Origin of the sequence: Blautia sp. LMAG:36 (assembly GCF_008680535.1) — a bacterium.
Lineage (GTDB): Bacteria > Bacillota > Clostridia > Lachnospirales > Lachnospiraceae > Blautia_A > Blautia_A fusiformis.
Genome location: NZ_NALB01000005.1, coordinates 193,015 through 294,652, shown reverse-complemented (window position 1 = coordinate 294,652; position 101,638 = coordinate 193,015). Strand labels below are relative to the sequence as shown.

The following is a 101,638-nucleotide window of genomic DNA, read 5'->3' as shown; positions in this document are numbered from 1 at the left end:
AGATCAGGCATTGATGCAGGAATTAGAAAAGGTAGATGGGATAGAAAAGATTACCATTTGACAGCGTTTATATGACAGCTACTTTTTCGGGCGAAAGTGGTTCTATCACGAGCATTTCAGACTTCTTTCCAACCTTAAATCGGGAACAGACAGAAGAAAAGCAGGCGGTGTTATCCTCTGGAACAGCAGATTACAACGATATGGTTGAGAAAAATGGAATATTGGTTGCAGAAGATATAGACAAGTTGGCGATACTTTGAAGATTGAGGGCAGAGCTTTTGATGGTAGAACCTTTGATGTGGAAGCCGTTGTTGTAGGCACATACAATAGGTCTGATTTAATGGAGGATAGCCCGGTTGTTCCCGGAAGCCCCTACTTCATTATGACTTATGACACAGCAAAGAAACTGACAGGGATAACGGAACAGACGGGGATTCTGGCGGTTAAAATTCAGAGGGACGTTTTGATGAAGTTTTGACCGCAGTTCAGAAGATTGCGGATAAAAAAGAAAAAATAGAAGTAAATACGATTGAACAAACGATTAAAAATATTCAGTATCGATACAGTGCATCTATAAATGCTCTATATATGACTTCTGCTATTCTGTTCGTCTTTGGAAGTATCAGCCTTATGAATATGCTTATGGTTGATTTTCAGAATAGAAAGCGTGAATTCGGTTTGCTTGAAGCTGTTGGAACAACACGGCAACAGTTGAAAGCAATGCTGGATAGGGAGATAGGAATTTACCTCGGAGGTTCATTGGCAATATCTCTTTATGCGGAAGTATTTTTAGCATAATTGTATGCAGACGGTTAGATGCCATCAATCATTGTATTACATTGAAATTACCATGGTTTTTCCTATTGGCGCTGACTGGTATATTATTTGTGATATATTTTGTTTTTTCGATGTATTCCAAATGGAATTGAAAAAAGCGAGCATTTTATCAGCAATAAAAAGCGAGTAGATTTATTAGATTTTGTTGTATCATAAACTTTATAAATATTTCTGCAAGAGAAGAAAATCTGCCGGACGACGGCAAAAGAAAAAAGCCGTCGTACAGCAGATACATTTTCACGCGCCTATGGAGCGGCGGCTTTGAGAAGATCAGAGCCGCCGTTTCTTTTTGCTTTTGGACCGATGCTCATGCAATCAGGAGGGCGGTATATGGGAGGATACCGCCATGTCAATTTTCGTCATTCATAGCACCATGAGCTGCACCAATTAAAAAAGCCTTGCCCCTCCTCCGGGGCGGTATGACTACCTATCGGCATTATCATTCCTACTAAAGCAGAAGAATCATAGTCATTTTTGTTGCGCCAGTTTCCCGTTGCGGGGAGCTGGCGCTTTTTATTGTCGATTTTTCGGGAAAGCTCCCGAAGTATGTCGATGCCGATCTCCGCCTCCTTTCGATTCACTCGTCAATCGCCCGTGAATCGAAATGGAGGTACATAATGAAGAAAGTCAATCTTAGGGACTTATATCCGATGTTATAAAAATGATTACTTTGTAGAAGTAACAGAAGATGTGCTGGAGACGATCCGAGCCGCTGAGCGTACGGAAGCTGCTTATGACCGGAGGATGTATCGCTATAAGGCGTACTACTCCCTGGACTGCGACAACGGCATTGAAAATGCGATTCTGATGAAGCCCCAGACACCCGGAGATGCTTCTGGAGGAAAAACAGTTTCAGGAGCAGGTCTATGCCGCTGTGATGAAGCTGCCGGAGAAACAGGCAAAGCGAATTTATGCCCGATACTATCTGGGAATGACGGTAAATGAAATTGCCGAAGTAGAAGGTGTAGATCCAAGCCGTGTCCGTGACAGCATCCGGCGTGGTCTGAAGCAGCTGGCAAAGTATTTCTAGGGTAGAATAACAGAGGGCGCAAGGTCTCAAAGTGCTTCTGCATGCGACATACGCCATCCTCAAGACGAAGACTAAAAGCTATCGGTCAGCGAGAAAACCGTTGGATGCAGGATATTAACCATCAGGTATCGAAGGCATCGCCACCGGTAATCCAAAGCATACTCTCTTTGTATTAGAAGATTTGACTGGTATTCGCAATGCTGCAGAGCGTGTCAAAACAAAAGACCGCTATGTTTCTGTATCATGGTCTTTTTATGACCTTGAGCAGAAGCTGATTTACAAAGCAAAGCAGAATCAATCTTCTGTATAAAGGTGGATCCTCGTTATACCAGTCAATGCTGTCCTGCTTGTGGACATACTGAAAGTCTAATGGTAATAAGAAAATACACTTGTTTACTTGCAAAAACTGCGGTTATACGTCTAATGATGACCGTATTGGAGCTATGAATCTGTATCGTATGGGAATAAACTATCTTGCTGATAGCCAAGTACCTAATACAGTTGTAACAGAGTAAACTCTGCTACAAAGGGTGCTGTCAACCATCCAATGATGTAACGCCACTTTAGGCAGCAATGCCTATTGGGGATAAAAGGTCGGAGGCGTAAGCCGTTACTACGACTGGGTAGTTGACAGTGCAGCTAACCTCATTGAATGAATTTATTGTTAAATATTCGTGCAAAGTATTGTTTTCTTCGTGCAAATGGCGTATACTATAATTGCCAGCAGAAAGGGGTTGATCGTATGGCTAGAAATACCACAAACATCAGTATCCGCATGGACGCAGATTTGAAAGCGCAGGCGGACGCACTGTTTACTGAACTTGGCATGAACCTGACTACGGCGTTTTTAACATCTTTGTGCGTCAGTCGCTTCGTGAAGGCGGCATTCCCTTTGAAGTAAGGCTGGAACAGCCGAACAAAGAAACGGTTGCTGCCATGCTGGAAGCGGAAAGGATTGCAAAAGACCCGTCTGTAAAGGGCTTCAATGACCTTGACGAGTTGTTTGCTGACCTGAAAAGATGAAAGAAACCAAATATACCGTCAAGTACACGACCAGTTTCAAAAAAGACTACAAACGAGCCATCAAGCGTGGCTTGAAGATCGAGCTGCTGGAGGAAGTCGTAGCAATGCTGGCAATGGGCGAACCACTGCCAGATAAGAACCGCGACCATGACCTGTCCGGCGATTGGGCAGGTCATCGGGGAATGTCATATTCTCCCGGACTGGCTACTTGTCTACCGCATAGAAGATGATGTTCTGGTGCTGACGCTGGCCCGCACCGGTACACACAGCGACTTGTTCGGCAAATAAACATTCTGCCGCCGTATGGGGAAACCTGTCCGGCGGTTTTTCTGTATGCAAAAGGGGTGTCGTGAAACGCGACGACCTTGATAGTGGTACGCCAAAACGCGGTAGCCCTTACCGCTTCGATATTTGAAAATGGATCGGGAATATCTGCAATGTTGAACTTTGCTTACTCATATATGATAGTTGCCGCTATTGTTGCAATAATAATTTTCGAAATTTCATAAAAGAAACCGATATGCGACGCTATTGCAATTAAGGTAATATTGACATAGAATTCCATGTATTATAGAATGGTATCTGTAAAAAGAAGGCATGAAGAAAGCAGCTTTAAACGGGCTGCTTTTTTTGTGTCTTCTTTTGTCTTTCCTGAGTACCGGAGGAACAGGAGTCTTCTGGATGGAGCAGAGAAGACAAAAATAAATAAGAACAGGAGGAAGTATATGGAGGATACCAAAAAAACAGTTTTGGCGGGAAATGGGGAAAAAGATGTTCCGCGTGCGGTCTACGATGGTGTTTTGACAATTGATGTAGACGCACAGGTTGAAAGCATGGAGGAACAGGAAGAAGCCAGATGGCATCAGCTTTTGAATGCACATCGTACCAGAAAGATCCTGACGGGCCAGCTCGGGGGCATTGAAAAACTGGAGAGCGGGTGGATGGTCGCTGTTACATACTTTAATGGTTTCCGGATCATTATCCCAATGAATGAAATGATGATCAACCTTCAGGGCGACGGGCGTGAAAATGCGGATACCTTAAACCGTCAGGTCCGTATCGCAAACAATATGCTCGGCTGTGACATTGATTTCATCATCAAAGATCTGGATAACAAGAGCCGGAGCGTTGTAGCATCCAGAAAAGATGCAATGCTTAAAAAGAGACAGACTTTTTATATCGGAGAAGATACAGAAAAACCAATGCTCTATGAAGGCAGAATCGTAGAAGCAAGGGTGATCGCAGTAGCTCCCAAAGCAGTCCGCCTGGAAGTCTTTGGTGTAGAAGTATCTGTCCGGGCCAGAGACATGGCCTGGGAGTGGATGGTAGATGCCGGAGAAAAATTCCAGGTAGGTGATCTGGTGCTGGTCATGGTCAATAAGGTGGAAGCAAGCTCTGTTGACCAGATCATTATAGAAGTGGATGCAAAGAGTCCGACAGCCAATATCAATAAAGATAACCTCCGGAAATGCCATAAACAGGGAAAATATACAGGGATTATTACGGAAGTCTATAAGGGAACCTATTTTATCCGCCTTGATATCGGAGTCAATGCCGTGGCACATTCCTGCAATATGTCCGCACTTCCGGGAAAGAAAGATAAGATCGGATTTGTGGTGACCCGCATCAACGACAACTATGAAGTGGCAGAAGGTATTATCACAAGGCTTATCAAAAGAGCTTCCTGAAAATGTTTTTATGATTTTCAAAGAATTCTGTTGACACAGAAAAAGGGAATTCTTTAACATCGGAGATAAAGATGGAAAGGAGTGACGTCAGATGGCAAAAAAGAAGAAAAAACAGATGCGGGAAACCTTGTACTGTCCATATTGCAAAAGACCCGGGGTACTTAGGCCGGCAGCCTATGTCTATGGGGATAACAACCTGGATCCGGAGAAATACCTGTATGTATGCAGCGGCTATCCTTCCTGTGATTCATACATTGGGGCACACAAAAAGAGTATGCGTCCCATGGGAACCATGGCTGACAGCAATCTGCGTAATAAGCGGATCGAAGCACACAGAGCTTTGGATGCAATCTGGAAAAATGGTTATATGACCAAACACAGCACATATATCTGGCTTCAGAACCGTTTGAATCTCCGGGAAAAGGACACACATATCGGGAAATTTTCTTATTACCTGTGTGAACAGACCATCCGGGAATGTACAGACTATATAAAAAGCCGAGAGGAAAAAAAGAAATCCCCGGATAAAATAAGCGTGGCATGACGGAAAGGATGGATGCCCTTGAGACTACAGGCGACAGAAGATGATGTATATCATCTGATGGACCTTAAAGAACAGTATTTTATTATGACAGCAATATGCAGTGTGGCAGAGGGAATCAGCGCATACTTTTTCATATACCAGAAAAGATGCTGGGATCTTGTATATTTGTGTACTGCACTGGCGCTTGCGATAATCCTGCTTCTTCGTCAGGCCATAAAAATCAGCCGGAGGATCATGGAGGCAGAAAACTGTTATATGGCACTTGAAGAGGACAGCCTGGCAGTCTGCCAGCCGGAAAAAAACGGAAAATATGAGTCCTGCAGGATCTTTTACGATGAGATGGATAAGATCGTAGAAGGAACCAGACGGGGAGTTCCGGAATTTTATATCGTGATCCGAAAAGAAGGGAAAGAACAGAAAAGCTTTTTCCTTTTGGATGAAGAAGAACAGGAACGGGATGTTTTCTGTGTACGATCCTTTGGCTTTGACAATCAGGGATTCATGGAGTTTTATCGGAAACTCAGGTGGATCGTACCGGGAAGAACAAGGATTATCGGGACCAAAACACAGGAAGTATGGAAACTGCGACGGCCGAATATCGGAATCTGTACGGCAGCAGGCATGCTTTTGGGGTATGTACTTCCAAAACTCCTGGAAATGATGTATGGGTAACAAGTTATATGAAAGAAAACAGATCAGAAGCAGAGATTAGAAAGAGTGAAAATGACAAGGAGGAAATGTCATGAGATGGTATACAGCAATCGGAATAAAAAAAGATGATGCAGATGGAAGGTTTTGTGTCTGGGTAGATGGGGAAGAAAAAGTACTTACAGAAATGGAAACTATTTTGTGGGCTGCGCTCACCTGGTCTTTCTGTGAAGAGGATAAGGTCCACTCCCAGATGCATCGTCTTCTTGTATTTAGCCTTGGAGAAAAACAGGCACAGGAATGGGCGGACAAAGAGGATTTTCAGTTTTGCCTGAACCGTCTGGTAAAGCGGGGCCTGGTTGTGCTGACAGAAGGATGTACCAGAGAGGAAGCTGTATACAGCATTATCAGCCGGTCAGTCATGGCTCCCATGGCCTTTTCACGGACAGAACGCATGAAGCATTTTATGGAAGCCCTTTCCATGGGAAAAGGACTGAAGTTTTCACTGAGAGCTTTTAAAAAGCCGCTGCTTACAGAAGAGGAATACCAGCTACTTTCCTATCTTCAAAGAGAAGGGGATGTTTCCTATCATCTGAAATGCTTAAAAGAAAAGGCAAAAAGCAGGGAGTCCCATTTGGAAGATTCCCTCCAGGAGCAGATACAGAGGGAATTTATAAGCCGCGTAGCGCAGCTTTACCATAAGAAACAGCTTGTGATCGACAACATAAGAAGGGAGGACTGCCTTGAAGCAAACGGAACATCCGTATTGGCACAGGCTGTATAGATGCTTGGAAGATTTTGGAACACGTTATCAGAATATACCGGGTTTTTTTAAGGACAGGATCCAGCGATATGGTATCCTGTCTCTTTTTATCCTGCTTTTCGGATCATTTATGGGAACATGGATGAAAGATAAAACTTTTATTTTCTGGTCTTTCCTGCTTGGGATTATCGGGTTTATAAGAACATATCTTATTTTCCGCACCGCAGATAAAAAGACCTATGAAATCGTGGAAGGGCTGGTAACCGGGATAGACGGGAAAAATCCCTTTGCAAGATTACGGAAGATCCGGGTAAGTGATCCGGCCGGACGGCAGAATGAACTTTTGCTGGATAAAAACGTAAAAGTTTTGGAGGGAAAACGTTACCGGTTTTATTTTGGCATAAATGAAAAGAAGCTGGTAGGAATCCGCCGGGTGGATGCAGCACTCAATAACGGGACTTTTTTGGGAAACGAAGAAATATAAGAGGAAGAGATTCCTTTTATAACAGGGAGGGGAGCACCAGGCATGGTTCGATTCCATGCTGCCCTGTTTCCGCAAAAGACTATTGCGGGAAATACAGCAAAGGAGAGAAGGATATGTCAGAAACACTACAGGGAACCGTGAAATGGTTCAGCGCACAGAAAGGATACGGTTTTATCACCGGTGAAGACGGGATTGATTATTTCGCCCACTTTTCGGAGATCCAGATGGATGGATACCGGAAATTAAGCGGTGGCCAGCCGGTCCTTTTTGAAGCAGGGACGGATGCCAACGGGCGAAGCCTTGCCAAAAATATTTCCCCGGCGGATCCAAACGCTGAGTAAGACGTTTTCATAGTGCATGTACAGATTACCTATTCCCCTCAGATACATGCATTTATGCAGACGGATGAAAAGACAGGTGGTATCATGCCGCCTGTCACAACATGTAGCAGAATAATAAAGATAACTCACACAATAACACAATATATAGTTAAAATTAATTGACAACCACAAAATGTTGTGGTAGTCTTTAAATGAAAAATAATTTAACAGTCTATAAAAGACTGTGGTTATTCTTTAGTTCCGGACATTCCGGAAGAAACACTTTGGGGCGGTTTTGCCCTTAATGAGAAAAAATGGATATGCAAAATATAAGGAAGATGCAAGAAGGAAAGAAGATTCTTTTTGTGTCTTTTTTTATTGCATAAAAAGCAGAAAGGAGGAGCACGAATGAAACTGTCAGTTAAGGAAACTGCAAAAAGAAATACCTTAAGAACATCAAAAAAAGAAAACACATTGTAAAATCAGGAGGGTCGATTATGGAGACAATTAAATGGGAAAACGCAAATGCACTGGAAATTGGAATGCTTATGGAGATGGCAGAAGACGGCTATGTATTCTGCATCGAAGATGGAAAGATACAGGCTGTTGAAGTCCGGATTTTCAGCTAGCGTGGAAAGGCGGACATTATGTATTATAAAGATGACTTTTATAAGGAGTTCCGGACAGAAAAGGAACTGTGCGAGTATCTGGAAGAGATAGACAGCCGGGCAGAATGGATCCGGGTCACCAGTAAGAAATTAAAGGTGGCAGCTGCAGGAGAGGAAACCTGTACAGAGGTTCCGGGCATTTCCCTGGAAGCACTGGAAAAAGATACCTTATCTCATTCCAGGCTGGTTCTTATCCTGCCCGAGAGGATCTGTTATATAGGAAATTCAGCAATCAAATCGTTGAAAGGACGGGCCAGGATTGATGGCAAAGCCCTGGCAGATGTCGATAAGAAAACACTGGCAGAGATCTTGAATAAATGCCTGAAGGTTGCAAGAGGAAGAGCACTGATCCGTTTCTGTGAAGGAAAAATAAGGGCAGTCCTGTCCGGTGATGAAAAAGATTATGCCATCATATCCATGCCGGATATGTACATGGTTACCTCGGCATATATCCATGGGGACTATGAGAAGGCAACGTTTTTAAACGGCTATGCAGACCATTATTCTGTTACGGCGTCCTGGCAGCTGGAAGATACGAAACTTACAGATGTTTATAAGGAACTGATGCAGAATTATGGAAGAAAGACCGATAAGGACATAAAAGCAGTTGTACGGATCACTACGTCAGACGTTGGTGTGTCCGGAGCGAATATTTTTTATTCCCTGCAGGAGCCGACAAGAAATGTGATCCTTGGCAATGCCCTGAAGGTTACGCACAAAAACTGTAAAGGAATGGAAGATTTCACGGAAAACATAGAGTCGATCTTCGATTACTACCGGGAAGTCTTAAAAGGGGTCATGCGGCTGTGTGATATCTGGATCGAGCATCCGGCAAATGCCATGGCAGGGATCATGAAGCAGGCGGGATTTGGAAAAAAACTGCTTGCAGAAACCGTGGAGCAGTTTAAGGCTACTACTGGGGATGAGCCATGCAGCGCATACGAGATCTACTGTGGGATCTGTGAATCCATTACCATTGCAAGGCAGGAAAAGACGAATGAGAGAGGACTTTTAGCTCTGGAAGAAAAAATTGCCGGCTGTGTGTCAAAACGCTGGCATGAATATGATATTCCTGGCACTGTAAAATACTAACAGGATTTAAAAGAATGGAGACAGCATGGACTGTCTTTTTTTGATGGGAGGAAAACATGAAGGTTACGAATGGAAAAGATGTGGCAAGGCTGCTGGTAGATGAATACTTGAACTGCCATCCCACCGGACACAAAAAATTTATGGAGTCCATGGCAAAAGAGCAGCAGGAAATAAAAGACAATTACACTTATCTTGGGTTTGCCTGGCTAAAAGGTCTTTCAGAGGTCAGATATTACGACCTTCGAAACGAAGCATCGAAACTGATGGCCGATGATCTGTGTCTGCATGTAAAGGAACAGCCAGAAAGGGTGCGCCTGGTGTATGAAGGTGCAGAGGAAATGGAGATCAATCCTTCAGATGAAGAGCAGATGGCAAAAATGTTTACCTGCTACCTGCTTGCAGGAAGTATGGACGGATATGGGGAATTTGTGGATTATGCCCTTGATACCCACCGGACACTGCAGCAGAACCTGACACGGTTTTTTGTGGAATGGTTTGCAAAAGCAGAAAAAGGCTCTGCATTTTTAAAACGGGCAAAGATGGTGTATTCCAGGTATTCCCTGCCATATATCTGAATTACGGAGGTATGTGATGGATAGAAAACTTCCGGACTGGTTAAAAGAGAGCAGGGAGGCAGAAAAACTGATCGCATGGCTGAAATCGCCGGATTGTGAAGTAAAAGAATTTTCCGGACAGCTGTTTATAAAGGCAAAATATGGAAACTGTTTCTTTTTCTTTGACTGTTTAAAGGAAAACAGAAAAACAGACCGGAACTGGTGTGCCGTGATCCACATGCCGGAGTATTCCCTTTATGAAGCAGAAGATCTTTTTCTGAAGCCGATCGGGATACCGGATGATTTTGGTTTTCCTGTGCGTGAGGATCTGATCCCGAAACTGGAAACACAGATAAGCCGCATTGGAAAGAAACTTATCCGGGAACAATGGGATGAACTTTTGTTAAAAGGCGGGTATGCAGCTGCACAGATGATCCCGGAGATCAGCAGGGTTTATATCCAGCTAAATGCAGACCGTTTTATTAAAAAAGGAAAGCGGCCGGAGGATCTGATCTATCAGCCGCAGTTTCATTTTGCGGATATGAAGTGGGAATTTTCTGATTGGATGTTTCTGGAATATTTAAGCAACCCACAGCGGGCAGCAGAGCTTTTCGCCCAGAAGTGGCTGCTTGAAAAACTTCCGGAGATCTCAAAAAAGAAGATCTGTATCGGATGTATCCGGGAGGAAATGGAAGAAATGTTAAAAAAGACTGGGACAGGGCCGGAGGTAAGCCTTCCGCGTTCTGCTTAGTATAAAAAATGAAAAAATCAGGAGGAAACGAATAATATGGGTAAATACAATTACATGAATCTGAACCAGAAGATGATCAGGATCCGGAAGAAAGTGCCGAAGCTGATCCGCAAACGGTACAGTGAGGATGTTACTTATGATTTTGTAAAACTGGATGATATTTATGAATGCCTGACACCGGCCCTTAATAAATACGGGGTCGATTTTGACATCTTAAGTGAAAGACCGACACAGATGGACGAACAGGGCAATTCCGTGTTTTTAAAGGAAATGGGAACACTCTGGAGATATGAGGCTGACCTGGAGCTGTGCTGGACCAATGCAGACCGTCCGGGAGACAAGGTAAGGAGCTTTTTGCATGTCATTGGAACCAATGAAGCACCGGATAAAGCAAAAGGTGCGGCATGGACGTATGGCCTGAAGTATTATTTCTTAAATAAATTCAACATCATGCAGGCATCTGGAATAGACGATCCGGACATGCGTGGGACGGAAAAAGAAGAAATGCCGAAGCAGGAAGCTTCCGTAAAACCGGAAAAACCGAAAAAGAAACAGGAAAAGGCAGAAAGAAAAGAAACCGCAGCAAAGCAGGAGCAAACGGAACCGGTCAGGGAAAAGAAAACGGATCGTAAAAAACTGCGTGATGGAAATGCCATATCAGAAGGTACTGTAAAAGTGGAATATGCAGTGACGGATACAGAAGAAAACCTTCCTGGACAGATGACTTTTGGAATGGAAGAAAGTGAAAGCGGACTGGAAGAATTTTCCGATGAAGAAACCAAAGCGGAAGATCCGGTTCAGACCGAGGAAATCTCCGTAGATGAGGAAATCACTGCCGCGACGGATGCAGACGGTTTCCGTGCAGTTGAAGAAACGGATGAAGTTCCATTTGATGAGGATGATGAGATTTCTTTTGATGCAGAAGAAGAGGAAGAAACACCAGAAGAGACGGCAGAGGAAACGGTAGAGGATATAGATAACGTAGAGGATGCAGAAGACGAAGTGAAATGGGCAGAAAAGGTTATCTGCAATTTTGGTGTCTATGCCGGAACCCCTCTTGGGAAAATGATGCAGGATGCCAGAGGTTACCAGACGATCAAATGGCTGGTACAGCGTTACAAAGGCCAGAATCAGGAAATACAGAAAGCTGCGAAGATTCTTTTGGATCATGAAAAGGAAATGCAAAAAGCAGCCTGAAAACAGAGAAATAGTTTGAGGTGGCTCCGGGAACGGGGCCATCTTTTATGAAAAGGAGGAAGGCATGTATGCCAGAGAATCGTTTACGATCGCAGAAGTAGCAGATCTTTTGTCAATCCGAAGCCTGAGTGATTCTTACCAGGACGAATTTCCGGTGGAATGTCCTTTTTGCGGGGATTTAAGAGGAAAATGCAGTTTTTGCATCCGCAAAAATGGAGAACTGAAAAATGTTTACCATTGCTACCATTGCGGGGCAGCCGGAAACATGCTGACACTGTATGCGGAACTATCCGGCATTTACGGGAGAAACCGGTATAAAGAAGCCTACCGGGAGATAAAGCAGGCACTTTCTTTTCCTGGAACGGATAAAAGACAGCAGTCCACGACACGAAATGGGTTCGTTTCTATCGTTTCTAAAAAGAAACGCATTTCCCTTACGGAAGAGGAATGGGATTACCGGGACCATGTATATAAGGAAATGCTCACTTTTCTTAAGCTTAAGGAAACACACCGGAGGAACCTTCTTCTGCGTGGGCTGACGTTAAATGAGGTCAGACAGATGGAAAAACGAGGTTTTTTAAGTACGGATGAGGAGAATTCCGTGGCCATTGCCAGAAAGCTCTTAAAAAAGGGATTTCGCCTGGATGGGATTCCTGGATTTTTCATCAACCGGGATGGTGACTGGGAAGCTGCTTTTTATAGGAAGAATAACGGGTATCTTTGCCCGGTCCGGGATGGGAAGAAACGGATCATAGGATTCCAGATCCGGCTGGATATTCCTTTAAAAGAACGGAAGTACCTCTGGTTTACCAGCAGCGGTTTAGAAAAAGGCACATCAAGCGGTAGCCCGGCAGGAATGTTTGGGAAAATAAAGGATGGCACGGTTTACGTAACGGAAGGGATCTTAAAGGCAGAGATTGCATGGATGTGTACAGGAAATCCTTATATCGGAGTCCCTGGAGTCTCCAATCATAAAGGACTGGAAACTGTCTTGCGAAAACTGAAAGAGCAGGGGTTAAAAAGAGTTTACGAATGTTACGACATGGATAAAATGATGGAATTGTCCTGTAAGCACGATGAAAAAAGTGCGTGCCGGCAATGTGAACATGGAATTTATCTGTATCATGGAGAATGCCCCAGAAAGCGCAGAAAGCGGGACATGATCCGAAAAGGCTGTATAAAACTATATGAGATCTGTGAGGAACTGAATGTATCCTGCAAAAGAGTCACCTGGGATACCGATGCATCCGGTACCTGGATGGAACAATACAAAGGCGTGGATGACTGGATCCTTCAAAAAGAGGAAAAAGGAAACAGGAAGACGGCATAAAATGGTTTGGTCAGATAAAAGGGAGTCGAGTAGACTAAGACCTCTCAATCTTAGCCCCTCACAGATCCGTACGTGCGGCTTTCCCGCATACGGCTCCTCATAGTAACATTTGCTTCAATATAAACAATAGTACGTTTTAGGTTTTGCTAACGGGTAGTACTTGAGCATTTCCACAAATCCATTCCATGTGTATGCCCGTCTACAACCTCTCCGATTCATGGCTTTGAATAGAAACTGTTGTACTCTATGCAGGAATGTTGTTATCTTCCGAAAATTCCATGTAACACCATAATACCGATAGTGTCCAATTAGTTTTACGTTCAACTCTTTAATTATTTCTCGCATTGGTCGATTTCGATTATCGTAAATCCAGTTCTTGTATGCTCTAACCTTTTGCTCAAACTTCTTTCTTGAAGTCTGTACCTTTGGCACGAAACCTCCCTTTCGAGTTTTGCTACAGTAGAAGGTAAACCCTAGAAAATCAAATGTTTCAGGCTTACATTCTCCTCTTGCTCTACGATTCTGCTCTGCAAATCTCCCAAATTCAATCAGTCTGCTTTTACTACTTTCCAGCTCCAGTCCAAACTTTTCCATTCGTTCCTTTAACTCTTTATAGTATCTTTCAGCTTCTGACTTATATTGAAATCCTGCAACAAAATCATCCGCAAAGTTGACGAGAAAACACTCTCCCTGCATTTCCCTTTGCACCACCAGCTTAAACCACAGCGTCAGCACATGATGCATGTATATATTTGCAAGCATCGGACTCATTACTGAGCCTTGTGCCGAACCTTCCTCTGTTGGCTCGAATTTTCCTTGCTCCATTATTCCTGCTTTAAGGTATTTACGTATTAGCCACAATAAGTTCTTATCCTGTATATTCCATTCAAGGAACTTCATCATCCAATCATGGTCGATATGGTCAAAGAAACCTTTGATATCGGCATCTACGATATAGCTGATTTTTCCATAGCTTATCCGTTGGTATACTTCTTTTATTGCTTCGTGACACCCCCTATTCGGTCTGAATCCATACATGCAGTTTAGGAATCTCGGTTCATAAATAGCTCCCAGTATTTTCTTCACTGCCATTTGTACAATCTTATCTTCATAGGAAGCAATCCCTAATGGTCGTTTCTTTCCATTTCCTTTAGGTATATATACCCTCAGTGACGGAAGTGGCTTAAAGGATTTGTTTTTCAACCTCTGTACCAGTTCCTTGATATTTCTATCAAGGTTCTTCCCATACTCATCCTTAGTTACCTTGTCAATTCCGACTGCTTTGTTCCCATCTAATTCCTTATGGCATTGCTTTAGCATATCTTCATTTATCAAGTGGTACACTGATGTAAATATAGGATGTTTTGATGTTGCCGATATCTCAGCTATTCTCACTAATTTCGTTTCCATTATTTCCTCCGTCCCTGAGTACGGATAATGTGTCCTCAGTAAGACCTTTACTATGCAATCCCCTTCCCTCCATCGGCATTGCCCGATTTCCACAGTACTATGGGATTGTCCGACCACCTACCATTCATTTGAAATCCTCCGTTTTCAGTTGCAACTTCATACTCTTCTTCGAGAAATGGCAGGTTCTCCCCAGTTGATGTGTATTCATAATGTAAAACATGATTGGTTCTCTGACTCCGCAGTGCCACATAACACTCGCCATATCGCATTATATGATATTGTCTTCCGCACCAGTTAAGACGTCGACCGACTGAAGTTAACGTTTCGAAGCTCAATCACTATTCAACCCTGCTTTCTTGCTGTCTACGCTTGTCAGATGCCGTTACCGGCATCGTCCCAAGACTCGCTATTATCTGGTTGGCTAAACCTTGGATAAACCGGAATCCCACCGGCTTGACTACACACCCTTAGCTGGGCGCACAACTGGAATTTTTTTCAGTTTCCTTTTTATCTGGCTGAAAAAGCCGGAAGAAAGGAGAAAGCGATGCAGATAAGAGACGGACCAAAAGAAAACTGCAGGGAAAAAAGCGATCATGAAAGGAGAACGTGCACTTGGAAAAAAACTGGAAGAAAAGATGGATGGCGGGTGCGATGGCTTTTGCTCTGTGCTGCACTACGCTCTTGCAGACGGGAGCTTCTGCAGTATCCGCCGCTGAGGTGGGAGGCGTTTCCGCACAGAGCGAGACGCAGATCGAGGTACAGACAGAAACACAGACAGAAATGCAGACGGAGAAAAGCGAGGAGGAACTGATCGAGGAAACCGTTGCTGATCCGGAACTTGCGCTTATGGTTACCGAAGGGGAAGCCTTTGATATCCAGAATGATTTTACAGGACTGAAACTCTCTGACGGAGACCATGTGGAACTGAAAAAAGCAGCAATGGAAGACGGGACTGTATTTGATTATAACCATGCGGGGACCTATAAATGCGTATATCTTGTTACGCCCGCATCCGGGGAAGCCTATCTGGTTGCCCGAAACATTACTGTGACACCAAGGGAAGCAGAAACAGACGGATCCAATGGCGGCCAGGAACAGGAAAGCGGCGATGACGAACCGGAGGCAGACCCCGTCCTCCCGACCATAAGCCCGGAAGATGCCCCGGAAACTCTGGAAGAGCCGGAAGAAACGGAGGAGCCAGAAGAAGAGGAAGCAGAAGGATTTTCCGATGAGGAAACAGAGGATGGAAGCCATCAGGTTGACATCGTACAGGGAAATGAATTCAATATTGAACTGGACCACGAGGACGGACGTTACCAGACGGGGGAGACGGTCAACTTTTCCGGTGATATCCCGCAGGGAAGCCTGATCGCAGTGGGAACAAGTCTTGTCGAAGCAAACCAGACAGAGAATACCGAAGATCTTCTGTATGCAGAAGTAAGCTACGATGAGGGAACAAATTCCTTCAGCTTTGAGATGCCGGAAGATGATGTTGCATTAAGTGTGCTATATGACCAGGCTGAGGGCGGTATTAGTACCGTGGCAGCTTCCGATGGAGACTTGTGGGATGATTCAACAGACATTGAAGCTAATACCTATTACTATTATTCAGATGGAAAACTGCATCCTTTTGATTCTGTTATGGGACAGGGCGGAAATGATTCCTATAAGTATATCCGTTACAAAGCAGGCGGAAAGACTTATACCGTCTATGCATACTGCATGCAGCACAGTAAACAGTCCCCGCCAAGTGGAACGACTTATAAAAATATGGTCGAACTGGATGAAGGCGGCGATGACCGTTATTTAAGGAAGGCCATGTTTTACGGATATGGCGGTCCCGGATGGGGCGGCACATTCAACGGCTATAATATCAAATCCATCATGGAAAAATACGGCTGTTCCTCCGAGACCCGTGCAATGCAGCATTATCTGGTCGATTATTTATATGACGGGGAATCCGGATTTGGCGGCTCCCTTTCGACAACTGCCAAAAACATGTTAAAAGAGATCAAGGCAGCCCTTTCAAAGATGCCGGATCCAACGACCATGGAACTGACACCAGGGCTCAGTGCTTCTGCAAATGGAAACCAGAGCCCGACATTTACATGGAAGGCAAATGCAGCTTTTGTGATCACGATCCATCTGGAAAACGGGGTCTCCCTTGTAAATGAGACGACAGGAAAAACCGGGACCGGAAATGTGAGCGTAAAGGGCGGTGAAAAATTCCATCTGGAAGCAACCACCCAGAATATTGGAAGCCTGAAAGGAAAATATGCGATCACATCCAACTATCCGCTTAATTTCCATGCCATGCTCTTAAAGCTGGCGAACAGCCAGGATATCGGATTTGGATATTATACCGATACACTGGAGCTGAACCTGGAGGTAGACTGGCCGGATGAAGCAACGGTCAAGATCATCAAAAAAGATAAGGGAAGCAACGCGCTCCTTGCAGGTGCCGTTTACGGCATCTATGCAGATGAAGCCTGCACGAAACTTATCAAAAAAATGCCGGCAACAAATGCAAAAGGGGAATCCGAAGTAAAGATCACCAAAACACAGGATACCGTTTACCTTCGTGAGATTTCAGGCCCGTCCGGATACGTGCTGGATACGAAAGCCTATGGGGTAAAGCTGGTCGTGGGGCAGACCGCTTCCAAGAACTTAACGGATAAAGAGCAAAAGGGTGCACTCACCATTTATAAAGAAGGAGAAGTGCTCACCGGAGCTGCCGTCACGGAAAATGGTGTGACATTTACCTACGAAAAACGGAAATTGAAAGGAGCCGTTTACAGTGTTTATGCAGGTGCAGATATCAAGGCGGCAGATGGCACCCTCATCTATAAAAAAGGTGCACTTGTCAAGGATAATCTGGTTACCGGAGATGACGGAAGCGTTACGTTAAAAGACCTCTATCTTGGCACCTACACAGTAACCGAGACGAAGGCTCCGGATAATTATGTATGTAAAGGAGAGTCCAAGACTATTGAGCTTGTGTATGCAGGCCAAACCGTAGAAGTGCAGACTGGCAGTGCAACATTTTTAAATGAACGCCAGAAGGCAGCAGTCCGTGTGGAAAAACAGGACGAAGAGACCAAAAATCCGCTTTCCGGAGGTATTTACGGGCTGTATGCAGCAGAAGATATCAAAGTTGATGGTAAGACCGTTGTTCCCAAAGGAACACTGATTGAAAAAGCAACGACCGGAGCCGATGGAAAAGCTTCTTATAAAGCGGAACTTCCGATCAATTACAGCTACAGCATCCGGGAGATCCAGGCACCGGAACTTTACCTTAGAAACAGTGAGGATACTTACACCTTCACTTTTAAGTTTACCAATGATAAGGAAGAAAAGGTAAACTTTAGCCATACCTTTACAAATAAGCGTGTAAATGCAACGATCGACCTGGTAAAAGAAGACAGCAAGACAGGAAACAGCGCACAGGGAGATGCCGTATTTGAAGGAGCCATTTACGGGCTCTATGCAAGGGAAGACATTAACCATCCGGATGGCAGGAGCGGAGTTCTTTATAAAAAGGACGAGCAGGTAGCTACCCTGACGACCGATAATGCGGGAAAAGCAAGTGTAAGCAACCTGTATCTTGGAAAGTATTATTTGAAGGAGATCACGCCTCCAGTAGGTTATCTTCTGGACGAAGAGGAGCATGATGTAAACTGTAACTACGAAGGAGACCAGGTAGAGACGGTAAAACGAAATACCGTTTCCAAAGAAGACGTGATCAAACAGCCGTTCCAGTTAATCAAAGCAGCGGATAATGATAAGACCGATGCGGATCTTTTAAAAGGTGCCGGATTCTCTGCTTATCTGATCAGCAGCCTGACTGTAAAGGACGATGGAAGCTATGACTTTACAAATGCGACCCCGACCGTTCTTACGGAAGACGGAAAAACAGAAATGTTTACCGATGAACGCGGCTATGCGTGCAGCATCCCGATCCCTTATGGACGATACATTGTCCGTGAGACCACAACACCGCATAATTTCATGCCGGTAGATGATTTTATCGTAACCGTAACCGAGAACAGCAGCACACCGCAGGTATGGAGAGTCCTTTTGGACGATGAGTTCAAAGCAAAGCTTAAGATCGTGAAACAGGATGATGAGACCAAACAGCCGGTCCTCCTTGCCAATACAGAATTCAAAGTGTACGACCTGGATGCGAAAAAGTATGTGGAACAGGTAACGACCTATCCAAATACGGTTGTCCATAAATCCTATTTTACGGACGAAAATGGTTACCTGATCCTTCCGGAATCCTTAAAATGCGGAAATTACAGGATAGAGGAAGTGAGCGCACCGGATGGCTACACTCAGAATACCCAGTATGTGGAGATCAAAGTTGACAAGAATACAGCTTATCAGATGGATTCTGTCAGCGGGGATGCCATCATTACCGTGACCTATGAAAACCATCCGGTCAAAGGTAAACTGGTGATCCATAAATCCGGTGAAACCTTAAAATCCTTTAAAAAGGATTTTGTATACGAAGAAACTTCCCTGGAAGGGGCAGAATTTGAAATCTACGCAGCAGAAGATATTTTCACACCGGATCATCAGGTGGATGAGCAGGGAAACCGTCACGTGATCTATGCAAAGGATACCCTGGTAAAAACAGTGACCACTAATAAAAATGGGGAAGCTGTTATCAAAGACCTTCCGCTTGGAAAATACCGTGTGAAAGAAACAAAAGCAACGTCCGGATTTGTCTTAAATCCAGACAGCCAGGAAGTATCCTTTATCTATAAGGATCAGAACACACCTGAGATCGAAGAAAAACTGGAATTTTCCAATGAACGCCAGAAAGTAGAGCTGAGCGTGGAAAAACAGGATGCCGAGACCGGAAAGGCTTTAAAAGGTGCAACCTTTGGATTATACAATAAAGAAGCGATTTCTTCCGGCGACAAGGTGATCGTAAAAGCAGATACACTGCTTCAGGAGATCACAAGCAACGAAAAAGGTAAGGCAGCGTTTACGCTGGATCTTCCGCTTGGCAGATACTATCTGAAAGAGCTGCAGGCGCCGGCGGGTTATGTATCTTCCGATGAGATCCTGGAATTTGATGCCACATACCAGGGCCAGGACGTAAAAACGATCAAATTAAAATCCGTGAAGAAAAACCAGCCGACAACGGTAGAAGTAACAAAAGCAGATATCACGACCGGAACAGAACTTGACGGGGCTTCCATGAGTGTACTGGATAAGGATGGCAACGTGATCGATTCCTGGACATCCGTAAAAGATTCCCCACATGTGATCAAGCGACTTCAGGTTGGAAAAACTTACATTCTGCGTGAAGAGCTTGCACCATATGGCTACTTACGTGCAACAGACGTAGAGTTTACGATCTCTGATACTGCAGAAGTACAGAAAGTCAAAATGGAAGATGAAGTCCCAGTAGCAAGACTTCTGGTAAACAAGAAAGGGGAATTCTTAGACAGCGTATCCCTTCTTGACAATGCAAAAGGCATGATCGAGCACCTGTTCAACTATGTGACTGGAAACCTGACTGATGTAACCTTCAATGTTTACGCGGCAGAAGCCATCCGTGCAGCAGACGGGGTAAGTGCAGATTATTATGCAGCAGATGAACTGGTCGGCTCCATTACAACAGATGGAAATGGCATCGCCCAGATGGATAACCTCCCGCTTGGACGCTATTACATCGTGGAAAAAGAGACCTCACATGGCTACGTTCTGGATAATGAACCAAGATATGTGGATCTTACATACCGTGACCAGGATACACCTCTGGTTACTTATAGTGCCGACTGGCAGAATGCGCGCCAGAGGGTACAGGTGGAAGTCCTGAAAAAAGAAAAGGACAGTGACAAAGTACTTTCCGGGGCAATCTTTGGCCTCTATGCAGCAGACGACATCGTATCTTCAAAAGGAAAAGTACTCCTTGCGAAAGACACCCTGATCGAACTGAAGACCACAGATGAGGATGGAAAGATCCGCTTTGTTGCAGATCTCCCGGTTGATAGCAGGTACTACATTAAGGAACTTGCCGCCCCGGATGGCTATGTGACAGACCAGGAACCGCAGGAATTCACTTTTGAGTACCAGGGCAGTGGAACCAGTGTTGCAGAGTATGCGTTCACCTTTGAAGATGAACAGACTACGGTAGAACTTTCCAAAGCAGACCTGACGGACAAAAAAGAACTTCCGGGAGCATCCTTAAAGGTAACAGATGAGGATGGAAATACGGTGGATGAATGGGTATCCAAAGAGGAAGCACATATCATCAAGGGCCTTATCGTAGGAAAGAAATACAAGATGACAGAAACAAAGCCGGCAGATGGTTATGTGACTGCGGAAAGTATTGAATTTACCGTCGAAAACACAAAAGAAGTACAGAAACACCAGATGCTTGATGATGTGACCAAAGTGGAAATCAGCAAGAAAGACATTACGGATTCCAGTGAGGTACCGGGAGCAAAACTGATCATCCTGGATAAAGATGGAAAGAAAGTTGAAAGCTGGACGTCCACGGATAAACCGCATATGGTCGAAAAACTTCCGGTAGGCGAATATACCCTTCGTGAAGAGCAGGCCCCGGATGGATACCTCATTGCGGAAGATGTGAAATTTACGGTAAAAGATACTGGAAAAGTCCAGAAAGTCAAAATGAAGGACGCACATCCGTATGGAAAACTGGTCATCAAAAAGACTGATTCCACCAGTAAGGCAGCCCTTTCAGGAGCAGAATTTGAACTGCGTGAAAAGGAAAGCGGAAAAGTCGTAGAAAAACTGGTAACGGATAAGACCGGAACAGCGACAAGCGGCAAGATTCCGATTGCTACTTATAAAAATGGAAAAGTAGAGAAAACCGTGGAATATATCCTGGTAGAGACCAAAGCACCAAATGGTTATGAATTAAGCAGCAAAAAAGAAGAGATCCGCTTTGAATACAAAGACGGAAAAACCAAGGTGATCGAGATCGTAAAAGAGATCAAAAACACCAAATCCCCTTCCGGCAGCACACCGACAGGAAACAGCCCGAAAACAGGGGACAGCACCAACATCTGGCTTCCGATCCTTCTGGCAGTCCTTTCTGCCTGTGGCATTGGCGGCGTGATCTGGTATAAGAAGAAAAAAGGAAATTAAGGAATACGGTTCAGGGCTGCTCGATTTACCGGCAGCCCTTTTTCCAGGAAGAATAATCGGAGGTTTGTATGAGACACATAAAAGAAATCATGATCGTGGCAGTCTGCCTGATGGTACTCAGCTTTTGCGTATGTACCGGTCTTGGCATTTACTTTATGTACCGGGAAGGTGTGCAGGAATATGAAGACCTGCGTACATACGTCAAGGAAACAGATGAGGATGACCACACAGAAGGAACAGACGGAAGCGATGGGAAACAGACCGTGGTTGATTTTAAGGCATTAAAAAAGATCAATCCGGATATCGTTGCATGGATCCGGATCCCGGATACCAGCATTGATTACCCGGTAGTCCAGGGAAACGATGACTCCTATTACCTGACACATACTTTTAAAAAGGCAGAACATGTGGCAGGGGCCATTTTCCTGGATTCCGATAACAATGCCGATTTTTCTGATGACAAGAACATCATTTATGGCCACAATATGAAAGATGGCAGCATGTTCCGCGGACTTCGAAATTTCCTTGACGATGAATTCTTAAAAGAACACCATATCCTCTATCTGTATCTTCCAGATGAAGGGGTATGGATCTTTGTGATCGTAAAATGCGAGTATACACCGGCAGATGGAGATGCTTTCTTACTTGGAACACAGGAGGAAGTTCCGACGCTTCTGCTTTCCACCTGTGGAACAGATACCTCTAAACGTCTGGTTGTATGGTGTGAAAGGCAGGAAGAGAATGGAGAACAGATAGAATATTCTGACGAGGAAACAGAAGTACAGGAAGCTACGGATGATCTTGCTTTCTTAGATGGGGAGTTTGTGGAAAACGAAACCCACGATTTTATTTAAATGCTTGCAGGAATTTAATAGACAATTTCTACAAAATATAACATATTAATTTTCAGGCCTTTCTGGATGGACAGGAACAATCATGGTCTATCCGGAAAGGCCTTTTTTTATTGCAGGAATGGCGTAAAATGGCACTTTGATGGAAATATGATTGCAGGAAAATGAAAAAAGAAATGTTAGTTCTGACTATCACGTCCAGTATGCCGCAAATCATTTGGAGAAGGCGAAGGACGTGTTTATGAAAGCGATGAAGATCCTCTGGATTTATATAGCCCAGTGGAAGGAAAAATAGAAATTAAACTGAGATGATAAAAAAATATAGAAAAAAGAATTGACAATTGTATTCTACAGTTGTAGAATACAATTAACTTCTACAGATGTAGAAAATAAAATTCTAGGAGAATCCACGATGAAGACAAAATTTATGACACTTATGACGGTAGCAACACTTGGGATTTTTTCAGCTGCAACGGTTATGGCAGCAGGAAATAACGATTTCTATACACAGCCGCCGGCTGGATCTGAATGGGAAAAAGCAGATACGGAAGGTACCTATGCAAGCTATACGAACGGAAATGATTATGTAAATATCTATAAATATTCACTGGAGGATGTCAAAACAGGGATTGCCAAATGCAATGACACATACGATGCCTGCTATCAGACAATTTATTCAGAGGGAAACAGCCTGTATATGGCAGTGGGATATGCAAAAGATGCAGATGACATCAGTGAAGTCAGAAAATTTGTAGAATATATTTCGTATCCTGGAAATCCTTCACTTACCAGACAGGAGAATGAAAACCAGACCGATGATTCTTCTGATGATTCTGATAAGGCAACTACAGATACTGCCAGTCAGAAGTCAGGAGGAGATTCAGATTCCTCCGATACAGAAGAAAATGCTTCTGCAAAATCCTCGGACAGCAATGATGATTCCGATATCCTTTCTACCTCACCAATGACATTAGTTGACAGTGATGGAAATACCATTGAGATTAATTACATTCTTCACAAAGATTATTCTTGTGAATATCGTGGAGATGATGGAATGAACTATACCGATAATGGGGATGAGACTTATACCGACGAAAATGGAAATACCTACTCAGCTCTGAATGATGATACTCATCATCTGGGACATACGTTGGAACAGCATGACCTTCAGGATGCAAACGGTAATACTGTGACGGTTACGGAAACTACAAATGGTGATTATTATTTCCAGGATGAAAATGGTACAGGATTTACGGACAACGGAGACGGGACATGGAGTGATGAAAATGGCAGCAGTTATACAGAAATAGACTGATAGTGGTCAGTAGCTGCAGGAATGGCAAGGGCATTTGCAAATTGTGCAAAAGCCCTTGCCATTTCCGTGAACTGTGGTAAAATAGAGTTATTCCTACATTTGTAGAAAATATGTAACAGGAGGTATGAAAAAGTGAAAAAAACTTACCAGAGACTTCCGGAATCAGAGCTGGATATTATGCTCGTTCTTTGGAATAATACTCCGCCGATGACCAGACCGGAGATTGAGAAAGTGATCAATATGAAGAAAAAACTTGCATCAACAACAATTTTGTCATTGCTGACCAGATTGGAGAACAAAAATTTCGTGGAAGTGACGAAACAGGGAAAAATGAATCTGTATACACCCCTGGTTTCGCAGTCAGATTATCAGGCACATGAAAGCCAGAGTGTTCTTGAGAAACTTTATGGGAATTCACTAAAAAAGTTTGTAACTTCACTTTATCATGGAAAGAAGATCAGCTCAGAAGAAGTCCAGGATCTCAGTGAATTTCTTAAGAACCTGGAGGACAGGGAGGAATAGCGAATTATGGAGGTTTTCATTCTGCACATTCTGAAACTGAACATTATTGCAGCAGTAGTAATTTTACTGGTAAAAGTGCTTGCGACTCTGTTTAAAGGACGTGTATCAGCGAGATGGAAGTACCTTATCTGGCTGTTGATTACGATAAGCCTTTGTGTTCCGGTGCGCCTTCCGGCGAATCTGGCACTGGTGGATTTCAAAGTACTTAGAAGCAGTCAACAGAATACGCAAAACCCGAAGATAACGGATTACGCAGTCAGACCAGAGGAAAGTCAGAAGATAACAGAAAACGTATCATCTGCGAGCAATGACATGAAAAATCTGACAGAAATCCCGGAACAAAAGAGAACTGTCAGGTACGAATCAGATAAATGGCTGGGAATTGTGGCTTTGATTTTTGCTGCTGTCTGGCTGAGCGTAGCGGTACTTAAACTGACAGGAGAATTGCTGGCATATTATTTTTCTATAAGGAATCTGGAACGGATGAGTCTACAGGTAAGTGATACGGTGAGTATTCAGATGTACCGTGCAGCGTGTCAAAAGAAGCACGTACGCAGAATACCGGAACTCAGGCAAAACGCAGGTCTTACCACACCGCTTCTTGCAGGACTTTTACATACAAAATTGTATCTACCAGCAACCGGGTATTCAGCAGAAGAAAGAAAACTTATCTTTTACCATGAACTTACACATTATTGCCATCGGGATCTCTGGTATAAGATGCTCCTTCGAATCTGTGCATCGATATACTGGTTCAATCCCTTTCTTCTTATCATGCTGAAAGAAGCGGATAAGGATATTGAAAATCTGTGTGATACAGCGGTTGTTCGCAGAGTTAATAAAAAGGAACATAAATTATATCGACAGCTGCTTCTCAGGACAGTGGCCATGGAAAATCAGATTCCATATGTGACAGCAAGTCTTAATGACAGCGAAATGGTGTTTAAAGATCGGATTCTGTATATGGTGAACATTCGGAAACTCCGCAAAGGAATTCTTCCGGGAATTCTTGTGACGCTGCTGCTTGCAGGCGGTAATCTGGTATTTAATGTCTCTGCCGGGACAGATACAGTTTCAGTAGAGACGGAGAAGTCTGGTATTGAAAAAAATGCAGATCCAGAGAAAAATAATGTACCGGATTATGCACCGTTTTCTGAAATGGTAACTATGCAGAAAGCTGCTGAAACACAGGACGAAGGAGGAGTGACAGAGAATACAGATACAGAGGATTCTGTAGATGAAGAGGAAAAAGCGGATGCGGAAACAAATGATGAACCTGCCATGGAAAACAGCGGACAGGTAAGTGAAACGACCGATGATGGAATTACCTCTGACAACAACGAGTCTGTTTCATCTTATGAAAATCTGCCAGCAGGCGTACCATATACCAGTGGATTCACTACTACTTTCGGTGTAGCATCAATTGTAGCACCGGGTGAAGGAGATGAAGAATCCAGAGTTCTTTACGATAACGGAGATGGGACCTATTCTGATGCTTATGGGAGCCGATACAGTTATCAGGGAGATGGAAACTGGGCAGATGCCAATGGAAATTCATATCGTACTTGGAATGACGAAGGTTATCATTTCGGAAACCAACTGGAACAGCATGAACTTCAGGGCAGTAACGGTACTGTTAATGTAATAGAAACAACAAACGGAGATTATTATTATTGTGACGCAGATGGGGTCGGATACACAGACAATGGTGACGGCACCTGGACGGATGAGAATGGGAACATCTATACAGAATAAAGGATTTGTCCGATCGATGCATATTCAAATGATATTATTTCAGAAGAGGTATTGTATATGACCTACAATTTAGTAGAAATTCAGAAAAGACAGGAATCTACTGACAAATTTGTTCAGAAAGTTGGTAAAACTTTATGGCATTACACTTCTTTTCCAGCCTTGGATGGAATTTTAAGGAAAAAAAAGATTTGGTTTGGCAGCGCAACGAATGTGAATGATGCAAAAGAAGTGATTGGGTTTATTGATAACCTGAAGCAGAACATTGAGAACGGTCTTACCCAAAACAATATAAAACCCAAATGTGATGTTGATAAAATATTTAAAGAAATATATGACAGAACATCGCAAAAACACCTTTTTATGTTCTGTTTGTCACAGGCATTAGACGATGCAGCTCAATGGGACCGCTATGCCGATCATGGACGTGGTGTTGCAATAGAATTCAATACCGAAGCATTGCACAACCTGTTATATTATCATGGGATGATCATTGGCGAACAGTATTATACTCAGGAGACCAGGGATCATGAATTATACAAATTATTGTCTTCATATATTTCCACTGGAATTCTGGAAGGATTTTCCAACTTAGATGGATTCATTGATAATTTAGCATTATGTGCCCTTATTCACAAACATCCTACATTTACTGCTGAAAAGGAAATCCGAATCGCACCATATTTTGTAACGGACAACGATCCTCATATCGAATACAAAACATTCAATATAATAAAAGAGTTCTACATTTTAGATTTACAAAAAGTCTTAGAAACAGAAAATATGCACAGGGAAGATATTATCAATTCAATTATTATCGGACCACGTTCATCCCAGAATCCAAAAGATTTGGAAAACTACTGCAGACATCTTGGGTTGCATAAATTGGCTCAAAATATAAAAGTATCTGATTGTCCATTGCGTTAATAGATAAGAGGTTCCACTTACAGTGTAGAATCTCTTTTTCTGTCAAAACTCATCTAACGATTTTTGTTGTTGTCGGTTGCTTCATATAGTACACTGTCGTTATAATTATTAACCGGCAATGGAAAGAATGAGGAAATCGTATTGGATACCACAGATTACACTTCATGTGCAGAGATCGAAGAAGCAAAGAAAGCGTTTTTCGAAACCAAAAGGAATCGAAAAACGCTTTTTCATATATGACATATAAAAAATGGGATCATAAACGATAGCATATATTATTTGCGAATATCTACTAGTCCCTTTTTCAGTATATATTCAGAGAACTCATATGAAGCTCCGTCTCCAGTCACATTCAGATACAGATTTTTGAGGTCGCTTTCATTTACGATCCAGGCCATGTTCAGCTGTACACTTTCGCCTGGTTTTATAGAGGAAATGTAGTTTCCACCGTTGCCATAATTTTCAGAGACACTATAATATACCATTTCTCCAGTCTTTGCCACGCCGGTCCAACTAATGTAGTCATAACATGGCAAGACAAAAGAAGCCTGTACATCGTAAACGGTGAAACGGTTACGTTTTTCCAGCTTTTCCAGGAGCAGGTGGAAGCATAAACGATGGAATATTGGATGCTGCACTCACACCGAAGCTAATACAGCCAACAACATTTGCAGAGATATCGGGAAATACATCTGAAAGAGCGAAAAAGTTTTCAAAGATATTAAAACATTCCCATATACCATATCAGCAAGGTAAAAGATATGCATATGTGGCAGCTTTGCCATCTGGCTATGGTAGTTCCGATTGCAGATGCATATTATGAAGCAGATTGTCCAGAAAAAGCAGGAAAAGAATGGAAGACCGAGAGAAAAACAGCAAAAAGACTGAAAAGAAATTTTTGCTTTTTAAAGAAAAAGTTTGGCAGACTGTCACCATGCAAAATGAATATTTCTCGTTTTTTGCCATTGCCAATTTTAACTATTGTGTTATCCATTACATTTGAAAGCCGATTTGGAAATAAGCTCATGTATCAACATGCGATGAAAGCGCCAGATGAAATGCGAGGACTACATAGACTGTTTTATTTATATACAAAAAATATTTCTTGCAGAAAAGGTAGGCGTTTTGTACAATAAATGTTGATCTGATGGCGCAGGAAAAAGAAGGAAGATAAGGAATCATAGATGCAGAGGAATGACAGAAGCTATAAAAACTTAAAACAAAAACAGAAAAGTGCAATAGCTGATAAAACATACAAAATGTATCTGAAGTTTTACCTTGAAAATCAGAGAATGCCGGATGCTGCTGAAATGAATGATATTTGCAAAAGTCTGTTTGCGACTGTTCAAACACTTGCTCCCCAAACTGAATATGAAGACTTCTATAAAATTGTCGAAAAGCGTGAGAGGGGATATGAAGAACGTATCCTGAGAGATATTGAGAGCGGAATTACATTGGAAATACTTACAGCAAAAAAGCATAAGAAGACGCCAGAAGAAAAAGCTGTTATTATAAAACAGAAGAAGCAACAGAGACAGGCAAAACGGAAGAAAGAAGCAAGAGAAAAGTCGACAGCAGATGAAATCTTGCAGGATGACAGATTTTTCTTTATTGCAGGTTATACCTCCGGAGGTGCACCATATGGTGTCACCTGGGAGGAAATGGAAATGGAACCATGGGAGGATTTGAAAGAAAAATGAGTGAGTTGTCAGTGCAACATCATTCATCTCTTGAAACAGAATCTGATTCCCGTTTTGGCTGAAACAAGTCAGAATAGATATCATAAATCTTTGAACGATCCAAATACAAAATATAGCAAAAGTGCGATTGACGCCAACAATATCTTGTGTTAATATGATTGTGAGATTTGTATTTGTATCTGTAGACACAGATAAGAAACGCTGGTTCCGGATCTGACCGGGAGTAAAACATTAAGGAGCCAAAAGCCTCCTGCCTTTGTAATGAATAAGGTCATTTAGAATGAAAATTTCTAAATGGCCTTTTTTTGTTGCAAAAATATGGCAGACAACAAGTACAGATCAGCAAATAAGGAAAGGAGGATCATAAAAAACACAAGGAAACTCAGAATGCAAGGAGGGCGTTATGAAACGAAAAAAGATGGAAAAGGAGGTCGTGCACCTTCTTGAATGGATTATCGAATATCCAGGAGTATGGCAGATCGTATGTAATCCAGATGGAAAGGAAACCTCGCCTGAATCTTTTAAGATGGCATATGATATGCTGGTCAAAAAATCTCTGTTTTATCTGATACCGGTATTGTTTGCAACACATCCGGGAGAAGAATCACTGGAGATGGCGAAAAATTTATGTACGGCTGACTCTGCTGCCCGCGAGATCCGAAAAAATGGTATGGGAGCATTAGTCAAATGTATGCGGGAACATCTGGAATGAAACTGGAAAACTTTATAAAGTTATGGGAGGACAATTATGAACAAATCAATCATGATGGGACGAGTAGTAAATGAGCCAGATTTACGCTACACACAGACAGAGAATGGAGAACTTGCCATCGCAAACTTTCGCTTGGCGGTAAACCGGAAATTTGTACGAAGAGGAGATCCGGAAGCAGATTTCTTCAGCTGTACGGCTTTTGGCAGAAAAGCAGAGTTCGCGGAAAAATATCTGTTTAAGGGTATCAAGATTCTGGTAGAAGGTCGTATGCAGAATGACAACTACAAGAATCGGGCTGGTGAAAATGTCTACGGCATGCGGCTTATGATTGAAGAGATTTCTTTTGCAGAAAGTAAGAAAGCTTTAGAATCTGGAAATGACGAGCGGGAAGAGCCGGAAAGAGAAACAAGGGCATCTTCTAATCGAAACCGTTCTGACCGTGCAGAAAACCAGCGTTCAGCTTCCAGAAGCACCAGAAGTGAAAGAGCAGCAGAAATGGATGACCGTGACTATGACAGGGAACGTGAAAGTGGAAGATACAGAAACAATACCAGGACAGATGCATCAGATGATAGACGGAGATCAAATTCTGGCGGGACAAGATCCAGAGGAACTTCGGCAAGAAGTCGGGAGCGTAGTCAGGATATTGATGACCGGTACATGGAAACAGATGATGAAAAACTGGATTTTGACTGAGCAAATCATAGGAGGAAATGCTTATGATGGAGAAAATGAACAAATGGTTGTCTGCACATAAACAGCTGTGCGTGATAACTGGAATTTTTGGTCTGTTAGTATCACCATTTTTATGGCCGGTATTTCTGGCAGTGATCATACAGTCCCTTTCACTGGTCATTCCGGTTGCAGCAGGACTGTTTTTCTATGAAAAATTTATTATGAAAAAGGACAAGGAGGAAACGAATGAGAATGATGATGACAACAAACAGCAAAAGAGTGCAGATGCCCGTAAAGTACATGCAGATGCTGAAAAGACCGAGGATTTACCGAAAAATCATGAGAAGGGATCGGAAACGGTAAATTTCGATAATCAGGAGAAGCAGGCAAGATGCAGGGCACAGGCTGCCATATGGTACGAAGATGAAGGCTTTGAGCGGATCCAGGCGATTCGGAAAACTCTGGAATCTGAAAATCGAAACCGTTTTTCAGTAAACAGGGAAGGAATCTGCAGTATTTCCATTGGAAAAAGGAAATATCGAAGGGTTGGAATTTTAAAAGGATATCCTTTTGGACAGACAGAGGTGATCCGGGAAAAACTAAAGAAGGATGGTTTCATCACCAGTATGGGATGCAATAATTATCTCTGGATCTCATGGTAGAGAGGAGCTGGAACATGAGCATTTGCTGTAAAGCCATCCGGCAGATCTATTATAATGCAGGAAGTGGATATACGGTAGCTTCCTACATGACCAATGAAGATTTACCGGAGGAAGTAAAAAAACAAAAGAATGGAAATTATGGAATATTTCAGGCATTTGGAACCGAACTTCCGACAAACGAAGGCCTGGATGTGGAACTGACGGGAGACTGGAAACCCACAAAATATGGAATGCAGTATAGTGTGAGCAATTTTTCAGTAACCATGCCAACCACAAAAGAAGGTATTCGGACTTATTTGTCGTCATCCCTGATCAAAGGGATCGGACCGGCAATGGCAGCTCGCATCGTAGAAACGTTTGGGGAAGATACACTGAATGTTTTTAATGACAGCCCGGAGAAACTTCTTCGGGTAAAAGGAATTACGCAGAAACGCTTAGATGATATTCTGGAAGGATATCAAAAAAGCAGTTCCATCCGGGAACTGATGATGTATTTGTCCCCTTTTGGGGTGACTCCTGCAAAAGTTTCAAAAATACAAGAGAAATTTGGCCCTGCTGCAGTTATGATCGTGAAGGAGGAGCCTTTCCGGCTCTGTGAGGTTCATGGATTTGGATTTCTGACTGTTGACCAGATTGCAGTAAAGGCAAAACATTTCCGTGCAGATGATCCCCTTCGCATTAAGGCTGCTATTTTGCATATTATGTCAGAAGCAGAAGGCGAAGGACATTTGTATTTAAAAAGAGAGGACATTATTGAACGTGTCGAAAAACTTTTAAATCACAATAAAGATGTTTCACCGGTCTCTGAACGGGCAATCCGGGATACAGGCAATGATATGATCCATACAGATGGAAGCCTGGTCTGCCACGATGGAGGGTTTTATACACGCAAAAGTTTCCAGGCCGAACTGGGAGCTGCTGCCGCATTAGTCAGACTCCATATGCAGACGGGAATGGCTGTAAATGTTGACCGTATTTTAAGAAAGATCCAGAAAGAACAGGATATTATTTTGAATGCGAAACAGCAGGTGGCAGTAAAAAATGTCTTTGAAAACCCGGTATCCATCATTACAGGAGGACCCGGCAGAGGAAAGACTACGGTGATCCGTTTCATCATTGCTGTACAGGAAGCATTGGATAAAAATGCGGTGATCCTTTTATGTGCACCTACAGGTATCGCCAGAAGGCGAATGCGGGAATGTACAGAGTATCCAGCACTGACGATCCATAAATCCATAGGGCTTACCGGAGAAGCTGGAGAGGAAGAATGGAAGAACGAGCAGCCAATTCCAGATGACCTGATCATAGCAGATGAGTTCAGCATGGTCGATATGTATCTGGCGGATAAACTGTTTTCCAGTATTAAATCCGGTGCCAGACTGGTTCTGGTGGGTGATAAAGATCAGATCGAATCCGTAGGGCCTGGAAAAGTATTTCAGGAGATCATTGATTCCGGCGTATTTCCGGTAACTGTCTTAGATGAATGTTTCCGACAGGAAGGGAATTCCACCATCAGCCAGAATGCCATTAAGATCAATAAGAATCAGCTGGATCTGGTGTTTGATGATACCTTTCAGTTTATTCCGGCTTCCACACCGGAGGAGGCTTCGCGAAAGATACAGAAGATCTATCGAAAAGAAGTACTGCAGAGAAACGGTTCTCTGGAAGAAGTGCAGGTGATGTCACCGCTTCGAAAAGATACGGAAGCAGGTACGGATGCATTGAATCTGGTATTGCGTGACATTGCGAATCCAAAGCGTTTCGGTTATCCGGAAATCACAAATGGCAGGAATACTTACCGGGAAGGTGACCGGGTCATGCAGACAAAAAACAACGATGAAGTAGCAAATGGCGATATTGGAGAAGTCATAGGGATTTTTCGGAAAGATCAAAAAATGGTCATGCGTGTAGATTTTGGGGATGGCCGGGTCATGGAATATCAGGAGGAAGACTATTGGCCGCTGACACTGGCATATGCGATTACGGTACATAAGGCTCAGGGCAGTGAATATCCGATGGCAATCCTTCCAATGCTTCCATGTTTCCGGTGGATGCTTCGCAGAAACATTTTCTATACGGCAGTAACAAGAGCCAGAGAAAGGTTTATAATTGTGGGAAGCAAACGTGCAATCGCACAGGCTATCCGGACGGATTACATCAGTCGGCGAAACACCATGTTTGGGTACCGTATCCGAAAAATATATGAAGCAATCCTGGAACAGGAAAAGAGCGCATAAAGAATGAATGACAGGCAGACGTTGGAAAAATCCAATGCTCTGCCTGTTTCTTTCCTTCGTATGCAGAAAATCACATAATGAAAGAGGAGGGAACAAAATGCCAGATCTTTGTTTTTATGCACCATGGATTATGAAAGAACCCATTCCGGACCCATTTCGGATGATGTTGGAAAAAGCAGGGAAAAAACGGATCAGCTATGATGAAGCGGATTGTTCCATGCGAAATATCAGGAAGCAGGGAAAAGTCTCCCGCCTTCATGGGCCTACGTTACATGCACTTCTGACACTGATTCAGATCCGGAAAGAAAAAGACTCTGGTGCTGCCGGTATACAAAGGGGCAGGGATACCATAAATTATTTCTGCATGGAATATCCTGGACATCAGGGAAAGTATGTAATGACTTATAATTCGAAAAACGGACGTTTCAGTGGGACTTTAAAGACAGAAGAAAGAAACGAGAAGCTTCCGGGAATCCGGGAGGGCAAAAACACAGGCGAACAGTACCTGGCCCTTTTGGCTTATGCCAATCTGGTCCCGGATAATCCTTTATTTAACGAAGAGTTCCAAAAAAATTTCTACATACTGGAAGAACAGGAAAAAAAGGAATGGGAAGACACGGAAGCTACACTGAGGGCGGCATTTATCTGTTGCGATGCCATGTACTGTGAAGTAATAGCAAATCCACAGCAGGCGGTCCCGCTGGAAAAGAGCCAGTTCCGTGCAGAGGAACTGGAGGATGTGCTTCCGGAATATAAAATTGCGGCCGGGGTATATGCACCAAACGATGAAATCTATGGAAAGTTTCATGTGCTTTTGCCTGTAAATGAGAAGACAAAAAGAACACTTTTTGAATTAAAACAGATCTACTCTGGCAGATGGGATGTAAATGAAAGGACAAAAGAAAGGATCCCTTCGCTTCCAGAAGACTATCTGGTAAGTAAGGAAGCTGAAGAAATCCTGCAGATGGTGGATAAGACACCGGCAAGGCTGTTTATGATGACAGGCGATGCCGGTACTGGAAAGACAACGGATGCCAGAATGATCGCCCAGATCTTAGGGCTTCCATATTATGTGTTCACCTGTGGACCTGGAACGGATGAACTGGAACTTTTAGCGACCACCGTGCCAAATATGGGCGGAACAGCACATCTGGAAATGGAATTGCCAAGTCTGGAAGACATTGAAATGGATCCGGCTTCAGCTCTTGCAACGGTAAATGGCATTTATGAGGAGGGGATCAGCCGGGAAAAAGCTTTTCGGGAGATCCTGAAAGCAGTTTATGAAAAAGGCTATGAAAAGTCGAAAAATGAAAAAGACTTTCTATTAAAAGAGTCAGAAATCGTAAAGGCATGCAGGGAACCATCTGTGCTTGAAATTCAGGAGCCGGCCATGATTGAAAAACCTGGGACACTTACGAGATTAAACTCCCTGTTTGACGATGGAGCTGTAACCGATCTGGTAAATGGAGAACAGATACGGAGAAATCCGGATACGATTGTGATCATGACCACCAATCTGGATTATGTTGGCTGTCAGAACTTCAACCAGTCAGTTCTTTCCCGAATGAATCTGATTCAGCCAAAGGAAGCCCTGACAGAAGAGGAAATGGTAAAAAGGGCAATGAAAAGAACAGGGTTTAAAAACAAAGAACTTCTGTCCTTTATGGCTGCCACGGTCTGCAAGATCCATGAATATTTGATCGAACAGGACATTACGGATGGCGTATGCGGATACCGGGAATTGGAAAACTGGGTGTTAAGTTACATGGTTTCCAATGATTTCAGGAGGTCAGCTTGGACAGCACTGCTCAGTAAAGCATCCATGGACAGGGAAGAACAGGGAACTATGGAACGCGTCTTTCTTCTTCCTCATTGTGATGTGGATTAAAAACGGATGGAGGAAACGAATGAAAAAGGCTTTATACCGGAAACAGATATGTGCAGAGAAAGAAAAACTGACACCGGAAAAAGTATTTCATACGCCGCAGTATCGTGATCTTTTGACCTCGATTGGGCATGAAATCACGGGTGGAAAGTTGACTACATTACGGTTATACGATGATAAAAATTCAGGGATTGCAGGATGGAATCAGGGAGAAACTGTTGCCGTAAATCTTGGAAACCAGATTACGTCAAGTTTTCTGACACTGGAATTAAAAAGTGACAGCCTGATCGGGATTCTGGGACATGAATGCGGACATTACCGGTATACGGATTCTACACTTAGAAAAAGGTATGCCGAGCATATGTTAAATGGCAGCTGGTATCCAAAGGAGCCAGTACCGGAAAATGCACAGGAAAAAGAGGCATTGGATGCGATGAATGTCTACTTTGAAAGAAAAGATAAAGCAATTCTTTCTATTTTTCTGCAGACAGCATCTTATCTCAGCAATCTTTTGAATGATATGTACATAGAAGAGAAGATGTGCGCCCTTTTTCCGGGAAGCATCCGCAGGGGAATCCTTATGAATCGTGACCGAAATGTGGAATGGCTTCCAACACTTAGGGAAATGCTGGAAACGGAGAAAGACAGGTTATCTATTCTTATGAACCTGTGTGCACAGTATGCCTTGTCTTCAAGGGTCAATGCCTGGGATGGTGCGGATTACGAGCTTATTGATACACTAAAACTGCTTATGCCGGTCATTGATGAAGCGGGAAAGGCAGCAGATGACATGGAGAGATATCTTGCCACCAACCATATTCTTCTGATGATCTGGAAATATTTTGCGAAAATCATAGATGAAATAGAGAAGAACAGTACAGAAAATGAAGAGCAAAAGCCAGAACAGGAAGAGCGTGAAGGGCAAAAGGAAAACCCGAATGAATCCGAAGAAGAACCGGAGGAAGAAAAGCAGGGTAACACAGGGGCACAGACTGAGCAAAATGAAGATAAGATCAGAAAAGAGGATACGGAACAGGAGTCGGAAACAGAAGACAAAACCGAAAGAAACGGAGAGGATCAGGAAACGGAAGGCCATGAAAACGGGCGCACGGCAGAGCTTCAGAAGTTTCTACAGCAACTGTGTGAAAATCTTCCGAAATGTGTCAGGGAGTCTGGTGGCTTCGAAGACAAACAGAATGAATGTGGCATCCCTGCCTCAGAAACGGAAGCATCCAGTGATAATGCCTTGCAAAAAATCCTTTATGAAATGGCGAAAGAGATGCTTGATGAGAAGATACAGAAAGAAATTTTCGAACATCTTCAAAAGGAATTGATGGAGATACCGTTTGAAGAAGGCCATGACCTGGTACAGAAAAAACTTTGCCGTAAGACCGAGATATCAGATTTTTTAAAATTACAGACAGAAAAGTATGAGGGGCAGCTTAAACAGGTAAAAAAGAGACTTCGCCTGAAACTGCTTCCTATATTGAAAAATCAGAAAGAACGCACGGAACATAAGCTTTTTCTTGGACGTCGGGTAGATCTTCGAAACATAGCTGCACCGTCTGGGGCAGTATTTAAGAAACAACAGCCAGGAAAAAATCTGGATATCTGTGTGGCGGTGCTGGTCGATAATTCTTTTTCCATGTGTGGGGAACGGATGGATCATGCCATTCTTGCAGCACTTTGCCTGTATGATTTTTGTATGGAATCAGAAATACCGGTTTTAGTGTGCGGACATCATACAGATGGATACCGGCATGAGAACCTGAAAGACGAAAAAGTGTATCTGCATTGCTGCGCAGATTTTGAAACGGATGAAAAGGATCGGTTCCGGATTGCTGGTATGCAGCCTTATGGAAGCAACCGGGATGGAACTGCATTGTGGTATGCTGGCAGCCGTCTTTTGGAACGACCGGAAAAGCAGAAACTGCTGTTTGTGATCAGTGATGGTGCACCTAATGCAAACCAGTATGGAGGCACAGGGGCAAAAAGGGACCTTCAGAAGATTCGGAAAAAACTGCTGCAGCAGGGAGTATTCTTTCAGGCTGCTGCGATCGGAAGCGACAAGGAAGCAATTCAGGAAATTTATGAAGAATCTTTTCTGGATATTACGGATCTTGAACAGCTTCCGGCTCTTCTGACAAAGAAACTGCTGCGTTTTATCAGGAGGTAAGGATGAACAGGAAAAACAGGAAAGAAAAAGAACAGAATATGGATGTATCAAAGCAGATCTGTGTTCATAAGACACAGAATACGTTACTGGAATTTAATAGCTTTTTGCGGATGGCAGAACCAAAGGAGTTCTGGCATCTTCACGAAGACTTTGCCAGCGATTATTCCAGGATCCGGGCGGTCATGGTTGACTACAGCAAAGAAGACAGCATCAGTGTTTATGCAAATCTGAGTCCGGAAATCATAAAATACGTGTATTCCCGTATATGGAATAATGTACAGGAATTTAAATTCTTCCAGCAAAAGATCTTTTGCGAGGATAAAAATTCCAACACGGGAAGAGTTACAGTATTTTCCATACAGAGGAAGGTTCGCAACAACAAAGGAGAAGTTTTAAATTATCCGTGGGTTGTCAGGATACAGAATGGCACTGGTATAGCGATGCATAATGCCAATGGCGGGCAGTATTGTAAAAAAGACAGCTACCGGAAAGAAAAAGAGGTTACCATACAGCTGAAAGATGAGGAAATCTTCACACTGTTTGCAAGAACTTCTGCTGTGATCAGGGCATTTGAACAGGACTGCATGACACGCCGCAGACAGGCTGGAAATTTCCGGAACTTGTACAGAATGGTAGAAAAACTCATTGTTGGAACTGAGGAGGAAAAAGATAATGCTGCGTAAAAGAATAAAGAAGAACACATTGAAATGGAAAAAAATCTATGCGGAACAGCTTCTTGATATGATGGACGAGGAAGAAAATGCTTTACAGAAGATTTATCTGACAGGGTATGTACTTGAACTGAAAAAGAACCGGTATTTTGCCGGATGGTACAAAGACCGGATCGTTTGCCGTTCCCTGGAGTATGCACGTTATTTTCCGAGTGCTGAGGCAGCGGAAGAGTATGTACATAAGTATCTGGGATTTGCAGGCATGACCTGTTATATCTGCCACGTAAACTGGACGCTGGCTTCCTGCGGGAGTGAAAATATGGAGGATAACGAAGAAAACTTGTTAGAGGAAAATGGTAAAATCCTTTCGTTTGCAAATTATGCAGATGTAAAGCAATATCAGAAACAGCGAGGCATGGAACATTCTACAATGGCGATCACTTATGCAAGCCGGAAAAAGAAGATTATCCTGGCAGCATAAGAACAATTTTGGGGGACTGGCGAACAGTCCCCTTTTTATATGGGAAAACAGGAGGAAATTGGATGGAATGGAAGATTTATGAAGAATGGCTTGATATTACCCTGTACCGGCAGATGACGAACCTGATCTATAAGCTGTCATCTAATGAGGAAAAATATAAAATTTATATGCAATTAAAAGAAAATGACATGTTTCTGGAAAAGCCGAAAGTAGACATGGAAACCGCTTATGGACTGCACTATCCGGGAGAAGTCCTGGAGCGCATTGGAGAACATCTGACCTTGACAAAGCAGACATACCGTGCCCTCGGACTTGCCCTGGCAAGGATGATGCCTTTACAGGAGACCTGTATGTTCAATGGGGCACAAAAGGATCTGTTCTGGAAAAAGATGAAACAGATTCTTGGAGAGAAAGACCTGTTTTTGATCAGTATCAATTATATCTGTGAGGAAAAGGAAAAGAATCGGTGGAAACAGGCCATGCATGCGTATCCATTTGAGCGAGCAGAAGAAATGCTGTTTGCCATGTCCATCCTTCCGGATGATGAAACACTGTGGGAAGGCATAAAACAGAAACTTGCTGACAGCTTTTCAAAGAACCGGAAGATATCCGTATTTACTGAATGGAATCTTTTCGTGTGGATGGTAGGCAAAGTAATGACCAAGCTTAAAGGGTATCGTAAAAAGGATCTGGATATCCTGAAATTGCTGGCAAAGTTAGCAGTCACAAATGCTAAAAATGCGGATGCCGTTTTGGAAAAACGTATGCGTATGTTTGGATATTCCGACAAAGAGACCGCTTTTTTAAATTTTGTACTGATGTATTTTGTAGAGAGACCCGATCGGATAAGCCTTTCCGGGTTGACAGCAGAAAAAATTGGGCTGAATGTATTAGAGGCATTTTTGCCCGGAAAAGAGACATATCCAGAAGAGGCTTATGTACTTTGTTCACGGATTTTAAGAACATATGGGAAACTTTCTGTCCGTATCGACGGTAAAGAACGGCTGGAAAAATGCATGAATGAAACGTTCAGGGTGGAAAATGTAAAAACGTTTCTTACGTTGTTTCCATTTAGAAGTAATGAACCGGAAGAGTGGCACTACATTGATCTGACAGAAGAAAAATGGGATCCTCTGGTAAAAGAACTCTCTTCGGAAGAATTTGAAGCGTGTGTTACAGATACTCTGAAAGGCAAAACATACAGTACGAAAAGTTTGCTGAAGTATCTGGAACGTTATGAAAACCTTACAGGAAAAAGATACCAGGATGTTTTCTGGAAAAAGAGTGAGCCGGAACTTTACGCGGTTTTCAACCGGCTGATCCTGCATGGGATTTTGGATGGAAAAAAGTATCTGGAAGAGTTTGTAAAGGATTATAAAAATGAAGATCCAGATTTGGAAAAGAAATGGGAATTTATGGCAGGATATTTAAAAAGTGAAATAAAGGGTCTTTGTAATGAGCATTCCTATCCTATGCTGAAATTTCTGATCAATGAGATTGGAATGGATGGATGCGAATTCTTAAGCCCCTGGAGGATTTTAAAGGAAACTTTCTCCTTGGGATACTATGCTATCCAACATAGAGAGTGCGAATTTTTTTCTCCAGTTCTGGGAAAAGAGGAACACCGGGAACTGTTTTCAATGGTAGAAAAAAAGTTCTTTTATGAATATCCGGATATTTATCCAGAATACCTGACGGCCTTACTTTTAAAGGAAAGTACAGCACTTTGGATGGAACAGTCAGAAGCATATGAGCTTTCCAAATTGCTTCTTCCATTTATAAGTGATTCTTATCGAAGAGAAACCCTGTATCAGAAATATATGACAGAAGAGGATCGGAAAAGATATCAGGAACGGAAAGAATGGCTGAAGGAACAGAAAAAACGGATGGAACGCTGGAAAACTGAAAAAAACATCAAACAGCAGTTTAACCAGATGTTACGGGAAAACAGGAAAACGGATAAGGAGCTTCAGTCTATTTATGAGTTTTACAAGAACGGGCGGTATTCATATGGCTATAAGAAACTCTACTGTAAGATCGTTTCCTCGTATTTAAAAGATGATTTCGCAGGAACAGCGAAAAAGCCTATGGCAAAAAAGGAAGCTCTGTATCTTCTTAAACTAGCAGAAAATATGTACCAGGACGAATGCATGGAGTTAACGGAGATTAACGGATTAATAGAAAGGGCAGAGGTAGCATGATGATTGAAAGAATATTAAAGCACATGAATATTTACAAGGAAATGAAAAATGCAGCAATTCCCTTGAAACTGATAGGAAAGAAAGGGGAAGATTTCTGTATGAATGCAGCCAGATTGGTAAATCAGCAAGAACTTTCCGGTCTGATGGAGGGGTTAAATGAGGAGACGATTTCTTCTCTGATGGACGATCCGGAAATGCTCACCTACTTGGGAAAAATGAACAAAAAGGATTTTTCTATTTTAGAACCAGACCGCATCAGAATGATAGTAGAATGTGCAGGAAATGAAAAGCTGTCCGAATTTCCCTATGAAAAAATTGAAAAAGTATTGGCAGATAAGGAAATCCCGGACCGGATTGTATATGTTTATCTGAAATATTATGCTTTTCTGGAACCGAAAGAAGAGTTAAAGAAACAGCTTGTAGCAAGTCTTGAGACCTGCATTGGTGAGTTTGATGTTGCCCGGGCGGGGATAAAGATACGCATGCTTTTGATAAATCCGGCTTTTTCAACGGAGCTTCTTTATGAGCTGCTCAAGGATGAGGAATCATTGGCGTTACTTTTGAAGCAGGATCTGATGGAACTTGTAAATTATTTATCCGAGTTTTGTAAAGAAACGGAAAGCTTAAATAAAAAACAGCTGGAAGAACTGAGCCGGCATCCAAAAGAAATTCGGAATGGACTGGAAGTGATTCTCACTCAGATTCCAAAAGAATGGCAGGCCTCTTTTCTTCACTTGTGGCTTTGGAACGAATCATTATATGCAGACATTCCAAAGCTGATAAGATTTTTGACAGGTCCGGATGCAGATTTTGAAAAGATTTCAAATGGAAAGGCAGCCTATGTGAACACTCTGTATGGAAATCCGCTTCCAGATATGGATCTTTATGAGCTGACTTTGGAAAAGACAGAGCTTATCCTGTATGCCATTACGAAACGGAAGAAACATTTCCTGGAACTTTTGCGAAAGAATGGAGACTGGCTTATAAACCTTGACAGGAATTCGTTGATTCTGGATGAAGAGGTTTATAAAAGATGCCTGAATCTAAATACTTTAAACGAGCAAAATTTAAGGGATTGTGAATATATGGTAGTTCCCTGGAGAAAGAGTGAAGAATCACTGTTTTCGAAGCCTCGTATATTTGAAGAATTGAAAATCCTGTACAATGTAAAAGCAGTCTATATAGACCTGTATGATCGTTTAGCATACTCCAAAAGTGATGATCGTCTTCGGGTGATCCGTGAGTTGATAAAAAGAGACTGCCTGACAGATGCATTAGAGGAAAATCAGATTGAGCGATTGGCAGAAGCTTTGTCAAAAAAGTCGCTTTCCAGATGGATGCAGGAGGATTTTAAAAACATTCTGGATCTTCGGCATGAAACAGCCATATGGATTCTGATATTTTTAATGGATTTTACTGAACTTTTAAAAGAGCTTACAAGGGATAATCAGGTTTACTTCCTTTTACATAATCAGAATCTTTTAAATGGCTGTTCCGGATTACCTGCATTGATGGACAAACTGCTGGCCCAGGATCCTTCCTGGAAGAATTTAAAGACAGAATTGAATATTTCGGATGCTTTTGTCGCGGAAAATAAATCCAATATCCAGAAGTTCATTTATGAAGGTGGCGCTGAGATCATGACTTCCTTTCTGAACAGGCAGCCGAAAAAGAAGGAAGAAATCCGAAGAATCGTAAATGCTGAGTTATTAGGCAAATTCATGGAGCTGAAATACCATGGAGGAGATCTGGGACGGGAAATTGCTTTTCCAATAAAAAGAGATACAGAAGAAATCTGGAAAGAAAAGCTGCTGCGCGTGGATTGTGGATGGGAAATCTGGGAAGAGGACAGCCTGCTTCCGGTCATGCAGATAGGAGAAGTACCGCTGCGCAGCTGCATTTCCTATCGGAATGGTCCAAATTGTGATTGTCTGTTATCCTGTTTTGATGCAAATAAAAAAATTATATTTATCAAACACAATGGTAAAATTGTATTTCGCGCAATCCTCCGTCTGACAAAAGGTTCTTTTGTAGCTGCGGATGAAAGGAAGACGATTGAGTTTGTTGATGTGACTGCCAAAAGCGAACCACATGAAAATAAAGCAGAAGAACTGGTTTTGTTTTTGGAACGTTATTATCAAAGCGGACTTAGCGAACAGGAAATACGAAAAGCAGTAAATTTAACTGCTATGCTGGTAAAAGAAAAAGCAGAAAAACTTGGAGCAAGGCTTGTACTTAGCAGCAGTTATAAGAATGTTCTGGAAAATAAAAACTATGTTTTGACAAACTTTTATATGTATATTTCCGCATCTAAAAATGGAAGCCAGTATCTGGACAGCCTTGGAGGGGCCGCTGGTGTCAGTGCTTCCGGAAGCTATACCTGCAATATATTTTTGCTGGAAGCAGAAGAGAGGAGAGAAGAGAGCTTATGAATATACGAAGAGCAGGAAGAAAAGTAGTAAAAAACCTACATAAAGGGTATGGCATATATCGGATCGGTTTTGTAAATATTTATGGTGAGGAAGATGAAACAGAATTGGATGCTATGAATATCAATGATCTGGAAAGATTATGGCTGTCTCTTTGTCCGGAATTTGAGTGCAAGGGAAACAGTGTATGCTATGTGGAACGGGTAGGTTAAAAAACACCCGATCCAACTCGGGGAAAAAGTGTCTTGTAAAGGTCATTCATTGATGCTAAGATAAAATAAACAAAAGCTTTTTCGAAAATTTCTTCATAACATAAAAAGAATAAAGAGGGAGGTGACAGCGAACGTGGCAGATGAAAAAATTGTGCCAGAGAACGGATTGGAAGTACGTTACGAAAGATATAAAGGTATTATTAAGAATTTTACACTCATGAGTGACATATTTATGAGAAATGTTTTCAAACAGAGAGAATGCCTGGAATATGTTCTGCAGGTCATTATGGAAAAACAGGATCTGAAAGTAATTGATCAGATCATCCAGAAGGATTATAAGAATCTGCAGGGACGATCCGCAATCATGGACTGTGTTGCCAGAGATTCCGAAGGCAAACAGTTTGACGTGGAGATCCAGCAGGATAATGAAGGTGCATCACCTAAGAGGGCACGTTACCATATTGGTTTGATGGACATGAACACTTTAAATCCGGGTCAGGATTTTGATGAATTACCGGAAAGCTATGTGATCTTTATTACCAGGGATGACATCCTTGGGTATGGCTTTCCTATTTACCATATTGACAGGCATATCAAAGAAGCCGATGATAGCTTTCAGGACGAAGCACATATTATATATGTGAATTCCAGAAAACAGGAAGACACAGAACTTGGGAGACTTATGCATGATCTGCATTGCAAGAATGCGGATGAAATGCACAGTCCAGTTCTTGCAAAGAGGGTACATGAATTAAAAGACACGCAGAAAGGGGTTGAGCTTATGTGCCATGAAATGGAGAAAATTTATAGCGAGGGAATGGAAAGCGGCGAAAAGCGCGGTGAATTAAAGGCTAAAAAGGAAACAGCCCTTTCACTTGCTGAAATGGGATTACCTGTTGAAAAAATCGCAAAAGCTGTAAACCATAATGTGAAAGACGTCCAGAAGTGGATTGACGAAACTTTGTGTGTAACAAAATAATTGAAAAATTATTATAAAAGGGCAGGTCTGATTAGACTTGCCTTTTTGCAATACAGTATATTTAGTTTTTTCAAAAAAGATGAAGGAGCAAATATGGGAAAAAGATCTGTTCGAATAAATACTTTCTTTGTCTATAATTTGTGATTTTTGTTGTTTTATTTCGTATTATTTTTTAAGAGTTAAAATTGTGTATTTAAAATTCAAGCTCTAATTGTAACAAAATAGTTCTAGCCCAAAATTAGAAGGAGAATATATGCATATGATCATCAAAAAAAGAAAAATGTCTATCTTTATTGCAAAGTCCTTACATTGCCCCATATTCAATCAAAAGTATAGATAATGAAGCGTTACATGAAGAAGAATTGGAAAAAAATAGTTGTTTCAGCCAATGAACTCACAGTCCATTCCGTTGAAAAAAATTGCAACAATATCGTATTCGTTGCCATAAGAATGGTAATATAGCTGCTTTTACAATAAAAAATTTTACAAAAGATCAATTATTTTTAACTGAATACCTGCAAAATAAACTGCATTCATTTAATGAATTGATATATTTCCCTAAAAATCAAGGTTTTTATAGGATTTTGAAACAAAAACAGGTAGTATTTGACACTACCTTTCAAAAATGGGAGGGGAACAATGAAAATAAACGGAGTTACCATACAGATGCTCCCTGCTGCTTCAGGAGACTGTATATATTTGGAATTTCCAGATTCCGATTTTAGAATGTTGATTGATGGAGGTTATGCCAAAACCTATCAAAAGTACTTGAAAAAATTTTTGCTCAAACTGGCTGCCGAAGGAAAACGATTAAATTTAATCGTAGTCACTCATATAGATGATGATCATATCAGTGGAATTAGGGCATTATTGAAAGAGAACGGGGATTCGAGAAACCCTAAAATCATAGAGATTGATGAAATCTGGTTTAACAGTTTGAATCAATGTATTACGTCTCGAAACGCAGAACAAGGGATGTCCTTTGCAGTCAAAATCATTTTAAAAAGTATGTGTTCAACAGACATTGATTTTGAATGTGAATATAAAAAGCAAAATATAAGTTATACCAACGGAAAAAATCTCGCAGAGCTCATTCAAGCCGGAGGATACCGTTGGAATGCATCAGTTGTAAATAATTTAGTGAGTAAGGGACAAATTGTCCAATTTGGAGATCTGAAAATTACAATATTAAATCCAGGTATCGAAACATTAACTAAGATGGGAAAAAAATGGCTTTATCATTTAAAACAAATAAGCTCAAATAATATAGAAATCACTAGAGACCCATTGTTTGATGCTGCCTTTGAGGGCTTTTTATTAAATAATGAAAAAAATATAGAGTTTAAACAGGAAAATATTTCGTATTCCAGCGAGGATTTGAATTGGTTGGATAAATATGCGGAGTATAAAGACATTGAAATGGATTCTAAAATAACAAACTGTTCCTCCATTGCACTTTTGATTGACTATAAAGATATAAAAATGCTTTTTCCGGGAGATAGTCCAATTCAGCTTTTTGAAAATGAATTGCCAGAGATACTTGATATCATAAAACTTCCCCATCATGGTTCAGCTAAGAACATTTCCCTGGAATTTATAAAAAACACAAAGGTAAAATATTATTTGCTGTCAACTGATGGAAAGCGATATATGAGTAATGTATATTCTGAAGATTATAATTGGAATATTAAATATACAAGGATAGAAGGGTTATTGGGAAATTCTAATAAACGTAGAAAAGAAAGAAAAGAGTTAACCAAGCAATGGGCCAAAGAATTTGAGCAGTATCCCGGATGGCTTATAGTTCCAGCAGATTTCAGGCAACAGGTAAAAAGTTATACCAATGGAAAAGAACTTTTACAATGTAGCGAAAAAGAATTAGAATCTAATTTTGACTACTGTAATGAATTACTGGATTTTGCTTATGAATATACAAGAAGATATAAAAAATCTTGTTTGCCTTTAGATAAAAATATTAAGAATAACTTATATAAAATATGGGATACTTTAAATTCTCACTCGGATTGGAAAGAGAAAAACAAGAATAAATGGTTTACAGTAGGGTTATATTTACTTGAAAACTATAGACAAAATATGGATGAAGAAAAGTGGAACAGCATTTGTGACCTGCTTAAACCTTGCACAAATTTTATAGTTGATGGCAAATATTATTTGAAACTTGAAGAAATTCTTATGAATTTATTCAAAATGGATCTGGAAAAAGTTCAGCTAGAACTGGTATCATGCTCTTTAGAAGAAATGCCTTATGAGGTACGCTTAAGATTCATTGGTGTAATGACTGAATGTGGTCTTAATGAGGAAGCACTGAAAGCAGTAGAAGAACTTACCAACGATATACAAAAGAATAATAATGAAATAGCAGAGAGCAGTCCCCAAAACGTATATTTGAAGTCTCTGCTGGTATGTGCATTGTATTTAAAAGAACATTTACTATTTTGTATGAATCCATATAAGGAAGAAACCAGAAAAAAATGCAATGAAATTAATAATGAGATTTCTAAATATAAAAAGTATTATAACTGGGATAAAGAAAAAATTCTGTTTACAGACGGTGCATTAACCTGGTTAAAAAAAGAATCTCCAGAACCGGAATTTGAATTAAATCGGGAATCCATTACTTTGGTTAGATCTGAGAACAATTGTTGGGAAGCATATTCTGTTTTTAAAAGCATTGAATATAGTGGATTTCCATTATATCTTCGAAGTAAAAGTTTACTGAATAATCAGCAGGATATTTTAGTAAAAAGCTTGCTATCTTACTATCCTCAATATACATGGCAACTTTTACTTCGTCTTGGAAAAGCAGATGTGGTAAAAAAATGTATTACAAGAGAATATTTGCAATCCAAGAACAGAAAAGAAATCGATGAACTTTTTGAATATGTATATAATGCGATAATGAATAATATAGGAAAATTTCAGAAATATGATCCATGGTATGACCAAAATATTTATACCTCTATTGTAGCATCCGGAATTCCGATATTAGAAAGAATGTGTGCCGTATTGGATTATGTGCAGCAGGGAAAAATGATAGACTTGATGATCCGATTGATCGAAGAAAATGCGGTGAAAGATCAAAGATTATTAAATCAATTCATTTCCTCTGTTATGAATCAAACCGCAGATTATATTAAAAGAACTAAAATAAATGCATTATTAACCTGCTCAATGAAAAAAAGAGAAAATATACTTGGAGTAGTACAGCTTGATCCTTTTGATGTGTTTACAGAGTATGAATTATCAAATCCATTATATAGAAAAGCTCATCTTGAACCCAAAATTATTAAAGCAATATTTAATATAGGAAAACAACAGAAAATAAATCGAACCTCCGTATTGGCCAGAATGGGGCAGTTATATACATGGGGAAAATTAACCAAAGAACAAGAAGTTGCTTTTGGAGAACTATTATGGAGTAAACTTAATGAAGATACGCAGTTGCCAGATCTAGAGCAATATTATTTTTTTGTATTTATGAAATGGCCACATCCAGAAGAAATAGATCCCTTAAAAAGAATAAAAAAGAGTTTTATCAGTGAAAAAGTATCTTCAAAATGGAAAGAGGATATAAGAGGCAGGAATTTTACTGAAATATCATATTGGGAACAACTGGCGGTTTGGAATAGGTACTATGTAGATGAATGGTCTGCGAAAGAAAAAAAATGGTTTTTGGAACTGTTCATCGGCTGTTGTTCAGATATGGTAAAATATTGGAAAGAAAGCAAATACGATTTTCAATTTACTTTTTCAAAATGGCATATGAAAATGATGATTCGTGCGATTGCATCTTTTGGCAGAAATGGATGGAAGGGAACTAATCCGGTTCAGTCAAAAAAACTATGTACTCTGCTAAAAGAATTCTATGACGAAGGAATTTATTCATGGGAAATGGAAGCAATGTTTCTTGCAGATGAAAAAGTTCCAGCCTTTATGAACGAAATGTTGGAACTAATGTATGAAACTGAATCAGATATGGTATTTTCAGCTACAATGGCAGTTGAAAAGTGTCTGGAAACAATTATGGATCAGCAATTAAAAGAAAATACCCTGCTGGAATTGTTTAATTTAATTAAAGCACGAAAAGAACCCGGATTGGAGTATTTCTTGATGATTATACATAATATTTTTTACCGAACAAATTCGCGTTTTCCATCCAAAATCATGAAAGGAGTTTCACAAGTACTTAGGTTAGTAGAAAAATATACGCGAATCAATTTTCAAACTTCGACGCAAGAAGAGTTTAAAGAAAATATTAAAGTTAGAAAGCAATGTGCTACTCTTGCATTCTTGATATATCGTTTTGAAAATACATTTTATGAAGGCCAACATTGCCCCGAAGTAGAAGAATGGAAAAATATATGCACTGGTGAGAAAGCAGAAAATGAATTTGCTGAAGTAAAAAATTGTTGGTTACTTCCTGAACTGTAAATATGTAAATGAATTGTCGGGAAAAGGGTACATGAATTGAAAGAGACACAGAAAGGGGCCACCGCTTATGTGCCATGAAATGGAACAAATTTACAGCGAGGGAATGGAAAGCGGCGAACTAAAAAAAGCAAAAGAGACAGCTCTTTCTATGGCAGAAGAGGGGATGGATGTTAAGAAAATTGCCCGCCTGGTTAAAGTAAGCGAAGACGACATCCAGAAATGGATTGATGAAAACATGTGTGTAGCGAAGTAAATAAAAATGATATTATAGTGGGTAAGTCGGTTTTCGACTTACCCATTTATAAAGTAAAAGTTAGAAATTTTTAGCACTATGTCCAATAATTCTAAATAGCAATATACAATAAAAGCAAATACATAAGCTGTTCTTTTAATGAAAAATGCAGCAATCCGGGCTGCTCCCATGCTTTTGCCGGATATGCTTTTTCAAAAAAGTCTCCATCTTTCCAATAGAGTCCATAAATCAGAAGACGTTTCCCTTCCCGGATAGCTTCCGGCTCCATAATCAATTCCCAACGAACCTGATCCATAAGGTGAAGATAAAGTGATACACATAGAACCAGGTTACTGGTACGATTGTGTGCGAGAAACTTCTGTTCTAATAATGAAGGCATTTCAAAAGAAATCTTAAAATCATTAAAAATTTCTCTGTATTCTATATAAAACTCCCATAAAGTAGCAGGTGTGATTTTATATCTTGCAGTACGTGCAGATAAAAGAAATTGCCTCGGGCCAGAGGCCGCTGTTTGCTTAAGAAGAGCTTGTTTTACGGCAGATTTCACGGATTTTCCAATCAGTTCACCAAGTTTGGAATGTCCAGAAGCATCCGTAAGAGTTCTGGTACCACAAAGATTAGAAGCGATTACAATTCCATCAGTCCCAGAACCTGTTGCGATTTCTTCGGAATAGCAGCTTCCCAGTAATAACTGAGAAACAGCAGCAGCTTTCGATTCTCCACAAAGCATCAGTGCTCTGGACATTGCTGTATCAGTCAAATTCTGATTAATGAACAGAAAAATATTGATCGTTCCAGGAAGAGGCATTTCATAATTTCCGTCCTCTTCGTAGTAAGAAGCAGGATCGCTGGGATGTATGCCATTGGAGTCAATTCCACCGGTCACAACAGCAGTTACCGTAAGATCCCGGAAGCATACTTCTTCTATAGCACGTAATTCAGTCCAGGCTGCGGTACTTAAGGCAGTAGTGCAGGAGGGTGAAAGACCAAGGGCGTGGACATGTGCAGCTAGATCTTTTTCATAAGTATCTCCAAGCATTTTACATTCATAAGAACCATTCATACAATTGATATTTACAGCATGAGAAAGGTGCCTTGTAAGGCCTCCGTTTAAAGGACTTGTGCTAAGAACTTTTGCTTTTTGTGAAAAAGTGAAGATGGTATTCCCCAATTTTTGCTCGCAGGTAAAAAATGTATTCATTACGTTTCCTTCTTGTGTATGTTTTTTTATTTATTTTATTAATATCTTTTGATTACGTCAATTAAAAGTGTTATCTTCTATATACTTTCGGGCATCAAAGGATATTGACTGGATGAAAAGGGAGGTTGATAGAATATTTAATGAAAATCAGATATAAAAAATGTATGTACAAAAGGTGAGAAATTGTCGCTATAAAACAATACTTTTATTTTCATAATCTAAAGATATCGAAACTGAACAGATTAATGTATATGAAAAAATATGAATTAATCTGTTTTTGTGTTATTATATAAAAATATGAATGCCCAATATCTACAAACAGTATAAGTTTTTAGGTCGTAAATCATTTTTAATTATAAAGGATTTTAATATGATAGATGAAATAACAATGAATGAATTAAGAAAATGAAAGATGAACTTCGTCGGCCAATGATGTTGCTTGTTAAAGCTCAAAAGAAATAAAAATATTATGAAGTAGGCAGTGCATAATTAAAAGAGAACTATAAATTATCGAGAGTTTTAGAAGCTTTTCTACAGGAAAATATAATTTTTACAAATTCTTAAAATTTATACCATAGTATCGTCATAAATATACTGTACATTAATAATTGCAGATGCTAATTAAGGTATCTCATTTTTAGATATTTTTCTTTTTCATATGCCGGTACGAAAGTATCGGTCTCCTTCCTTTTTAGGACGTATTATTATAATTTGCACAAATCTTAGCCCATAAGAGAGTGACGCTCTGCATATCCTCGGTAGAGCGTCCTTGTGCGTTTATGGATCTTATTTTTTATTGATTTGATAGACGCCAAACCTTTTATAAGTCCTCACAAATGTTTATAAACCAATGTGAAAATGGCTTAAAATCAAGGTTTTCCGCATATCTTCATTTTTCTTGTCATATCTCCGCATAAGGTGTTTTTGTAAGACCGGGCACCATTTTAGCACCACAGAATATAAGGAGGACGACATGAAAAACGAACTTTTGACTAAGGGTATTATACTTCCGTCCGGCGAAATCGGCAAGGATAAGATAAACCTTGTCGCCGGGGCAATCACGCAGCCGTTCGCGGAAATGGTATGGGTAACGACAGGCGGCGACATGGAAACAATCAACCGCCTTACCAACGTACTTGTAACCATGAACAACCTCACCGACCGGGGCAAGCTGTTCAAAATCATCAAACTGCTTTATGGGCTAATGGGCTTGCCTTTTTCAGAGGAAGCCGAGCCTATGGACGCAGACCCCGACGTTTTGGAATACTTCATCTTTTCTTTCATGGCAGACTTTGGAGAAGTCATGCAAGAACTGATAGCAGAAGAAATGAAATAGCGACCCGCACAGCGGCGTTTCTCACTCTCTCACTGGGAGAACAGGAACGCCGCTATTTTTATGCCCTCATGTTACGCAGTAGGGGCAAAAAAAGCCTTGATTTATCGGGCTTACAGAACGCAAAACAGAGGAAGCAAGGAAAAGATACCTTACCCCTCAAAATCCGCGTTCTACTGCGCAACAAATCTAAAGCAAAGGAGTGATGAAGCTATGGCAGTTTTCCGTGTGGAACGCAACACAGGCTACACCGTAATGAGCAACCACCACTTACGCAATAAGGAGCTTTCCTTAAAGGCAAAGGGGCTGTTATCTCAAATGCTGTCCCTGCCGGAGGATTGGGATTATACCCTTTCGGGGCTGTCCTACATCAACCGGGAAAGTATCGACGCTATCCGTACCGCCGTTTGGGAGCTTGAAAAAGCCGGATATATCACAAGGCGGCAGGGACGCGACGAGAAAGGCAAAATGACCGCTATCGAGTACACCATTTACGAACAGCCGCAGCCGCCGGAATTGGATTGCCCGGTATTGGAAAATCCAACAGCGGATAACCCGATATTGGAAAATCCGACAACGGATAATCCGACGTCGGAAAATCCAACGCAATTAAATAAAGATATACAAAGAACTAACTTACCAAAAAAAGAAAAATCAAATACGGATTTATCAAGTACCCATTCCATTCCTATCCATTCCCTAAATCCCTTGCCTTATGGCGAGGACGAAACGGCACAGCCGCCGGAACGGAAAAGAACGGAAAGGAACGACGCTTACAGAGTGTATGAGGAAATTATCAAAGACAATATCGCCTATGACATTCTCTTACAGGACAGAAGCCTTGACCGCGACCGTCTGAATGAAATTGTTGACCTCATGCTTGAAACCGTCTGTACGGCAAGAAAGAAAATCCGTATTGCCGGGGACGATTACCCCGCCGAGCTTGTGAAGTCAAAGTTTATGAAGCTGAACAGCGAACATATCCGCTTTGTGCTTGACTGTATGCAGGAGAACACCACGAAAATCCGCAACATCAAGCAGTACCTAAAGGCGGTGCTTTTCAATGCCCCGTCTACCATTGACAGCTACTATACTTCCCTTGTCGCTCACGATATGGCAAGCGGCGCGCTTGCACCGAGAAAGCCAAAGTACGGCGACCTGGACTATTACACCTACAACGAGGGCGAAAGCCTGTAAACGAAAAAAGGAGGATTTACCACATGGCACAGAAAACAGGAGCTTTGATTTTTGATGAAACCGCTGACCGCTACGACATTCGCTTTGACATTGCCGACTATTACGGCGGCTTGCATTGCGGCGAGTGCATGGACGTATTCACAGGCGGCAAATGGAAGCCGACCCGGATTGAGTACGGGGACAACTGGTATCTTGTAGGTATTCGCGCCGAGGACTTGAACGGGCTGCGGGTGCGGATTTAACGGGGCGGCGTGAACAACGGACGCCCTTTTTTCACGCCCAAAAGCGGCGTACCACCCTAACACTATCATTACTACCGGGAAAGGAGGACGGTAAACATTGCAGGACGAAATCAACGAAAAAGTGGTTGCGCTCTCGGTCAAGGGAGCAAAGCTGACCGCTGAAATGCTGCAAAAGGCAATCAAAGCCATGCTTGCACAGGCAAAAAAGCAGCAGGAAAAACAGCCCCACGGGAAGCAGACGCTAAAGCAGCTTGCGAAGCAGAACGCGGGGCTTTCCAACATTGAGATAACTGAGGGCAATATCAAAGCCTTTGAGCAGACGGCAAAAAAATACGGTATCGACTTTGCCCTAAAGAAAGACAGCACCGAAACGCCGCCCCGTTATCTTGTATTTTTCAAGGGGCGGGACGCGGACGCTCTGACCGCAGCCTTTAAGGAGTTTTCCGCAAAGAAGCTGACACAGGAGCAAAAGCCCTCTATCCGAAAGGCACTTGCCGCCTTTCTCCGGCACAAGGACGGACAAGCCGTTTTCCCGGCACAGCCTGTCGCTGATGTTGCGTATTCCGTAATAGGTGCGCTTGTTGGAAACATACTTGTGGTAGTCTACAAAGTTTACCGCACAAAAAATGATGTGGTTATGGATATGCCCTTTATCTATGTGAGTGGTAAGGACGTATTCATATTGCCCCTTTGTTACCGCGTCGGCAAGCTGTTTTCCGATTTCATGGGCTTTCTCATAATCGACTTCCCCCGGCTCAAAAGATTGTATCAAATGGTGTGCGAGGTTGTTTCCTCTGTCAAGAGCTTGCGACAATGTAAATCCGAACTCAATATCTGCCGTTTCATAGCTGCACCCGAACGAGGACACCAGCATTTTCCCGTCCGTCTTGTCCGGGTTTTGGATATAGTCAAGGGCTTTTTTTAACGTGCTTTTAATAGGCTTAATCTTTGTAACCGCCATATCTCCGCAAGCACCTCCTTGATTTCTTCTATATCCTCTTGGTAGACGCTGCCCGTCGCATTGACGCGCTTTGCAATCTGATTGACATTGACCCCGATTTTCTGTATCTCCGCTGTCATAGCTTTTATGTCGGCATGGTCTATCTGAATGATATACCCGTCGATTGCCATTTTCCGCAAGTAGGCTTCCATGTTCCGGGTAGGGACGAGCTGCATTTTCTGTTCAATGAACGCCCGTTCTTCCTCTGTTACTCTGAATTTAATTTGTACTGTCCGTTTCCTGCCGTTCATCGGCTCACACTCCTTTCCATTCCGAGGGTTTGGGACACTTCCCAACAAGCAATTTTCAACCGACGCGCCGCAGCGCAGGAGGGCGAAAATACGGAAAGGGTACCCCTTTCCTATGCTTGCTAAGAAACTTTCTCCCTTTATCCCTACTACATGGAAAATCTGATTTTGCCAAAGCAGGACAAAAGAAAAACGCCGCAAACTGCGACGTTTCAAACTGCTTTTTCTATGAAGAAACGAGGGAACTTTATTCCCCCGTTATTTCGTTGTTGGCTTCCTCAATCCCTTTTGCGGTAGCTGACAGGATTTTCAAATCCTTTTCGCTCATGCCGTTGAGCATGGTATCAAGCTGACGGCGGCGTGTGGACTTTTCCTGTTCCCGTTCCGGGAAAAAGAACTGGTCTACTGCTCTTTACAACCTTTTATATGCCCGCGTGGAATTTGGGCACCATTTGGGCACCATTTACGGAAAAAGCACCATGAAAACAGAGGGTAAAAGAAACGCCGACAACTCACAAAAACGTAGTGTTCATGCGGGTTTTCGGCGCTTTCCTATCCCTTAACGGGCTTCTATTCATCTTGTGCGAGAGAGAAAAATTCTACTATTTTTTATAGTATATTTCAATATATGACTCCTTGGAAATTTTCCTGATGAACGTAGAAATGACAGAGAAGTAAAAATGGTAAGCGTACTTGAAAAATGGCAGAATAACAAGATATAGCATTCTATGCGCTGTATTTTATTGACGAATTCAATATATTGTGTTACCATATAAATGGATTATTTTTTATGCATGGTTTGCCACGCAGTAAAGTTTTTTGTTCCGGATATGCTGTTCCGGGAGCAACATTTAGGCGAAGGCCTTTTATCAATAGGAAGACATCAAAAATCAAAAGAAGATTTTTGGTGTCTTTTTTTGTTGCCCAAAAACGAAATGTGGGGTGTACAAAAAACAGGAAGGGAGGAAATATAAAATAATCCATAAAAGATGAACAGGAAAATCAAAAAAGGAGGCAGAATATGGGACAGGATATATGCATTCGAAAAGATGAAAAACCATTGGGATATGACTGGGAATGTGGACATGAGGAATTATATGTCAGAGTGAATATGTACTACAACGGATCCCTGTATGTCGGATTATGGCAAAAGCAAAAGGAATGTGAGAAAAAGCTGGAATTATTCGGAGACCTTACAATTGGAGTTATGGGATTCCTAAGACCGGGGCAGGCAATAATCTCGGATTGCGGAGCAAAAGCAAAGGTTGCGTTTATTGAGAAGTATAAACTCGGAAAAGTTGTAGGTAAGAGGAAAATCAATTATGGCAGCTATTATGTTGCAGAGTTTAATCTTGCACGACTTGCACAGCTCGATCCAGAAGGTACGGAAAGATATCTGCTCGAAAATGGTCTTGATCAAAAAGAATTTAAAGCAGATTAGGGTAAAGAGGTACATTTGAAAACCAGGCAATAAAGGTGGTGCGGCATGAAAGACGACGAATATAAGGGATATTACTGTCTGCTGATTGCAATCCTGTGCAATTTGAATGCAGCGGAAGCCAGCACAATGTACGAATACGGACCAGATCATCCGCTTTGCCGGAAAATCCTGAAAAAGAAAGTTCGGAAACCGTCCATAAAAAAGCTCAAGGAATCAGAAATGGCAGCGGCTATGAAGGCTCTTCTTGATCAGGGATACAGCCAGGATGCAGTATCGGAAGCATTTCAGTGTTTTCCATCTACGGTCAGGCGCAGAGTAAGAAAATTAACAGAAAGGAAGGAAACGAATGACAGATCAGAAATTGATTGCAGGAATATTTAATGATTTTTTAGGACTTTATACGGGTAAAATTCAGACCGGTATCCGTCCTTTGATTGAAAAATATAAAAACCATCCCATGCTGATGGGACTCCTCTCCAATTTGGATGAAGCGGCAAAGATTCAGGCACCGAAAGCCATGAAAGAAATCTATTCTTTCTATAAGGAATATCGTGGCAGGGATCTGGAAGATGCTGACTGGAAGGAACTGACAGAAAAAGCCCGCCAGATCAGTGCAGGATGGGAGGAAAATGAATGGGTTCGCCGTATTGTACTGGAAATGATCAGCCTTTTGGATTCTGATGATGCAGAGAGACGCAGGATTGCATTGGAAGTAGAAAAAGAAATGGAAGCGGCTGAACAGAAGATGAATGCGGCATAAAAAGCAGGCAGAGGCAGGAGATTTTTTCTTCTGCCTCATGTTTTTATCAGGAAAGAAGGGACCGATTATGTTAAATGAGATCATAAAAACTGCAGAAGAATTAAATACAGCAGCATTGCATTACCGCCAGAGTGGGAATATGGATGGTGTGCGGGAACTTGCCAAAGCACATGCAGTTTCCAAAAAACAGACAGAGGAATTTATTCAAGGCAGCCGCTACCGGCTGGTTGATATACCGATTGAGGAAAGAAAGTTTGCGAATGCGTCTGAAAAACTGCGTGCAGAAATGTTTGCCTTAAAGGATGCAGGCTTTGCGGACATCATAGGACAGTATCTTGTAAATCTTGCCAAAACGGATTCTGCTTTAGATGCACAGGTGTTAAAAAAACATAAGATGCTTCAGAGATGTTTGGATTATGTGACGCAAAAAGCCTACAACATTGCACTGGAGGGAGCGAAAAAAAAGGGAGAGAACGGCATTCGGGCCAATACAGGCCTGGCACTCTCCGGCGACCAGGTTTTTCCCTGGGTACTTGAATATTATGCGAAAGATGATGAAAGAGAAATAGCAGAAAAAGAGCAGGAAGAAAAGAAAAAGATTCAAAAGGAATGGGATTCGGTAAATAAGAGAACGAAAACAATACCGAAAAACCAGGGGACAAAGAAAGATTCCGAGGTGCATCCCAAAGAAGCAGCGGAGCAGGAAGAAAAGCATATCAGCAAGAAAAAATCAAAAGATTCCGGGCAGATGTCCTTGTTTGACATGATGCAGCCGAAAGAGAGTTAAAGGAGAAGGATATGATCGCATATAAAGGATTTCAAAAGGATTTGAAATGTCGGGGCTTTCAGTTTCAGGAGTATGGCATAAATGAAACGGAAAAAGCAAACTGTAGACAAAATGGATTTCATTGTGCAGAAAACCCACTGGATTGTCTCTGCTATTATCCGAATTGGAAAAATTCCGTGTATTACATAGTAGATGCATCAGGGGATTTGGATGAAGATGGAGAAGATTCAAAAATCTCCTGCACAAAGATGCGCCTGTTAAAGAAAATTGAATTGAGAAGCCTGTTATTACACGGAGCTGCTTACATGTCGAAATATCCAAACCGGAAATGGAACTCCCATGTTGCAAAAGAAAGCGGGACCAGCTGCAACGGATTTTGCATTGTACGTGGAAAAGACCCCAAAGCCAAAGGACAAAAGGGCGATTTACTGTTACTTTTAAAGGAGCAGCCTGGCAACAGCCAGATCCTGGAAATTGGGGTCATCTGTATCGATGGTCAGAAATATCCGGAGGAAGCATGGATTGATGTGACTGGAAAGCTGGTGGAGTTATGAGAAAAAAGAGGTTGATGGAGTTAAAACCATTAAAAGTGATGAACAGACATATCGCCGATGCAAAGAAAACGGAAATATCTTTGAGTACACTGGAGAAACAAAGGGGTGAACCCGGAAAATATCGGATGTATTGTCGGGCAGCAGTAGAAAAAGGAATTTTAAAAGTGTATCTGTTTGCCGTAACGGATATTGAGGAGAATATAAACTTTCCAAGGTACCGTCTGTTTATCAGCAGAAAAGAGAGACGGTTTATAACCTATGATGAAAAATTAAAAAAATGGAGAAAGGCACTTCTTGAAAGTATCTTATGGGATGTAAGAACTAATTTGGGCAACATCTATGTAAATGGCTGTGATACAAAAATCATCCAAAAATATTTAAAGACAATGCAGCCTGCAATCCGGGCACTGGAAGAGTTTCAGGCGAATATCCGTAAAGAACAAAGGATACGTCATGATAAAAAACTTACAGATTCATGGGACCAGGTGATGAAAACTGTATCTGGACTGCCTAAAAACTGGATCGGATGGGTTTCAAAATATGGAATTACGGAACACTATATCTTCTACAAGTATCAGAAAAATGGTGCTACAGAAGGATATTGTACATATTGCAAAAAACATGTTCCAATCCGCTCACCCAAATATAACCAGAAAGGACAGTGCAATGTGTGTGGACAACCAATTACTTTTCGTTCTGTGGGAAAGTCTGGAAGATTTTGTACAAAGTGGTACAGAGTCTATCTTATCCAGAGGAGACGCAAGACTTCTGGTTTTGTGCTCCGGATCTTTTATGCCAGAACGTGGTATAAAAAGGGCGGCTATACAGATTGCGAAACTACCTGCCATGAAGAGCAAAGAAGAATCTTCTCTGCAAATGGAAAGGAAATTTCCAATTTCGTTTATGATCTGTTCAAACAACGGGAAATGCGTTGGATTTCGTGTAGAAGTTCTTGGTATTATACTTGCTGTGACAGTCAATATAAAGGAATGGTTTATCCATATACCCTGTCGGATCTGTCCAGGCATGAATTAAAAGAAACAGGTCTGCGTGAGTACGCCCTTGGTCAGAAAAAGATAGATCCTGGAAAATATCTTTACCTATGGAAGACGTATCCGGTACTGGAACAGATTGTAAAAGCGGGGCTTTTCCAGTTAGTTGATGATGTACTGGACCACAGGGCAGCAGATGCAATAAAAAGAAAAGGCAGAAAACCAACAGAATTCCTGTCCGTAGATAAGAAAGAGTTTCGAAGACTCCGAGATATGAATGGCGGGGTAAAAGAACTTAAATGGCTGCAACTTGAAAAGAGTACAGGAAAAACAATCGGGGATGAAGAAATATGCTGGATGGTAAAAGAAGGATTTGAACCAAACGACCTGAAGTTTGTTCTGGATCAGATGAGCATCTGCCAGATTCGACATTATCTTGTGAAACAATCAGAAAAATCCGGGGATGATATCAGCCATGTGCTGCAGGTGTGGAACGATTATCTTTCTATGGCAAAAAGACTGGGAATGGATATACATGATTCCATTATTTACCGTACCAGAGATCTTCAACTGCGCCATAAAGAGGCGGTTTTGAAGATAGAAGAAATGAAACGCGGAATCCGACGCAGGGAGCTGGAAGAAAAGTATGTCGGATTTCAGAAACATCTCATTGATTTGAAAGAAAAATATGAGTTCAGTGACGGTGAATATCAGGTTATTGCGCCAAAGAGTATCGATGACATCCTGTATGAAGGTGATACGCTTCATCACTGTGTAAATAAGACGGATACTTATTTTGACCGGATCGTTTCAAAAGAAAGCTATATCCTGTTTTTGCGGGAAAAAGAGAATCCGAAAGTACCGTTTTATACACTGGAAGTTGAACCAGATGGAACCATCCGGCAAAAACGTGCGGAATTCAACCGTCAAAATAAGGACATTGATAAGGTGACTTCTTTTTTAACATTGTGGCAGAAGGAAATTCAGAAACGATTAACCAAAAAAGATCGTAAGAGCACAGAAGAAAGCAGGAAGCTCAGGCAGCAGAACTATCAGGAGATACGTGATAAGCATGTAGTTGTCCATGGCGGAACATTTGCTGGGGAACTTCTGGCTGATCTTTTAGAGAAAGACTTAATGGACCTACCAGTGGAATCGGCAGAAAACGAAGAAAGCCCTACTGAAATAGCGGCGTAAATAAAATGGATGCGGCAGGGAGTTCCCCTGCTGCATTTGAGCAGAAAAGATAAAATGACATTATATGCAGCAGAAAATGAAGGAGAGGATGGAAATGAATAAAAAAGAATTGCGTAACATGAAATTGCTGGAAGCTACGGATGAACTGATAAAACTTGCAAAAGAAGATGTGCCAGTAAGAGATAAAGGATACTATACGGAGCAGCTGATTTATCAGAGGGGGCTATATTTACGTGCAGAAGTAGAAAACAATATTTTAAAAGTAGCATTTTATCTGGCAGAATATCTTTCCAGGGACTGTCGGAAACCTGTATATACATTATATATTGATAAAAAGAACGATGTTTTTAAAGGGTATGATTACCGGACAAAGAAATGGTCAGATAGTATGCTGGATAAGACCATTTTCTCAAAATGGTTATATCAGGAAAATTCTTATATGAAAGAGGCGGATACAGCGTTGATCCAAAAGTATCTTGAAAGTGAATATGACGATGCTTTTTATGCACTGTATGTATATCAACGTGAGCAGAGACACCGGAGGCTGGGAATGAAATATGAAAAAATTCTGACAAGCTGGGATCAGTGTATGGATAGACTTCCCAAAATTCCGAAAGACTGGCTGAGATGGCAGAAAAAAGTTGGAATTACCCAGAATTTTATTTTTTATCATTACAGCCGCAGGAAAGATCAGACAGGATATTGTAGTTGGTGTGAAAGCGAAGTTCCAATCAGCCATCCTCACCATAATACAGTGGGGAATTGCCCAAAATGCAGACATCAGATTCAATATAAAGCATTAGGCCGGGCCAAAAATATAGAAACCCAAAAAGAGACTGCATACCTGCTTCAGACCTGTGGAAATAATGTGTTTGTTTTGAGAGAATTCCAGCTTCAGATGCTCATAGTAAGCAGCTCATATAAAAAACCAGTATATTCTTTCTTTGAGCGCCGGAGAATCCTGTATGATGAAGAATTAAATACGAAAGAATATTATTTCGGCCGTCATCATTGGACAAAAGAAAGCCGATGGATCCAGGGTAAATTACAAGTTCCACTGTATCCAGGTTACGGTGGCTATATGACATATGAAAGATATAATATGGGAAATATTTATGGAAAATCACTGCATGGTATTAAGAACAGGACATTCCGTAGGACAGGATTCTACGAATATGCAAAAGCCAAAAAGTACTTAGATCCGGTAAACTTTTTTGAAATGGTTAGAGAAAGACCTTATCTGGAACGGCTCATTAAAGCAGGACTTTATCATCTCGCAGAAGACATTATGGATAATAAAGCACAGATTTATTGTAAAGATTCCGGAAACCTTGGAAAAGCACTGGGAATTGACGGGTTCCGCTTGAAAAGGCTGCGTACAAACAATGGGGGAGAGATTTTTCTTCAATGGCTGTTGCTTGAAAAAACTCAAAACAAACTGATCCATGACGATGTGATTTTGTGGATGTGCCGGGAAAAGCTTAAACCAGCGGATCTTATGTTCATTATGGATCGTATGGCCCCTTTACAGATCAAAAATTATCTGGAAAAGCAGGCAGCAGAAAGTGGGGAATCCGTGAAAGACCTGATCAAAACATGGAAGGATTATCTTAATATGGCAATTCGGGTCGGAGTGAATGTGCAGGATTCTGTTATCTACCGTGCACGAAAGCTCATGCAGAGACATAATGAAATGATAAAAGAGATAGAAGCAAAAGATTTGATTTTAAGAGCCGGAGAGCTGGAAAAGAAGTATCCGGGTCTGAATCGTATATGCAGGGATTTGAAAAAATATGAATATGCGGACAAAGAGTATCAGATCGTTGTGCCGGAAAAAGTGGATGACATTTTGTATGAAGCAAAACTGATGCATCACTGCGTAAATAATACAGAAACCTATTATGAACGAATGAGCCAGCAGGAATCCTATATCCTGTTTTTGAGAAAGGCAGAACAACCAACGGAGGCGTACTATACGCTTGAAGTGGAACCGGATGGGACCATAAGGCAGACACGTACTTTTTATAACCAGCAGAATGAAGATATTGAGCTTGCAAGGGATTTTCTTGTAAAATGGCAGAAACAATTAAAAAAGAAACTGGCAAAAGAAGATTATAAACTGGCTGTAAAAAGTCAGAGTCTCAGGAAAAAAGAGATTGACGAGCTCCGCATCAAAGGCGTTCGTGTAAACGGTGTTGGGTATTGCAACAAATTGCTTGCTGAAATTCTGGAGGAAGATTTAATGGAGGCTGGGAATCGAGAACTGGAAGAACAGGCCGCATAATAGCAGATTGATATATCACAAAAGTAACTTAACAGTAAAATGAAATTCCTGTGAAAATTTGGGGATATTTACAGAAACAGCTCTGAAATTCTCTTTTATTTAAGTATAAGGGATTTTATGGAATTCCTTAAATATACTCGAAACGGAGGATGAGATTTGGAGGAAAAATTAAAGTTGCTTTGGCTGATATTGATCTTTGTTGATTTTGGGCTTATGTTTGTTTCATTTCCAATCTTGATTTATGTGATTTTTTGTATGACATGAATACAAAAAGCCTTCTGTAAGTGCCCTTGTCCGGTGAAAAGACCGGAGGGGCATTTGCATGTATGCAACAGTTTATGCATGTATTCGCAGGAATACGAGTAAAATACTACCCAGCTGCTACTGTTTAAAGCCTGTAGTGAAATTGACATTAAGTATCTGGAATGATACGATAAAATTGAACATTTTGCAAGGCAGATCGCACAAATTTTATTCTGATACGAGGTCAGAATTTTATACTTTATACCGCGTCTGCGGATCAACCGATAAAGACACAAAAAGAGTAAAATGAACTCTTGGAGTGTCTTTTTTTGTTTGGCAAAATGTTTTGACATGTATCAGATCCAATCACGATAAAAGGAGGAAAGAAGTTTTTATGCCACGTAAAATCAGATCAAATTACATGGAGAAATTCAAATTTGTGTACAATGGCAGAACTTTTGAAAGTAAGCATAAATGCTGTAATTTTTATGGAATATGTTACCGTAGTGTAATGGCATATCAGAATCAATATAAATGTAGAACTGAAGAAGCGATTACACATTTTATTGAATTGAAAAAAAGTAAAGAGATCATATTCCGAAATCGAAAATGGGCCAGCATTAAGACCTGCTGCGAATTTTATGATTTAAACGAAGATTCTGTCAAGACCGATATGTGGAATCGAAAATGCACACCACAGGAAGCGATTGAACGGGCAATAGAATGGAAAAAGGCACATGAAATCACATATCATGGTGTGAAATACCCATCACTGCCTCAATGTTGTGAAGACCTGGAGATAAATCCTATATCAGTACGTTTGTATATGGAAAAAAATGGGGTTTCTTCTACACGTGCGATTACACATTATATCAAATCTAAAGAGAAAAGAGCCTTTGAATTCCGTGGAAAAGAATACAAAAATTTTACGGAATGTTGTCTTGCGTATGGATTAAAGCCAAAGTCAGTAAGTTCAGCAGTATTTAAAGCGAAACGTCCTCACGCGGATGTTATGGAAGAAATTATCTCTCATATGGAAGGTTGTATGCCAAAAGAAGTAACGAAAAAAGAAGAAATTCCTGAAAATCAGGTGATGTCTAAAGAAAGGCATCGTGCGAAAGAGGCTTTTTTTTATGAGGGAAATAAATATATCTCACTTGGACAATGTTGTGAATTCTATGGAATTAATGAATCTAGTGTACGCAGTAGAGCTTGGCGAAAAAAGTGTACATGGGAAGAAGCTGTGAAATATTATATTCAAAAAAAGGAAACAGAAACACCGAAAATGCAATTCTTTTATAAAGGGAAAAGGTATAAAAGTGTTTCAGCATGTTGTGCTGAATACGGCGTTAATGCTTCCAGTGTGCGTAACCGTGCCAAAACAACAGAATGCAGCATTGAAGAATCTTTGGATCATTTCATAAAGAAAGCCAGAATGGAAACACAGCCGTCGGTATTTATTTTTAGAGACAAAACCTATAGGTCTTTGGAAGAATGCTGTCTGGAATATGGAGTCAACGCTGACAGTGTATCTTCAAGAAAATATAGATTGAATTGTACTATGGAAGAATCATTGGAGCATTTTATTGAAAATAAAGATATGATTGCCGAAAGAATACAAAAATTTACATTTAAAGGAATAGAATATCGAAGTCTCCGGGCATGTTGTCAAAAATATGGTATTGATGATATATGTGTGAGACAAAGAGCACGAGATAAGAATTGTTCTCTTGAAGAATCGTTTACACATTTTATGACGAGAAAAAGGAAAAAAATGTTAAGTAACCCGGAATTTGAATATCATGGAACTGTTTATCCATCGCTTAAAGTATGCTGTGAGAAATTAGGAATAAATAAAAGCAGTGTAATAAGTCGAAGCCATAGGACCGGATGCAGTTTACAGGAAGCAGTGGAGTATTATGTCAGCCAACAGGAACGTAGAACATTGGATTAATCTATAAGGCCAGCAGGCAGCCTTTTTTAGAATTTATATAATAGAGAGGAGGAACGGTCAATATCATCTGCCTGCAGATATTGACCGGTTATATATGTTGCGAAAAAAAACACAGCCGGAAGCAAACAACGATAAAATTCTTATATCCGTTAAAGAAGCCTGTGAGCTTACAGGACTTTCTGAGAAAACAATGAGATCATTGATGAATGAAAACTGTTTCATGGTACGGATTGGGCGCAGAACACTGATTGATAAGAAAAAATTTCAAAAATGGATAGATCGGCAGTCTTGAAAGCTTTTTTTTGTTGTGCTAAAATATATATCCAGTGCCATGCATTATCATCAGAAAGGATGGTGGTGTTATGGGCAAAAACTTAAAGGGTAAAGAATTAGGAAAAGGATTATATCAAAGAAAAGATGGACGATATGAGGCCAGAATTTTCGTTCGCGGTACAGGAAAAACGTTTTCAATTTATGGTACAAATTTACAACATCTAAAAAAAGAAAGAAATGCCTACCTTGCTAATGTTTCCCCCGGAATTGCAGGATATGATCCTAGAATTTCTGTTTCAAAGTGGTATGAAAAATGGATGCTTATTTATGTGGTGCATTCTGTTAAAGCAACCACTTTAAGTAACTATGTAAATGGTTTTGAGCGAGTAAGAGAATATATTGGTTACATGAGGTTAATAGAGGTCCGTCCAACACATATTCTTGACATGATAAAGGGACTCGAAGAAGAAGGATATGCACGTACAACGGTAATACAATCATTAAGTGTAGTCCGTCAGCTTTTCAAAAAGGCATATGGTGGAAAAATGATACCCATAGATCCCGTAGCCGATATTAAACTGCCTAAAGAAGAACCGGGTGAAATACCTGATGAGAAGATAATGCAGGAACAAGAAGATGAAAAATGTCTTAGTGTATATGACACTCATCGTTTCCTTGAGAGCTGCAAGAATACCCGGTATTATGAACTCTTTTTTATTCTTCTTCATACAGGATTACGTATAGGGGAAGCACTTGCCCTAGAATGGTGTGATCTTGACTTTAAGCATGAAAAGCTTCGTGTATATAAAACCTTAAACAGAGTTACAAAATATTATGATTCGAAAGGAAATGAACTTCCTGAAAGGTATTCTACTATTCAGATTACAACACCAAAGAAAAGTGCCAGCAATAGAAAGGTTCCATTAACGGATGCAGTGATTGCTGCTTTTATGAGCTGGAAGGAAAAACAGGATCGTGATAAAGAAAAACTGGGGAAAAACTGGGGAAAAACAAATATACTTTTAAAAAAATATCCCGGTCTGATTTTTACAACATCTTCAGGAAGAAGTTATCTTCCATCATCAGCTCAAACAGAATGCAGGCGGATTGTTGGGATTGTTAATAAGCATGAAATTGCTCTGGCAGAAAAAGAGAACAGAGATCCGAATTTAATGGATGTTCATCCTCATATTTTCCGTCATACTTTTGTAACAAGATGCATTCAATCGGGAATGGATGCCGCTACAGTAAAGAAAATAGCTGGACACTCTGATGAAAAAATGACTAATTATTATACACACATTGAAGAAGAACATATAGATGACGAATACGAACTGTATATTCAAAAATACGGAACAGAAACCTGATTTTGCAAATGGAGATAAAATTTTAAAGAGAGGTTTAAATACTTGAGTATAGACAAAAACACTAACGAGGGAAAAAACTATCGTAATAATGTGGTCAAATCAACATCTGGAACTTCTAAAAGCCGCATAAACACTGGGTTTCCGGAGAATATTAGTGTATTATCACCGATGATGAAAGAATACGTAAAGACCAAAGAAGAGTACAGCGACTGTATCCTTTTTTACCGTCTGGGCGATTTTTATGAAATGTTCTTTGAGGATGCACTGACTGCATCCAGGGAACTGGAAATTACACTTACAGGAAAAGACTGCGGACTGGAAGAGAGAGCGCCCATGTGTGGCGTTCCTTTTCATGCTGCGGAAACTTATATCAACCGGCTGATCGAAAAGGGCTATAAGGTTGCCATCTGCGAACAGGTAGAAGATCCGAAAAAAGCCAAGGGTCTTGTTAAACGAGAGGTTGTCCGCATTGTCACACCGGGAACTACTCTGGATACCATGTCACTGGACGAGTCAAAAAACAATTATCTGATGTCCATTGTCTCCATTGGAGAGCATTTTGGCTGTGCAATTGCAGATATCACAACCGGTGACTGCTTTCTCACAGAGCTGGATAAACCACAGAAGCTTCTGGATGAGATCAATAAATTCACACCTGCCGAGATCATCTGCAACGACGCCTTTCTTTTAAGCGGTGTGGATGTAGCGGATCTGAAGGGGCGTCTTGGGATCTGTGTATTTGCTCTGGATCCCTGGTACTTTGACGACCAGCTGTGCCAGAAAACCCTGAAAGAGCATTTTCACGTCGGAAATCTGGAAGGTCTCGGGATCGGAGATTATGACAGCGGGATCATTGCTTCCGGTGCATTGTTCCTGTATCTGAAGGAAACACAAAAAACAGCACTTTCCCATATGGCAAGCATCCGCCCGTACTCTGCTGAAAAATATATGCTCATCGACAGCTCCAGCCGTCGTAACCTTGAGCTTGTGGAAACCATGCGCGAAAAGCAGAAAAGAGGTTCTCTTCTCTGGGTTCTGGATAAGACCAAAACCGCCATGGGTGCCAGAACCCTTCGTTCTTATGTGGAACAGCCTCTGATCGATGCAGAGGAAATTGAAAAGAGACTTGGTGCCTTGGAAGAACTGAACGCAAAACCTATGGAACGTGATGAGATCCGGGAATACTTAAATCCGATCTACGATCTGGAACGTCTGATAAGCCGTATCAGCTATAAATCTGCCAACCCAAGAGATCTGGTTTCCTTTGCCTCTTCCCTGGAAATGCTGCCGTATATAAAGCAGATCCTTGCAGAATTTAAATCTCCGCTGCTTATGCAGATCAACGAAGACATGGATCCACTGTCAGACATTACCGCTCTGATCCGTAATTCCATTGCTGATGATCCGCCCCTTGCCCAGAAGGACGGCGGTATCATTCGGGAAGGTTATAACGAAGATGTGGATAAATTCCGCCGTTCCCGGACAGATGGAAAGAAGTGGTTATCTGAATTGGAAGCAAGAGAGCGAGAACGCACCGGTATCAAGAGCCTGAAGATCAAATATAACCGTGTATTCGGCTATTCCCTGGAAGTTACCAACACCTTCAAGGATCTCGTGCCGGAGAACTATATCCGCAAACAGACTCTTACCAACGCAGAGCGTTACATCACCCAGGAGCTGAAGGATCTGGAGGATCTGATCCTTGGAGCGGAAGATAAACTTTATGCATTAGAATTTGAACTGTTTTCAGATATCCGTGATCAGGTTGGAGCTGAGGTTGTCCGTATCCAGCGTACTGCAAAGGCAGTAGCAGCTCTGGATGTTTTTGCTTCCCTTGCACTGGTTGCACAGAGGAATAACTTTGTCCGGCCCAAGATCAATGAAACCGGCCTCATTGATATCCGAAATGGCCGCCACCCGGTTGTGGAACAAATGATCGAAAACGATATGTTCATTCCAAATGATACATATCTTGACAATCACAAAAAACGTATCTCCATTATCACAGGACCGAACATGGCCGGAAAATCCACATACATGCGCCAGACAGCGCTGATCGTACTGATGGCGCAGATCGGAAGCTTTGTTCCTGCGGACAGTGCGAATATCGGTGTGGTTGACCGGATCTTCACCCGTGTGGGAGCATCCGATGACCTTGCAAGCGGACAGAGTACCTTTATGGTGGAGATGACAGAGGTTGCCAACATTCTTCGTAATGCCACTTCCCGAAGTCTTCTGATCCTGGATGAGATTGGACGTGGAACCAGTACCTTTGACGGTCTTTCCATTGCCTGGGCAGTGATCGAACACATCAGCAATACCAAACTCTGCGGCGCCAAGACCTTATTTGCGACCCATTATCATGAGCTTACCGAACTGGAAGGCAAGCTTTCCGGTGTCAACAACTACTGTATCGCTGTCAAGGAAAAAGGCGACGACATCGTATTCCTGCGTAAGATCGTAAAAGGCGGAGCAGATAAGAGCTATGGTATCCAGGTAGCCAAGCTTGCCGGAGTTCCGGATTCCGTGATCCAGCGTGCCAAGGAACTGGTAGAGGAGCTCAGTGATGCAGATATCACCGCAGCTGTAAAAGATCTGACCGCTCCAAAGAAAAAGCAGAAAATCACCTATGATCAGGTAGATATGGCACAGATGTCACTGTTTGACACGGTACAGGACAATGATATCATTGAAGAGATCAAAAACCTGGAGATTGGAAATCTGACACCAATGGAAGCTTTGAATATTCTCTATAACCTGCAGAACAAAATTAAGAACCGGTGGTGATACCCTTGAAAAAAATTGCAGTTTTAGACCAGAATACCATTGATAAGATTGCAGCAGGAGAGGTCGTAGAGCGCCCCTCCTCTGTTGTAAAAGAGCTTGTGGAAAATGCCATTGACGCAGGTGCTACCGCTATTACTGTGGAGATCACAGACGGTGGAAAAAAGCTGATCCGTATCACGGATAATGGCTCCGGAATGGATGCAGAGCAGGTTCCGCTTGCTTTTCTCCGCCATGCCACAAGTAAAATTGAAAAAGTAGAAGACCTGACCCACATTGCCTCTCTTGGCTTCCGTGGTGAAGCACTTTCTAGTATTGCCGCTGTCTCCCAGGTGGAGCTGATCACAAAGACGCCTTCCGGGATCAGTGGTACCCGTTATGTGATCGAAGGCGGAAAAGAACAGTCTCTGGAGGAAATGGGGGCACCCGAGGGAACAACCTTTCTGATCCGAAACCTCTTTTACAATACACCTGCAAGGAGCAAATTCCTGAAATCCGATATGACAGAAGCCGGTTACATCAATACTCTGATGGAGCAGCTGGCGCTTTCCCATCCGGAAATCTCCTTTAAATATATCCAGAACCGTCAGGTGAAGCTTTCCAGCTCCGGAAACTACAGTGTAAAAGATGTGATCTACAGTGTTTACGGACGTGAGATTGCCAAGGCGCTTCTGGATGTTTCCTATGAAAATGATTTCATGAAGATCGAGGGCTTTGTGGGGAAACCGGAGATTTCCAGAGGAAACCGTACTTTTGAGAATTATTATATCAATGGCAGGTATGTTAAAAACAAGATCATTACCAAGGCCATTGAGGACGGATATAAGGGACTTGTCATGCAGCATAAATTTCCGTTTGTCTCCCTTCGGATTGAAATGGACGGCAATGACCTGGATGTTAATGTGCATCCCGCAAAGAGAGAGGTGCGTTTTGCCAGAGAAACCGAAGTTTATACGGCCATTTATGAAACTGTCCGCAAGGTATTGACCCACAGAGAACTGATCCCGCAGGTATCTGTGGGAAAAGACGAACCGACATCCCGCACAGAACAGATAAAGCCAGGAAATATTCCGGAGCCTTTTGAAGTAAAACGGCGTCAGGAGATGTACGGTCACCCGAACCGGACGGCAAATATAGCTTCCCATACTGCACCGGCAGCTTCTGAAGTACGTACAACGCCGGTTCCATCGATACCTTATAATAAGTCGACAAATGGTACCGCCTCCTATAGCTCAGCTGAAACAGCTCACAGTTCTTCTGCTTCTTCTGCAGATAAATACAAACATATGGATTCTCTGCGGGAAAACCCCGTATATGGATCGCAGCCTTTTACAAAAGAAGAAGAGGAAATGTTTTCCGGAACATTAAAAGACGGAAGAAATGAAAATTCCGCTGCAGAAACAGCAGATTCTGAAGTGATTTCTGAAAAGCCTGCTGAATCGGCACCTCCTGAGGTAGACAACGAACCGATCAAATCTCAGGAACAGGAACCGCCAAAACAGCTGGAACTGTTTGAAGAACGGCTTCTTGCTCCTGAATCCAGAAGCCGCCACAGGCTGATCGGACAGCTGTTTGACACCTACTGGCTGGTACAGTTCGAGGATAATTTTTATATCATTGACCAGCATGCTGCTCATGAAAAAGTATATTATGAGCGATTCGTAAAGCTGTTTCAGTCCCAGAACATCCAGTCTCAGTATGTAAGTCCGCCACTGATCGTTTCACTCAGCCTTGAGGAGGAGAATCTGCTGAAGGCAAACGAAAAGTATTTCCGAGATTTCGGCTTTGAGATCGAACCCTTTGGCGGAAGGGAGTACAGTATCAGTGCGGTTCCCTCCAGCCTTCTGGGAATGACAGAAGAAGAGCTGTTTCTGGAAATGCTGGACCACCTCACTGCAGACGGTTCCAGGGATGCCTTTGAAATTTTTGCCTCAAGGCTTGCGACCATGGCCTGTAAAGCTGCTGTAAAAGGCAATCATTCCATGTCACCTCAGGAAGCTGACAAGCTGATCGATGAATTATTGACACTGAAAAATCCTTATAACTGTCCTCATGGAAGACCAACGATCATTGCCATGAGTAAGACAGAAATCGAAAAAAAATTCAAACGTATCGTGTAAGATACTTAACATAAACGGAGGAAATATATGAAAAAACCTCTTATCGTGCTTACCGGGCCTACTGCCGTGGGAAAAACAAAGCTTTCCATTGCCCTTGCAAAAGCAGTAAACGGAGAGATCATTTCTGCGGATTCCATGCAGGTTTACCGCCATATGGATATCGGTTCCGCCAAGATCACGCCGGAAGAAATGGATGGCGTCCCACATCATCTGGTGGATGTACTGGAGCCAACAGAAGATTTTAACATTGTCCTTTTTCAGCAGATGGCAAAAGATGCCATGGACAAAATTTATGACAAAGGCCGGATTCCGATCCTGGTAGGCGGCACAGGATTTTATATTCAGTCTGTGACCAGAGATATTGATTTTACCAGCTCCGACCAGGATGAACATTACCGCAGGGAGCTGGAAGAGCTGGCAGAGCAGAAGGGGCCTGCATTTCTCCATGACATGCTTGCCAAGGTCGATCCCAAGTCAGCCGAAGATATCCATGAGAACAATGTCAAGCGGGTGATACGTGCCCTGGAATTTTATAAACAGAACGGTACCAGGATCTCCGAACATAATGAAGAACAGAAGGAGCATACCAGTCCCTATGCACTGGCTTATTTCGTCCTGAACGCACCACGCACACTTCTCTATGAACGCATTGACACAAGAGTGGACGAAATGCTGAAAAGCGGTCTGACAGAAGAAGTTAAAAAGCTTCGGGAGATGGGCTGCCACAGGGGAATGGTTTCCATGCAGGGGCTTGGCTATAAGGAAATTCTGGACTGGATGGACGGAAACTATTCTTATGAGGAAGCCGTACGGGTCCTGAAACGTGACACCAGACACTTTGCCAAACGTCAGCTTACCTGGTTTCGAAGAGAAGGCGAGGTAACCTGGGTAGATAAAGATAACTTTGATTACGATGACAGCAGGATTCTTTCCTACATGCTTTCTGTATGCAGAGAAAAAGGGATCCTGCCTGCCAAATAAAATAAAAAAGGAAAAATGATCATGAAAGAATTATATGCACAGCTTGGAATCTCTTCCGCAGTTTACGATTTCGGTAAAACTGTAGAAGATTCCCTGAAAGAACGTTTTGAAAAATTTGATAAAACTGCAGAGTATAACCAGATGAAGGTTATCCATGCCATGCAGAAAAACCGTGTCAGTGAGGCATGTTTCGGAGCTTCCTCCGGTTATGGCTACAATGACCTTGGACGCGAGACCCTGGAGCAGGTCTATGCGGATACATTCCACACAGAAGCCTGCCTGGTCCGCCCGCAGATCACCTGCGGAACCCACGCACTTGCCATTGCACTGTTTGGAAACTTACGCCCGGGCGATGAGCTTCTTTCCCCTGTAGGCAAACCATATGATACTCTGGAAGAAGTCATCGGGATCCGTCCGTCCAACGGTTCTCTTACAGAATATGGTGTAAAATACCGTCAGGTAGACCTTCTTGAGGATGGTACCTTTGATTACGAAAATATCAAAAAGGCAGTCAATGAAAAAACAAAACTGGTAACCATTCAGCGTTCCAAAGGCTATCAGACTCGTCCTTCCTTCTCTGTAAAACAGATCGGTGAGCTGATCGCTTTTGTAAAGAAGATCAAACCGGATGTGATCTGCATGGTAGATAACTGCTACGGTGAGTTCGTAGATACCATAGAGCCAAGTGATGTAGGTGCAGATATCATGGTGGGTTCCCTGATCAAAAATCCAGGCGGCGGTCTTGCCCCTATCGGCGGATATATCGCCGGAAGAAAAGACTGTGTGGAAAACGCTTCCTACCGTATGACCTGCCCGGGACTGGGCATGGAAGTGGGGGCAACCCTTGGTGTAAACCGTTCTCTGTACCAGGGATTTTTCCTTGCACCGATGGTTACCAAAGGAGCTTTAAAAGGCGCCGTTTTTGCAGCAAACATTTACGAAAAACTTGGTTTCCCGGTGGTACCGAACAGCACAGAACCACGTCAGGATATCATCCAGGCAGTCACCCTTGGAACACCGGAAGGTCTTGTAGCATTCTGCCAGGGTATCCAAGCTGCAGCACCGGTAGACAGTTTTGTGACACCGGAACCGTGGGATATGCCAGGGTATGACAGTCAGGTCATCATGGCTGCAGGTGCTTTCATCCAGGGTTCTTCCATCGAGCTTTCTGCCGATGGTCCTATGAAACCACCTTATGCTGTTTATTTCCAGGGTGGTCTTACCTGGGAGCATGCTAAACTTGGAATCCTGAAATCTCTTCAGTATATGGTTGATAAGGAACTTGTGAAATTATGAAAAAATCCGAAGGACAGGACTTAAAAAAGCAGGTCTTTGTCGTAGGAGCAGGTGCTTCCGGCCTTATGGCGGCTATTCAGGCTGCCATAAACGGAGCAGCGGTTACGGTTCTGGAACAGAATGACCGTCCCGGAAGAAAAATCTGTGCTACAGGAAATGGACGCTGTAATATGACAAATCTGAACCAGGATGAAAACGCTTACCGGGGATCCCATCCGGAATTTGTCAAAGATGCCCTGGCACAGTTTCCTGTGGAAAAGACTCTGGAATTTTTTCAGGAACTGGGAATCTGTACCACAGACCGCGACGGATGGATCTATCCCCGGAGCAGCCAGGCGCAGAGTGTGGTAGATGTTCTTACCATGAAAGCACGCAGCCTGAAAGTAAAACTGAAAACCAATCAGACTGTTACCGGCGTGTCTTTCACAGACGGACAGTGGAAGATCCATACTGACGGATGGACCTACAATGGTGATGCCGTGATTCTTGCAAACGGTTCCCGCGCCTCTTCCGTTGCAGGTTCCAGTGAAAGTGGATACAAAATCGCAGAAAGTCTCGGACATCATCTGATCGAACCTCTTCCAGCTCTGACAGCTTTGAAATGTAAGGGAAATTCTTTTTCCGGCTGGAGTGGTGTGCGGACAGAAGGTAAGATAACCCTTTATATAGATGGCATTCCGGCAGCCTCTCAGCAGGGAGAACTGCAGCTTACCGATTACGGTGTATCCGGGATCCCGGTATTTCAGATTTCCCGCTACGCCATCCGAGCGGTTCACGAAAACAAAAACGCAGAGCTTTCCATAAATTTTTTTCCGGAACTGAACCAGAAAGAACTGGAAGAATACCTGGAACAGAGAAAAACAGCCTGCCCTTATAAAACAGAAAAAGAACTTCTCATCGGACTTTTTCCGGAAAAACTGATCCGTGTCTTATGTGCACAGAAGGATCTGATCCATGGGATCAATGATTTTCGCCTTCCGGTAAAAGACAGCCTTTCTTTTGAACAGGCACAGGTTTGTTCCGGCGGCGTGGATACTTCTGAAGTTCAAAGTAAAACCATGGAATCCAGACTTCATAAAGGCCTTTATTTTGCCGGAGAACTCCTTGATATTGACGGCACCTGCGGAGGCTATAACCTGCAGTGGGCATGGTCAAGCGGAGCTGCCGCCGGTATCTGGGCAGCAAAGGAGGAAGAAAAATGATCCGGATCACACAGCTGAAGCTTCCCATCACCCATACAGAAGAGCAGCTTCACCGAAAAATAGCAAAAATGCTTCGTCTTGGAAATCAGCCGTTCACCTATGAGATCCGAAAACAATCTCTGGATGCCCGGCACAAAGAGGACAAAAAATTTGTCTACACTGTAGATATTAAACTGGATAACGAATCCCGTGTTCTCAAAAAGGTTCACGATAAAAATATTATGTTAACCTCCGAGAAGAAATATCATTTTCCCTCATCTGGCTCTGAAACTCTTTCCCATCGTCCTATAGTGATCGGAAGCGGACCTGCAGGATTATTCTGTGCCTGGTACCTGGCCAAAGCCGGGTACTGTCCACTGGTACTGGAACGGGGAGAAGAAGCAGACAAACGCCAGGAAACCGTGGAAAATTTCTGGAAAAACGGCATCCTGGATCCGGATTCCAATGTACAGTTCGGAGAGGGCGGTGCAGGGACTTTTTCCGATGGAAAGCTGAATACTCTGGTAAAAGATACTTTTGGAAGAGGAAAGGAAGTTCTTTCCCGATTTGTGGAGGCAGGAGCTCCCTCTGAGATCCTTTACCAGCAAAAGCCTCATCTTGGCACAGATCAGCTTGTAGGTATCGTTCAGTTTATGCGTCATCAGATTGAAGAAATGGGCGGGGAATTCCGTTTTCGTTCCACAGTAACTGACCTGATAATCCGTGACCGGAAGCTTAATGCAGTCGTTGTCAATGAAAAAGAGGAAATACCGGCAGAAATCTGTATTCTTGCTCCTGGCCACAGCGCCAGAGATACATTTGCCATGCTGGATAAACACAATATAAATATGGAGCCGAAATCTTTTGCGGTGGGGGTACGCGTGGAGCATCCGCAGACCATGATCAACCAGGATCTTTACGGAGAACCGGAAAACGACCGTCTGGGTGCAGCCAGCTACAAGGTTACCCATACACTGGAAAACGGACGTGGCGTTTATTCTTTCTGTATGTGTCCCGGCGGATATGTTGTAAATGCATCTTCTGAAGAAGATATGCTTGCAGTGAATGGTATGAGCTATCAGGCACGCGACAGCCATAATGCCAACAGTGCTATCATCGTTACGGTAAACCCTTCTGATTTTCCTGAAGAGGGAGTTCTCGGCGGAATCGCTCTGCAGAGAAAACTGGAGCGCGCTGCTTGGGAAGCCGGAAACGGAAAAATTCCGGTACAGCTTTTCAAAGATTACTGTACACATCAGAAAAGTACCAGGCTTGGAGATGTGATTCCCTGTATCAAAGGAGCTTATACACTTACCGATGTCCGCAGTATTTTCCCGAAAGAGATCGGCGATTCCATTGAAGCAGGAATCCATGCTTTTGGAAAAAAGCTTTCCGGTTTTGACCGACCGGATGCATTGCTGGAAGGAGTAGAAAGCCGTACCTCTTCTCCTGTACGGATCGTTCGGGAACCGAAAAAGCTCACTTCCAATATAGAAGGGATCTACCCCTGCGGAGAGGGCGCCGGTTACGCCGGAGGCATTACATCCGCAGCGATGGACGGGATCAAGGTGGCAGAAGCAGTCGCTTCTGTTTATGCCCTGCCTGTAAACAAAATGTGAAAAAAGTGGAAATTTCCGGGATAGAGTGTACATCCCTGCTTTTTTATGCTAAAATAACTTCTGCAATTTTGCATCCCCTTCTTCGAGAGCGAAAAGGGAAATCATATGAAAGATACTATAATGGAAATGCCAGATTATCAGCGTCCGTATGAAAAATGTCTGCGGGAAGGAGAACAGTCCTTGAGCGATCGAGAGCTTCTTGCCGTGATCCTGCGCTGTGGCGTACAGGGATCCAGTTCCCTGACTCTGGCAGATAAAATCCTGAATTTATCGAAACAGACCGGATACAGTGGCCTGCTTGGACTGTTTCATATTTCCATGCAGGAACTGATGAAGATCCATGGGATCGGTAAGGTAAAAGCCATACAGCTGAAATGTATCGGGGAACTTTCCAAGCGTATGGCAACCGCAGCTGCAAAACCGGAATTGTCTTTTCACCATCCGGTAACCATTGCGAAATATTATATGGAGCGGCTCCGGCATGAAGAGCAGGAATTGCTTTACTGCATGATGCTGGACGGACATAACCATTTGTCGGGGGAACAGCTTTTAAGCCGCGGTACTGTCAATGCCACACTGATCACACCAAGAGAAGTCTTTGTAGAAGCTGTAAAGTATCGGGCGGTGAATCTGATCCTGGTCCACAATCATCCAGGAGGCGATCCCTCCCCCAGCCAGGCTGATCTGGATGTTACGGAACGGATCTATCATTGTGGTGAACTCCTCGGCATCCATCTTCTGGATCATATCATCATCGGTGATCACAGGTATGTCAGTTTCCGCGAAAAAGGGATTTTTGATGAATATACTTAAGTGAAGGGACAGATTTATGCTTTTTAGAAATAATTACGGAGTAGACCTTGGAAGCAGCTCTGTAAAAGTCTATTCATTTTTCAGAAACAAAAGTTACATAGAAAAGAACATGGTAGCCTACAGAGGACGCCGGATCCTTGCCATAGGGAACGAAGCTTATGAAATGTTTGAAAAATCACCTGCAGATATTTCCGTAAATTCTCCTATGGCTTTCGGTATGCTGGCAAATCTGGAATTGCAGGAGATCGTCCTTTACAGCATGATAAAAAAAATCGATCATACATCCGGTCTCGGAGCAGACATGTATTTCTCCGTACCACTTGATATGACTGCTATCGAAAAGAGGGCATACTATCATCTGGTCAATGGTCACTGGCTGCGGAAAAACCGTGTTTTTATGGTGGAGTCCCCTATTGCAGATGCCATTGCCATGGGAATCGACCCTGAAAAGAATCAGGGCAGCATGATCGTAAACATCGGTGCACAGAGTACAGAGTTTTCCATCATAACCGACGGCAAGATCATCATCAGCCGTAAGATCCCCATCGGAGGCAGACAGATGAACGAATCTATCTGCAGCGAGATCCGAAAACATTATAATCTTCAGATTGGAACACGAACTGCAAAACGTCTGAAAGTAGTTATGGGAAGACTGAATGATCAGAAAAAAGAAGCCCGAAAAGTAGTCGGGATCGACAGTATTTCCGGACTTCCACGAGAAGAAGTTATTTCTGCCTACGTTGTTAATGAAGGGATCGCCAACTGTGTGAACCAGATCGCAGCAGAGATGAAATCTTTTCTGGAACGTACCCCGCCACAGATCGCTTATCATATCGCAAAAGAGGGCATTTATCTGACCGGCGGCAGTACACGGCTTCCTTATATAGATAACTATCTGGCTAGCTATACAGGATTTGCCTTTAATCTTTCTGATCTGTATGAAACTTCTGCAGCATACGGCCTGGAAAAGATCATCCGCGACAGAAACCTGCGCAAATGGGCCCAGCCGGTAAAGCAGAAAAAACTGTAAAGGGGCATATATAATGAAAAACATCCGAAAAAAAGTGCGTTTTCATTTTAATTTAAAAAGTAAACATCTTCTGGTAATCATGACATTTTTCTGTGGAAGCTGCATCGTAGCTACAGCAGCCTCCGGAACCTCTTCCGCACCACTTCAGGAGGCAGCCGGTTTTCTTATCGTTCCCTTTGAAAAGGGGATCGCCGGTGTCAGCGATATATTTGGAAATGTAAAAAACAATCTTCGTGATAAACAGGACGTGCTTCAGGAAAACGAAGAGCTGAAAAGTCAGATCAACAGTCTTACGGAACAGAATAACATCCTGATCCAGGACCAGACAGAGCTCACACGCCTGAAGGAACTTTACGATCTTGATCAGGAATATACCGACTATCCCAAGGTTGCCGCAAGGATAATCTCCAAAGATCCCGGAAACTGGTATGATACCTTTATGATCAACAAAGGCAGTAATAACGGGATCCGGGTTGATAACAACGTGATCGCCGGAAAGGGTCTTGTGGGTATCGTTACAGAAGTGGGACCTTCCTGGGCTACTGTCCGTTCCATCATCGATGACAGCAGCAATGTCAGTGCCATGGCAGTCAGTACTTCCGACAACTGCGTTGTCACTGGAGATCTGAAACTGATCGATGAAGGCAAATTAAGCTTTGAGCAGCTTTACGATCAGGATAACAAGGTAACAGTCGGAGAACGTATTGTCACCTCGAACATCAGTGAAAAATATGTGGAAGGACTGTTTATTGGTTATGTCAGTGAGATCCAGCAGGATCCCAATAACCTGACAAAAACAGGTACGATCGTTACACCGGTTGATTTCGGTCATCTGAAAGATGTATTTGTGATCACCACCAATAAACAGGACGCGATAGACAAATCGGAGGATGCGTCCAATGAAAAATAGGATCATATTATTTATCACTATCATTGTCTGTTTTCTCCTTCAGTGCACAGTAATGGACCGTATTTCCATTGGATCCATCACTCCAAATCTGCTTTTGATCCTGTGTGTATCCATGGGACTTATGCGTGGAAGAAAAGTCGGTCTGTGGACTGGATTTTTTTCCGGGCTTTTTGTCGATCTCTTTTATGGGTCATTGTTTGGATTTTATGCACTGATCTATATGTATATAGGTTTTATCAGCGGCTATGCATTCCGCAGTTTTTATGATGATGATCTGAAAGTTCCGCTTTTTCTTGTAGCAGGAACAGATCTTCTTTATAATCTGGCTGTGTATGGCCTCCAGTTTCTGCTCAGAGGCCGTCTTGGATTCTGGACCTACATATACAGGATCATTATCCCCGAGATTGTATATACGGTTTTTCTCACCATCATCGTATACCGGGTATTTTACTGGATCAACTACCACTTAATGGATACTGTAAGGAAAGAAAGTGAGTCTATTTGGGAATTAAAATAAAAAAAATCATCAAAAAAATCCGTCTGAAACGTACTACAGTTCTTGTGATCGTATTTATTTTTCTGTCATCTGTCCTGGTCCGGCAGCTTTTCAGTCTGCAGATCATACAGGGAGAGGATTACATCAGTAAATTTCAGACACGTACCACCAAAACACGCGTGATCAAAAGCACCCGTGGTAATATTTATGACCGTAACGGCACAGTTGTCGCCTCCAATGTACTTGCATATTCTGTCACATTCGAAGATAGCGGTACATACAACAGCACCAGAGAAAAGAATCTGACTCTGAACGGTATCGCCTACCAGGTATTACAGATCCTTTCCAAAAACGGGGACAGCTTATCTGATAATTTTCATATTACCGTCAATGATCATGGCGACTATGCTTTTGATGTAGATGAAGGATTTACTCTTAACCGTTTCCGTGCGGATATTTACGGAGAAGCACAGATTGATGATCTCAGTGAGGAGCAGAAAAACGCAACCGCAGCCCAGATCATGGATCATCTTACCGGAAGCAGCGGATTTTCTATCGTTCTTTACGGAAAAGATGCCTACACCCCGGAAGAACTTGCCGCACATTCTCTTCCGGAAGAGCTTACCAAACAGGAAATCCTCGAAATTGCGATCATGCGCTATCAGCTGAACACCAACAGTTTCAAGAAATATATGCCGGTGACCATTGCAACAAATGTCAGTGAAAAATCTGTGGCAGCCATAAAAGAAAATCAGGCCGCTCTCCAGGGTATTGACATTGTAGAAGATTCCACCAGAAAATATGTGGACGATGAGAGCATGGCGCCGATCCTCGGTTACACAGGCCAGGCCTCTTCTGAAGAACTGGAAACCCTTCGTAAGGATAATCCTGATTATTCCAATGATGCGGTTGTTGGAAAAGCCGGGATCGAACAGTATATGGAGCTTGAACTTCAGGGAAAAGATGGAGAAGAAACGGTCACAGTTGATAATCTTGGTAAAGTCCTTGATATCGACAATTCCAAAACTGTTGATCCTGTGGCCGGAAACGATGTTTATCTGACTATTGATTCCGACTGGCAGAAGAGTATTTACCAGATCCTAGAACAGCGTGTTGCCGGTATTGTCCTCTCTAAACTGACACCAAATAAAAGCTTTGATTATGAAGCAGAGAAAGATGCAAGTAAGATCACCATCCCAATCTATGATGTATACAATGCACTGATCGCAAACAGCGTGATCGATATCAATAAATTCAGCGATGCAGATGCTTCCGATACAGAAAAAAATTTATACGCCAAATTTCAGCAAAAACAGCAACAGGTTTTTGATACAATAAGTAACAGGCTGACAGGTGACAATCCTCCAGCCTATAAGGATGAAGATACGCAGATGCAGGAATATCTTACCTATATCTGTGATGATCTTCTTACCAATACCCTGAAGGTACTGAAAAGTGATTCCATTGATACCTCAGATGAAACATACAAAGCCTGGAAAAATGACCAGAGTATCAGTCTGAAGGATTATCTGAACTATGCTGCCAGTCAGAACTGGATCGATATTTCCCAGATCTCAACCTCCGGAGAATATCTGGATTCTGAAGAGATCTATCAGGCTCTTACCGCCTATATCATTGATTACCTGAAGACAGATACAGGCTTTTCAAAGCTTCTGTATAAATATATGCTTCAGGAAGACACCATCAGTGGAGAAGATCTGTGTCTTGTTCTCTATGAACAGGGCGTTCTTTCAAAAGAAGACGAACTGTATCAGACAATGGCCTCCGGTGGTCTTGATGCCTACACCTTCATGTATCGCAAGATCGCAAATCTTGAAATCACACCGGCCCAGCTTGCGTTGGCTCCGTGCTCTGCATCTGCGGTGATCACAGATACTACAACCGGAAATGTTCTCGCATGTGTTTCCTATCCGGGATATGATAATAATCGTCTGACCAACAATATGGACACCGATTATTATGCAAAGCTTTCCACAGATCTTTCCAGCCCGTTCTTCAACAAGGCAACACAGCAGAAGACGGCTCCAGGATCTACCTTAAAGATCTTATCTACTGTTGCCGGCATGTCCGAGGGCGTAATAGATGATGGCACATATATTGAATGTACAGGAAGCTTTGACCTTGTAACACCTCCGATCAACTGCTGGAATAAACAGGGCCACGGTTCTCTTGATATCCGTGAGGCCATTGAGCAATCCTGTAACGTATTTTTCACTACGATCGGTTTCGAACTTGGTAAAGATTCCGAAGGTAATTTTTCTGAAGCCAGAAGTCTTGGAATGCTTCAGAAATATGCTTCCCTCATGGGATTGGATCAGAAAACCGGCATTGAAATTTCCGAGGCTTCTCCGCAGGTTTCTGACAAAAACGCGGTTCCTTCCTATATTGGACAGGGTACCAATACGTTTACGACCAGCCAGCTTGCACGCTATGCGTCAACGATCGCCACTTCCGGTACGATCTACAAGCTTTCCCTTCTGGACCGTGTGACGGATTCCAAAGGAAAACTTATAAAGGAATATCCTTCCAAAACAGCTGGACAGTTGGATCTTTCCAGCAATATCTGGGATGCCATCCATGACGGTATGTATCGTGTAGTGCAGACTCATGATCAGTTTAACGGACTTGGAGTTGAAGTAGCAGGAAAAACCGGTACTGCCGAGATTGACTATTATCATCCGAACAATGCACTTTTTATCGGATATGCGCCTGTTTCTGATCCCAAGTACGCAATATCTGTACGAATCGCAAACGGATATGCATCCGGTAATGCCTGCCTTGCAGCTAATGATATCTTTAAATACATTTTCGGACTTGCAGATGAAAGCACCATTCTCACTGGCTATGCAGCAAGCGATACCAGTAATGTATCGAATGACTAAACAAACTTTATGAGGATACCAGAAGTGTGGAACATTTTATAGGAGGAATCAGAAAACATGAGTGAAGTCATTGTCATTACATCTGGAAAAGGCGGTGTTGGAAAAACCACCACCGTGGCAAATATCGGGACCGGACTGGCTGCCATGGGAAAAAAGGTTGCAGTTGTAGATACCGATATCGGACTCCGAAATCTGGATGTTGTCATGGGACTGGAGAACCGTATTGTTTATAATCTGGTTGATGTGATCAATGGGAGCTGCCGCCTGAAACAGGCACTGATCCGGGATCGTCGGCATTCAGAACTGTATCTTCTTCCGTCTGCCCAGACCAAGGACAAAACTGCCGTATCTCCGGAACAGATGATCAAGCTTACCGATGATCTCCGGGAAGAATTCGATTATGTCCTTCTGGATTGTCCGGCAGGAATTGAACAGGGATTCAAAAATGCAGTAGCCGGAGCGGACCGTGCACTGGTCGTGACCACACCGGAAGTTTCCGCGATCCGGGATGCAGACCGTATCATCGGGTTGCTGGAGTCCGGAGGGCTCCGTGATATCCGGCTGATCATCAACCGGCTTCGACCGGAAATGATCGCCAGAGGTGATATGATGTCCGTAGAAGATGTGTTGGAAATCCTGGCTGTAGATCTGATCGGTGCGATCCTGGATGATGAACAGATCGTGATCTCCACAAATCAGGGAGAACCTTTATCCGGAAAAAATTCCCAGGCAGAAGAAGAGTATCGCAATATCTGCCGGAGGCTTATGGGCGAAGAGGTCCCTTATGTTACTGTGCGTCGAAAAAATGGTGTATTCCACCGTCTTGGCAGCATTTTTCGAAAATAACAGACGCTTTGCTGTCTGACATTTTTCATCACAGGAGGAATGATTATGGGATTTTTCTCCGGGAAAAACCACTCTGCAGGCTATGCACGCGACAGGATGAAGCTTCTTCTTGTATCGGAACGCATAGACTGTTCTCCACAGATGATGAAGCTTTTACGGAACGATCTGATACATGCCGTAAAAAAATACGTTGTAATTGATGAACCAGGGGTGACCATACAGATCACACAGGAACCACCTGTTCTGCATGCAGTCATACCCGTACTTAAGAAAAGAGATGCATAATTTATGATTAAACAGTATAAGCTGCGGTTTTACAATTTTCGACTGGTGATCTTTCTCCTGGCGATCAGCTTTATTGGAATTCAGCTTGTAGGAACAGCTGCCGACTACCTTCGCACACGTCAGCTTCTGGGGGTGATCATCGGTGTGGTCTTTATGCTGATCCTTTCACTGATGGATTATTCTTGGCTACTGAATTTTCAATGGATCATGTATGGATTTAATATCGTTATGCTTCTGGCTGTCCGGTTCTTCGGATCCAGCGCCAATGGTGCTGCCAGATGGGTGGATTTAGGTTTTATCCGTTTCCAGCCTACCGAGCTTTCAAAGATCATCATTATCCTGTTTTTTGCCAAATTTTTTATGGATCATGATGAAGATCTGAATACCTTAAAGACTCTGATACAATCAGCTGTCCTTCTGGTCATCCCACTGATGCTGATCTATGTACAGCCGGATATGAAAAACACCATCACCGTAACAGTCCTGTTCTGTATTCTGATCTACATCGCAGGACTTAGTTATAAGATCATCGGAGGTGTAGCCTTGATCGCGATTCCTCTGGCCATCATCTTTCTGTCCATTATCGTGCAGCCGGATCAGAAACTGATACAGGATTACCAGAGAAACCGTATCATGTCATTCCTGTATCCGGAGAACGAAGAATACGCAGATGATATTGAACAGCAGAACAACTCAAAAACAGCCATCGCCTCCGGAGAACTTGTGGGACGTGCTTTCAGTAATGACACCAGTGTTACATCCGTAAATGATGGAAACTTTGTTTCTGAGAATCAGACCGACTTTATTTTTGCGGTGGCTGGAGAGCAGTACGGATTTATCGGCTGTACTCTGATCGTACTGCTGCTGTTTCTGATCACCTTTGAATGTATCCGTATGAGCCTGCGGGCCAAGGATCTTGCCGGTAAGATCATATGCTGCGGTGTTGGAAGCATTGTTTCCATACAGAGCTTCATCAACATCTGTGTTGCTACCGGCCTTGCACCAAACACAGGTACTCCGCTTCCTTTTGTAAGCTATGGTCTTACTTCTCTGATCAGTCTGTTTATGGGTATGGGACTTGTTCTCAATGTAGGACTGCAGAGCAGTGCATATAATAAAGAATTACAGAAAAAAGGTCAGAAATCGGATACCTACTTTCGGAAAGAGGAATACTTATGACACGTAAAGAACCTGTAAAAAATCATGTACGTTCTGGCAATCCTTCCAGAGGTCAGGCTTCCCGGGCTGCACATACAGCTTCCAAGGGGACAAAAAGAACTTCCACGCCGTCTGACGGAACTGTTTCTGCCAGACGTAAAGCTCAAAATACCCGGATGAAACGGATGCGTCGCAAAAGGATCCGCAACACCATTTTTCTCCTTCTTCTGCTGATCGTACTATGCACAGCTGGCGGTTTGGGTGTTTACATGCTGAAGGGCGGAGATTTTTCCACTCCTGCAAATTCTTTCAATGCATTCTCCGAGTTTGATAATACTCTGACTTCCAAAGAAGAGCAGCGCGCGGCAGGTTTCGCCCATGATCTCTGTGTTGTTACAAAAGATGTTGCTCTGGATTCTGTCAGTCTGGATGACAGCCAGTCCGGTGTGCTTCTGAATCTCAGTGATAAAAAGGTACTCTATGCAAAAGGTGCCTACAACAAGGTTTATCCTGCCAGCATCACAAAGATCATGACAGCTATGCTTGCACTGAAATATGGAAACATGGACGATACAGTAACGATCTCACAGGAGAATGTTACCCTGGAATCCGGTTCTCAGGTAGCTGGTTTCCAGGCGGGAGATCAGGTTACCATGGATCAGCTTCTTCATTGTCTTCTTGTTTATTCTGCCAATGATGCAGCATCTGCCATTGCGGAACATATAGGTGGATCAACCGATAAATTTGTAGAGATGATGAACAGCTTTGCTGCAGAACTTGGCTGTACAGGAACTCACTTTACCAATCCCCATGGTCTTCAGGACGAAAATCATTATACAACGCCTTATGACATTTATCTGATGCTGAAAGAAGCCTTGAATTATCCGGAGTTTACAGACATCACACAAATGGCATCTTATACAGTTAGCTATAAGCATTCCGATGGCTCCGATGCAAGTGCTACCTTACCCGCTACAGATCATTATCTTACCGGAGAGGCAGCAACTCCTAAGGATGTCACTATCCTTGGAGGAAAAACAGGAACAACCGATAAAGCCGGTAACTGTCTGGCACTTTTAAGCCAGAATGCTTATGGGAAGCCATTTATTTCCATCGTCATGGGTGCGTCCTCAAAGGATGTTCTTTATCAGGAAATGACATCCTTGCTCCAGAACATCAACTGACAGGATTCCATACAAAAAACAAAAAAGCAGATCTGTTTGAAATTTTATTTCGCAGATCTGCTTTTTTATTCTTTTTTTTACATTCAGTTAATTTCTACTATATCATCGGTGCCATCACTGCCGGTATCTTCGGTCTCACTGCTATCAAGATCCGTATCCGAAGTACCACTGTAATCATTGTCATCGACCACTTCACCTGAGCCACTGTCCGGATCTTCATAATTGCCTGCGTCTTCACCGGTTCCATCTGAAGATGTATCTGAAGTATCCGAGGTATCTGCTCCATTGGCTTCACTATCCGTATTGCCGTCGTAAGAATTATCACCTGGATCATAAGTCGGCTCTTCCGTATAGGAATCTCCGTCCCCAGTATCGTCAGAACTCTCGGGCTCACTGCTGTAGCTGTCCTCTGTATAGATTGGAAAATCCGCATCAGCAGTTCCCTCTGATGTAGAATCTGTAACAGGCTCCGCCGCATTATTATCCGGAATAGCAGTAAGATGAGAAACCGTTCCATCCTTTGGGACGACGATATAGATTCCCAGCATCACGATACATAATGCCATGGCTAATCCGGCAATCTTCATTTCTTCCATATGTTTCATCGCTGATGATCTCCCTGTCGTTTTTTTGTATTATAGCACAGAATCACTCATATTTGTAAAACAGCCATGTATTTCTTTTGTTTTTCTGTAACAGTTCCCGAAATTTATTTCGCGATCATATAGACACACTTTCTCTGGGTGTTTATAATAAATAATCATATTTATTCATAAGCTTAAAGAAAGGCGTAACATTTTATGGGCGACTGCATTACCACATACACTGGAAAACATTTTGATCCGACACATCCGGACGAAGAGCTGATCTGCATTGAGGACATTGCACACGCACTTTCTCTTCTATGCCGCGGAAATGGTCATGTAAGGACTTTTTTCTCTGTAGGGCAGCACTGCATCCTCTGTGCCAAAGAAGCCGAAGCACGTGGCTATTCCGGCCGTCTTATACTGGCGTCCCTTCTTCACGATGCCAGCGAATGTTATATGTCCGATGTTCCAAGACCATTTAAGAAAAGTCTTCCTGAGTATCGGAAACAGGAGGAAGCTCTTTTAAACATTATCTATCAGAAATATCTGGGATCCGGACTTTCTGCCATAGAAGAGCAGAAGCTGAAGGAGATCGACAATGACCTGCTCTGGTATGACCTGAAATATCTTCTGAATGAAACACCGGACACTCCAAAACCGGTTGTCCATGTTCCGATCCAATACCGGCAATACCCTTTTTCACAGGTAGAAGAGGAATATCGAAACCTTTTTGATCAGCTGTCTGCAAAAATCTGTAAATAGATATAACAGACACACTTTATACAATTGAAAGAAGAACCCTATATGGAACGATTGATTTTTCATGTTGATGTAAACAGTGCTTTTCTTTCCTGGGAAGCAGCAAAAAGAGTAAAGATGGGACTTCCGGATCTGAGAGACATCCCTTCTTGTATTGGCGGAGACCCCAGTAAACGTACCGGCATCGTTGTCGCCAAGTCCATTCCTGCAAAAAAATACGGAATCCAGACAGGAGAACCTATGGCTATGGCTTTTCGCAAATGTCCGAATCTTGTGGCCGTTCCATCTGACTTTGAATTATACGATAAATGTTCCAGAGCCTTCAAAAAAATCTGTGGGTCCTATGCACCGGTAATGGAATCCTTTTCCATTGATGAGGTTTTTCTGGATATGACCGGAACCTCCTATATTTACCCGGATCCGGTGGCAACTGCCCATGAGCTGAAGGATAAGATCCGTACAGAACTCGGCTTTACCGTAAATATCGGCATCTCCACCAATAAACTTCTTGCAAAAATGGCCTCTGATTTCGAAAAGCCAGATAAGGTGCATACTTTATTTCCGGAAGAAATCCCTGTAAAAATGTGGCCTCTTCCAGTGAGAGAGCTTCTTTTTCTTGGCAGATCCTCTGAAAAAAAACTGCAGGATGCAGGGATCAGAACCATCGGAGATCTGGCTCATGAAAAAAAAGCAAAGATACAGGCACTTCTCGGTGAAAAAGCAGGACAGCAGTTATATCAGTATGCCCGTGGCCTTGATGACTCCCCTGTGAAAGCAAAACCTGATGAAGCAAAAGGATTCAGTCTGGAAACTACATTTAACGATGATCTGGTCTCACTGGAGCAGGCACTTCCGATCCTGCTGGAACAATGCGATATTCTGGCCGCCCGCATGCGCCGCAAAAAGAAAAAATGCACCTGCATTTCTGTAACCTTCCGTACCCTGGATTTTCGAAACAAATCTCATCAGACTAAACTGCCAAATGCCACCGATATCACAGAAGAGATTTACAGAAATGCCCAAAACCTCTTTCAGGAGTCCTGGATGAGACAGCCACTCCGGCTCCTGGGAGTATCACTGACCGGTCTTACGGATGATTCCTTTGAACAGCTGTCCTTTTTTGAGGATACTCACAAGAAGGAACGCCAGCAGAAACTGGATGCAGCACTGGATTCCATCCGTCTGAAGTACGGAAACGACAAGGTTACCCGGGCCAGTATCATGAACAGCACTGCCCGGATCGGAAGGAAAGCAAAAGCACAAATGGAAAATGAAAGAGATCAGTAAAGCTTGATTAAAATTACCAGTTTTTTTCAAAAAGCTCTTGCAATTTTATTCACAATGCACTATAATTTGAAGCATATCAATAGCAATTTTATTCAAAATTATTATATGTGTCTAAGGAGGAAAACAGGATGGTTGAACTGATCGTAGGAAAGAAAGGCAAAGGAAAAACAAAAGTACTGTTAGACAAAGTAAACGGAGCTGTTAAGGATGCCAACGGCAGTATTGTTTACTTAGACAAGAGCACCAAGCACATGTATGAGCTGAACAACAAGGTCCGCCTTATCGATGTTTCCGGATTTCCGGTTAAAAATGCGGACGAATTTGTAGGATTTATCTGTGGTATCCTCTCTCAGGATCATGATCTGGAACAGGTATATCTGGACAGCTTCCTTACAACAGCCAAGCTTGAAGGAAAGGATGCAACCGAAACACTGGATCAGTTAAGTGCCATCGGTGAAACCTTCAAAGTTTCCTTTATTATCAGTATGTCTCTGGATAAAGAAGAAGTTCCGGAAGCATATCAGGATAAAATTATCTGCGCATTATAATAAAATTGAATATGAACGTCCTATTTTGTACATAAAGCATAAAAGAACGTAAATTTTTAAAGGGATCTGTCTTCAGGACGGATTCCTTTTTAACTGTAGGAAACTTTGTTTATTCTTCATTTCTGTGGTATACTGAAGAGCAGAATAAACACACAGGAGCGTTTCATATGAATCATTTACTGGAAAAAATCAAACAAAAAAATGCATCCGCATTCACCCACAGCGGGAAATTTCACGCAGACGATGTTTTTTCTGCCGCTCTGCTTTTATATCTGAATCCCGAGATCACCATCACACGTGGAAACCAGGTTCCTGAAAACTATGAAGGTCTTGTTTTTGATATTGGCAGAGGACAGTATGATCATCATCAGAAAGACAGCCGTATCCGCGATAATGGCGTCCCATATGCGGCCTTCGGCCTTCTCTGGGAGAAGCTTGGACCGGAAATCCTAGGTGAGGAGCTGGCACTAAAATTCGATGAATCCTTTGTCCAGCCTCTGGATATCAATGATAATACCGGCGAAAAAAATGAACTTGCCACACTGATCGGCAATTTTAATCCGGGATGGGATTCCAAAAGCAGTAATGACGAAGCCTTTTTCCAGGCAGTCAGTGTAGCAGGCATGATCCTGGAAAATAAGTTCGAGCGTTACCTTGGAAATGAACGTGCAGACAGACGGGTGGAAGAAGTTCTTACAGAACATGCTGCTTCCCTCGCTTCGGGCGATACCCCGGCAGAAAATACCAATATCCTTATACTTCCGGAATTTATTCCCTGCCAAAAACGCCTTTCGGAAACCAACATTGCTTTTGTGATTTTTCCGTCCAACCGAGGCGGTTACTGTATCCAGCCACAGAAAAAAGAATATTCCATGAATTACAAATGCAGTTTTCCTTCTTCCTGGCTTGGCCTGGAAGGCGAGGAGTTATCTTTGGTAACCGGTCTTAAAAGTGCAGCCTTTTGTCATAAAGGAGGATTTCTCATGACCTGCGGAACCCTTGAGGATTCTGTTCTTGCCTGCAGGAGCAGTCTTGCCGCCTTCCATGAAGAAGCTGTGATCGTAAGCCTTGGCGGAAATAAAGAAACAGACATGCTGCTTCAAAAGCTTCCGGAGCTTTCTTCTGCCAGGATCGTACATCTGCCGGTTCCCCAATTACCGGAGCTGACTCTGAACGGAATCTACGGAGAACTCTCCATGGAAAAGACAGAATGGAAAAGCTTTATAAAAGACAGGATTAAAGAAATCCTCCGCTGCAAACCGGAAGCAGTTTTTGCAGATAATGCCATGTTTTCCCTGTATCCCATCGTTCATGCTCTGCGAAAAAAACATATTCCCGTTCTTACAGCAGTAGAAAAAGACGGACAGAAGCTTCTGGTACGGATCCCATCCGGTTCTTAAAGATCTTAAACATGTAATTAATTGTATTTATAGATATATTCACATTGCGTATTTATACAGAAAGAAGGCATGTTTATGCGAGAAGAAAAATTTAAAATGGAAAGACAGGGGCTGATACAGGTGGGAGATAAAGTAAAGATCTCCGAATTTCTCTCTGCCACGAACTACAGCTATATCATTGAGCCTGCAGTAGCCATGTCCGGCTGCTACAGAAACGCAGACCGCATCAGATCCAAAGAGGGGATCATCAAAAGCATTGAGCATACGCCACGCGGCTTTATAGTTACTGCAGAATTTGACGAATAAACATATGTCCATCAGGTAAGATCCGGCAATTAGCAATATACCGGATTTTTCGCTGAAAAACTGGCTGATTTATTCTGGATTATATTATAGGAATCTGGTATTATAGAGAAGGTATTTGTGTAATTTCTCTAATTATCAGGAAATTGCAAATTTTTAGAACAGAGGTGTAATATTATGAGCTGGTACAACGAAGCAATCTTCTACCATATTTATCCACTTGGACTTACAGGCGCTCCAAAAGAAAATGATTACGGAACTCCTGTACATCGACTGAACACACTGCTGCCGTGGATCGACCACATCAAAGAGATCGGATGTACTGCCTTATATATAGGGCCGCTTTTTGAAAGTGTCGGACATGGCTATGAGACAACCGATTACAAAAAACTGGATTCCCGTCTTGGAACCAATAAAGATCTCACCAATTTTATAAAAGCCTGCCATGAAAAAGGCATCCGCGTGATCTTTGATGGTGTATTCAACCATACAGGCCGTGATTTCTTCGCTTTTAAGGATATCCAGAAAAACCGTGAGCATTCCCCTTACGTTAACTGGTACTGTAATGTAAATTTCGGCGGAAATACCGAATATAATGACGGTTTTTCCTATGAAAACTGGGGTGGATACAATCTTCTTGTAAAGCTGAACCAGCGCAATCCGGAAGTACAGAACTATATCTGTGATGTGATCCGTTTCTGGGTTTCCGAATTTGATATTGATGGAATCCGCCTGGATGCCGCTGATGTTCTGGATTTTGATTTCATGCGTATTCTACGTCATACCGCAGATGAGGTTAAGAAAGACTTCTGGCTTATGGGAGAGGTCATTCACGGAGATTACAGCCGCTGGGTAAACGGACAGACTCTTCACAGTGTAACTAACTATGCCCTTCACAAGGCACTTTACAGCGGGCATAATGACCACAACTATTTTGAAATTGCTCATACAGTAAAATATCTTCAGAATATGGGAGATCTGGACCTCTACAATTTCGTGGACAACCATGACGTAGAGCGAATTCATACCAAATTGCAGAACAAAGCACATTTTGCTCCTGTACATGTACTTCTTTATACTTTACCTGGCGTTCCAAGCATTTATTACGGCTCAGAATTTGGTATTGACGGAAAAAAAGAAAAATTTTCCGATGCCAGCTTACGTCCGGCACTTGATCTTAACGATTATGCGGATGCTGCAACAAAGAACCCATGTACTGCACTGATCGCAGCCCTCGGAAAGGTCCGCCAGGGAACTCCTGCATTAAGCTACGGTTCCTACGCAGAACTGGCTCTTACAAATCGTCAGTTTGCCTTTGCAAGAGATCTGGAAGGCATACGAGTGATCGTTACTGTGAATAATGATGACAGTGATTCAGAGATGAACCTTCCAACAGGAAGTGCTCCGGAATATGTAGGTGCCCTCACAGGTCAGAAGGTTTCCGCACAGGGCGGACGGATCCGTGTCCGTGTTGCAGCAAACAGCGGTGAGATCTGGCTTCCTGCAGGAGATATGCCGGAATATAAGCCGGTTCAGACTAATGTTCCGGAAACTGCCGCAGCAAAAGAGAACGAAAACGCTGCATCTGAGGCAGAAGAGGAGCAGGCGGCTGAAAACAACACTGTAACAGAAGCTGCCCCGGAAAAAGAAGCTTCAAACGCTGAAAATACAGATAAAGCTTCTGACAATACAGCAAACGCAGCGGATGTTCCGTCAACTCCTGAAGCAGAATCCTCCAATCCACAGGAAACGGAAACGGTCACTGCGCCAAATCCGCACAAAACACCAGAAGAAATGACAGTAGGCGAACTTCAGGCTGCTATCCTTGCAAAAATGGCAGGAAACGGACCCGTAGATGACCAGATGAAAAAGACCGTATACGACAACATCTGGCATGATTCTCTTGTAAACTGGCTGAAGAGCTTCCGATAGGAAAAGAATAATAAAGTAAGATTCCATAAAAAACAAGGCAATCCGATCATATCTTATGCGGTGAGCCTTGTTTTTTTGTGAAAACAGATATTTATTTTACATAATATATATTATGTATAGTTATGATCCTGTTTTTCTGTAATTTAGGAGAACAAAAAAACAGCAGAGATTTCCAACTTAAATAGGTCAGAAATCCCCACTGCTTTTATCATTCTGTTTATTATCTCTCATCAAAAGGTACAAAATCTGCATGATGCCCCACATACTTATAAGCAGGACGGATGATCTTATTGGCACTGATCAGCTCTTCCAGACGATGTGCACTCCAGCCAGGCATACGTGCGATGGCAAAGATCGGAGTAAAAAGTTCTTCCGGAATACCAAGCATTGAGTAAACGAAGCCACTGTAGAAGTCAACATTTGCGCAAACATTTTTGAACAGCTTTCTGTGTTCCATGACCAGTTTTCCGGCAATACCCTCAACCTTATCATAGAGCTTAAATTCATCCATCATTCCTTTTTCCTCTGCAAGAGCCTGTGCAAAACGTTTCAGGATCACTTCTCGCGGATCGGAGAGTGTATAAACTGCATGTCCCATACCATAGATCAGACCTGCATGATCAAATGCTTCTTTATTCAGTATTTTCTGTAGATATGCTGTGATCTCCTCATCACTTTCCCAGTCCTTTACATTGGCCTTCAGATCTGTAAACATGTTCTGGACCTTCAGGTTGGCACCACCATGACGCGGTCCCTTCAGTGAACCGATGGATGCAGAGGTAGAAGAGTAGCTGTCTGTTCCGGAAGATGTTACTACATGTGTGGTAAAAGTAGAGTTATTACCACCGCCGTGCTCTGCATGAAGTACAAGTGCGATATCAAGGACCTTGGCCTCAAGCTCTGTATAATTGCCGTCCGGACGAAGCATCAGAAGGATATTCTCGGCAAGTGAAAGCCCCTTCTGCGGATTGCGGATAAAAAGTGTCTCGTCTTTACGGAAATGACGGTATGCGTGATAGGAGTAAACCGCGATTTCAGGAAGCTTAGCGATCAGTTCCAGAGACTGGCGGAGTACATTCTCCACAGAAATATCTTCCGGGTTATCATCATATGTATAGAGAGCAAGTACGCAACGCTCCATAGCATTCATAATATTGGCATTGGTTCCCTTCATGACAACGTCACGGACAAAACGTCCTCCCAGATCCTCCATGTCAGAAAGAAGCTCAAGAAATCTGGAAAGCTCTTCCTTGCTGGGAAGCTTACCGAAAATCAGAAGATAGATCGTCTCCTCAAAACCAAAACGTCTGTCCTTCAGTCCGTTTACGATATCCTGCACATCGATTCCCCGGTAATACAATGCACCGTCTGCAGGAATACGTCTGCCATTGACCAGCTTATAGCCGGTAACATCGGAAATCTCAGTAAGACCTGTGAGAACACCTTTACCTGCGGAATCACGAAGTCCTCTTTTTACATCGTATTCCACATAAAGGTTGGGATCGATGTGATGATTCTCTACCAGTTCCTTTTCAAAGAATTTCATTCTACCTTTCAGCTGTTCGGAGTCCTCCAGACTCATCATTTCATGCTTTTTTTCCATAATTTTTTCCTCGTTTCCCCATTGTATATTAAAAAACACTGATACAGTTAAGATTGGTTACATCTTTGTAATCAGTGTTCGGGTATGGCATACATTTGTGTTTACCTGTTTAATAATTCTACAGTAAAAGTTTCGAAAATGCAAGAGGGTATTTCTTTTTTTCGTGTATAAATATTCATAATATGACCTAATTCATCTATTATTACATTTATTCATCAAAATCCGTCTGGTTTCCACAACGAATCTATGTTATGATTATTCCGTAATTTTTCTTATAATAGTAGTTTGTTTCACATCGGACTGCTGCCGCCTATCTCTTTCACTTGCTGTCGGAATCGGATTCACCACAGCAAGTGAGAGCGGGATCTGGGATATTTTCCCGTCGATCATATAGTCCGTTTTTGCGCAAAATGTAGTTGCTGTTGTATTTATCATATCCATTGTTTTAAGCTGTATCCTGCCTGAAAACATGGACATTGAAAAGATCAAGGAATAGGGATGTAAAAATGTTTAAAATTCTCATTGCGGAAGATGACCTGGAACTCCGCCAGCTTTTCCGGCATGTCCTCTTAAAAAACGGTTATACAGTAAAAGGGGTCTCTGACGGGCAGGAAGCGCTGGATGCCCTGGAAAAAGATTATTACGATCTGATCATTTCGGACATAATGATGCCCAACATGGATGGCTATGAACTGGTCCGCTCACTCAGAGATGCCGGAGATTCCATTCCTGTACTTATGGTCACTGCCAAAGATGCTTTTGATGATATGCGTATGGGATTTCTGTCCGGTAGCGATGATTATATGGTGAAACCGGTCAATATCAATGAACTGGTTTTGCGGGTAGGTGCACTTCTCCGCAGAGCACAGATGATCAATGAGCGGAAACAGCGAATCGGAGATACCATTCTGGAATGCGATTCCCTGACAGTATCCACCTCCTCGGAAAGTATGGTACTTCCTCAGAAAGAATTCATGCTCTTATATAAGATGGTTTCCTTTCCGGGAAAAATCTTTACCCGGCAACAGCTTATGGATGATATCTGGGGATATGATTCCGCAAGCGATGCCCACACAGTAGATGTCCACATCGGAAGGCTTCGGGAACGCTTCCGCGATAATCCGGATTTTAAGATCGTGACGATCCGTGGAGTTGGATATAAGGTGGTAAAGACATGAAAAAGAAACTCTTCATAAATTTAAGCATTCGTTTACGTTTTATCTTTATGATCATGTTGGAGCTTGTCTGTGTATCTCTGATATCCTGGCTTGTTATGGATGTACTGCATATTTCAGCTGTTCCGAACATCGTATGGATCATCCTGGCCAGCGTGACCGCAGGGGGTGTCCTTAACAACTTCCTCAGTATCCGGTATTTCGGTCCTGTACTAAAGCTGAAAAAAGCCATGCAACAGGTTGCTGAAGGCGATTTTTCCGTCCGACTGGAAACGGAAAAGCAAATGAAGGAAATCCGGGATATTTATTCTAATTTCAACCTGATGGTCCAGGAACTGGAAGCAACGGAGATTCTACAGACAGACTTTGTTTCCAATGTTTCCCACGAATTCAAAACTCCCATCAGTGCTATTGAGGGTTATACAACTCTGCTGCAGGATGATGACATGCCTATATCAGAAGAGCAGGAGCAGTACATCAGCAAAATCCTTTTTAACACCAGAAGGCTTTCCCACCTGGCAGGAAATATCCTACTGCTGTCCAAAATCGAACACCAGTCGATCCAGACCCGTCAGAACTGGTACCGTCTGGATGAGCAGATCCGACAATCCATTGTTATGATGGAACCGAAATGGTCAGAAAAAGAAATTGAATTTGATGTGGACATGATGGATGTGGAGTATCTTGGAAACGAAAATCTCATCTGTCATGTATGGGACAATCTGCTTTCCAATGCTATCAAATTCAGTCCCTGTGGTGGTACGATCTATATCCGGATGATGCCGGAAGGAGAAAAGATCCGTTTTTCCATAGAAAACGAAGGCCCCCAGATCAGTGAATACTCCATGAAACATATCTTTGACAAATTTTACCAGGGCGACAGTTCCCATAAACAGGAGGGAAACGGTCTTGGACTTGCCCTTGTAAAACAGATCCTGAACCTGTGTAAGGGAACCGTTTCCGTAGAAAATATTCCCGGAAGTGGCTGTCGTTTTACTGTTATACTGTAAAACAAATATTTTACACATATCCATAAAACCCAAAAACAGCGGACACCTTATTTTTCATGAGGTTCTTCCGTTGTTTTTTTATTTTATATAAACTTTTTCATAAACTTCAACAATTGTTGAGAAACAGTTGATGTTAAGTTGCAGATCATCTTTTAAAGTATAGGATAGTTATTTATGAAAAAATACAGGAGATATGGACTATGTTATTAAAAAAAGCACCTGCCTACCGGAAAGCAGAAAAGGAAGATTTTTCAATGATCCGGGAATTTATCCGAAGAAATTATAAAGACCGCTGGGAGTTTGAGGAAACACATACCGAAAAACGTCTGACCAGACTTTTCTTTTACACCTATATGATATACAGAGATAGCGTTACCGTGGCAACCTACCGTGATCAGGTAGTTGGGGTGCTCATTACCGGTAAAGAATCTCATGGCCATTTTGCCCCGGTTTTCCGTTTGAAAAAAGGCTATCATTTCCTGCGCCTGAAGTTTACTAAGGAAGGCCGGAAGAATCTGGAGCATTTTAACAAACTTCAGGATATGAAAAAACAATTGACTGTTTCCCCGGAGAAACCGACTCCCGGAAATATCCTCTTTCTTTATGTAAGCAAAGATTACCGCAGAAACGGAATCGGTACCGGGCTTCTCAAACAGATTTCAACAGAGAAGGATACGGATTATTCCATATATATGGACCAGCTAGATCAAAGAACCTTTATGGAAAGTCATGGTTTCGTAAAGAAAAACGAGGTTTCCCAGATGCGGGAGCTGAACAAAAAACGCTTCCGGGAAAGTGTAGCTCTTTACAAAAAAGAACCGCGTTGCGAAACACATTCATAAATTACGCAGGAGATAAATGGAAAATGAAAAAAATTGGAATCATGGCTGACAGCCACAGTGGCATTTTAAAACAAGAAGCAGAGGAACTGGATATTCATGTCCTTCCCATGCCTTTTTATCTGAATGGAGAACTGTTTCATGAAGACCTGGATTTTTCCAGAACAGGATTTTATGAGAAGCTGCGTGAAGGAGCAGATGTTTCAACTTCACAGCCTTCCCCACAGGAAGTTATGGAAATGTGGGACGAAATGCTTTTATCTTATGATCAGATCCTCTACATTCCGTTGAGCAGTAGTTTAAGCGGTTCCTGCATGACTGCTGCCGCCTTGTCTCAGGAACCCAAATACGAAAACAAAGTGTTTGTGGTAGACAACGGGCGTGTTTCCACACCCCTTCACCGTTCCATTCTGGATGCGATAGACCTGGTGGAAGATGGATATACAGCACCGCAGATCAAGGATATTCTGGAAGCATCCCGTGAAAAAACCGTGATCTATGTCGGATTAAGCACACTGGAATATCTGAAAAAGGGAGGCCGTATCAATACCACCACAGCACTGGCCGCAAATCTTCTCAATATCAAACCGGTTATGAAATTTGGAACCGGTAAACTGGATGTTTTCCAGAAATGCAGAGGCATGAAAAAATCAAGAAAAGCCATGATCGATGCTATGCACAGAGAATTGGAAACAACTTTCAAAAAAGAATATGATGCCGGAAAAGTATATCTCATGGCTGCCTCCAGCAGCACTGCGGAAGTTACCGCAGACTGGATCTCACAGATCCGGGAAAGCTTTCCGGGAATGGATGTGATGTGTGATGATCTTTCCCTTGGACTTTCCTGCCATATTGGCCCGGACGGACTGGGAATCGGATGTTCCTGCATGCCTTTATAAAAAACGTCTCAATATTTTCTGCAAATAATCCAGGGTTGTGGTATGATATTGTTATCAATACATAACAGGCAGATTTTATCTGTTATTATAGCACTTCCAACCATTCATGTTCTGCACAGCTGAACTTGATGCAGTAATTTCTGGGAGTGCTGTGATCAGAAGGGAGAAATTATCATGGCAAAAACAATTAAAGAATTAACACAGGATCTTCTTCAGGCACCATCTGCATGCAAAGAAGTAAAAGAAGCGGCACAGAATTATCTGGATGCGGCAGGAACTGAGAAAGAAGCAGATGCGGCAACTGCTTACGTAAAAGAGCTGGAAGCAGATATCATGCCCATCGACGGACTGATCTCTTTTGCAGGTTCTGACATGGGCGCACAGGTATTTGGCGCAGATGACGCAAAAAAGATCCTGGCTCATGCTGAAGAGATCAAAGCTTCCGGTGCAAAATATTGTGACTGCCCAGCATGTGCAGCCTGCGAAGCACTTCTGAACAAAAAAGCAGAAATTCTGAAGTAATCACATGGCCCAGTTTGAAATTGAGATCAAGCTTCCATTAAAGAATCTTAAGGAAACCCTGAAATTTCTGACAGATCAGGGATTTCAGGAGACAGCACAGATTCAGGAAGAAGATACCTATTTTAACAGTGTCTATCACGATGTAAAAAAACGTGATGAAGCACTGCGTATCCGAACAAGCACAGACTGCAGATCCGGTATTTCTAAGACTCAGATTAATTTTAAGGGGCCCAAACTGGATAAAATCTCCATGTCCCGAATGGAACTGGAAACAGAAGTATCCGATGCAGAAGTGCTTAAAAATATTCTCATCCATCTGGATTTTTCTCCGGTAGCGTCTGTCATGAAAATGCGAAAGTATATGAAATGTGGCAGATTTACCGCCTGTCTGGATCAGGTAGAGGGACTTGGAGACTTTCTGGAGCTTGAGGTGATCGCAGAGCAGGAAAGTGAGCGGAAAGAAATTTTATCCAAAATGGAAGATCTGCTTGCCATATTGGGATATCACATGTCGGACACTGTACAGACTTCTTATCTCAGTATGCTTCCGAAAAAATTAAATAAAAATCTTTTTTAAACCAGCAGGAATATTTTCGTGTGAGTATCAAAGGTACAGAATACGGAAATGTTCCTGTTTTTTCTTTTCTTACAATTCTTCGGCGTTCCAAGTTTATCTACCATACTATAAATCCCACATCACAAAGCAACACCAAACCACATTCAATGTACATGTCATTACTATTGACCAATTGTGTTTTTTGTTGTTTTGTGTTTATTTTCATGTGGTTTATTGAATGTTTACAAGATTTTTCGCATTTTATATGTGGATTTATTGATATTTTTTCAAAAAAGCCCTTTACAAATCCACACAATCGGGCATATAATGAAGTCATAAACAACAAGAAAACATATTAAAGCAATCGCAAACACAACAACAAACCACATTTAAACACGGAGGGAATATATTATGAAAATTCTTGAATCTAAATTCGTACAGGGCTTTATCAAAATGGCAGACGATGGATATCAGCAGGGATGGCACGAGAGAAACGGTGGAAACTTAAGCTATCGTCTGAAAGCAGAAGAAGTAGAGATGATCCGTCCACGACTGAACGCACCTGGAGAATGGACCCCCATCGGTGTTGAGGTTCCGGGACTGGCAGGCGAATTTTTTCTGGTAACAGGAAGCGGTAAATATTTCCGTAATATCATCGTTGACCCGGAAGTATGTCTTGCGATCATCGAGCTTGACGAAACAGGAACCAACTACCGTGTCCGCTGGGGTCTTGTGGAAGGCGGTCGTCCCACCAGTGAGCTTCCAACTCATCTGATGAACCATGAAGTAAAGAAAAAACTTACCAACGGAAGACATCGTGTTATTTATCATGCACATACTACCAATACCATTGCACTTACCTTTGTTCTTCCCCTTGATGACAAAGTATTTACCCGTGAACTCTGGGAATCTGCAACAGAGTGTCCGGTAGTATTTCCGGATGGTGTGGGAGTTATCGGATGGATGGTTCCAGGCGGAAGAGATATTGCTGTCAAAACCGCTGAACTGATGAAAAAATATGATGTGGTTATCTGGGCGCATCATGGTATGTTCTGCTCAGGCGAGGATTTCGACCTGACCTTCGGACTTCTTCATACCGTTGAAAAATCCGCAGAGATCCTGGTTAAGATCTTATCCATGGCTCCACAGAAGCTGCAGACTATCACACCGAATAACTTCCGCGCCCTTGCAAAAGATTTCAAAGTAACTTTGCCGGAAGAATTCCTTTACGAGAAAAAATAAATTCTTCGGCTACACAGTTTTATATTATATAATTGTACTCCTATCTGAAACTTTAGCAGAAACAACCAAATATTTGCTGATTTTTGCCGATAAATCTGGTATGATAAAAACATATCTGGTTTATCAGCAAATTAATATCAGAAAGGATATGGATAAGGTATGGAAGAATTATATAAAGCGATCGAAGAGAAGATCAAGGCAAGCGGATACCCGCGAAAGATTTCCGGAGAGGAAGTTTACGACGACATCTGCGATCAGATCGATGGGAAAGAGAATGGAAGCTATGTGCTGCTTTCCAAATTTGATGATGATGTGATCTTTGAATATCATATCTCAATTATGGACAGTGAATTTAATCTGGGTGTTCTTACCATGCGTACTCCGGAAGGTGTATTCGAGACAGATTTTGATAAATAAGTTAAGTACGGATTTTGATTTTGGGTCATGGATATAATACAGATGTCCATAATCACTGCTTAAGGTTTTTTGAACCCTACAGGGAATTTGAGATTTTCTTGATCTGATTAAATATATAGAGACAGTTGATTTACATAATTTATATTATGTGAACTAACTGTCTCTATATTTATATGCAATGCATGTCAAACGAATCAGTTGCTCCGCAGTCCCATTATTCATCAGTCCTCGCGAAGACGTACCGCCTTGGCCGCCTGACGCCGTCTAGCATCATCCAGAGCCGCATAATGCTTCTTAGTAGTATTGACATCCTTATGACCCAAAACATCCGCTACAAGGTAAATATCACCGGTTTCCTGGTACAGGGCAGTACCATAGGTGCTGCGAAGCTTATGCGGGGTGATCTTTTTTGTAGTTGTGATCTCCCTGGCATATTTTTTAACCAGATTCTCGATAGCCTGAACACCGATCCGGCGGCGTTGGGTAGAATAGAAGAGAGCGTGCTCATGGCCTGCCAGAGGCGTAATATTCTCCCTGACTTCCAGATATTTCTTCAACGCTTTTTCTACTTCAGGACCAAAGTATACAACCATTTCATTTCCGCCTTTTCGGGTAACTTTGATTCCATTGTTTTTGAAGTCTACATCCTCAACATCCAGTCCGACACATTCCGATACTCGGATCCCGGTACCAAGAAGGAGAGTAACAATAGCAAGATCTCTGTCCTTCGTTTTTTCATGGTACATCCGTTTCTGCCCGGTCAGCGTATCTCCGCAATGCTCAATATAATCCAGTAGCATGGCAACCTCATCTGTATCCAGACGAATAATATTCTTATCATGGATCTTGGGCACATCGATCAGAACAGACGGGTTGGTGGTGATCATTTCATGTTTATAATAGTAAGCATAAAAACTTCTTAAAGCAGAAATTTTACGTTTGACGCCACGTTCACCATTTGTTTCCGTTTTGGAAGAGTCCGCGGATTTATAAACTTTGAGAAATTCTTCATATTCCTCAAGATCAACAGCCTTGACCTGATCCAGAACATCAACTGTGAAATCCGACATGGTTTTGTCTTTGAACATTGGATTTTGCTCCAGTAAAAACTGGAAAAATATACGAATGTCATATGCATAGGAAATTCTGGTCTTGGTTGTAGTCGTTGCATCAATAGCCCGGAAATAATCCCTGCAAAATGGCGGAAGCGTTTTTAAAACCTCACGGAGTTTTAAAGTATTGTCAATGTCATTTTGTTCGTGGTAAGTAATTTTGTTATCCATAAAAACTCCTTAATATATAAATTTGCAGGAAATAC

The 101,638-nt window shown here is 42.2% G+C and carries 86 protein-coding genes and 8 pseudogenes; 85 read left to right on the top strand and 9 right to left on the bottom strand.

Going from position 1 to position 101,638, the window contains the following annotated elements:
• Nucleotides 1–71: 71 nt before the first annotated feature.
• The 19 genes and pseudogenes from CCC17_RS07395 to CCC17_RS07300 all read left to right on the top strand — a co-directional run bounded on the left by CCC17_RS07395 (nucleotide 72) and on the right by CCC17_RS07300 (nucleotide 12,929).
• Entirely contained in the window at nucleotides 72–260 is a 189-nt protein-coding gene (locus tag CCC17_RS07395; RefSeq protein WP_287082824.1) for a hypothetical protein, read from the top strand.
• On the top strand, nucleotides 257–478 hold the full coding sequence (locus tag CCC17_RS07390; protein WP_287082823.1) for a hypothetical protein: 222 nt from the start codon (nucleotides 257–259) through the stop codon (nucleotides 476–478). The genes CCC17_RS07395 and CCC17_RS07390 overlap by 4 nt, the downstream gene beginning before the upstream one ends.
• Nucleotides 475–798, top strand: coding sequence for an FtsX-like permease family protein (locus CCC17_RS07385; RefSeq protein WP_287082822.1), 324 nt, complete (start codon nucleotides 475–477; stop codon nucleotides 796–798). Before CCC17_RS07390 ends, CCC17_RS07385 begins: the two co-directional genes overlap by 4 nt.
• 656 nt (nucleotides 799–1,454) lie before the next feature.
• Nucleotides 1,455–1,867, top strand: a pseudogene (locus CCC17_RS07375) (sigma-70 family RNA polymerase sigma factor).
• A 35-nt stretch (nucleotides 1,868–1,902) separates the two neighbouring features.
• A pseudogene (locus CCC17_RS15050) lies at nucleotides 1,903–2,382 on the top strand (RNA-guided endonuclease TnpB family protein); the annotation flags it as partial.
• Between the two features lie 227 nt (nucleotides 2,383–2,609).
• Nucleotides 2,610–2,890: pseudogene (locus tag CCC17_RS07365) on the top strand (type II toxin-antitoxin system RelB/DinJ family antitoxin).
• Nucleotides 2,887–3,178 (top strand): annotated as a pseudogene (locus CCC17_RS07360) (type II toxin-antitoxin system YafQ family toxin). Before CCC17_RS07365 ends, CCC17_RS07360 begins: the two co-directional pseudogenes overlap by 4 nt.
• Nucleotides 3,179–3,615: 437 nt before the next feature.
• Nucleotides 3,616–4,578, top strand: coding sequence for a S1 RNA-binding domain-containing protein (locus tag CCC17_RS07355; RefSeq protein ID WP_118037303.1), 963 nt, complete (start codon nucleotides 3,616–3,618; stop codon nucleotides 4,576–4,578).
• A gap of 91 nt (nucleotides 4,579–4,669) precedes the next feature.
• Entirely contained in the window at nucleotides 4,670–5,122 is a 453-nt protein-coding gene (locus CCC17_RS07350) for a zinc-finger-containing protein (protein WP_055066318.1), read from the top strand.
• Nucleotides 5,123–5,140: 18 nt separating this feature from the next.
• Entirely contained in the window at nucleotides 5,141–5,794 is a 654-nt protein-coding gene (locus CCC17_RS07345) for a hypothetical protein (RefSeq protein ID WP_110103102.1), read from the top strand.
• 70 nt (nucleotides 5,795–5,864) lie between these two features.
• A complete protein-coding gene (locus CCC17_RS07340; RefSeq protein WP_287082819.1) occupies nucleotides 5,865–6,554 on the top strand; it encodes a hypothetical protein in 690 nt (229 codons plus the stop codon).
• 121 nt (nucleotides 6,555–6,675) lie between these two features.
• Nucleotides 6,676–7,017: a hypothetical protein gene (locus CCC17_RS07335; protein WP_147342110.1), complete on the top strand. Its 342-nt coding sequence runs from the start codon at nucleotides 6,676–6,678 to the stop codon at nucleotides 7,015–7,017.
• A 113-nt stretch (nucleotides 7,018–7,130) separates the two neighbouring features.
• A complete protein-coding gene (locus CCC17_RS07330) occupies nucleotides 7,131–7,358 on the top strand; it encodes a cold-shock protein (RefSeq protein ID WP_005423033.1) in 228 nt (75 codons plus the stop codon).
• 476 nt (nucleotides 7,359–7,834) lie between these two features.
• On the top strand, nucleotides 7,835–7,966 hold the full coding sequence (locus CCC17_RS07325; protein WP_005423021.1) for a hypothetical protein: 132 nt from the start codon (nucleotides 7,835–7,837) through the stop codon (nucleotides 7,964–7,966).
• A gap of 18 nt (nucleotides 7,967–7,984) precedes the next feature.
• Nucleotides 7,985–9,097 (top strand): hypothetical protein, encoded by a 1,113-nt coding sequence (locus CCC17_RS07320; protein ID WP_117738856.1) that lies wholly within the window; start codon nucleotides 7,985–7,987, stop codon nucleotides 9,095–9,097.
• 56 nt (nucleotides 9,098–9,153) lie between these two features.
• Nucleotides 9,154–9,672, top strand: coding sequence for a hypothetical protein (locus CCC17_RS07315; RefSeq protein ID WP_015525057.1), 519 nt, complete (start codon nucleotides 9,154–9,156; stop codon nucleotides 9,670–9,672).
• A 16-nt stretch (nucleotides 9,673–9,688) separates the two neighbouring features.
• Nucleotides 9,689–10,402: a hypothetical protein gene (locus CCC17_RS07310; protein ID WP_117639912.1), complete on the top strand. Its 714-nt coding sequence runs from the start codon at nucleotides 9,689–9,691 to the stop codon at nucleotides 10,400–10,402.
• 36 nt (nucleotides 10,403–10,438) lie between these two features.
• Entirely contained in the window at nucleotides 10,439–11,599 is a 1,161-nt protein-coding gene (locus CCC17_RS07305; protein ID WP_117738855.1) for an ERF family protein, read from the top strand.
• A gap of 64 nt (nucleotides 11,600–11,663) precedes the next feature.
• Entirely contained in the window at nucleotides 11,664–12,929 is a 1,266-nt protein-coding gene (locus CCC17_RS07300) for a hypothetical protein (RefSeq protein ID WP_118013141.1), read from the top strand.
• Between the two features lie 114 nt (nucleotides 12,930–13,043).
• Here CCC17_RS07300 and ltrA read toward each other — a convergent pair whose 3' ends face one another.
• Nucleotides 13,044–14,339 (bottom strand): group II intron reverse transcriptase/maturase, encoded by a 1,296-nt coding sequence (ltrA, locus tag CCC17_RS07295; protein ID WP_155177828.1) that lies wholly within the window; start codon nucleotides 14,337–14,339, stop codon nucleotides 13,044–13,046.
• Between the two features lie 612 nt (nucleotides 14,340–14,951).
• Here ltrA and CCC17_RS07290 point away from each other — a divergent pair.
• From CCC17_RS07290 to CCC17_RS07265, 6 genes are all read left to right on the top strand, one after another.
• Nucleotides 14,952–21,470 carry a SpaA isopeptide-forming pilin-related protein gene (locus CCC17_RS07290; protein ID WP_330577301.1) on the top strand — a complete coding sequence of 2,173 codons (6,519 nt, stop codon included), beginning with the start codon at nucleotides 14,952–14,954 and terminating at the stop codon, nucleotides 21,468–21,470.
• Nucleotides 21,471–21,538: 68 nt separating this feature from the next.
• On the top strand, nucleotides 21,539–22,324 hold the full coding sequence (gene srtB, locus CCC17_RS07285) for a class B sortase (protein ID WP_287082818.1): 786 nt from the start codon (nucleotides 21,539–21,541) through the stop codon (nucleotides 22,322–22,324).
• Between the two features lie 409 nt (nucleotides 22,325–22,733).
• Nucleotides 22,734–23,636: a hypothetical protein gene (locus CCC17_RS07280; RefSeq protein WP_119235188.1), complete on the top strand. Its 903-nt coding sequence runs from the start codon at nucleotides 22,734–22,736 to the stop codon at nucleotides 23,634–23,636.
• A gap of 132 nt (nucleotides 23,637–23,768) precedes the next feature.
• Nucleotides 23,769–24,158, top strand: a complete 390-nt coding sequence (locus tag CCC17_RS07275; protein ID WP_026649345.1) for a BlaI/MecI/CopY family transcriptional regulator — start codon at nucleotides 23,769–23,771, stop codon at nucleotides 24,156–24,158.
• A 6-nt stretch (nucleotides 24,159–24,164) separates the two neighbouring features.
• A complete protein-coding gene (locus tag CCC17_RS07270; protein ID WP_117639907.1) occupies nucleotides 24,165–25,913 on the top strand; it encodes a M56 family metallopeptidase in 1,749 nt (582 codons plus the stop codon).
• 57 nt (nucleotides 25,914–25,970) lie between these two features.
• Nucleotides 25,971–26,837, top strand: a complete 867-nt coding sequence (locus tag CCC17_RS07265; RefSeq protein ID WP_059085782.1) for a DUF2971 domain-containing protein — start codon at nucleotides 25,971–25,973, stop codon at nucleotides 26,835–26,837.
• Between the two features lie 275 nt (nucleotides 26,838–27,112).
• On the opposite strand, the gene CCC17_RS07260 is transcribed toward CCC17_RS07265, so the two are convergent.
• Nucleotides 27,113–27,322 (bottom strand): hypothetical protein, encoded by a 210-nt coding sequence (locus CCC17_RS07260; protein WP_187307714.1) that lies wholly within the window; start codon nucleotides 27,320–27,322, stop codon nucleotides 27,113–27,115.
• Between the two features lie 276 nt (nucleotides 27,323–27,598).
• Here CCC17_RS07260 and CCC17_RS07255 point away from each other — a divergent pair, with 276 nt between their 5' ends.
• The 16 genes from CCC17_RS07255 (at nucleotide 27,599) to CCC17_RS07180 (ending at nucleotide 48,562) form a co-directional block, all read left to right on the top strand.
• A complete protein-coding gene (locus tag CCC17_RS07255) occupies nucleotides 27,599–27,973 on the top strand; it encodes a hypothetical protein (protein ID WP_243032747.1) in 375 nt (124 codons plus the stop codon).
• Nucleotides 27,974–28,147: 174 nt separating this feature from the next.
• The gene (locus CCC17_RS07250) at nucleotides 28,148–28,537 is read left to right on the top strand and encodes a hypothetical protein (protein ID WP_243097344.1); all 390 of its coding nucleotides are present in this window, start codon (nucleotides 28,148–28,150) and stop codon (nucleotides 28,535–28,537) included.
• A gap of 403 nt (nucleotides 28,538–28,940) precedes the next feature.
• A complete protein-coding gene (locus tag CCC17_RS07245; protein ID WP_015525087.1) occupies nucleotides 28,941–29,249 on the top strand; it encodes a hypothetical protein in 309 nt (102 codons plus the stop codon).
• Between the two features lie 36 nt (nucleotides 29,250–29,285).
• On the top strand, nucleotides 29,286–29,945 hold the full coding sequence (gene ssb, locus CCC17_RS07240; RefSeq protein ID WP_110925771.1) for a single-stranded DNA-binding protein: 660 nt from the start codon (nucleotides 29,286–29,288) through the stop codon (nucleotides 29,943–29,945).
• A 23-nt stretch (nucleotides 29,946–29,968) separates the two neighbouring features.
• Complete coding sequence (locus tag CCC17_RS07235; RefSeq protein WP_154780648.1) at nucleotides 29,969–30,586, top strand: hypothetical protein; 618 nt, start codon at nucleotides 29,969–29,971, stop codon at nucleotides 30,584–30,586.
• 14 nt (nucleotides 30,587–30,600) lie between these two features.
• The gene (gene recD2, locus CCC17_RS07230; RefSeq protein ID WP_154780647.1) at nucleotides 30,601–32,823 is read left to right on the top strand and encodes an SF1B family DNA helicase RecD2; all 2,223 of its coding nucleotides are present in this window, start codon (nucleotides 30,601–30,603) and stop codon (nucleotides 32,821–32,823) included.
• Between the two features lie 97 nt (nucleotides 32,824–32,920).
• Nucleotides 32,921–34,711, top strand: a complete 1,791-nt coding sequence (locus tag CCC17_RS07225) for a hypothetical protein (RefSeq protein WP_287082816.1) — start codon at nucleotides 32,921–32,923, stop codon at nucleotides 34,709–34,711.
• 19 nt (nucleotides 34,712–34,730) lie between these two features.
• On the top strand, nucleotides 34,731–36,884 hold the full coding sequence (locus CCC17_RS07220) for a cobaltochelatase CobT-related protein (RefSeq protein WP_287082815.1): 2,154 nt from the start codon (nucleotides 34,731–34,733) through the stop codon (nucleotides 36,882–36,884).
• A gap of 2 nt (nucleotides 36,885–36,886) precedes the next feature.
• Nucleotides 36,887–37,567 (top strand): hypothetical protein, encoded by a 681-nt coding sequence (locus tag CCC17_RS07215; RefSeq protein WP_117593954.1) that lies wholly within the window; start codon nucleotides 36,887–36,889, stop codon nucleotides 37,565–37,567.
• Nucleotides 37,557–38,036 (top strand): hypothetical protein, encoded by a 480-nt coding sequence (locus tag CCC17_RS07210; RefSeq protein WP_117593952.1) that lies wholly within the window; start codon nucleotides 37,557–37,559, stop codon nucleotides 38,034–38,036. Before CCC17_RS07215 ends, CCC17_RS07210 begins: the two co-directional genes overlap by 11 nt.
• Before the next feature lie 62 nt (nucleotides 38,037–38,098).
• Nucleotides 38,099–40,237: a hypothetical protein gene (locus CCC17_RS07205; protein ID WP_118050897.1), complete on the top strand. Its 2,139-nt coding sequence runs from the start codon at nucleotides 38,099–38,101 to the stop codon at nucleotides 40,235–40,237.
• Nucleotides 40,234–42,669: a hypothetical protein gene (locus CCC17_RS07200; protein WP_287082814.1), complete on the top strand. Its 2,436-nt coding sequence runs from the start codon at nucleotides 40,234–40,236 to the stop codon at nucleotides 42,667–42,669. Before CCC17_RS07205 ends, CCC17_RS07200 begins: the two co-directional genes overlap by 4 nt.
• The gene (locus tag CCC17_RS07195) at nucleotides 42,666–42,878 is read left to right on the top strand and encodes a hypothetical protein (protein WP_015525098.1); all 213 of its coding nucleotides are present in this window, start codon (nucleotides 42,666–42,668) and stop codon (nucleotides 42,876–42,878) included. Before CCC17_RS07200 ends, CCC17_RS07195 begins: the two co-directional genes overlap by 4 nt.
• A 217-nt stretch (nucleotides 42,879–43,095) precedes the next feature.
• Nucleotides 43,096–43,857: an Rpn family recombination-promoting nuclease/putative transposase gene (locus CCC17_RS07190; protein ID WP_243875228.1), complete on the top strand. Its 762-nt coding sequence runs from the start codon at nucleotides 43,096–43,098 to the stop codon at nucleotides 43,855–43,857.
• A 639-nt stretch (nucleotides 43,858–44,496) separates the two neighbouring features.
• Nucleotides 44,497–48,309 (top strand): MBL fold metallo-hydrolase, encoded by a 3,813-nt coding sequence (locus CCC17_RS07185; protein WP_287082812.1) that lies wholly within the window; start codon nucleotides 44,497–44,499, stop codon nucleotides 48,307–48,309.
• Nucleotides 48,310–48,376: 67 nt separating this feature from the next.
• A complete protein-coding gene (locus tag CCC17_RS07180) occupies nucleotides 48,377–48,562 on the top strand; it encodes a helix-turn-helix domain-containing protein (protein ID WP_117594145.1) in 186 nt (61 codons plus the stop codon).
• A 91-nt stretch (nucleotides 48,563–48,653) separates the two neighbouring features.
• On the opposite strand, the gene CCC17_RS07175 is transcribed toward CCC17_RS07180, so the two are convergent.
• A complete protein-coding gene (locus tag CCC17_RS07175) occupies nucleotides 48,654–49,763 on the bottom strand; it encodes an adenosylcobinamide amidohydrolase (protein WP_005422974.1) in 1,110 nt (369 codons plus the stop codon).
• Between the two features lie 973 nt (nucleotides 49,764–50,736).
• On the opposite strand from CCC17_RS07175, the gene CCC17_RS07170 reads away from it, so the two are divergent.
• The 4 genes and pseudogenes from CCC17_RS07170 to CCC17_RS07155 all read left to right on the top strand — a co-directional run.
• Nucleotides 50,737–51,099, top strand: coding sequence for a hypothetical protein (locus CCC17_RS07170; protein WP_287082811.1), 363 nt, complete (start codon nucleotides 50,737–50,739; stop codon nucleotides 51,097–51,099).
• A 210-nt stretch (nucleotides 51,100–51,309) separates the two neighbouring features.
• Nucleotides 51,310–52,293, top strand: coding sequence for a DUF6017 domain-containing protein (locus CCC17_RS07165; protein ID WP_044925032.1), 984 nt, complete (start codon nucleotides 51,310–51,312; stop codon nucleotides 52,291–52,293).
• A 23-nt stretch (nucleotides 52,294–52,316) separates the two neighbouring features.
• A complete protein-coding gene (locus CCC17_RS07160; RefSeq protein WP_005422968.1) occupies nucleotides 52,317–52,535 on the top strand; it encodes a DUF5348 domain-containing protein in 219 nt (72 codons plus the stop codon).
• A gap of 97 nt (nucleotides 52,536–52,632) precedes the next feature.
• Nucleotides 52,633–53,058 (top strand): annotated as a pseudogene (locus CCC17_RS07155) (PcfB family protein); the annotation flags it as partial.
• Here CCC17_RS07155 and CCC17_RS07150 read toward each other — a convergent pair.
• The 3 genes and pseudogenes from CCC17_RS07150 to CCC17_RS07140 form a co-directional block, all read right to left on the bottom strand.
• Nucleotides 53,026–53,496: pseudogene (locus tag CCC17_RS07150) on the bottom strand (relaxase/mobilization nuclease domain-containing protein); the annotation flags it as partial. The pseudogenes CCC17_RS07155 and CCC17_RS07150 sit on opposite strands and share 33 nt — an antisense overlap.
• Nucleotides 53,457–53,786: a plasmid mobilization protein gene (locus CCC17_RS07145; RefSeq protein WP_005422959.1), complete on the bottom strand. Its 330-nt coding sequence runs from the start codon at nucleotides 53,784–53,786 to the stop codon at nucleotides 53,457–53,459. The pseudogene CCC17_RS07150 and the gene CCC17_RS07145, both read right to left, overlap by 40 nt.
• 244 nt (nucleotides 53,787–54,030) lie before the next feature.
• Nucleotides 54,031–54,141 (bottom strand): annotated as a pseudogene (locus tag CCC17_RS07140) (transcriptional regulator); the annotation flags it as partial.
• Between the two features lie 663 nt (nucleotides 54,142–54,804).
• Here CCC17_RS07140 and CCC17_RS07135 point away from each other — a divergent pair.
• The 25 genes from CCC17_RS07135 (at nucleotide 54,805) to CCC17_RS07015 (ending at nucleotide 85,241) form a co-directional block, all read left to right on the top strand.
• Nucleotides 54,805–55,224: a DUF4313 domain-containing protein gene (locus CCC17_RS07135; protein WP_022214980.1), complete on the top strand. Its 420-nt coding sequence runs from the start codon at nucleotides 54,805–54,807 to the stop codon at nucleotides 55,222–55,224.
• A gap of 45 nt (nucleotides 55,225–55,269) precedes the next feature.
• Nucleotides 55,270–55,605: a hypothetical protein gene (locus CCC17_RS07130; RefSeq protein WP_005422925.1), complete on the top strand. Its 336-nt coding sequence runs from the start codon at nucleotides 55,270–55,272 to the stop codon at nucleotides 55,603–55,605.
• Nucleotides 55,571–55,984 (top strand): hypothetical protein, encoded by a 414-nt coding sequence (locus CCC17_RS07125; RefSeq protein WP_117593472.1) that lies wholly within the window; start codon nucleotides 55,571–55,573, stop codon nucleotides 55,982–55,984. Before CCC17_RS07130 ends, CCC17_RS07125 begins: the two co-directional genes overlap by 35 nt.
• Before the next feature lie 67 nt (nucleotides 55,985–56,051).
• Nucleotides 56,052–56,771, top strand: a complete 720-nt coding sequence (locus CCC17_RS07120; protein ID WP_182439961.1) for a Cas9 inhibitor AcrIIA9 family protein — start codon at nucleotides 56,052–56,054, stop codon at nucleotides 56,769–56,771.
• Between the two features lie 11 nt (nucleotides 56,772–56,782).
• The gene (locus CCC17_RS07115; RefSeq protein WP_117593468.1) at nucleotides 56,783–57,325 is read left to right on the top strand and encodes a DUF7666 domain-containing protein; all 543 of its coding nucleotides are present in this window, start codon (nucleotides 56,783–56,785) and stop codon (nucleotides 57,323–57,325) included.
• Entirely contained in the window at nucleotides 57,322–59,514 is a 2,193-nt protein-coding gene (locus tag CCC17_RS07110; RefSeq protein ID WP_117738795.1) for a PcfJ domain-containing protein, read from the top strand. Before CCC17_RS07115 ends, CCC17_RS07110 begins: the two co-directional genes overlap by 4 nt.
• 94 nt (nucleotides 59,515–59,608) lie before the next feature.
• Nucleotides 59,609–61,798 carry a PcfJ domain-containing protein gene (locus CCC17_RS07105; RefSeq protein ID WP_287082809.1) on the top strand — a complete coding sequence of 730 codons (2,190 nt, stop codon included), beginning with the start codon at nucleotides 59,609–59,611 and terminating at the stop codon, nucleotides 61,796–61,798.
• Between the two features lie 637 nt (nucleotides 61,799–62,435).
• The gene (locus tag CCC17_RS07100; RefSeq protein WP_117738794.1) at nucleotides 62,436–63,995 is read left to right on the top strand and encodes a hypothetical protein; all 1,560 of its coding nucleotides are present in this window, start codon (nucleotides 62,436–62,438) and stop codon (nucleotides 63,993–63,995) included.
• A 94-nt stretch (nucleotides 63,996–64,089) separates the two neighbouring features.
• On the top strand, nucleotides 64,090–64,287 hold the full coding sequence (locus CCC17_RS15205) for a helix-turn-helix domain-containing protein (protein ID WP_005422911.1): 198 nt from the start codon (nucleotides 64,090–64,092) through the stop codon (nucleotides 64,285–64,287).
• Between the two features lie 70 nt (nucleotides 64,288–64,357).
• On the top strand, nucleotides 64,358–65,635 hold the full coding sequence (locus CCC17_RS07090; RefSeq protein ID WP_117593458.1) for a tyrosine-type recombinase/integrase: 1,278 nt from the start codon (nucleotides 64,358–64,360) through the stop codon (nucleotides 65,633–65,635).
• Nucleotides 65,636–65,803: 168 nt separating this feature from the next.
• Entirely contained in the window at nucleotides 65,804–68,422 is a 2,619-nt protein-coding gene (mutS, locus tag CCC17_RS07085; protein WP_287082808.1) for a DNA mismatch repair protein MutS, read from the top strand.
• A gap of 5 nt (nucleotides 68,423–68,427) precedes the next feature.
• A complete protein-coding gene (mutL, locus tag CCC17_RS07080; RefSeq protein ID WP_287082807.1) occupies nucleotides 68,428–70,539 on the top strand; it encodes a DNA mismatch repair endonuclease MutL in 2,112 nt (703 codons plus the stop codon).
• A 27-nt stretch (nucleotides 70,540–70,566) separates the two neighbouring features.
• Nucleotides 70,567–71,520 carry a tRNA (adenosine(37)-N6)-dimethylallyltransferase MiaA gene (gene miaA, locus CCC17_RS07075; RefSeq protein WP_287082805.1) on the top strand — a complete coding sequence of 318 codons (954 nt, stop codon included), beginning with the start codon at nucleotides 70,567–70,569 and terminating at the stop codon, nucleotides 71,518–71,520.
• Nucleotides 71,521–71,541: 21 nt separating this feature from the next.
• Nucleotides 71,542–72,816, top strand: a complete 1,275-nt coding sequence (locus tag CCC17_RS07070; protein ID WP_021977999.1) for a methionine gamma-lyase family protein — start codon at nucleotides 71,542–71,544, stop codon at nucleotides 72,814–72,816.
• Nucleotides 72,813–74,018 carry an NAD(P)/FAD-dependent oxidoreductase gene (locus tag CCC17_RS07065; protein WP_287082804.1) on the top strand — a complete coding sequence of 402 codons (1,206 nt, stop codon included), beginning with the start codon at nucleotides 72,813–72,815 and terminating at the stop codon, nucleotides 74,016–74,018. Before CCC17_RS07070 ends, CCC17_RS07065 begins: the two co-directional genes overlap by 4 nt.
• Nucleotides 74,015–75,616, top strand: coding sequence for an NAD(P)/FAD-dependent oxidoreductase (locus CCC17_RS07060; RefSeq protein WP_287082802.1), 1,602 nt, complete (start codon nucleotides 74,015–74,017; stop codon nucleotides 75,614–75,616). The genes CCC17_RS07065 and CCC17_RS07060 overlap by 4 nt, the downstream gene beginning before the upstream one ends.
• 105 nt (nucleotides 75,617–75,721) lie before the next feature.
• Nucleotides 75,722–76,429, top strand: coding sequence for a RadC family protein (gene radC / locus CCC17_RS07055; protein WP_022427291.1), 708 nt, complete (start codon nucleotides 75,722–75,724; stop codon nucleotides 76,427–76,429).
• Between the two features lie 16 nt (nucleotides 76,430–76,445).
• Nucleotides 76,446–77,459 carry a rod shape-determining protein gene (locus CCC17_RS07050; protein WP_021652032.1) on the top strand — a complete coding sequence of 338 codons (1,014 nt, stop codon included), beginning with the start codon at nucleotides 76,446–76,448 and terminating at the stop codon, nucleotides 77,457–77,459.
• A 13-nt stretch (nucleotides 77,460–77,472) separates the two neighbouring features.
• The gene (gene mreC, locus CCC17_RS07045) at nucleotides 77,473–78,369 is read left to right on the top strand and encodes a rod shape-determining protein MreC (RefSeq protein WP_022427290.1); all 897 of its coding nucleotides are present in this window, start codon (nucleotides 77,473–77,475) and stop codon (nucleotides 78,367–78,369) included.
• On the top strand, nucleotides 78,359–78,886 hold the full coding sequence (gene mreD, locus CCC17_RS07040) for a rod shape-determining protein MreD (protein WP_021652034.1): 528 nt from the start codon (nucleotides 78,359–78,361) through the stop codon (nucleotides 78,884–78,886). Before mreC ends, mreD begins: the two co-directional genes overlap by 11 nt.
• Nucleotides 78,871–81,768 (top strand): penicillin-binding transpeptidase domain-containing protein, encoded by a 2,898-nt coding sequence (locus tag CCC17_RS07035; RefSeq protein WP_287082800.1) that lies wholly within the window; start codon nucleotides 78,871–78,873, stop codon nucleotides 81,766–81,768. Before mreD ends, CCC17_RS07035 begins: the two co-directional genes overlap by 16 nt.
• A 57-nt stretch (nucleotides 81,769–81,825) precedes the next feature.
• Complete coding sequence (minD, locus tag CCC17_RS07030) at nucleotides 81,826–82,614, top strand: septum site-determining protein MinD (protein WP_118752708.1); 789 nt, start codon at nucleotides 81,826–81,828, stop codon at nucleotides 82,612–82,614.
• 45 nt (nucleotides 82,615–82,659) lie between these two features.
• Nucleotides 82,660–82,899 (top strand): cell division topological specificity factor MinE, encoded by a 240-nt coding sequence (gene minE, locus CCC17_RS07025; RefSeq protein ID WP_015525127.1) that lies wholly within the window; start codon nucleotides 82,660–82,662, stop codon nucleotides 82,897–82,899.
• Between the two features lie 3 nt (nucleotides 82,900–82,902).
• On the top strand, nucleotides 82,903–84,078 hold the full coding sequence (locus CCC17_RS07020) for an FtsW/RodA/SpoVE family cell cycle protein (RefSeq protein WP_287082798.1): 1,176 nt from the start codon (nucleotides 82,903–82,905) through the stop codon (nucleotides 84,076–84,078).
• On the top strand, nucleotides 84,075–85,241 hold the full coding sequence (locus CCC17_RS07015; protein WP_287082797.1) for a D-alanyl-D-alanine carboxypeptidase family protein: 1,167 nt from the start codon (nucleotides 84,075–84,077) through the stop codon (nucleotides 85,239–85,241). The genes CCC17_RS07020 and CCC17_RS07015 overlap by 4 nt, the downstream gene beginning before the upstream one ends.
• 83 nt (nucleotides 85,242–85,324) lie before the next feature.
• Here the strand turns inward: CCC17_RS07015 and CCC17_RS07010 are convergent, their stop codons facing one another.
• Nucleotides 85,325–85,846 (bottom strand): hypothetical protein, encoded by a 522-nt coding sequence (locus CCC17_RS07010; protein WP_092070016.1) that lies wholly within the window; start codon nucleotides 85,844–85,846, stop codon nucleotides 85,325–85,327.
• A gap of 195 nt (nucleotides 85,847–86,041) precedes the next feature.
• On the opposite strand from CCC17_RS07010, the gene CCC17_RS07005 reads away from it, so the two are divergent.
• The 6 genes from CCC17_RS07005 to CCC17_RS06980 all read left to right on the top strand — a co-directional run bounded on the left by CCC17_RS07005 (nucleotide 86,042) and on the right by CCC17_RS06980 (nucleotide 92,057).
• Complete coding sequence (locus tag CCC17_RS07005; RefSeq protein WP_015525131.1) at nucleotides 86,042–86,590, top strand: hypothetical protein; 549 nt, start codon at nucleotides 86,042–86,044, stop codon at nucleotides 86,588–86,590.
• Nucleotides 86,591–86,632: 42 nt separating this feature from the next.
• On the top strand, nucleotides 86,633–87,874 hold the full coding sequence (locus CCC17_RS07000; RefSeq protein WP_059085852.1) for a DNA polymerase Y family protein: 1,242 nt from the start codon (nucleotides 86,633–86,635) through the stop codon (nucleotides 87,872–87,874).
• Nucleotides 87,875–88,002: 128 nt separating this feature from the next.
• Complete coding sequence (locus CCC17_RS06995) at nucleotides 88,003–88,422, top strand: hypothetical protein (RefSeq protein ID WP_021652042.1); 420 nt, start codon at nucleotides 88,003–88,005, stop codon at nucleotides 88,420–88,422.
• Nucleotides 88,423–88,589: 167 nt separating this feature from the next.
• Nucleotides 88,590–89,822 (top strand): MYG1 family protein, encoded by a 1,233-nt coding sequence (locus CCC17_RS06990; protein ID WP_287082795.1) that lies wholly within the window; start codon nucleotides 88,590–88,592, stop codon nucleotides 89,820–89,822.
• A 75-nt stretch (nucleotides 89,823–89,897) separates the two neighbouring features.
• A complete protein-coding gene (locus CCC17_RS06985; protein WP_015525138.1) occupies nucleotides 89,898–90,128 on the top strand; it encodes a hypothetical protein in 231 nt (76 codons plus the stop codon).
• Between the two features lie 174 nt (nucleotides 90,129–90,302).
• Nucleotides 90,303–92,057: an alpha-amylase family glycosyl hydrolase gene (locus tag CCC17_RS06980; protein ID WP_287082794.1), complete on the top strand. Its 1,755-nt coding sequence runs from the start codon at nucleotides 90,303–90,305 to the stop codon at nucleotides 92,055–92,057.
• Between the two features lie 220 nt (nucleotides 92,058–92,277).
• On the opposite strand, the gene CCC17_RS06975 is transcribed toward CCC17_RS06980, so the two are convergent.
• Entirely contained in the window at nucleotides 92,278–93,660 is a 1,383-nt protein-coding gene (locus CCC17_RS06975) for a citrate/2-methylcitrate synthase (protein WP_287082792.1), read from the bottom strand.
• A 310-nt stretch (nucleotides 93,661–93,970) separates the two neighbouring features.
• Between CCC17_RS06975 and CCC17_RS15045 the strand changes: the two are divergent.
• The 9 genes and pseudogenes from CCC17_RS15045 to CCC17_RS06930 form a co-directional block, all read left to right on the top strand.
• Nucleotides 93,971–94,156, top strand: a pseudogene (locus CCC17_RS15045) (purine permease); the annotation flags it as partial.
• A 10-nt stretch (nucleotides 94,157–94,166) separates the two neighbouring features.
• Complete coding sequence (locus tag CCC17_RS06965; RefSeq protein ID WP_015525141.1) at nucleotides 94,167–94,838, top strand: response regulator transcription factor; 672 nt, start codon at nucleotides 94,167–94,169, stop codon at nucleotides 94,836–94,838.
• Nucleotides 94,835–95,845, top strand: a complete 1,011-nt coding sequence (locus tag CCC17_RS06960) for a HAMP domain-containing sensor histidine kinase (RefSeq protein ID WP_287082790.1) — start codon at nucleotides 94,835–94,837, stop codon at nucleotides 95,843–95,845. The genes CCC17_RS06965 and CCC17_RS06960 overlap by 4 nt, the downstream gene beginning before the upstream one ends.
• 200 nt (nucleotides 95,846–96,045) lie before the next feature.
• Nucleotides 96,046–96,687 (top strand): GNAT family N-acetyltransferase, encoded by a 642-nt coding sequence (locus CCC17_RS06955; RefSeq protein ID WP_148446934.1) that lies wholly within the window; start codon nucleotides 96,046–96,048, stop codon nucleotides 96,685–96,687.
• Nucleotides 96,688–96,710: 23 nt separating this feature from the next.
• Nucleotides 96,711–97,583: a DegV family protein gene (locus tag CCC17_RS06950; RefSeq protein ID WP_092070011.1), complete on the top strand. Its 873-nt coding sequence runs from the start codon at nucleotides 96,711–96,713 to the stop codon at nucleotides 97,581–97,583.
• Nucleotides 97,584–97,757: 174 nt separating this feature from the next.
• Nucleotides 97,758–98,105: a hypothetical protein gene (locus CCC17_RS06945; protein ID WP_015525145.1), complete on the top strand. Its 348-nt coding sequence runs from the start codon at nucleotides 97,758–97,760 to the stop codon at nucleotides 98,103–98,105.
• A 4-nt stretch (nucleotides 98,106–98,109) separates the two neighbouring features.
• Nucleotides 98,110–98,682: a class IV adenylate cyclase gene (gene cyaB / locus CCC17_RS06940; RefSeq protein ID WP_022427276.1), complete on the top strand. Its 573-nt coding sequence runs from the start codon at nucleotides 98,110–98,112 to the stop codon at nucleotides 98,680–98,682.
• 390 nt (nucleotides 98,683–99,072) lie between these two features.
• On the top strand, nucleotides 99,073–99,903 hold the full coding sequence (rhaD, locus tag CCC17_RS06935) for a rhamnulose-1-phosphate aldolase (protein WP_287082789.1): 831 nt from the start codon (nucleotides 99,073–99,075) through the stop codon (nucleotides 99,901–99,903).
• Between the two features lie 159 nt (nucleotides 99,904–100,062).
• A complete protein-coding gene (locus CCC17_RS06930; protein WP_092070005.1) occupies nucleotides 100,063–100,320 on the top strand; it encodes a hypothetical protein in 258 nt (85 codons plus the stop codon).
• Nucleotides 100,321–100,541: 221 nt separating this feature from the next.
• Here the strand turns inward: CCC17_RS06930 and CCC17_RS06925 are convergent, their stop codons facing one another.
• Nucleotides 100,542–101,603, bottom strand: coding sequence for a tyrosine-type recombinase/integrase (locus CCC17_RS06925; RefSeq protein WP_022427274.1), 1,062 nt, complete (start codon nucleotides 101,601–101,603; stop codon nucleotides 100,542–100,544).
• Between the last annotated feature and the right edge of the window lie 35 nt (nucleotides 101,604–101,638).

What these genes read in the sequence shown, in the direction of transcription:
- CCC17_RS07395 (WP_287082824.1), top strand. Translation starts at nt 72, where the DNA reads ATGACAGCTACTTTTTCGGGCGAAAGTGGTTCTATCACGAGCATTTCA.
- CCC17_RS07355 (WP_118037303.1), top strand. Translation starts at nt 3,616, where the DNA reads ATGGAGGATACCAAAAAAACAGTTTTGGCGGGAAATGGGGAAAAAGAT.
- CCC17_RS07350 (WP_055066318.1), top strand. Translation starts at nt 4,670, where the DNA reads ATGGCAAAAAAGAAGAAAAAACAGATGCGGGAAACCTTGTACTGTCCA.
- CCC17_RS07340 (WP_287082819.1), top strand. Translation starts at nt 5,865, where the DNA reads ATGAGATGGTATACAGCAATCGGAATAAAAAAAGATGATGCAGATGGA.
- CCC17_RS07335 (WP_147342110.1), top strand. Translation starts at nt 6,676, where the DNA reads ATGAAAGATAAAACTTTTATTTTCTGGTCTTTCCTGCTTGGGATTATC.
- CCC17_RS07330 (WP_005423033.1), top strand. Translation starts at nt 7,131, where the DNA reads ATGTCAGAAACACTACAGGGAACCGTGAAATGGTTCAGCGCACAGAAA.
- CCC17_RS07325 (WP_005423021.1), top strand. Translation starts at nt 7,835, where the DNA reads ATGGAGACAATTAAATGGGAAAACGCAAATGCACTGGAAATTGGAATG.
- CCC17_RS07320 (WP_117738856.1), top strand. Translation starts at nt 7,985, where the DNA reads ATGTATTATAAAGATGACTTTTATAAGGAGTTCCGGACAGAAAAGGAA.
- CCC17_RS07315 (WP_015525057.1), top strand. Translation starts at nt 9,154, where the DNA reads ATGAAGGTTACGAATGGAAAAGATGTGGCAAGGCTGCTGGTAGATGAA.
- CCC17_RS07310 (WP_117639912.1), top strand. Translation starts at nt 9,689, where the DNA reads ATGGATAGAAAACTTCCGGACTGGTTAAAAGAGAGCAGGGAGGCAGAA.
- CCC17_RS07305 (WP_117738855.1), top strand. Translation starts at nt 10,439, where the DNA reads ATGGGTAAATACAATTACATGAATCTGAACCAGAAGATGATCAGGATC.
- CCC17_RS07300 (WP_118013141.1), top strand. Translation starts at nt 11,664, where the DNA reads ATGTATGCCAGAGAATCGTTTACGATCGCAGAAGTAGCAGATCTTTTG.
- ltrA (WP_155177828.1), bottom strand. Translation starts at nt 14,339, where the DNA reads ATGGAAACGAAATTAGTGAGAATAGCTGAGATATCGGCAACATCAAAA.
- srtB (WP_287082818.1), top strand. Translation starts at nt 21,539, where the DNA reads ATGAGACACATAAAAGAAATCATGATCGTGGCAGTCTGCCTGATGGTA.
- CCC17_RS07280 (WP_119235188.1), top strand. Translation starts at nt 22,734, where the DNA reads ATGAAGACAAAATTTATGACACTTATGACGGTAGCAACACTTGGGATT.
- CCC17_RS07270 (WP_117639907.1), top strand. Translation starts at nt 24,165, where the DNA reads ATGGAGGTTTTCATTCTGCACATTCTGAAACTGAACATTATTGCAGCA.
- CCC17_RS07265 (WP_059085782.1), top strand. Translation starts at nt 25,971, where the DNA reads ATGACCTACAATTTAGTAGAAATTCAGAAAAGACAGGAATCTACTGAC.
- CCC17_RS07260 (WP_187307714.1), bottom strand. Translation starts at nt 27,322, where the DNA reads ATGGTATATTATAGTGTCTCTGAAAATTATGGCAACGGTGGAAACTAC.
- CCC17_RS07255 (WP_243032747.1), top strand. Translation starts at nt 27,599, where the DNA reads ATGCATATGTGGCAGCTTTGCCATCTGGCTATGGTAGTTCCGATTGCA.
- CCC17_RS07250 (WP_243097344.1), top strand. Translation starts at nt 28,148, where the DNA reads ATGAATGATATTTGCAAAAGTCTGTTTGCGACTGTTCAAACACTTGCT.
- CCC17_RS07245 (WP_015525087.1), top strand. Translation starts at nt 28,941, where the DNA reads ATGAAACGAAAAAAGATGGAAAAGGAGGTCGTGCACCTTCTTGAATGG.
- ssb (WP_110925771.1), top strand. Translation starts at nt 29,286, where the DNA reads ATGAACAAATCAATCATGATGGGACGAGTAGTAAATGAGCCAGATTTA.
- CCC17_RS07235 (WP_154780648.1), top strand. Translation starts at nt 29,969, where the DNA reads ATGATGGAGAAAATGAACAAATGGTTGTCTGCACATAAACAGCTGTGC.
- recD2 (WP_154780647.1), top strand. Translation starts at nt 30,601, where the DNA reads ATGAGCATTTGCTGTAAAGCCATCCGGCAGATCTATTATAATGCAGGA.
- CCC17_RS07225 (WP_287082816.1), top strand. Translation starts at nt 32,921, where the DNA reads ATGCCAGATCTTTGTTTTTATGCACCATGGATTATGAAAGAACCCATT.
- CCC17_RS07220 (WP_287082815.1), top strand. Translation starts at nt 34,731, where the DNA reads ATGAAAAAGGCTTTATACCGGAAACAGATATGTGCAGAGAAAGAAAAA.
- CCC17_RS07215 (WP_117593954.1), top strand. Translation starts at nt 36,887, where the DNA reads ATGAACAGGAAAAACAGGAAAGAAAAAGAACAGAATATGGATGTATCA.
- CCC17_RS07210 (WP_117593952.1), top strand. Translation starts at nt 37,557, where the DNA reads ATGCTGCGTAAAAGAATAAAGAAGAACACATTGAAATGGAAAAAAATC.
- CCC17_RS07205 (WP_118050897.1), top strand. Translation starts at nt 38,099, where the DNA reads ATGGAATGGAAGATTTATGAAGAATGGCTTGATATTACCCTGTACCGG.
- CCC17_RS07200 (WP_287082814.1), top strand. Translation starts at nt 40,234, where the DNA reads ATGATGATTGAAAGAATATTAAAGCACATGAATATTTACAAGGAAATG.
- CCC17_RS07195 (WP_015525098.1), top strand. Translation starts at nt 42,666, where the DNA reads ATGAATATACGAAGAGCAGGAAGAAAAGTAGTAAAAAACCTACATAAA.
- CCC17_RS07190 (WP_243875228.1), top strand. Translation starts at nt 43,096, where the DNA reads ATGAGTGACATATTTATGAGAAATGTTTTCAAACAGAGAGAATGCCTG.
- CCC17_RS07185 (WP_287082812.1), top strand. Translation starts at nt 44,497, where the DNA reads ATGAAAATAAACGGAGTTACCATACAGATGCTCCCTGCTGCTTCAGGA.
- CCC17_RS07180 (WP_117594145.1), top strand. Translation starts at nt 48,377, where the DNA reads ATGTGCCATGAAATGGAACAAATTTACAGCGAGGGAATGGAAAGCGGC.
- CCC17_RS07175 (WP_005422974.1), bottom strand. Translation starts at nt 49,763, where the DNA reads ATGAATACATTTTTTACCTGCGAGCAAAAATTGGGGAATACCATCTTC.
- CCC17_RS07170 (WP_287082811.1), top strand. Translation starts at nt 50,737, where the DNA reads ATGAAAAACGAACTTTTGACTAAGGGTATTATACTTCCGTCCGGCGAA.
- CCC17_RS07165 (WP_044925032.1), top strand. Translation starts at nt 51,310, where the DNA reads ATGGCAGTTTTCCGTGTGGAACGCAACACAGGCTACACCGTAATGAGC.
- CCC17_RS07160 (WP_005422968.1), top strand. Translation starts at nt 52,317, where the DNA reads ATGGCACAGAAAACAGGAGCTTTGATTTTTGATGAAACCGCTGACCGC.
- CCC17_RS07145 (WP_005422959.1), bottom strand. Translation starts at nt 53,786, where the DNA reads ATGAACGGCAGGAAACGGACAGTACAAATTAAATTCAGAGTAACAGAG.
- CCC17_RS07135 (WP_022214980.1), top strand. Translation starts at nt 54,805, where the DNA reads ATGGGACAGGATATATGCATTCGAAAAGATGAAAAACCATTGGGATAT.
- CCC17_RS07130 (WP_005422925.1), top strand. Translation starts at nt 55,270, where the DNA reads ATGAAAGACGACGAATATAAGGGATATTACTGTCTGCTGATTGCAATC.
- CCC17_RS07125 (WP_117593472.1), top strand. Translation starts at nt 55,571, where the DNA reads ATGACAGATCAGAAATTGATTGCAGGAATATTTAATGATTTTTTAGGA.
- CCC17_RS07120 (WP_182439961.1), top strand. Translation starts at nt 56,052, where the DNA reads ATGTTAAATGAGATCATAAAAACTGCAGAAGAATTAAATACAGCAGCA.
- CCC17_RS07115 (WP_117593468.1), top strand. Translation starts at nt 56,783, where the DNA reads ATGATCGCATATAAAGGATTTCAAAAGGATTTGAAATGTCGGGGCTTT.
- CCC17_RS07110 (WP_117738795.1), top strand. Translation starts at nt 57,322, where the DNA reads ATGAGAAAAAAGAGGTTGATGGAGTTAAAACCATTAAAAGTGATGAAC.
- CCC17_RS07105 (WP_287082809.1), top strand. Translation starts at nt 59,609, where the DNA reads ATGAATAAAAAAGAATTGCGTAACATGAAATTGCTGGAAGCTACGGAT.
- CCC17_RS07100 (WP_117738794.1), top strand. Translation starts at nt 62,436, where the DNA reads ATGCCACGTAAAATCAGATCAAATTACATGGAGAAATTCAAATTTGTG.
- CCC17_RS15205 (WP_005422911.1), top strand. Translation starts at nt 64,090, where the DNA reads ATGTTGCGAAAAAAAACACAGCCGGAAGCAAACAACGATAAAATTCTT.
- CCC17_RS07090 (WP_117593458.1), top strand. Translation starts at nt 64,358, where the DNA reads ATGGGCAAAAACTTAAAGGGTAAAGAATTAGGAAAAGGATTATATCAA.
- mutS (WP_287082808.1), top strand. Translation starts at nt 65,804, where the DNA reads ATGATGAAAGAATACGTAAAGACCAAAGAAGAGTACAGCGACTGTATC.
- miaA (WP_287082805.1), top strand. Translation starts at nt 70,567, where the DNA reads ATGAAAAAACCTCTTATCGTGCTTACCGGGCCTACTGCCGTGGGAAAA.
- CCC17_RS07070 (WP_021977999.1), top strand. Translation starts at nt 71,542, where the DNA reads ATGAAAGAATTATATGCACAGCTTGGAATCTCTTCCGCAGTTTACGAT.
- CCC17_RS07065 (WP_287082804.1), top strand. Translation starts at nt 72,813, where the DNA reads ATGAAAAAATCCGAAGGACAGGACTTAAAAAAGCAGGTCTTTGTCGTA.
- CCC17_RS07060 (WP_287082802.1), top strand. Translation starts at nt 74,015, where the DNA reads ATGATCCGGATCACACAGCTGAAGCTTCCCATCACCCATACAGAAGAG.
- radC (WP_022427291.1), top strand. Translation starts at nt 75,722, where the DNA reads ATGAAAGATACTATAATGGAAATGCCAGATTATCAGCGTCCGTATGAA.
- CCC17_RS07050 (WP_021652032.1), top strand. Translation starts at nt 76,446, where the DNA reads ATGCTTTTTAGAAATAATTACGGAGTAGACCTTGGAAGCAGCTCTGTA.
- mreC (WP_022427290.1), top strand. Translation starts at nt 77,473, where the DNA reads ATGAAAAACATCCGAAAAAAAGTGCGTTTTCATTTTAATTTAAAAAGT.
- mreD (WP_021652034.1), top strand. Translation starts at nt 78,359, where the DNA reads ATGAAAAATAGGATCATATTATTTATCACTATCATTGTCTGTTTTCTC.
- minD (WP_118752708.1), top strand. Translation starts at nt 81,826, where the DNA reads ATGAGTGAAGTCATTGTCATTACATCTGGAAAAGGCGGTGTTGGAAAA.
- minE (WP_015525127.1), top strand. Translation starts at nt 82,660, where the DNA reads ATGGGATTTTTCTCCGGGAAAAACCACTCTGCAGGCTATGCACGCGAC.
- CCC17_RS07020 (WP_287082798.1), top strand. Translation starts at nt 82,903, where the DNA reads ATGATTAAACAGTATAAGCTGCGGTTTTACAATTTTCGACTGGTGATC.
- CCC17_RS07015 (WP_287082797.1), top strand. Translation starts at nt 84,075, where the DNA reads ATGACACGTAAAGAACCTGTAAAAAATCATGTACGTTCTGGCAATCCT.
- CCC17_RS07010 (WP_092070016.1), bottom strand. Translation starts at nt 85,846, where the DNA reads ATGAAACATATGGAAGAAATGAAGATTGCCGGATTAGCCATGGCATTA.
- CCC17_RS07005 (WP_015525131.1), top strand. Translation starts at nt 86,042, where the DNA reads ATGGGCGACTGCATTACCACATACACTGGAAAACATTTTGATCCGACA.
- CCC17_RS07000 (WP_059085852.1), top strand. Translation starts at nt 86,633, where the DNA reads ATGGAACGATTGATTTTTCATGTTGATGTAAACAGTGCTTTTCTTTCC.
- CCC17_RS06995 (WP_021652042.1), top strand. Translation starts at nt 88,003, where the DNA reads ATGGTTGAACTGATCGTAGGAAAGAAAGGCAAAGGAAAAACAAAAGTA.
- CCC17_RS06990 (WP_287082795.1), top strand. Translation starts at nt 88,590, where the DNA reads ATGAATCATTTACTGGAAAAAATCAAACAAAAAAATGCATCCGCATTC.
- CCC17_RS06985 (WP_015525138.1), top strand. Translation starts at nt 89,898, where the DNA reads ATGCGAGAAGAAAAATTTAAAATGGAAAGACAGGGGCTGATACAGGTG.
- CCC17_RS06980 (WP_287082794.1), top strand. Translation starts at nt 90,303, where the DNA reads ATGAGCTGGTACAACGAAGCAATCTTCTACCATATTTATCCACTTGGA.
- CCC17_RS06975 (WP_287082792.1), bottom strand. Translation starts at nt 93,660, where the DNA reads ATGGAAAAAAAGCATGAAATGATGAGTCTGGAGGACTCCGAACAGCTG.
- CCC17_RS06965 (WP_015525141.1), top strand. Translation starts at nt 94,167, where the DNA reads ATGTTTAAAATTCTCATTGCGGAAGATGACCTGGAACTCCGCCAGCTT.
- CCC17_RS06960 (WP_287082790.1), top strand. Translation starts at nt 94,835, where the DNA reads ATGAAAAAGAAACTCTTCATAAATTTAAGCATTCGTTTACGTTTTATC.
- CCC17_RS06955 (WP_148446934.1), top strand. Translation starts at nt 96,046, where the DNA reads ATGTTATTAAAAAAAGCACCTGCCTACCGGAAAGCAGAAAAGGAAGAT.
- CCC17_RS06950 (WP_092070011.1), top strand. Translation starts at nt 96,711, where the DNA reads ATGAAAAAAATTGGAATCATGGCTGACAGCCACAGTGGCATTTTAAAA.
- CCC17_RS06945 (WP_015525145.1), top strand. Translation starts at nt 97,758, where the DNA reads ATGGCAAAAACAATTAAAGAATTAACACAGGATCTTCTTCAGGCACCA.
- cyaB (WP_022427276.1), top strand. Translation starts at nt 98,110, where the DNA reads ATGGCCCAGTTTGAAATTGAGATCAAGCTTCCATTAAAGAATCTTAAG.
- rhaD (WP_287082789.1), top strand. Translation starts at nt 99,073, where the DNA reads ATGAAAATTCTTGAATCTAAATTCGTACAGGGCTTTATCAAAATGGCA.
- CCC17_RS06930 (WP_092070005.1), top strand. Translation starts at nt 100,063, where the DNA reads ATGGAAGAATTATATAAAGCGATCGAAGAGAAGATCAAGGCAAGCGGA.
- CCC17_RS06925 (WP_022427274.1), bottom strand. Translation starts at nt 101,603, where the DNA reads ATGGATAACAAAATTACTTACCACGAACAAAATGACATTGACAATACT.